Source organism: Variovorax sp. GW823-FHT04B03 (assembly GCF_058796495.1).
Map to the genome: position 1 here is coordinate 499,735 of NZ_JBXAIT010000005.1, position 112,058 is coordinate 611,792.

General features: G+C 67.6%; 103 protein-coding genes and 1 pseudogene (2 of these 104 only partly in view). 47 read left to right on the forward strand and 57 right to left on the reverse strand.

The features are described 5' to 3' along the window. Positions 1–2,927, reverse strand: the 5' portion of a protein-coding gene (locus AC1RAD_RS23430) for an indolepyruvate ferredoxin oxidoreductase family protein (protein ID WP_492737464.1). Its footprint begins 685 nt before the window's first position; only the first 2,927 of its 3,612 coding nucleotides appear in the window; the start codon lies at positions 2,925–2,927; the stop codon falls past the left edge of the window. Between the two features lie 178 nt (positions 2,928–3,105). On the opposite strand from AC1RAD_RS23430, the gene AC1RAD_RS23435 reads away from it, so the two are divergent. Beyond that, positions 3,106–3,582: an Lrp/AsnC family transcriptional regulator gene (locus AC1RAD_RS23435; protein ID WP_062478228.1), complete on the forward strand. Its 477-nt coding sequence runs from the start codon at positions 3,106–3,108 to the stop codon at positions 3,580–3,582. A 72-nt stretch (positions 3,583–3,654) separates the two neighbouring features. On the opposite strand, the gene AC1RAD_RS23440 is transcribed toward AC1RAD_RS23435, so the two are convergent. The 4 genes from AC1RAD_RS23440 to AC1RAD_RS23455 all read right to left on the reverse strand — a co-directional run bounded on the left by AC1RAD_RS23440 (position 3,655) and on the right by AC1RAD_RS23455 (position 5,695). Beyond that, on the reverse strand, positions 3,655–4,014 hold the full coding sequence (locus AC1RAD_RS23440; protein ID WP_492737465.1) for a hypothetical protein: 360 nt from the start codon (positions 4,012–4,014) through the stop codon (positions 3,655–3,657). Between the two features lie 96 nt (positions 4,015–4,110). Next, positions 4,111–4,500, reverse strand: a complete 390-nt coding sequence (locus AC1RAD_RS23445) for a roadblock/LC7 domain-containing protein (RefSeq protein ID WP_492737467.1) — start codon at positions 4,498–4,500, stop codon at positions 4,111–4,113. Then, on the reverse strand, positions 4,497–5,039 hold the full coding sequence (locus AC1RAD_RS23450; protein WP_070063237.1) for a GTP-binding protein: 543 nt from the start codon (positions 5,037–5,039) through the stop codon (positions 4,497–4,499). Before AC1RAD_RS23450 ends, AC1RAD_RS23445 begins: the two co-directional genes overlap by 4 nt. Before the next feature lie 11 nt (positions 5,040–5,050). After that, positions 5,051–5,695 (reverse strand): hypothetical protein, encoded by a 645-nt coding sequence (locus tag AC1RAD_RS23455; RefSeq protein WP_492737469.1) that lies wholly within the window; start codon positions 5,693–5,695, stop codon positions 5,051–5,053. 179 nt (positions 5,696–5,874) lie between these two features. Here AC1RAD_RS23455 and AC1RAD_RS23460 point away from each other — a divergent pair, with 179 nt between their 5' ends. The 3 genes from AC1RAD_RS23460 to AC1RAD_RS23470 all read left to right on the forward strand — a co-directional run bounded on the left by AC1RAD_RS23460 (position 5,875) and on the right by AC1RAD_RS23470 (position 8,300). After that, the gene (locus AC1RAD_RS23460) at positions 5,875–6,597 is read left to right on the forward strand and encodes a hypothetical protein (protein ID WP_492737470.1); all 723 of its coding nucleotides are present in this window, start codon (positions 5,875–5,877) and stop codon (positions 6,595–6,597) included. Between the two features lie 80 nt (positions 6,598–6,677). Continuing rightward, positions 6,678–7,436: a basic amino acid ABC transporter substrate-binding protein gene (locus AC1RAD_RS23465; protein ID WP_062479619.1), complete on the forward strand. Its 759-nt coding sequence runs from the start codon at positions 6,678–6,680 to the stop codon at positions 7,434–7,436. Between the two features lie 93 nt (positions 7,437–7,529). Then, on the forward strand, positions 7,530–8,300 hold the full coding sequence (locus AC1RAD_RS23470) for an amino acid ABC transporter permease (RefSeq protein WP_307582189.1): 771 nt from the start codon (positions 7,530–7,532) through the stop codon (positions 8,298–8,300). On the opposite strand, the gene AC1RAD_RS23475 is transcribed toward AC1RAD_RS23470, so the two are convergent. Next, the gene (locus AC1RAD_RS23475; protein WP_492737471.1) at positions 8,297–9,007 is read right to left on the reverse strand and encodes a hypothetical protein; all 711 of its coding nucleotides are present in this window, start codon (positions 9,005–9,007) and stop codon (positions 8,297–8,299) included. The genes AC1RAD_RS23470 and AC1RAD_RS23475 overlap by 4 nt on opposite strands. 87 nt (positions 9,008–9,094) lie before the next feature. Here AC1RAD_RS23475 and AC1RAD_RS23480 point away from each other — a divergent pair, with 87 nt between their 5' ends. Next, positions 9,095–10,720 carry an MFS transporter gene (locus tag AC1RAD_RS23480; protein WP_095950483.1) on the forward strand — a complete coding sequence of 542 codons (1,626 nt, stop codon included), beginning with the start codon at positions 9,095–9,097 and terminating at the stop codon, positions 10,718–10,720. Positions 10,721–10,732: 12 nt separating this feature from the next. Here AC1RAD_RS23480 and AC1RAD_RS23485 read toward each other — a convergent pair whose 3' ends face one another. Genes AC1RAD_RS23485 through AC1RAD_RS23510 form a run of 6 tightly spaced genes read right to left on the reverse strand, consistent with a single transcriptional unit; the run spans position 10,733 to position 15,912 of the window. Next, positions 10,733–11,056: a cytochrome C oxidase subunit IV family protein gene (locus AC1RAD_RS23485; RefSeq protein ID WP_095747775.1), complete on the reverse strand. Its 324-nt coding sequence runs from the start codon at positions 11,054–11,056 to the stop codon at positions 10,733–10,735. 11 nt (positions 11,057–11,067) lie between these two features. Beyond that, positions 11,068–11,760, reverse strand: coding sequence for a heme-copper oxidase subunit III family protein (locus AC1RAD_RS23490; RefSeq protein WP_070063243.1), 693 nt, complete (start codon positions 11,758–11,760; stop codon positions 11,068–11,070). 11 nt (positions 11,761–11,771) lie between these two features. Next, complete coding sequence (locus tag AC1RAD_RS23495; RefSeq protein ID WP_307582194.1) at positions 11,772–12,389, reverse strand: cytochrome c oxidase subunit 3 family protein; 618 nt, start codon at positions 12,387–12,389, stop codon at positions 11,772–11,774. Further along, on the reverse strand, positions 12,386–14,173 hold the full coding sequence (gene ctaD, locus AC1RAD_RS23500) for a cytochrome c oxidase subunit I (RefSeq protein WP_492737472.1): 1,788 nt from the start codon (positions 14,171–14,173) through the stop codon (positions 12,386–12,388). Before ctaD ends, AC1RAD_RS23495 begins: the two co-directional genes overlap by 4 nt. Next, complete coding sequence (locus tag AC1RAD_RS23505; RefSeq protein WP_492737473.1) at positions 14,170–15,339, reverse strand: c-type cytochrome; 1,170 nt, start codon at positions 15,337–15,339, stop codon at positions 14,170–14,172. The genes ctaD and AC1RAD_RS23505 overlap by 4 nt, the downstream gene beginning before the upstream one ends. A 57-nt stretch (positions 15,340–15,396) precedes the next feature. Further along, positions 15,397–15,912, reverse strand: a complete 516-nt coding sequence (locus AC1RAD_RS23510; protein WP_062479635.1) for a hypothetical protein — start codon at positions 15,910–15,912, stop codon at positions 15,397–15,399. A gap of 201 nt (positions 15,913–16,113) precedes the next feature. Here AC1RAD_RS23510 and AC1RAD_RS23515 point away from each other — a divergent pair, with 201 nt between their 5' ends. The 9 genes from AC1RAD_RS23515 (at position 16,114) to AC1RAD_RS23555 (ending at position 26,235) form a co-directional block, all read left to right on the forward strand. Then, a complete protein-coding gene (locus tag AC1RAD_RS23515) occupies positions 16,114–18,732 on the forward strand; it encodes an autotransporter family protein (protein ID WP_492737474.1) in 2,619 nt (872 codons plus the stop codon). A 170-nt stretch (positions 18,733–18,902) separates the two neighbouring features. After that, positions 18,903–19,724 carry a creatininase family protein gene (locus AC1RAD_RS23520; RefSeq protein WP_492737476.1) on the forward strand — a complete coding sequence of 274 codons (822 nt, stop codon included), beginning with the start codon at positions 18,903–18,905 and terminating at the stop codon, positions 19,722–19,724. 14 nt (positions 19,725–19,738) lie between these two features. Further along, entirely contained in the window at positions 19,739–20,548 is an 810-nt protein-coding gene (locus AC1RAD_RS23525; protein WP_062479639.1) for an ABC transporter ATP-binding protein, read from the forward strand. Continuing rightward, positions 20,526–21,413: an ABC transporter permease gene (locus AC1RAD_RS23530; protein ID WP_174250296.1), complete on the forward strand. Its 888-nt coding sequence runs from the start codon at positions 20,526–20,528 to the stop codon at positions 21,411–21,413. The genes AC1RAD_RS23525 and AC1RAD_RS23530 overlap by 23 nt, the downstream gene beginning before the upstream one ends. Continuing rightward, positions 21,385–22,782, forward strand: coding sequence for an FAD-binding oxidoreductase (locus AC1RAD_RS23535; protein WP_492737478.1), 1,398 nt, complete (start codon positions 21,385–21,387; stop codon positions 22,780–22,782). The genes AC1RAD_RS23530 and AC1RAD_RS23535 overlap by 29 nt, the downstream gene beginning before the upstream one ends. A gap of 57 nt (positions 22,783–22,839) precedes the next feature. Beyond that, positions 22,840–23,868, forward strand: coding sequence for an ABC transporter substrate-binding protein (locus tag AC1RAD_RS23540; protein WP_307637689.1), 1,029 nt, complete (start codon positions 22,840–22,842; stop codon positions 23,866–23,868). 142 nt (positions 23,869–24,010) lie between these two features. After that, complete coding sequence (locus AC1RAD_RS23545; protein ID WP_492737480.1) at positions 24,011–24,604, forward strand: NAD(P)H-dependent oxidoreductase; 594 nt, start codon at positions 24,011–24,013, stop codon at positions 24,602–24,604. Between the two features lie 21 nt (positions 24,605–24,625). Continuing rightward, a complete protein-coding gene (locus AC1RAD_RS23550; RefSeq protein ID WP_492737482.1) occupies positions 24,626–25,588 on the forward strand; it encodes a PDR/VanB family oxidoreductase in 963 nt (320 codons plus the stop codon). Beyond that, positions 25,585–26,235, forward strand: a complete 651-nt coding sequence (locus AC1RAD_RS23555; RefSeq protein ID WP_492737484.1) for a TetR family transcriptional regulator C-terminal domain-containing protein — start codon at positions 25,585–25,587, stop codon at positions 26,233–26,235. Before AC1RAD_RS23550 ends, AC1RAD_RS23555 begins: the two co-directional genes overlap by 4 nt. On the opposite strand, the gene AC1RAD_RS23560 is transcribed toward AC1RAD_RS23555, so the two are convergent. The 10 genes and pseudogenes from AC1RAD_RS23560 to mdeB all read right to left on the reverse strand — a co-directional run bounded on the left by AC1RAD_RS23560 (position 26,228) and on the right by mdeB (position 37,677). Beyond that, positions 26,228–26,695, reverse strand: coding sequence for a RidA family protein (locus AC1RAD_RS23560; RefSeq protein ID WP_093242688.1), 468 nt, complete (start codon positions 26,693–26,695; stop codon positions 26,228–26,230). The two genes, AC1RAD_RS23555 and AC1RAD_RS23560, sit on opposite strands and share 8 nt — an antisense overlap. Then, the gene (locus AC1RAD_RS23565) at positions 26,692–27,894 is read right to left on the reverse strand and encodes an amidohydrolase family protein (RefSeq protein ID WP_492737486.1); all 1,203 of its coding nucleotides are present in this window, start codon (positions 27,892–27,894) and stop codon (positions 26,692–26,694) included. The genes AC1RAD_RS23560 and AC1RAD_RS23565 overlap by 4 nt, the downstream gene beginning before the upstream one ends. Beyond that, on the reverse strand, positions 27,891–28,709 hold the full coding sequence (gene otnI / locus AC1RAD_RS23570) for a 2-oxo-tetronate isomerase (RefSeq protein ID WP_095747280.1): 819 nt from the start codon (positions 28,707–28,709) through the stop codon (positions 27,891–27,893). Before otnI ends, AC1RAD_RS23565 begins: the two co-directional genes overlap by 4 nt. 12 nt (positions 28,710–28,721) lie before the next feature. Next, entirely contained in the window at positions 28,722–29,387 is a 666-nt protein-coding gene (locus AC1RAD_RS23575; protein WP_492737488.1) for a class II aldolase/adducin family protein, read from the reverse strand. After that, positions 29,384–30,667: a 3-oxo-tetronate kinase gene (otnK, locus tag AC1RAD_RS23580; RefSeq protein WP_492737490.1), complete on the reverse strand. Its 1,284-nt coding sequence runs from the start codon at positions 30,665–30,667 to the stop codon at positions 29,384–29,386. The genes AC1RAD_RS23575 and otnK overlap by 4 nt, the downstream gene beginning before the upstream one ends. A gap of 3 nt (positions 30,668–30,670) precedes the next feature. Beyond that, positions 30,671–31,684: a D-erythronate dehydrogenase gene (gene denD, locus AC1RAD_RS23585; RefSeq protein WP_070063257.1), complete on the reverse strand. Its 1,014-nt coding sequence runs from the start codon at positions 31,682–31,684 to the stop codon at positions 30,671–30,673. A gap of 43 nt (positions 31,685–31,727) precedes the next feature. Further along, a pseudogene (ltnD, locus tag AC1RAD_RS23590) lies at positions 31,728–32,660 on the reverse strand (L-threonate dehydrogenase); the annotation flags it as partial. A 13-nt stretch (positions 32,661–32,673) separates the two neighbouring features. Next, a complete protein-coding gene (locus AC1RAD_RS23595; protein ID WP_492737492.1) occupies positions 32,674–33,999 on the reverse strand; it encodes an MFS transporter in 1,326 nt (441 codons plus the stop codon). A 157-nt stretch (positions 34,000–34,156) separates the two neighbouring features. Beyond that, positions 34,157–34,933: a FadR/GntR family transcriptional regulator gene (locus AC1RAD_RS23600; RefSeq protein WP_062480778.1), complete on the reverse strand. Its 777-nt coding sequence runs from the start codon at positions 34,931–34,933 to the stop codon at positions 34,157–34,159. Between the two features lie 80 nt (positions 34,934–35,013). Beyond that, positions 35,014–37,677, reverse strand: coding sequence for an alpha-ketoglutarate dehydrogenase (gene mdeB / locus AC1RAD_RS23605; protein ID WP_492737494.1), 2,664 nt, complete (start codon positions 37,675–37,677; stop codon positions 35,014–35,016). Positions 37,678–37,782: 105 nt separating this feature from the next. On the opposite strand from mdeB, the gene AC1RAD_RS23610 reads away from it, so the two are divergent. After that, on the forward strand, positions 37,783–38,256 hold the full coding sequence (locus AC1RAD_RS23610; RefSeq protein ID WP_159279182.1) for an Lrp/AsnC family transcriptional regulator: 474 nt from the start codon (positions 37,783–37,785) through the stop codon (positions 38,254–38,256). Between the two features lie 34 nt (positions 38,257–38,290). Here the strand turns inward: AC1RAD_RS23610 and AC1RAD_RS23615 are convergent, their stop codons facing one another. Next, positions 38,291–40,297 carry a PhoX family protein gene (locus tag AC1RAD_RS23615; RefSeq protein WP_307582227.1) on the reverse strand — a complete coding sequence of 669 codons (2,007 nt, stop codon included), beginning with the start codon at positions 40,295–40,297 and terminating at the stop codon, positions 38,291–38,293. Positions 40,298–40,514: 217 nt separating this feature from the next. Then, positions 40,515–41,663, reverse strand: coding sequence for a murein transglycosylase A (mltA, locus tag AC1RAD_RS23620; protein ID WP_159274134.1), 1,149 nt, complete (start codon positions 41,661–41,663; stop codon positions 40,515–40,517). On the opposite strand from mltA, the gene AC1RAD_RS23625 reads away from it, so the two are divergent. The 5 genes from AC1RAD_RS23625 (at position 41,662) to AC1RAD_RS23645 (ending at position 44,991) form a co-directional block, all read left to right on the forward strand. Next, positions 41,662–41,811 carry a hypothetical protein gene (locus AC1RAD_RS23625; RefSeq protein ID WP_354348038.1) on the forward strand — a complete coding sequence of 50 codons (150 nt, stop codon included), beginning with the start codon at positions 41,662–41,664 and terminating at the stop codon, positions 41,809–41,811. The two genes, mltA and AC1RAD_RS23625, sit on opposite strands and share 2 nt — an antisense overlap. A gap of 197 nt (positions 41,812–42,008) precedes the next feature. After that, on the forward strand, positions 42,009–42,668 hold the full coding sequence (locus AC1RAD_RS23630) for a YiaD family glycine zipper/OmpA-like lipoprotein (RefSeq protein WP_062480790.1): 660 nt from the start codon (positions 42,009–42,011) through the stop codon (positions 42,666–42,668). A gap of 85 nt (positions 42,669–42,753) precedes the next feature. Beyond that, positions 42,754–43,311, forward strand: a complete 558-nt coding sequence (locus AC1RAD_RS23635; RefSeq protein WP_062480792.1) for an OmpA family protein — start codon at positions 42,754–42,756, stop codon at positions 43,309–43,311. A gap of 136 nt (positions 43,312–43,447) precedes the next feature. Beyond that, positions 43,448–44,374, forward strand: a complete 927-nt coding sequence (locus AC1RAD_RS23640) for a helix-turn-helix domain-containing protein (protein ID WP_492737497.1) — start codon at positions 43,448–43,450, stop codon at positions 44,372–44,374. 137 nt (positions 44,375–44,511) lie between these two features. Beyond that, on the forward strand, positions 44,512–44,991 hold the full coding sequence (locus tag AC1RAD_RS23645; RefSeq protein ID WP_159279179.1) for a 2,4'-dihydroxyacetophenone dioxygenase family protein: 480 nt from the start codon (positions 44,512–44,514) through the stop codon (positions 44,989–44,991). A gap of 15 nt (positions 44,992–45,006) precedes the next feature. Here the strand turns inward: AC1RAD_RS23645 and AC1RAD_RS23650 are convergent, their stop codons facing one another. Genes AC1RAD_RS23650 through AC1RAD_RS23665 form a run of 4 tightly spaced genes read right to left on the reverse strand, consistent with a single transcriptional unit; the run spans position 45,007 to position 52,736 of the window. Beyond that, a complete protein-coding gene (locus AC1RAD_RS23650; protein WP_062480799.1) occupies positions 45,007–45,633 on the reverse strand; it encodes a response regulator transcription factor in 627 nt (208 codons plus the stop codon). 46 nt (positions 45,634–45,679) lie between these two features. Continuing rightward, positions 45,680–47,755: a sensor histidine kinase gene (locus tag AC1RAD_RS23655; RefSeq protein ID WP_492737499.1), complete on the reverse strand. Its 2,076-nt coding sequence runs from the start codon at positions 47,753–47,755 to the stop codon at positions 45,680–45,682. Positions 47,756–47,757: 2 nt separating this feature from the next. Beyond that, positions 47,758–48,576, reverse strand: coding sequence for a carbon-nitrogen hydrolase family protein (locus AC1RAD_RS23660; RefSeq protein WP_095747289.1), 819 nt, complete (start codon positions 48,574–48,576; stop codon positions 47,758–47,760). Continuing rightward, the gene (locus AC1RAD_RS23665) at positions 48,573–52,736 is read right to left on the reverse strand and encodes a YhdP family protein (RefSeq protein WP_492737501.1); all 4,164 of its coding nucleotides are present in this window, start codon (positions 52,734–52,736) and stop codon (positions 48,573–48,575) included. The genes AC1RAD_RS23660 and AC1RAD_RS23665 overlap by 4 nt, the downstream gene beginning before the upstream one ends. 25 nt (positions 52,737–52,761) lie before the next feature. Between AC1RAD_RS23665 and glnE the strand changes: the two genes are divergently transcribed. Then, positions 52,762–55,557 (forward strand): bifunctional [glutamate--ammonia ligase]-adenylyl-L-tyrosine phosphorylase/[glutamate--ammonia-ligase] adenylyltransferase, encoded by a 2,796-nt coding sequence (gene glnE, locus AC1RAD_RS23670; RefSeq protein ID WP_492737503.1) that lies wholly within the window; start codon positions 52,762–52,764, stop codon positions 55,555–55,557. Continuing rightward, positions 55,550–56,656, forward strand: coding sequence for a septal ring lytic transglycosylase RlpA family protein (locus AC1RAD_RS23675; protein WP_492737505.1), 1,107 nt, complete (start codon positions 55,550–55,552; stop codon positions 56,654–56,656). Before glnE ends, AC1RAD_RS23675 begins: the two co-directional genes overlap by 8 nt. Positions 56,657–56,659: 3 nt before the next feature. Here AC1RAD_RS23675 and AC1RAD_RS23680 read toward each other — a convergent pair whose 3' ends face one another. The 3 genes from AC1RAD_RS23680 to AC1RAD_RS23690 all read right to left on the reverse strand — a co-directional run bounded on the left by AC1RAD_RS23680 (position 56,660) and on the right by AC1RAD_RS23690 (position 59,078). Further along, positions 56,660–57,127 (reverse strand): carboxymuconolactone decarboxylase family protein, encoded by a 468-nt coding sequence (locus AC1RAD_RS23680; RefSeq protein ID WP_062475252.1) that lies wholly within the window; start codon positions 57,125–57,127, stop codon positions 56,660–56,662. Positions 57,128–57,232: 105 nt separating this feature from the next. After that, entirely contained in the window at positions 57,233–58,123 is an 891-nt protein-coding gene (locus tag AC1RAD_RS23685) for an RNA polymerase sigma-70 factor (protein WP_062475255.1), read from the reverse strand. Positions 58,124–58,220: 97 nt separating this feature from the next. After that, positions 58,221–59,078, reverse strand: coding sequence for a ferritin family protein (locus AC1RAD_RS23690; RefSeq protein ID WP_062475258.1), 858 nt, complete (start codon positions 59,076–59,078; stop codon positions 58,221–58,223). Positions 59,079–59,207: 129 nt separating this feature from the next. Here AC1RAD_RS23690 and AC1RAD_RS23695 point away from each other — a divergent pair, with 129 nt between their 5' ends. Beyond that, positions 59,208–59,837 (forward strand): glutathione peroxidase, encoded by a 630-nt coding sequence (locus tag AC1RAD_RS23695; protein WP_492737508.1) that lies wholly within the window; start codon positions 59,208–59,210, stop codon positions 59,835–59,837. 329 nt (positions 59,838–60,166) lie between these two features. Here the strand turns inward: AC1RAD_RS23695 and AC1RAD_RS23700 are convergent, their stop codons facing one another. Continuing rightward, a complete protein-coding gene (locus AC1RAD_RS23700; RefSeq protein WP_062475264.1) occupies positions 60,167–60,778 on the reverse strand; it encodes a glutathione S-transferase N-terminal domain-containing protein in 612 nt (203 codons plus the stop codon). A 119-nt stretch (positions 60,779–60,897) separates the two neighbouring features. On the opposite strand from AC1RAD_RS23700, the gene purB reads away from it, so the two are divergent. The 4 genes from purB (at position 60,898) to AC1RAD_RS23720 (ending at position 66,346) form a co-directional block, all read left to right on the forward strand. After that, positions 60,898–62,277, forward strand: coding sequence for an adenylosuccinate lyase (purB, locus tag AC1RAD_RS23705; RefSeq protein ID WP_492737510.1), 1,380 nt, complete (start codon positions 60,898–60,900; stop codon positions 62,275–62,277). A 143-nt stretch (positions 62,278–62,420) separates the two neighbouring features. Then, positions 62,421–63,545 (forward strand): PepSY-associated TM helix domain-containing protein, encoded by a 1,125-nt coding sequence (locus AC1RAD_RS23710; RefSeq protein ID WP_492737512.1) that lies wholly within the window; start codon positions 62,421–62,423, stop codon positions 63,543–63,545. A gap of 55 nt (positions 63,546–63,600) precedes the next feature. Further along, positions 63,601–65,751 carry a TonB-dependent receptor family protein gene (locus AC1RAD_RS23715; protein WP_492737514.1) on the forward strand — a complete coding sequence of 717 codons (2,151 nt, stop codon included), beginning with the start codon at positions 63,601–63,603 and terminating at the stop codon, positions 65,749–65,751. A 34-nt stretch (positions 65,752–65,785) separates the two neighbouring features. After that, entirely contained in the window at positions 65,786–66,346 is a 561-nt protein-coding gene (locus AC1RAD_RS23720) for a YaeQ family protein (protein WP_095950452.1), read from the forward strand. Between the two features lie 13 nt (positions 66,347–66,359). Here the strand turns inward: AC1RAD_RS23720 and AC1RAD_RS23725 are convergent, their stop codons facing one another. Both AC1RAD_RS23725 and AC1RAD_RS23730 read right to left on the reverse strand, forming a co-directional pair. After that, positions 66,360–66,665 (reverse strand): putative signal transducing protein, encoded by a 306-nt coding sequence (locus AC1RAD_RS23725; protein ID WP_062475276.1) that lies wholly within the window; start codon positions 66,663–66,665, stop codon positions 66,360–66,362. A gap of 2 nt (positions 66,666–66,667) precedes the next feature. After that, positions 66,668–67,132, reverse strand: coding sequence for a DUF3717 domain-containing protein (locus tag AC1RAD_RS23730; protein ID WP_139705076.1), 465 nt, complete (start codon positions 67,130–67,132; stop codon positions 66,668–66,670). Positions 67,133–67,639: 507 nt separating this feature from the next. Between AC1RAD_RS23730 and AC1RAD_RS23735 the strand changes: the two genes are divergently transcribed. The 3 genes from AC1RAD_RS23735 to AC1RAD_RS23745 all read left to right on the forward strand — a co-directional run bounded on the left by AC1RAD_RS23735 (position 67,640) and on the right by AC1RAD_RS23745 (position 69,385). Beyond that, positions 67,640–68,374 carry a TerC family protein gene (locus AC1RAD_RS23735; protein WP_062475282.1) on the forward strand — a complete coding sequence of 245 codons (735 nt, stop codon included), beginning with the start codon at positions 67,640–67,642 and terminating at the stop codon, positions 68,372–68,374. Positions 68,375–68,460: 86 nt separating this feature from the next. Continuing rightward, on the forward strand, positions 68,461–68,925 hold the full coding sequence (locus AC1RAD_RS23740) for a hypothetical protein (protein WP_062475284.1): 465 nt from the start codon (positions 68,461–68,463) through the stop codon (positions 68,923–68,925). 103 nt (positions 68,926–69,028) lie between these two features. After that, positions 69,029–69,385: a phage holin family protein gene (locus tag AC1RAD_RS23745; RefSeq protein ID WP_095747298.1), complete on the forward strand. Its 357-nt coding sequence runs from the start codon at positions 69,029–69,031 to the stop codon at positions 69,383–69,385. Positions 69,386–69,406: 21 nt separating this feature from the next. On the opposite strand, the gene AC1RAD_RS23750 is transcribed toward AC1RAD_RS23745, so the two are convergent. After that, the gene (locus AC1RAD_RS23750; protein ID WP_492737516.1) at positions 69,407–70,978 is read right to left on the reverse strand and encodes a M48 family metalloprotease; all 1,572 of its coding nucleotides are present in this window, start codon (positions 70,976–70,978) and stop codon (positions 69,407–69,409) included. A 54-nt stretch (positions 70,979–71,032) separates the two neighbouring features. Here AC1RAD_RS23750 and moaC point away from each other — a divergent pair, with 54 nt between their 5' ends. Then, positions 71,033–71,521, forward strand: a complete 489-nt coding sequence (moaC, locus tag AC1RAD_RS23755; protein WP_062475294.1) for a cyclic pyranopterin monophosphate synthase MoaC — start codon at positions 71,033–71,035, stop codon at positions 71,519–71,521. A 10-nt stretch (positions 71,522–71,531) separates the two neighbouring features. On the opposite strand, the gene AC1RAD_RS23760 is transcribed toward moaC, so the two are convergent. After that, positions 71,532–73,262, reverse strand: coding sequence for a PglL family O-oligosaccharyltransferase (locus AC1RAD_RS23760; protein WP_492737518.1), 1,731 nt, complete (start codon positions 73,260–73,262; stop codon positions 71,532–71,534). 155 nt (positions 73,263–73,417) lie between these two features. On the opposite strand from AC1RAD_RS23760, the gene AC1RAD_RS23765 reads away from it, so the two are divergent. The 9 genes from AC1RAD_RS23765 to AC1RAD_RS23805 all read left to right on the forward strand — a co-directional run bounded on the left by AC1RAD_RS23765 (position 73,418) and on the right by AC1RAD_RS23805 (position 85,292). Then, positions 73,418–73,897 carry a type IV pilin protein gene (locus tag AC1RAD_RS23765; protein ID WP_492737520.1) on the forward strand — a complete coding sequence of 160 codons (480 nt, stop codon included), beginning with the start codon at positions 73,418–73,420 and terminating at the stop codon, positions 73,895–73,897. Between the two features lie 7 nt (positions 73,898–73,904). Then, positions 73,905–74,516, forward strand: coding sequence for a GspH/FimT family pseudopilin (locus AC1RAD_RS23770; protein WP_062475297.1), 612 nt, complete (start codon positions 73,905–73,907; stop codon positions 74,514–74,516). Positions 74,517–74,557: 41 nt separating this feature from the next. Then, positions 74,558–74,977 carry a type IV pilus modification PilV family protein gene (locus AC1RAD_RS23775; RefSeq protein WP_492698622.1) on the forward strand — a complete coding sequence of 140 codons (420 nt, stop codon included), beginning with the start codon at positions 74,558–74,560 and terminating at the stop codon, positions 74,975–74,977. Position 74,978: 1 nt separating this feature from the next. Further along, a complete protein-coding gene (locus AC1RAD_RS23780) occupies positions 74,979–76,121 on the forward strand; it encodes a PilW family protein (RefSeq protein ID WP_492737522.1) in 1,143 nt (380 codons plus the stop codon). A 9-nt stretch (positions 76,122–76,130) separates the two neighbouring features. Next, a complete protein-coding gene (locus tag AC1RAD_RS23785; protein ID WP_157627368.1) occupies positions 76,131–76,829 on the forward strand; it encodes a pilus assembly protein PilX in 699 nt (232 codons plus the stop codon). Positions 76,830–76,874: 45 nt separating this feature from the next. Next, positions 76,875–80,777 (forward strand): pilus assembly protein, encoded by a 3,903-nt coding sequence (locus tag AC1RAD_RS23790; RefSeq protein ID WP_492737524.1) that lies wholly within the window; start codon positions 76,875–76,877, stop codon positions 80,775–80,777. A gap of 959 nt (positions 80,778–81,736) precedes the next feature. Beyond that, entirely contained in the window at positions 81,737–83,185 is a 1,449-nt protein-coding gene (locus AC1RAD_RS23795; RefSeq protein ID WP_492737526.1) for an oligosaccharide flippase family protein, read from the forward strand. A 67-nt stretch (positions 83,186–83,252) separates the two neighbouring features. Further along, positions 83,253–84,332, forward strand: a complete 1,080-nt coding sequence (locus AC1RAD_RS23800; RefSeq protein ID WP_082818138.1) for a methyltransferase domain-containing protein — start codon at positions 83,253–83,255, stop codon at positions 84,330–84,332. 33 nt (positions 84,333–84,365) lie between these two features. Next, positions 84,366–85,292 carry a glycosyltransferase family 2 protein gene (locus AC1RAD_RS23805; protein ID WP_062475314.1) on the forward strand — a complete coding sequence of 309 codons (927 nt, stop codon included), beginning with the start codon at positions 84,366–84,368 and terminating at the stop codon, positions 85,290–85,292. Positions 85,293–85,318: 26 nt separating this feature from the next. Here the strand turns inward: AC1RAD_RS23805 and AC1RAD_RS23810 are convergent, their stop codons facing one another. From AC1RAD_RS23810 to sucC, 12 genes are all read right to left on the reverse strand, one after another. Then, positions 85,319–86,218: a glycosyltransferase family 2 protein gene (locus tag AC1RAD_RS23810; RefSeq protein ID WP_062475316.1), complete on the reverse strand. Its 900-nt coding sequence runs from the start codon at positions 86,216–86,218 to the stop codon at positions 85,319–85,321. A 33-nt stretch (positions 86,219–86,251) separates the two neighbouring features. After that, positions 86,252–87,298 (reverse strand): class I SAM-dependent methyltransferase, encoded by a 1,047-nt coding sequence (locus AC1RAD_RS23815; RefSeq protein WP_082818140.1) that lies wholly within the window; start codon positions 87,296–87,298, stop codon positions 86,252–86,254. 99 nt (positions 87,299–87,397) lie between these two features. Then, complete coding sequence (locus AC1RAD_RS23820; protein ID WP_062475359.1) at positions 87,398–88,624, reverse strand: glycosyltransferase family 2 protein; 1,227 nt, start codon at positions 88,622–88,624, stop codon at positions 87,398–87,400. 229 nt (positions 88,625–88,853) lie between these two features. Then, positions 88,854–90,923, reverse strand: coding sequence for a hypothetical protein (locus AC1RAD_RS23825; protein ID WP_062475318.1), 2,070 nt, complete (start codon positions 90,921–90,923; stop codon positions 88,854–88,856). A 108-nt stretch (positions 90,924–91,031) separates the two neighbouring features. Further along, positions 91,032–91,472 (reverse strand): pilin, encoded by a 441-nt coding sequence (locus AC1RAD_RS23830; RefSeq protein WP_062475320.1) that lies wholly within the window; start codon positions 91,470–91,472, stop codon positions 91,032–91,034. Positions 91,473–91,673: 201 nt separating this feature from the next. Continuing rightward, the gene (locus AC1RAD_RS23835; RefSeq protein WP_492737531.1) at positions 91,674–92,477 is read right to left on the reverse strand and encodes a 3',5'-cyclic-nucleotide phosphodiesterase; all 804 of its coding nucleotides are present in this window, start codon (positions 92,475–92,477) and stop codon (positions 91,674–91,676) included. 29 nt (positions 92,478–92,506) lie between these two features. Then, positions 92,507–94,765 (reverse strand): CHASE2 domain-containing protein, encoded by a 2,259-nt coding sequence (locus tag AC1RAD_RS23840; protein ID WP_492737533.1) that lies wholly within the window; start codon positions 94,763–94,765, stop codon positions 92,507–92,509. A 72-nt stretch (positions 94,766–94,837) separates the two neighbouring features. Next, complete coding sequence (locus AC1RAD_RS23845) at positions 94,838–95,488, reverse strand: FHA domain-containing protein (protein ID WP_095747310.1); 651 nt, start codon at positions 95,486–95,488, stop codon at positions 94,838–94,840. 73 nt (positions 95,489–95,561) lie between these two features. Beyond that, positions 95,562–96,371, reverse strand: coding sequence for a Stp1/IreP family PP2C-type Ser/Thr phosphatase (locus AC1RAD_RS23850; protein ID WP_070063289.1), 810 nt, complete (start codon positions 96,369–96,371; stop codon positions 95,562–95,564). Positions 96,372–96,399: 28 nt separating this feature from the next. After that, positions 96,400–97,083, reverse strand: coding sequence for a TerC family protein (locus AC1RAD_RS23855; protein ID WP_062475329.1), 684 nt, complete (start codon positions 97,081–97,083; stop codon positions 96,400–96,402). A gap of 116 nt (positions 97,084–97,199) precedes the next feature. After that, a complete protein-coding gene (sucD, locus tag AC1RAD_RS23860; protein ID WP_056575184.1) occupies positions 97,200–98,093 on the reverse strand; it encodes a succinate--CoA ligase subunit alpha in 894 nt (297 codons plus the stop codon). A 10-nt stretch (positions 98,094–98,103) separates the two neighbouring features. Beyond that, positions 98,104–99,270, reverse strand: a complete 1,167-nt coding sequence (gene sucC, locus AC1RAD_RS23865; protein WP_062475330.1) for an ADP-forming succinate--CoA ligase subunit beta — start codon at positions 99,268–99,270, stop codon at positions 98,104–98,106. A gap of 207 nt (positions 99,271–99,477) precedes the next feature. Between sucC and argC the strand changes: the two genes are divergently transcribed. After that, positions 99,478–100,401, forward strand: a complete 924-nt coding sequence (gene argC / locus AC1RAD_RS23870; protein WP_492737535.1) for an N-acetyl-gamma-glutamyl-phosphate reductase — start codon at positions 99,478–99,480, stop codon at positions 100,399–100,401. 58 nt (positions 100,402–100,459) lie between these two features. Here argC and scpC read toward each other — a convergent pair whose 3' ends face one another. The 3 genes from scpC to AC1RAD_RS23885 all read right to left on the reverse strand — a co-directional run bounded on the left by scpC (position 100,460) and on the right by AC1RAD_RS23885 (position 103,832). Next, positions 100,460–101,959, reverse strand: a complete 1,500-nt coding sequence (gene scpC, locus AC1RAD_RS23875) for a succinyl-CoA:acetate CoA-transferase ScpC (protein WP_492737537.1) — start codon at positions 101,957–101,959, stop codon at positions 100,460–100,462. Between the two features lie 66 nt (positions 101,960–102,025). Continuing rightward, positions 102,026–102,976, reverse strand: a complete 951-nt coding sequence (locus AC1RAD_RS23880) for a bestrophin family protein (RefSeq protein WP_369645657.1) — start codon at positions 102,974–102,976, stop codon at positions 102,026–102,028. A 133-nt stretch (positions 102,977–103,109) separates the two neighbouring features. Beyond that, positions 103,110–103,832: a hypothetical protein gene (locus AC1RAD_RS23885; protein ID WP_492737539.1), complete on the reverse strand. Its 723-nt coding sequence runs from the start codon at positions 103,830–103,832 to the stop codon at positions 103,110–103,112. 114 nt (positions 103,833–103,946) lie between these two features. Between AC1RAD_RS23885 and yiaA the strand changes: the two genes are divergently transcribed. After that, entirely contained in the window at positions 103,947–104,387 is a 441-nt protein-coding gene (gene yiaA / locus AC1RAD_RS23890; RefSeq protein WP_062482786.1) for an inner membrane protein YiaA, read from the forward strand. A gap of 15 nt (positions 104,388–104,402) precedes the next feature. Here the strand turns inward: yiaA and AC1RAD_RS23895 are convergent, their stop codons facing one another. Genes AC1RAD_RS23895 through recA form a run of 3 tightly spaced genes read right to left on the reverse strand, consistent with a single transcriptional unit; the run spans position 104,403 to position 106,458 of the window. Next, on the reverse strand, positions 104,403–104,846 hold the full coding sequence (locus AC1RAD_RS23895) for an SRPBCC family protein (protein WP_492737541.1): 444 nt from the start codon (positions 104,844–104,846) through the stop codon (positions 104,403–104,405). After that, entirely contained in the window at positions 104,815–105,288 is a 474-nt protein-coding gene (gene recX, locus AC1RAD_RS23900; RefSeq protein WP_095747317.1) for a recombination regulator RecX, read from the reverse strand. Before recX ends, AC1RAD_RS23895 begins: the two co-directional genes overlap by 32 nt. A gap of 60 nt (positions 105,289–105,348) precedes the next feature. Then, the gene (recA, locus tag AC1RAD_RS23905; protein ID WP_062482792.1) at positions 105,349–106,458 is read right to left on the reverse strand and encodes a recombinase RecA; all 1,110 of its coding nucleotides are present in this window, start codon (positions 106,456–106,458) and stop codon (positions 105,349–105,351) included. 146 nt (positions 106,459–106,604) lie between these two features. Here recA and AC1RAD_RS23910 point away from each other — a divergent pair, with 146 nt between their 5' ends. From AC1RAD_RS23910 to AC1RAD_RS23925, 4 genes are all read left to right on the forward strand, one after another. Further along, positions 106,605–107,090, forward strand: a complete 486-nt coding sequence (locus tag AC1RAD_RS23910; protein ID WP_062482795.1) for a MarR family winged helix-turn-helix transcriptional regulator — start codon at positions 106,605–106,607, stop codon at positions 107,088–107,090. A gap of 62 nt (positions 107,091–107,152) precedes the next feature. Beyond that, positions 107,153–107,827 (forward strand): response regulator transcription factor, encoded by a 675-nt coding sequence (locus tag AC1RAD_RS23915; RefSeq protein WP_099794156.1) that lies wholly within the window; start codon positions 107,153–107,155, stop codon positions 107,825–107,827. Positions 107,828–107,894: 67 nt separating this feature from the next. After that, positions 107,895–109,337 (forward strand): sensor histidine kinase, encoded by a 1,443-nt coding sequence (locus AC1RAD_RS23920; protein ID WP_062480377.1) that lies wholly within the window; start codon positions 107,895–107,897, stop codon positions 109,335–109,337. Then, the gene (locus AC1RAD_RS23925; protein ID WP_492737544.1) at positions 109,334–110,059 is read left to right on the forward strand and encodes a HEAT repeat domain-containing protein; all 726 of its coding nucleotides are present in this window, start codon (positions 109,334–109,336) and stop codon (positions 110,057–110,059) included. Before AC1RAD_RS23920 ends, AC1RAD_RS23925 begins: the two co-directional genes overlap by 4 nt. A gap of 6 nt (positions 110,060–110,065) precedes the next feature. On the opposite strand, the gene AC1RAD_RS23930 is transcribed toward AC1RAD_RS23925, so the two are convergent. The 3 genes from AC1RAD_RS23930 to AC1RAD_RS23940 are packed head-to-tail and all read right to left on the reverse strand — an operon-like array spanning position 110,066 to position 111,821. Further along, positions 110,066–110,266, reverse strand: coding sequence for a sporulation protein (locus AC1RAD_RS23930; RefSeq protein WP_159274165.1), 201 nt, complete (start codon positions 110,264–110,266; stop codon positions 110,066–110,068). 8 nt (positions 110,267–110,274) lie between these two features. Beyond that, complete coding sequence (locus tag AC1RAD_RS23935; RefSeq protein ID WP_492737545.1) at positions 110,275–111,090, reverse strand: biotin--[acetyl-CoA-carboxylase] ligase; 816 nt, start codon at positions 111,088–111,090, stop codon at positions 110,275–110,277. 2 nt (positions 111,091–111,092) lie between these two features. After that, complete coding sequence (locus tag AC1RAD_RS23940; protein WP_390347754.1) at positions 111,093–111,821, reverse strand: SET domain-containing protein; 729 nt, start codon at positions 111,819–111,821, stop codon at positions 111,093–111,095. An 84-nt stretch (positions 111,822–111,905) separates the two neighbouring features. Between AC1RAD_RS23940 and AC1RAD_RS23945 the strand changes: the two genes are divergently transcribed. Beyond that, positions 111,906–112,058, forward strand: the 5' end (the start) of a protein-coding gene (locus AC1RAD_RS23945; protein WP_492737547.1) for a DNA topoisomerase III. 2,817 nt of this gene lie beyond the right edge of the window; 153 of the gene's 2,970 nt are visible here — the first part of the coding sequence; it begins with the start codon at positions 111,906–111,908; its stop codon lies beyond the right edge, outside the window.

The window sequence follows — 112,058 nt, forward strand, 5'->3', positions numbered from 1 at the left end:
CGCACGCGCTTTTGCAGCTCGTCCGGGCGCACGGCGGCCTGGCGGCCCCACTCGAAGGCGGTCTTGTTGTTCTCGACGGCCACGGCGTTCAGCTCGATGGCGCGCATCAGCGACTCGTGCGCCAGCGGCACCCAGCCCTTCTGCCAGGCGTAGCCCAGGATCATCGGGTTGACGTAGATGGTGTCGCCCATCAGCGCGGTGGCGGCGGCATCGGCGTCGAAGGCGCCCAGGCCGTCAATGCCCACGGCGCGCGCAATTTCAGCGGCGCAGGCGTCTTCGGGGTTCTGCCAGTTGGCGTTGCGCACGAAGGCGGCCGTGGGCGCGCTGTGGCTGTTGAGCGCCACGTGCGTGCGCCCTTCGCGCATGCGCGCCATGGTCTCGGCGTTGATCGTGACGAGCGGGTCGCAGGCCAGGATCAGGTCGGCCGCCGCGGTGCCCACGCGGGTGGTGCGGATGTCGTCCTGCGTGTCGCCGATGAGCACGTGGCTCCAGGTGGCGCCGCCCTTTTGCGCCAGGCCCGCCGCGTCCTGCGTGACGATGCCCTTGGCCTCGATGTGCGCGGCCATGCCCAGCAGCTGGCCGATGGTGATCACGCCCGTGCCGCCGACGCCGGCCACCACCACGCCCCAGACCTTGCCGCCCGCGAGCGACGGAATGGCGGGCTCGGCCAGCAGGCCGAACTCGGCCGGCGTGGCCGCCTTGTTCTTGCCCTTTTTCTTGAGCTGGCCGCCTTCGACGGTCACGAAGCTCGGGCAGAAGCCCTTCAGGCAGCTCATGTCCTTGTTGCAACTGCTCTGGTTGATGGTGCGCTTGCGGCCGAACTCGGTCTCCAGCGGCTCCACCGAGAGGCAGTTGCTCTGCACGCTGCAGTCGCCGCAGCCTTCGCAGACCAGCTCGTTGATGACCACGCGCTTCGCCGGATCGACGGCCGTGCCGCGCTTGCGGCGGCGGCGCTTCTCGGTCGCGCAGGTCTGGTCGTAGATGATGGCCGTGGTGCCGGCGATGGCGCGGAACTCGCGCTGGATGTCGTCGAGCAGGTCGCGGTGCTTCACCTGCACGTGGTCGCCGGGGATGTTCACGCCCTCGTACTTCTCGGGCTCGTCGGTGACGATGACGACCTTCTTCGTGCCCTCGGCATGCAGGCTCTCTGCAATCTGCAGCACCGAGTGGCCCTCGGGGCGCTCGCCCACGGTCTGGCCGCCGGTCATGGCGACCGCGTCGTTGTAGAGGATCTTGTAGGTGATGTTCACGCCGGCCGCGATGCTCTGGCGAATGGCGAGCAGGCCGCTGTGGAAGTACGTGCCGTCGCCCAGGTTGGCGAAGATGTGCTGGTCGGTCGTGAAGGGCTGCTGGCCCACCCATGGCACGCCCTCGCCGCCCATCTGCGTGAAGCCGATGGTGGAGCGGTCCATCCAGGTCGCCATGAAGTGGCAGCCGATGCCGCCCATCGCGCGCGAGCCTTCGGGCACGACGGTGCTGGTGTTGTGCGGGCAGCCCGAGCAGAACCAGGGCTGGCGCGTGGCGTCGGCCACGCTGGTGGAGGCCTGCTGCACCACCATCGCGCGCTCCTTGGCCTCCAGGATGGCCAGCTGCGCGTCGATGCGCGCGGCCATGTCGGCGCCGGCGGCGGCCAGCAAGCCCGTCTTCTTCAGGCGCCCGGCGATAGCCTTGGCGATGAGGGCCGGGTTCAGGTCGGCGTTGGCGCGCAGCAGCGTGTGCGAGGTCGGGTTGGGCATCGACCATTCGCCGCCGGAGTAGCCGTCGTCCGTGGAGCTGGCGCCTTCGTCGAACTTGCCGACCACGTTGGGGCGCACGTCGGAGCGCCAGTTGTAGAGCTCTTCCTTGAGCTGGTATTCGATGACCTGGCGCTTCTCCTCGACCACCAGGATTTCCTGCAGGCCGGTGGCGAACTCGCGCGTGAGCTGCGCCTCCAGCGGCCACACCACGCCCACCTTGTGCAGGCGGATGCCCAGCTGGCGGCAGGCCGCGTCGTCCAGGCCCAGGTCGATGAGCGCCTGGCGCGTGTCGTTGTAGGCCTTGCCGCTGGCCATGATGCCGAAGCGGTCGTTCGGGCCTTCGATCACGTTGTGGTTCAGGCGGTTGGCGCGGATGTAGGCCAGCGCGGCGTACCACTTGTAGTGCATGAGCCGGGCTTCCTGCTCCAGCGCATGGTCGGGCCAGCGGATGTGCAGGCCGCCGGGCGGCATCTCGAAGTCGGTGGGAATGACGATGTCGACGCGCTCGGGGTCGATCATGGCCGTGGCGCTGGACTCGACGATCTCCTGGATCGTCTTCATGCCCGACCACACGCCCGAGAAGCGGCTCAGCGCGAAGGCGTGGATGCCGAGGTCGAGGATTTCCTGCACGTTGGCCGGGAAGAACACCGGCGTGCCGCAGGCCTTGAAGATGTGGTCGCTCTGGTGCGCGGCCGTGCTGCTCTTGGAGATGTGGTCGTCGCCGGCCACCGCGATCACGCCGCCCCAGGCGGTGGTGCCGGCCATGTTGGCGTGCTTGAAGACGTCGGAGCAGCGGTCCACGCCCGGACCCTTGCCGTACCAGATGCCGAAGACGCCGTCGAACTTGTTGGTGCCCTGGGGCGAGAAGCCCAGTTGCTGCGTGCCCCACAGCGCCGTGGCCGCGAGCTCTTCGTTCACGCCGGGCTGGAAGACGATGTTCTGTTCCTTGAGGAACTTGCTGGCCTTCCACAGCGCCTGGTCGTAGCCGCCGAGCGGGGAGCCGCGGTAGCCGCTGATGAAGCCGGCGGTGTTCTTGCCGACCTGCTTGTCGCGCAGGCGCTGCAGCATCGGCAGCTTGACCAGGGCCTGCACGCCGCTCATGAAGGCGCGCCCATAGTCGAGGCTGTATTTGTCGTCGAGCGTGACGGTTTCTAGCGCGCGGCGAATGTGCTCGGGCAGCGGGGCGTTCATGTTCTCTGTCTCCGTATTGGCAGGGCTTTGTGGGCCTGGCTGAGGGGTGTGGGTCTGTGCCCGGTAGGGCGCAAGCCCATGGTGACGCAAAGTGTATGCCGGGGTCTGCGACAGGTGTTTGCGTTTTTTGCCTCGGAAAAACGACTTTCAGAAAGAATCTTGCTTAACATCCACCCCTATGGAAAGCATTGACAAGTTCGACCTCGCTATCCTGCAAGAACTGCAGACCGATGGCCGCCTCACGAACGCCGAATTGGCGCAGCGCGTGGGCCTGTCGGCGGCGCCCTGCTGGCGCCGCGTGCGCGCGCTGGAAGACGCCGGCTTCATCAAGGGCTACCGCGCCGAGATCGACCGCCACAAGATCGGACTGGGCGTGCTCGCCTTCGTGCGCGTGGACACCGAGCGCGTCACCCACGAGGCCACGCGCAAACTGGAAGACGCGATCCGCAAGATGCCCGAGGTGGTGGCCTGCCACTACATCAGCGGCACCGGCACCTTCGAGCTGCAGGTGGTGGCGCAGGACCTGAACGGTTTCTCGGCCTTCGCGCGGCAGAACCTCATGAACCTGCCGAACGTGAAAGACCTGCACACCAGCTTCTCGCTGGGCGAGGTGAAGGCCAACAGCGCGCTGCCGCTGGGGCACCTGGCGAAGTAGCCGCCCCAAAAAAGAAAAGGGCCGCCTCCCGCGAGGGAGCCGGCCCGACGGCGATGCGCCTTGGCGGACTGATTAGAAGGTGATGTCCTTCTCGACGTCCTGCAGCTTGCGGCGGGCCAGCGCCAGGTTCGACTTCGCCTTGTCGAGCACGAAGTAGATGAACACGCCTTCCTTCTGCGCCATCGGGCGCAGCAGGTGGTACTGCTTGCCCAGCGTGATCAGGATGTCTTCGATGGTGTCGCTCAGGCCCAGCGCGCGCATCGTCTTGAGCTTGGCACGCATCACTTCGGTGTTGCCGGCGGCGGCCACTTCGAGGTCCACGCCGGAGCCGGCGGCGCCCAGCATCATGCCGCTGGCGGAATCGACCACGGCAGCGCACAGGGCGCCGTCGGCGGTCAGGAGGGAGTCGAGGCTGGTCTGGATCGAGGCCATGTCAGTAAATCCTGTGAGTGAAATTCATGCGAATGAAAAAGAGGGTGGAGACGTCGCATGCCAATCCGTCTCCGCCCGTGAATTCGTAGCCAGAACCTAGAGCTGCGGCGCCTCAAGCGCCCGCACGCAGGCCGCCGTGCGGTACATCGCCTGCGCGAGCACCGCATCGGCGTCGGCGATGACGTTCACCACCAGCGAGGTCTCGCCGCTGTGCACCGGGCTGACGAGCGCAAAGCCGTTGTCGGTCGCGACCGTGATGCAGGTGCAGCGGCCCAGGCGCGCCTCCTGGGACACCACGGCGCCGATCGCGGCGATCGAGCTGGCCATGGCGGCGATGCGCGCGGGCTCGACGTCGCGCCGCGCGACGCTGGCGATCTCGAAGCCGTCGGGCGTGGCGATCACCACCGAAGCGACGCCCGTGACCTCGTCGAGCACGCGGCGGGCCTCGACCGCGGCGCGCAGCTTCAGGGCGTGGGGAATCTTCATGGCGCGGCCTCCTCGTCGAGCACTTCGATCTGCATCAGCAGCGTCTCGATCAGCGCGACCACATCGTCCTTGCGGCGCGGGTCGACCGCCAGCAGCGGCAGCACCAGCCCGCGCGCCGCCAGCGCCTGCGCGTAGTCGTCCAGCGTGGGGGTGGGGTGCGACGGCAGGCGGCTCACGCCCACGGCGCAGGGCATGCGCTCGAGCGCGCCGGCGAAGCCGTCCAGGTACTGGGCCAGGTCGGCCATCGGGTCAGGCCGGCTGTTGTCCAGCAGGATCGCCAGGCCCAGCGCGTCGCGCACCAGGATCTTCCACATGAAGTCGAAGCGGCTCTGGCCCGGCGTGCCGTACAGGCGCAGCCGGTCGCCGTTGTCCAGCGTCACCTGGCCGAAGTCGAGCCCCACCGTGGTGGTGGCCTTGGCGACCGAGGTGTCGGCGTTGGCGACCTCGGTGGCGATCGGCGCGGTCTCGCTGATGGCCGCGATGGCCGTGGTCTTGCCCACGCCCATCGGGCCCGTGAAGACGAGCTTGAAGTCCCTCATGCGGCGCCCGTTCAGGCCAGCCCGAGGCGTCGGCGGATGCGCGAGAGCAGGCCCCGCTTGTGCTGCGCGGCCTCGCCGCTGGCGCCAGCCCCCGAGGGGCGCGGCGCGCGGGCTTCTTCCGACCAGGTCAGCGCGCCTTCTTCCTCCAGCAGGCCGAGGAAGGTGCTGCACTCCTGCACGTCGATGCGGCCCAGCACGCTCAGGCTTTCGGCCGATTGCGCGCTCTTGGACAAAGCCGCCGCCAGCCGCACGTAGATCGGATGGCGCTGCAGGGTCACCTGCGAGGGCCAGCGGATCAGCGAGGCGCGCGCGCGGATCGAGCGCACCATGGCGCGCGCCGCGTCGCCCGAGGCCCCGCTGGGCGCGACCTGATTGAGCAGCGCGACCAGCTCTTCCGCATAGATGGGACGTGCCAGCGTGCGGCGCGCGGGCGCGGCGGCCACGGCCTCGCCGCGCGCCACCATCGGCACCACGAAGCGCGCGGCCGGCGTCTGCCGCTCGGCGGCGGGCGCATCGCCGTCCACCAGCAACAGGTCGCAGGGCTGCGACTCGCTGACCGTCCACAACGACCGGAGATTGGAGCTGAGGCGAACGATGATCCTCAGGAGCTCGACCTCGACCTGAGGGAGCCCCATGACGCCCAAAACCAATGGCATACCTTCTTCCCTGAGCAATTGTTCTTAATAGTTCCTTATTGTTATATGTGTTAACTAATTGATGCGTTGTGTATCGAGTCGATGCCCAAATTTGGACACGCACCGAGAAGTAACGCACACGCTGGGAGCGCCGAGCCGGCGGCGCGGCCCTTCGCGAGACCTCTGGGACACTGGGGCCCATGAATTCCGAAGAAGCTGGCCCACGGGCCCTGTCGCACCTCCACACCCTGGGCCTGCTGACCGACGCGGAACACGCGCAGGCGCTCGCGCACCCCGACCTGCCGAACACCGCGCTGCGCACCCCGAGCGAAGCGCTGGGCTGGGCGGCCGCCAAGGGCATCGTGGCGCCAGAGGCGCTGCCCGGCTTGCGCGACCGTGCCGCCCCCGGCGCGCAAGACGAGGCGCACCGCACCGTGGCGAACGCGGTGGCCATGGTCAGCGGCCAGGCGCCGGCCTGGGTGCTGCTCGAGATCAGCCTCATGGCGAACCGCCTGGAAGACGGCGTGACCGATGACGCGCTCGATCGGCTCCAAGCGCTGCAGCTGATCGACCCCGCGCAGCACGCACAGGCCCTCGGCCTGCTGCCCGCACAGGAACCCGAATGGGCAGCGCCCGCCTCGCCGGCCGCCACGCTCGCCTGGGCCGTGCGCACCGGCGTGCTGACGCCCGCGCAACTGCAGGCCCTCGCATCGCCGATGTCCGCGGTCTCGCCGGAAGGCCGGCAGGTCGTGGCCGATGCGCTCGTCCGCACGGAACGCAGCAGCGGCGGCCACACGAAGACCGTGCGCACCCGCAGCGTGACGTGGAGTTCCACTGGCGCCTCCGGCTCGCCCCGCGCGGGCAAGGTGATCGCTGTCGTGGCCGTGGTGGCCGTCGCGCTCTACTTCCTGTTCGCCCGGTAGGCGGCAAGGGGTCCCGATAGCGACCGCCTAAAATGCTCGCCCACCGCTTCCCGCCGGGCGGCAAGACACAAGGACCCCGAATGAACTCTCTACGCCGTGCCCTGGCCCTCGGCCTCGCTGCCGCCACGCTCGCCTTCGGTGCCCAGGCCCAGAACCGCGAACTCACCGTGGCCTCCAGCGCCACCTACGCGCCGTTTGCCTTCGAGAACAAGGACAAGCAGATCGTCGGCTTCGACATCGACATCATCAACGCCATCGCCAAGCAGCAGGGCCTGAAGATCAAGATCGTCAACACGCCCTTCACCGGCATCTTCGGCGCGCTGAACAACGGCGACGTCGACCTCGTGATCTCGGGCGTCACCATCAACGAGAAGCGCAAGCAGAGCTACGACTTCACGCCGCCGTACTTCGCGGCACGCCAGCTCATCGCGCTGCCGAAGAACAGCACCGTGGCCTCGCTGAAGGACCTCACGGGCAAGAAGATCGCCGTGGTCAGCGCCTCCACGGCCGACGACATCGCCTCGCGCGAGTTCGGCAAGACCAGCCCCAACATCCGCCGCTTCGAGAGCACGCCGCTCATCATTTCCGAGCTGGCCGGCGGCGGCGTCGATGCCGCCATGGGCGACAACGGCGTGATCGCCTACCGCGTGGCGCAACACCCCGAGCTGAAGACGCTGGACGACAAGTCCTTCCCCGAAGAGGGCTTCGGCATCGTCGTGAAGAAGGGCGACAAGGCGCTGCTCGACAAGCTGTCGGCCGGCCTGGCGGCCATCCGCGCCGACGGCAGCTACGTGACGATCTACAAGAAGTGGTTCAACAAGGACCCCAACGTGCGCTGAGCCGCACGGCATTTTCCTGAACACGGCCGCCCTCACGCGGCCGTTTCGTTTTTCCGCTGACCGACAGATAGACAGAGAGTTGAGGACGCAAGCATGGAACAACCAGTGCTGCTTTTCGGATGGTTCCGCTGGGACATCCTCGTGGAATACAAGGACCTGTTCTGGCAGGGCGCCTGGATGACGCTGCGCATGACCGTGGTCTGCGTGCTGCTGGGCGCCAGCTGGGGCCTGTGCCTGGCGCTGGCGCGGCTGGCGCAGGCGCGCCACGCGCCGTGGACCTGGCTCACGCGCGTGTTCCTGCGCTGGCCCGCCACGGTGTACGTGAGCTTCTTCCGCGGCACGCCGCTGTTCGTGCAGATCCTGCTCATCCACTTCGCGGTGATGCCGGTGTTCATCCACCCGAGCACGGGCATCCTGATCGACGGCGAGCTGGCGCGCACGCTCAAGCAGGAGCACGGCGCCCTCATCTCGGGCGTGGTCGCGCTCACGCTGAACTCGGCGGCCTACATCTCCGAAGTGTTCCGCGCCGGCATCCAGTCGATCTCGCGCGGGCAGTTCGACGCCGGCCGCTCGCTGGGCCTGAGCCCGGCGCAGGTGATGCGCTACGTGGTGCTGCCGCAGGCCTTTCGCCGCATGCTGCCGCCGCTGGGCAACAACGCGATCGCGCTGCTCAAGGACACCTCGCTGGTGTCGGCCATCGGCCTGGCCGAGCTGGCCTACGCCGCGCGCACCGTGGCCGGCGCCTATGCGCGCTACTGGGAGCCGTACCTGGCGATCTCGGTGGTGTACTGGGTGATGACGCTGGTGCTGACCACGCTGCTGCGACGGCTGGAACACCGTCTCGCGCGCAGCGACCGGGGCTAGGACCCGCCGTCCTGCGCCAGGGAGGGCGCACCCGCGCCGCCCCACTTCCGCACATAGCGCTCATGGCGCGCGGTCCATTCCGCGCTCCCGAAAGCGCCGCCGCTCTGGTGCGTCACGGAAATCGGCCACGTCCCCAACCGCAGCCCCTGCCGGCGCGCGGTTCTGCAGAAGTCGACGTCGTAGAAGTGGAAGTCGAACTGCGGATCGAATGCCACCGCGCGGGCCAGGAGCGTGCGCCGGTTCGCCGCCAGGAACACGCCGTCCAGCAGCTCGCAGTCGGCCGGCACCGCGCCAAAGCAGTTGACGGGGCCGAAGGGCTGCGGCCCGTGGGCAATGATTCCCGAGAGATGCGCCAGGTCGTCCCAGACAAGGTCGGTGCCGATGTAGCTCCAGCTCACATGCTGGTCGGATTGGCGCCGGTTGCCCGCCAGGCCGATCACGTCGTAGGCGCGCAATCCCTGCGCCACGCGATCGGCCAGGAAGAGGTCTTCGAGCCACACATCGTCATGAACGAAGACGAGCATGTCGCTCGCATCGGGCGCCATGAGCGCGCTGTTGTAGACCTCGGACAACCCGCGCCGGTTCTCGAAGCTCACGCGCGGCCTCAGGCGACCATCGAAGTTGAGCCGTCGCAGCGATTGCCCCAGGGCGGAATCGGCCCAGAACCCGGCTTCGGAACATCTTGTCGCGCTGACGATATCGATCATTGTTCTCTTGGAAAGATGAGGCTGCGGACAGCGGCGGCAGTATTGCACAGGCCATGCGCCGAAAGCTTCGCGCCACAATAGCGCGACATGCCGCCCATATCCCCCGAAGAGACACCCCTCCCGCCGGCCCGGCCGCAGCCCTCGAACCTCGCGGCGCTCGAGCCCCTGAAGCTCCCCGTGTTCCGCATGCTGTGGAGCACCTGGCTCATCGCCAACATCTGCATGTGGATGAACGATGTGGCGGCGGCGTGGATGATGACCTCGCTGACCACCTCGCCGATCTGGGTCGCGCTGGTGCAGTCGGCCTCCACCCTGCCGGTGTTCCTGCTCGGTCTTCCGAGCGGCGCGCTGGCCGACATCCTCGATCGCCGGCGCTGGCTGGTGGCCACCCAGTTCTGGCTGGCCGGCACCGCCGTGGTGCTGTGCGCCGCCATCGCGCTCGACGTGATGACCGCGCCACTGTTGCTGGCGCTCACCTTCGCCAACGGGATCGGGCTGGCGCTGCGCTGGCCGGTGTTCTCGGCCATCGTGCCCGAGCTCGTTCCGCGCCAACAGCTGCCGGCGGCGCTGGGCCTGAACGGCATCGCCATGAACGCCTCGCGCATCGTCGGCCCGCTCACGGCCGGCATGCTGATCGCGAGCGCGGGCAGCGTGTGGGTGTTCGCGCTCAACGCGGTGCTGTCGGTGGCCTCGGGCTTCGTGGTGCTGCGCTGGCGCCGCGAGCACACGCCCAACCCGCTGGGGCGCGAGAAGCTCATCAGCGCGATGCGCGTGGGCGTGCAGTTCGTGCGCCAGTCGCAGCGCATGCGGGCGGTGCTCACGCGCGTGTCGCTGTTCTTCTTCCACTCGACCGCCCTGCTGGCGCTGCTGCCGCTGCTGGCACGCAACCTCCAGGGCGGCGGCGCCGGCACCTTCACGCTGCTGCTGGCCGCCATGGGCACGGGCGCGATCATCGCGGTGCTCTTCCTGCCGCGGCTGCGCCAGGCGCTCGGGCGCGACCAGCTGGTGCTGCGCGGCGCCATGCTGCAGTCGGCCGCCACGGCCGTGATGGCCGTGGCGCCCAACGCCTGGGTCGCGGTGCCGGCGATGTTCTTCGGCGGCATGGCGTGGATCACGGTGGCCAACTCGCTGTCGGTGTCGGCCCAGCTGGCGCTGCCCGACTGGGTGCGCGCGCGCGGCATGTCGACCTACCAGATGGCGATCATGGGCGCGAGCGCGATCGGCGCGGCGCTGTGGGGCCAGGTGGCCACCGTCACGTCGCTGAAGCTGAGCCTGGCCATCGCCGCCGTGAGCGGCACGCTGCTGATGCTGGCGGCCATGCGCTGGGTGACCGACGTGAGCGGCGAAGACGACGTGCGCCCCGCCCAGGCCGGTTGGGCCACCGGCCCGCCGGCCGAGGCGCCGCAGGAAGACGGCCGCGTGGTGATCACGGTCGAGTATCTGATCGACCCGTCGCGCGCCGCGGCCTTCCACCTCGTGATGCAGCAGACCCGGCGCGCGCGCCTGGGCCAGGGCGCCATCGGCTGGGAGCTGCTGCACGACATCGCGCAGCCCGAACGCTACGTGGAGCAGATCGTGGACGAGTCGTGGACCGACCACCTGCGCCGCTTCAACCGCGCCACCGCCGCCGACATGGCGCTGCGCGAACGCCGCCTGGCCTTCCACCTGGGCGAGTCGCCGCCGGTGATCACGCGCTTCGTGGTGCGGCGCTGAGCAGCAGGGCCGTCAGCGGAAGAACGCCAGCCGCGCGAGGAAGGTGTGGTCGGCCTCCGCCGCCATCAGCCCGACCAGCACCAAAAGGCACAGCGGCGGCAGCAGGATCGCGTAGACCAGCGCCATCCGCTCCCACGCCATGTGCATGAAGACCGCGACGATGAGCCCGGCTTTCAGCAGCATGAAGACGATGATCAGGCCCCAGCGCAGGTAGCCCTGCACATGGAAGTAGTCGACCATGTACGACATCGCGCTGAGCACGAACAGGAGCCCCCAGATCTTCAGGTACAGGCCGATCGGATGCTGCTGGCCGGTGGTGGCGTGGGTGGTGTTCATGATGATGGTCCTCACCAGAGATAGAACAGCGCGAAGATGAAGACCCACACCAGGTCGACGAAGTGCCAGTACAGGCCCACGATCTCGACCACCTGGTAGTTGCCGGCCTTGTCGTAGTCGCCGCGAATGAGCTTGAAGGCCACTGCGAACAGCAGCACCACGCCGGCCGACACGTGCAGCCCGTGGAAGCCGGTGATCATGAAGAAGGCCGCGCCGAACTGCGCCGCGCCCATCGGGTTGCCCCAGGGCCGCACGCCCTCCTCGAGGATCAGCTTGGACCACTCGAAGGCCTGCATGCCCACGAAGAGCTCGCCGAAGGTGGCGGTCACGAGCATCAGCGTGGCGGCGTTCACGCGGTCGCCGCGGTAGGCGAAGTTGACCGCCATCGCCATCGTGCCGCTGCTGCTGATGAGCACGAAGGTCATGATCGCGATCAGCAAAAGCGGCACGTCGGCCCCGCCCACGTGCAGCGCGAACACCTCGCTCGGATTCGGCCAGGCCACGGTGGTCGAGACGCGCACCGTCATGTAGCCCGTGAGGAAGCAGCTGAAGATGAAGATGTCGCTCAGCAGGAAGATCCACATCATGGCCTTGCCCCACGAGACGTGGAAGGCCTGGCGGTCGGACGACCAGTCGGCCACCAGCCCGCGCCAGCCGCTCGTGGCGACGGCGGAGCCGGTGAGGGTTGCGGTGCTGGAGTTCATGCGAAGCCTCCTCACGCCGTGCCGCAGAGGACGCGCGCCACCTCCGGCGTCACCCACCCCAGCAGCGCGAACAGCGCCAGCCACACGGCCAGCATGAAGTGCCAGTAGCGCGCGCACAGCGCGATGCGCCATCCGGCCCGGGCGGGGTCGGCCCACGCGACGCGCGCCGCCATCGCCCACCCGACCAGCCCGCCCGCCAGGTGCAGCCCGTGCATGGCGGTCAGCAGGTAGAAGAAGCTGCCCGACGGGTTGCCCGCCGGCAGCACCTGCGCGTGCGCCATCGCGGCCCAGGCCCACAGCTGCACGCCGAGAAAGCCCACCGCGCACAGGCCGCCGGCCAGCAGCAGGCGACGCATGCGCGCCGGGTCCACGCGGCGCGAGGCGGCTTCCAGCGCCACGCTGCCCGCCACCAGCAGCGCCGAGCTGAGCCACAGCTGCCACGGCAGCGCGAGCGCGACCGCGTCGCCGCTGCTCATGCGCATCACGTAGGCCACGGTGAACAGGGAGAACAGCGCGGTGACCACGCCCATGAAGACCCACAGGCCGATGCCGGCGGCGCTCGCGTGCGCGTCGCGCAGCCGCACGTCGCGGGGCAGGCCGCGCAGGCGCAGGGCGGCGTCCGCGTTCATGCCGGTGCTCCGCGCGCGCCGCTCACCGGCACGTCGTCCTTGTCGTCGCTCGCCTGCGGCGGTGCGTTCTGCGCGATGAAGTCTTCCGCCGCGCCCGGCACGCCGTAGGCGTAGGCCCAGCGGTAGGCCACGGGCAGCCGCGGCCCCCAGTTGCCGTGGCCGGGCGGCGTCTCGGGCGTCTGCCATTCGAGCGAGGCGGCGCGCCACGGGTTGGCGCCGGCCGGCCGGCCGCGCCAGGCGCTCCAGGCCAGGTTGACGATGAAGAGCAGCTGCGCCGCGCCGACCACCAGCGCCACCACGGTGATGAATTCATTCAGGCTGAAGGCCGACGGCGGGATGAACTTGTAGCCGTCGAAGTTGTAGTAGCGCCGCGGCATGCCCAGCACACCGAGGTAGTGCATCGGGAAATAGATCGCGTAGGTGCCCAGGAAGGTGATCCAGAAATGCAGCCGCCCGAGCCGGTCGTCCAGCATGCGCCCGGTGATCTTGGGGAACCAGTGGTAGATGCCGCCGAACACCACCAGGAGCGGCGCCACGCCCATCACCATGTGGAAGTGCGCCACCACGAAGTAGGTGCCCGACAGCGGGATGTCCACGCTCACGTTGCCCAGGAAGAGGCCCGTGAGCCCGCCGATGACGAAGGTGCACACGAAGGCCAGCGCGAACAGCATCGGCACCGACAGGTGGATGTCGCCGCGCCACAGCGTGAGCAGCCAGTTGTAGACCTTGATCGCCGTGGGCACCGCGATGACCAGCGTGGTGGTGGCGAAGAAGAAGCCGAAGTACGGATTCATGCCGCTCACGAACATGTGGTGCGCCCACACCACCACGCTGAGCCCGCCGATGGCCACGATGGCCCACACCATCGTGCGGTAGCCGAAGATGCGCTTGCGCGCGTGCACGCTGATCAGGTCCGACACGATGCCGAAGGCCGGCAGCGCCACGATGTAGACCTCGGGGTGGCCGAAGAACCAGAACAGGTGCTGGAACAGCAGCGGGCTGCCGCCCTTGTGGCCCGACAGCTGCCCCATCGACACCAGCGCCGGCATGAAGAAGCTGGTGCCCACCGTGCGGTCCAGCAGCAGCATCACGCCGCTGACGAACAGCGCCGGAAAACCCAGCAGCGCCAGCACCGTGGCCACGAAGATGCCCCACACCGTGAGCGGCATGCGCAGCAGCGTCATGCCCCGGCAGCGCGCCTGCAGCACGGTGGTCGCGTAGTTCAGGCCGCCCATGGTGGTGGCCACGATGAAGATCAGCAGCGACACCAGCATCAGCACGATGCCGCCGCCGTGGCCCGGCGTGCCGGGCAGGATCGACTGCGGCGGGTACAGCGTCCAGCCCGCGCCGGTGGGGCCGCCCGCCACGAAGAAGCTGGCCATCAGCACCACCACCGACAGCAGGTAGACCCAGAAGCTCAGCATGTTGAGGTAGGGGAACACCATGTCGCGCGCCCCCACCATCAGCGGGATCAGGTAGTTGCCGAAGCCGCCGAGGAACAGCGCCGTGAGCAGGTAGATCACCATGATCATCCCGTGCATGGTCACGAACTGGTAGTAGCGCTCGGCGTTGATGAACTCGAACTGACCCGGGAACCCGAGCTGCAGCCGCATCAGGTTGGACAGCACCAGGCCGACCACGCCCACCGCGATGGCGGTGCAGGCGTACTGCACGGCGATCACCTTGTGGTCCTGGCTCCAGACGTAGCGGCGCAGGAAGCCCTGCGGCGCCGGGTGGCCGGCGTCGTCGTGCTCGTCGTCTTGAGTGAGCGCAGAAGAAGTCATCGCGCGGCCTTCTGTTCGGTGGCAGCCTGCGCCGGCGGGCTGCCCAGACTCTGGATGTAGGCCACCAGCGCGGCCAGCTCCTCGTCGCTCAGGTCGATCTTCGGCATCACCGGCGGGAAGCCCTTCACGTGGCGCGCCTGCGGGTCGCGGATGAAGCTGCGCAGGTAGGCCTCGTCGACCAGCGCCGTGGTGCCGTCGGCCATCGACTCGTTCTTGCCGTACAGACCCTTCCAGGTCGGCCCCACGCGTGTGCTGCCGTCGATGGTGTGGCAGGCCACGCAGCCCTTGGCGTCGGCCAGCGCGCGGCCCTGGTCGACGCGTGCGCCACCGCCGGCCGGTGCCTGGGCAGCCTGCGCCGCCTTGGCCGCTTGCGCCAGCTGCATCGCGCCGAAGGTCGGCAGCGCCGTGCGCCAGGCGTCGTAGGCCGCCGCGTCCTCCACCACCACGAAGCCGCGCATGTTCGGATGCCCCACGCCGCACAGCTGCGCGCACAGCGCCTCGTAGCGGCCCGCGACGGTGGGCGTGAACCAGAAGCGGCTCACCTGCCCCGGCACGATGTTCATGCGGGCGCGGATGGGCGGCACGAAGAAGTCGTGCAGCACGTCGTGGGAGCGCATCAGCACCAGCACCGGCTGGCCGATCGGCAGGTGCACCTCGTCGCCGGGAACCAGCAGGTCGTCCCGCCCCGCCGCGTCGGCCGGGTCGAGCCCGAAGGGGTTGGTGGCGCTGACGAAGCGCGCATCGGTCGCGCCCAGCTTGCCGTCCGCGCCCGGCAGGCGAAAGCGCCACTGCCACTGCTGGCCCAGCACCTCGAGCACGCGCGCATCATGCGGCGTGCGCACGTAGTTCGCGTACACCACGAGGCCGGGCGCCAGCAGCGCCATGATGCCGACGGTGGTGGCGCCGATCAGCCAGCGCTCGAGCGTCTTGTTCTCAGGCGCATGCGGCGCCACACGGCGCCCCTCGCGGTGGCGAAAGCGCACCACGGTGTAGGCGAGGAACAGGTTGATGACGACGAAGAACAGGCCCGTGATGAGCAGCGTGATGGTCAGCGTGTCGTCCATGCGCTGCCAGTTGGAGGCCAGCGGCGTCGTCCACCACGGGTTGACGGCGTGGAACGCCACCGAGGCCACCACGATGAGCAACAGGACGACGGCGATGGTCATGTGCTGCGCTCCCTGGGGTGGCCATCGTGGGTTCCGGGAGTCGCATGCGCGGCGGCTTCAGCGGATCGCCGGGATCCGCGGCTCTTCGCCCTCGAAGCGGGCCTCGGGGTGCGTGGCCTCCAGCATCGCCTCGACCTCGCGCACGCGCGACGGCGGCAGGTCGACCATCAACAGGACCTGGCCCTGCGCGATGGCGCTCTCGAAACGCGCCAGCCGCGGGCTCGGGATCGACACGCCGACCATGGTGGCCGACCAGGCGCCCACCACGCCGCCCAGCAGCGCCAGGCCCACGGCCACGGCCCATTCGGGCTCGTCGCCGAACACGGGGAACAGCAGCGCGGCCAGCAGCCCGACGACCACGCCGCAGGCGGTGCCGAGCACCCAGCCGGTCTTGGCGGCGTGAACGAGGTCGGAGGTCTGCCAGACGTTGGCCGCATGGAGCCCGGCCATGTCCTGGCCTTCGCGTGCGGCGAAATGCAGGTGCGCGATGTCGACACGCGCCTGCAGCAGATCGTGCATCGCCTGCCTGGCACTCGCCAGGTCCGGCAACAGCCAATAGATGCGTCTTTTCACGGCGCCTCCTTTCCGTCTTGCGACGAGCAAGAGACCATGCTTGAGTTATAGGCTCAACAAGGGCCGCATTCAAGTCGGCGCGCCATCGGGACCGACCCGGTGAGTACGGAAGTTCGTCGGTTTCCAGAAGGGCAATTGCACTGAATAATCCGCCGCTCCAGGCCCCCACGGCCTCATGAAAAACAAGAAGGAGCAGACGACATGCGCATGGAGCGAGGCCCCCGGTTTTCCCACTTTTCTCGGTTTTCTTTTCCCCGCCGTCATCCGGCATCCCCCCTTCCCTGGCTCGCGGCCGCCCTTGCAGGGCTCGCAGGCGGCGCCGCGCACGCGGCCTGCGGCCCCACCGCCACGCCGGTCACCGGCGACACGGTGGTCTGCGACGGCACCACGACCGTATCGCCCAGCGTGATCGCCACGCCGGGCAGCACCGGCGTCACCATCACCGTGAACAGCGGCGCCACGCTGACCACCAACGCCACGCAGGCGCTGCTGGTGCGCGATGCGAGCACCATCACCAACAACGGCACGATCACGGTGTCGGGCGGCTCGGGCTCGGCGCGCGCGGCGATGGTCGCCACGGGCAACGACAACACGCTGACCAACAACGGCAGCCTGCGCACCACGAGCAGCGGCACCTCCGGCATCCTGGTGACGTCGAACAGCAGCACGCGCACGCGCATCACCAACAACGGCAGCATCGTCACCACGGGGGGCAGCTCGCACGGTATCTCTTTGCTGGGCCCGGGCAACACGGTGATCAACAACGGCAGCATCTCGGCCATCGGCAGCTCGGCCAAGGGCGTGTACCTGCAGGGCGGCAACCTCGTGGCCAACCTGCTGGTGAACACCGGCAGCATCGCCACCACGGGCGCCAACTCGCCGTCGGGCGGCGCCGACGCGGTGCATGCGAACACGCTGGGCGGCACCTTCTTCTCGCGCGTGGAGAACCGGGCCGGCGCCACGCTCTCGAGCGCCAACGGCTACGGCTACCGCGGCCAGAACGGCAACGACGTGCTGGTCAACGCCGGCACCATCGAAGGCCACGGCGGCACCGCCAGCACCGACGCGATCTACATGGGCGCGCTCGGCAACGGCACGCTGATATTGCAGACCGGCTCGGTCATCAAGGGTGGCGCCGACGGCGGTGTCGGCAAGACGGCCAGCACCTTTCTCGAAGGCAGCGGCACGGTCGACAACGCCTTCCGCAACTTCCAGCACCTGACGATGCGCGGCACCGCGTGGTCGTGGCAGACCGACGCGAGCTTCTCGGATTCGATCCGCGTCGAGTCCGGCCGCTTCACCCTGCCCGCCACGCTGACCAGCCCGGTCATCACCGTGTTGCCCGGCACCACCGTGGCCGGCACCGGCACCTTCGCGGGCCACGTGACGAACCAGGGCACGCTGCTGCCCGGCCCGAACGACGGCGTCGGCTTCGGCGCCTTCACGGTGCGCGGCAACTACGTGGGCGGCAGCGGCGCACTGCTGCAGGTCAACACCGTGCTGGCGGGTGACAACGCGCCCTCGGACAAGCTGGTGATCGACGGCGGCGCGGCCACGGGGTCCACCGGCCTGCGCGTGGTGAACCGCGGCGGCCTGGGCGCGCCCACGCTGGCCGACGGCATCCTGGTGGTGCAGGCCGTCAACGGCGGCACCACGGCCGACCACGCGTTCTCGCTGACCCAGGCGGTGGAGGCCGGTGCCTACAACTACCGGCTGTTCCGCGGCGGCGCGACAGGCAGCAACCGCGACAACTGGTACCTGCGCAACAACGGCTACCTCGTGGGCGGCACCGTGGTGGGCTCGCTGGAAGAAGCCGCCGAGGTGATCGCCGAGACGGGCTCGCCAGCGACGGTGGAGCAGGTCAAGCTCTACCGGCCCGAGGTGCCGCTGTACAGCGCCCTGCCGATCGCCGTGCGCCGCCTCGGGCTGGCGCAGCTGGGCACCTTCCACGACCGGCAGGGCGACGCCCAGCTGCTCGCGGACGGTGAAGGCCGGCAGGCCTCGTGGGGCCGCGTGTTCGGCGAAAGCACGCGGCAGCGCCTGCGCGGCGATGCCAATCCGCAGTTCGACGGCAGCGTCAGCGGCCTGCAGCTGGGCCACGACTTCCTGGCGGCCACCGACAGCGCGGGCGGGCACCACCGCGTCGGCGTGCTGGGCGGCTACACGCGGGCCAGCGGCCACGCGAGCGGCGTCGCCGGCGGCGCCACCAACGAGGCGGCCGGCCGGCTCACCGTCGAGGGCTACAGCCTGGGCGCCTACTGGACGCGCATCGCGAACAGCGGCTGGTACAGCGACGCCGTGCTGCTGGCCACGCGCTACAAGGCCGATGCGCGCTCCACCCTGGGGCGCGGCGGCCGCCCGCACGGCACCAGCGTGACCGCATCGCTCGAGGCCGGCTACCCGCTGGCGCTGAGCGACACCGTCACGCTGCAGCCGCAGGTGCAGCTGATCTGGCAGCGCAGCTCGCTCGACGACTTCGACGACGGCCTCTCGACCGTGCGCTTCCAGCGCGACAACGCCGTCACCGGCCGGCTGGGCGCACGGCTCGAAGGCCGCTTCGAGGCAGGCGGCGGCGTCTGGAAGCCCTACCTCAAGCTCAACCTGTGGCACACCTTCAGCGGCAGCAACGCGATCTACTTCGGGCCGAGCGACCGGGTCGCCAACCGCCGCAACGCGAGCGCCCTCGAAGTGGGCGGCGGCATCGTCGGGCAGGTGAACAAGACGCTGTCGGTCTACGGCGGCCTGGCCTACACCAGCGCCATCGGCATCACCGAGCAGACCGGCGTGCAGGGCCAGCTGGGGCTGCGCATGCGCTGGTGACCCCGGGGCGCCGAGCGCCCGGACGGCTCGACTTTTGACCGTCCGTGCAAATTTGATGGCATGCGGTTTGCTTGATAAAGATCAACGGGTATCCACGGATAGCCAGTCTTTTTTGACCGTATGGATAATTTAGCCCATCATCCCGTCCGCCCGCCACGAGGTACACCCCGATGAATCACCCCCCCTTGCGCAGCCGCTTCTGGTCCGACCTGACCAGTGAAGAGTTCTCCCGCCTCGACCGCGAACGGCTGATCGCCGTGCTGCCGGTGGGGGCGACCGAACAGCACGGCCCCCATTTGCCGATGTCGACCGACACCGCCACCATCGACGGCATGGTGCGCGCCAGCCTGCCCTACCTGCCCGACGACCTGCCGGTGCTGTTCCTGCCCACCGTGCCCTACGGCAAGAGCAACGAGCACTCGCGCTACCCGGGCACGCTCACGGTGTCGGCGAACACGCTGATCTCGCTGTGGAAGGACGTCGGCGCCTGCGTCGCCAAGGCCGGCGTGCGCAAGCTGGTGCTCTACAACAGCCACGGCGGCCAGATGAGCGTCATGGACATCGTGGCGCGCGACCTGCGCGAAGAGCACGACATGATGGTCGTGGCCGCCAACTGGTACACGCTGGGCCTGCCCGAAGGCCTGTTCACCGCGCACGAAGGCAAGCACGGCATCCACGCGGGCGACCTCGAGAGCTCGGTGATGCTGCACCTCACGCCCGACTACGTGCGCCGCGACCAATTCCAGAACTTCGGCTCCATGACCGAGCAGCTGGCGGCCGAGAACAAGTTTCTTTCGATCACGCCCAGCGGCAAGCTCGGCTGGCAGATGCACGACATCAACCCGGCCGGCGCCGCCGGCGACGCCACCCGCGCCAGCGCCGAGAAGGGCGCCGCGGTGCTCGACCACGTGGGCCGGCGCTTCGTCGAGCTGCTGCACGAGATCGACCGCTTCCCGCTCTCGCGCCTGGCCAACGTTCCGGCCTGGCGCTGACGCCAAGGAGTCCCATGGAAAGCACCACGCCATCCACGCCGCCCCTGGTCCGCCTGCGCAACGTCGGCAAGCGTTTTGCCAACGGCACGCTCGCCCTGCAGGGCATGACGCTCGACATCGGCGAGCACGACTTCGTCAGCTTCCTGGGCCCCTCGGGCTGCGGCAAGAGCACCGCACTGCGGCTGATCGCCGGGCTCACGCGCATCAGCTCGGGCGACATGCAATGGTCGGGCGCCAACACCGGCAGCGCCAAGGACAGCAAGAGCGACCGCGACCTGGGCTTCGTGTTCCAGGAGCCCACGCTCATGCCCTGGACCAAGGTGTTCGACAACGTCTGGCTGCCGCTCAAGCTCGCGGGCATGAGCCGCGACGAAGCCGCGCCGGTGGTGCAGCACGTGCTGGAGCTGGTCGGCCTCTCGCGCTTTGCCGACGTGTACCCGCGCGAGCTCTCGGGCGGCATGAAGATGCGCGTGTCGATCGCGCGCGCGCTGGTCACGCACCCGCGCCTGCTGCTCATGGACGAGCCCTTTGCCGCGCTCGACGAAATGACGCGCATCAAGCTCAACAACGACCTGCTGGCCATCTGGCGCGAGCACCGCTTCTCGATCGTGTTCGTCACGCACAGCGTGTACGAGTCGGTCTACCTGTCGAACCGCATCGTCGTGATGGCGGCGCGCCCGGGCCGCGTGATCGACGAGATCGCCATCGACGAGCCCTACCCGCGCGGCGAAGCCTTCCGCACCTCCAGCCGCTACAACGCGCACTGCACGGCTGTTTCGCAATCTCTGCACGGAGCACTCCATGGCCTCGACATCGACCATTGAAACCGTGATGCCCCTCGACACCACCAACGAAGCCACGCCATCCGCCGAGACGCTGCGCGCGCACGAAGACAAGCTGCGCCGGCGCGAGGCCACGCTGCGCATCGTCGTGCCGGTCGTCATCGTCGCGGCGCTGCTGCTGGTGTGGGAATGGATGGTGCGCGCCAACGACATCCCGCACTACATCCTGCCCGCGCCCTCGCTCATCCTGCGCACGCTGTTCGACAACTGGGGGTCGCTCTCGGGCGCGCTGTGGTTCACGGTGAAGCTCACGCTCCTGGCGCTGGGCGCCGCCATCGTCGGCGGCGTGCTGCTGGCGATTGCCTTCGCGCTGTTCAAGTGGGTGGAAATCGGCCTGTTCCCGATCGCCGTGATCCTGCAGGTGACGCCGATCATCGCGATCGCGCCGCTCATCTTGATCTACGTGTCGAGCACCACCGCGGCGCTCTTGCTGTGCGCCTGGATCGTGGCCTTCTTCCCTATCCTGTCGAACACCGTCATCGGCCTGAAGAGCGCCGACAGCAACCTGCGCGACCTGTTCCAGCTGTACAAGGCCTCGCCCTGGCAGACCTTCCGCTACCTGCTGGCGCCCAGCGCGCTGCCGTACTTCATGGCGGGCCTGAAGATCGCCGGCGGCCTGAGCCTGATCGGCGCGGTGGTGGCCGAGTTCACGGCCGGCACGGCGGGCAAGGAAACGGGGCTGGCCTCGCGCATCCTCGAGTCGAGCTTCCGCACCGAGATCCCGATGATGTTCGCGGCGCTGCTGCTGGTGTCGTTGCTGGGCATCGTGATCTTCATCGTGTTCGCCGCCCTGTCGCGCCTCGTGCTCGGCCACTGGCATGAAAGCGAAATGCGCCGTGAACGCTAGAACCCCGCTGTCCACCGTCGACTGGGACGCCGTGCGCGAGGACCTGCGCGGCCTGAACGTGATCGCCACGCCCAGCCAGCGCAAGCAGCTGTCGAAGGACTTCTACTGGTACAGCCCGATCCTCACGGCGCAGCTCGCGGGCTGCGTGGCCGACCTCGTGGTCAAGGCCAGCACCGAGGACGACGTGCGCCAGGCCGCGGCCGTGGCCGCGAAGTGGAAGCTGCCGCTCACCGTGCGCGCCGGCGGCACCGGCAACTACGGCCAGTGCGTGCCGCTCGAAGGCGGGCTCGTGCTCGACGTGACGCAGATGTGCCGCGTGCTCGACCTGGCCGAGGGCCGCATCCGCGTCGAGGCCGGCGCGCGCATGCACGACATCGACCTGGCCGCGCGCGAGACCGGGCAGGCGCTGCGCATGTGGCCCTCGACCTGGCACGTGGCCAGCATTGGCGGCTTCATCGCGGGCGGCTTCGGCGGCATCGGCTCGTTCCGACACGGCATCCTGCGCGACCCCGGCAACCTGCTGCGCGCGCGCGTGATGACGGTGGAGCGCGAGCCGCGCGTCATCGAGCTGGTGGGCGACGAGATCCAGCAGGTGCACCATGCCTACGGCACCAACGGCGTGATCCTCGACGTGGAAGTGGCGCTGAGCCCGGCGGTCGACTGGGTGCACTGCACGGCGCTGTTCGACACCTACCGCGGCGCGCTCGACTTCGGCATTGCCGCGCAGGCGCCCTCGCTGGACATCTTCCTGCTGTCGACCGTGGAGGCGCGCTTCTCGCCCTACTACACGGCCATGGGCGATCGCTTTCCGCCCGACCGGCACGCGGTGTTCACCATGGTCTCGCCCGACTCCATGGCCGAGTTCCGCGCGCTCGCGGCGGCGCACGGCGGCACCCTGTCGGTGGCCGGCACCGAGGCCGAGCTGCAGGCCGAGGGCCTGCCGCCGGCCTACGAGTGCGCCTTCAACCACACGACGCTGCAGGCGCTGAAGGCCGACCGCAGCTGGACCTACCTGCAGGTGGCCTACGCCCAGCCCTTCGACCCGGCCGTGGTCGAGCGCCACATGCAGATCTTCGGCGACGACGTGCTGCAGCACCAGGACTTCGCGCGCGCCAACGGCGAGTGCGGCACCTTCGGCATCCTGCTCGTGCGCTGGAAGGGCGAGGCCCACCAGTACGAGGTGATGCGCGAGATCGAGTCGCAGGGCGGCGCGCAGATCTTCAACCCGCACGTCTTCACCATCGAGGACGGCGGCATGAAGACCATCGACACGCAGCAGATCGAGTTCAAGAAGCGCAGCGACCCGATGGGCCTGATGAACCCCGGCAAGACCCGCGGCTGGACGCCCGACATGGCCGTCGAGCGCTGAGAAACAATTAGTCTTCGCATCCCGTCCCCACCCCAACCTCCACAGGAGTCCGTCCCCATGCGCATCCCCGCTTTCTCTCTTCGGCCGCTGGCCTTCGGCCTGGCCCTCGCAGGCGCCGCCTTCGCCGCACAGGCCCAGGACAAAGTGGTGTTCGCCACCAACTGGAAGGCGCAGGCCGGCCACGGCGGCTTCTACCAGGCGCTGGTGGATGGCACCTACAAGAAGTACGGGCTCGACGTGGAAATCATGCAGGGCGGCCCGATGGTCAACAACCGGCCCATGCTGCCGGCCGGCAAGGTCGACTTCCTCATGACCGGCAACCTGCTGCAGTCCTTCGACAACGTGAAGAACGGCGTGCCCACCGTGGTGGTCGCGGCCATCTTCCAGAAGGACCCGCAGGCCATGTTCGCCCACCCGGGCCAGGGCTACGACACCTTCAAGGACATGACCAAGGCGCCCGTGGCCTTCATCGGCAAGGACGGCCAGTTCAGCTTCTGGCAGTGGATGAAGTCGGAGCACGGCTTCAAGGACGCGCAGCTCAAGCCCTACACCTTCAACGTGGGCCCGTTCCTGGCCGACAAGAAATCGATCCAGCAGGGCTACGCCATCTCGGAGCCGCTGTCGATCAAGGCCCAGGCCGGCTTCGACCCGGTGGTGCACCTCCTGGCCGACCACGGCTTCTCGACCTACGCCACCACCATCGAGACCCGCGCCGACCTCATCAAGACCAAGCCCGAGACGGTGCGCAAGTTCATCGAGGCCTCGATCGTCGGCTGGAACAACTACCTCTACGGCGACAACAAGGCCGCCAACGAGCTCATCGCCAAGACCAACCCCGACGCCACGCCGGCCGCGCTGCAGGGCTCCATCGACCTCATCAAGAAGATGGGCATCATCGACAGCGGCGACTCGCTCACCAAGGGCATCGGCGCCATGGACGAAGCCCGCGTGAAGGACTTCTACGACAAGATGGTCAAGGCCGGCCTGTACAAGCCGGGCGAGATCGACCTGTCGAAGGTCGCGACCACGCAGTTCGTCAACAAGGGCGTCGGTGTCGACGTCCGCAAGAAGCTCACCGGCAAGTAATTTGCTTCGTTTTTTCCCGTGGGTCGCGCGGGGCTTGCGCCGGGGTCAGATGCCGGCGCCTGGGTTGCCATAAGGCACTGCGCGGCCTTTGTTCCCTTGGGCTCTGACCCCGTCTCGCCGAACAGGCGAACCGGCCCGAACCATGAAAACGCTCGTCGTCCATTGCCATCCGAACCCTGACAGCTTCAACCACGCGCTGTACTGCACCGCCCTCGAGGCTCTCACGCCGCGACATCCCGTCAAGGCCATCGACCTGTACGCCGAGGGCTTCGACCCGACGCTGACACGCGAAGAGCGCATCGCCTACCTCGACAACCCCGAACTGATCCGCGAGCGCGTGAAACCCCACGTCGAAGCGCTGCTGTGGGCCGAGCACCTGGTGTTCGTCTACCCCACCTGGTTCCATGGACCGCCGTCCATGCTCAAGGGCTGGCTCGAGCGCGTGTGGCTGCCGGGCGTGGCCTTCCTGCCGGCCGAGCGCAAGGGGCAACTCGCGAAGTCGGGCATGCGGCACATCCGCCGGCTGACGGTGGTGACCACCGGCGGCTCGCCGCGCTGGTTCGTGATGGCCATCGGCGACCCGGGGCGGCGGCTGTTCACGCGCGCGCTGCGGGCGCTGTTCGCGTGGCGCTGCAAGGTGACGTGGCTGCAGCTGCACGACATGAACGCCGTCACCGACAGTGACCGCACCCATTTCATCGCGCGCGTGGCGCGCACGCTGCACAACATCCAGTAGACAAGCAGGGAGACACACACCATGAGCCTCGAACGCACGCTGACCGTCCGTGTCGAACGCATCTCGCGGCAGACGCCGGAAATCCTGGCCTTCGAGCTGACGCACCCGTGGGGCCGGCCGCTGCCCGGCTACGAGGCCGGCGCGCACATCGACGTGCACATGCCCGGCGGCTTCTCGCGCCAGTACTCGCTGGCGCGCGCGCCCTCGGGCAGCGGCGGCTACGTGATCGGCGTGAAGCGCGAGCACGCCAGCCGCGGTGGCTCGGCCTCGATGCACGAGCGCGTGCGCGAGGGCGACCTCATTGCGATCAGCGCACCGCGCAACACCTTCCCGCTGCGCGCCGAAGCCCGCCGCCACCTGCTGCTGGCCGGCGGCATCGGCATGACGCCGCTGCTGGCCATGGCGCAGGCACTGGCCGCGCGCGGCGCCGACTTCACGCTGTGCGTGTTCGCGCGCAGCGAGGAGCACCTGGCCTTCGCCGAAGCGCTGCACGCGCCCGCGCTGGCGCCGCACCTGAAGCTGCACCTGGACCAGGGCGACGCGTCGCAACGCATCGACCTGCGCGCCCTGCTGGCCGAGCGCGCGCCCGACACGCACCTGTACGTGTGCGGCCCCGGCGGCTTCATGCAGGCGGTGCGCGAGGCCGCCGCGCACTGGCCCGAAGACGCGCTGCACACCGAGTACTTCGCCGCGCCCACCGGCACGGCCGCCGCCACCACGGGCCTGCCCTTCACGCTGAAGCTGGCGCGGCGCGGCATCGAGGTGCCGGTGGCGGCCGACCAGACCGCGGTCGACGCGCTGCACGAAGTGGGCATCGACATCCCCGTGTCGTGCCAGCAGGGCCTGTGCGGCACCTGCGTGGTCGAGGGCGACGGCGAAGGCGCCGAGCACCGCGACTTCTGCCTCACGGGCACCGAGCGGCGCACCAAGGTGGCGCTGTGCTGCTCGCGCGCCAAGGGCCCCGACCTGGTGCTGCAGCTGTGAGCCTGACCGACACCGACAGCGAAGCCCCCGCCACGCGCGGGCGTTCGCGCAAGTACACGCAGGTGCTGGGCCTCATCAACCAGGCCGCCATCGAGGTGTTCGCCAGCGAAGGGCTGGCCGGCGCGTCGACGCAGGCCATCGCCGACAAGGCGGGCCTGTCGAAGGCGCAGCTGCACTACTACATCGAGAGCAAGGAGGCGCTGTACCGCCAGGTGCTGCAGGACATCCTGACCGACTGGATCGTGGTGTTCGGCTTCAGCGACGAGGCCTTCGGCCCGCGCAAGGTGCTGGGCGACCTGATCCAGCGCAAGATGATGTTCTCGTTCGAGCACCCGCTGCGCTCGCGCATCTTCACCGCCGAGATGATGCGCGGCGCGCCCGTCATCAACAGCATGATGGACACGAGCAAGCAGCGCACCGACCAGGCCGCCGCCGTGATCCAGAACTGGATGAACCAGGGCCTCATGGACACCGCCGACCCGATGCTGGTGCTGTTCCACATCTGGGCCGTGACGCAGTTCTACGCCGACCACGCCACGCAGGCCGCCTACTACCGCAACACGGCGCAGCAGGGCGACGACAAGGACCGCCGCTACCTGATCGAGCAGGTGACGGAGTTCCTGCTCAAGGGCGCGGGCGTCAAGTAGCCGCGCGCTGCGGCAGGTACATGGTGGCTTCCACCTCGACGAGCACCTCGTCGCCCGGCAGGAAGCGCGACACCTCGACCACCGTGCTCACCGGCGGCTCGCCCGGATAGAACAGGCCGCGCACGCGGTTGTAGAAGGCGTAGTGCGGCAGGTGGCGGAAGTACTGCACCAGCTTCACCACGTCTTCCATGGTGCCGCCGTGCTCGGCCGCGATCTGGCGGATGCGCTCCAGCACGAACCAGCTCTGCGCCACGATGGGCGCCTCGAAGACGTCGACCGACATCTGGCCCGTGGCATAGCCCACGCCCTGCAGCGCGGTGCGCGCGGCTTCGGGAATGGCGTCGTAGCCCGCCACCGCGCGGCGCGTGGCCGGGTCGACGGCGACCACGCCGCTCATGAAGACGAAATCGCCGACGCGCTTGGCGGCGGCATAGTTGGCCATCGGCTTGCCCATGCTCATGGTGTGTTCTCCAGTGCCCGGCCTGCGCGGTAGACGGTGCGTTGCCGTCCGCGCGGGCCGATGAGTTCGTGTTCGTCGGTGGCGGCCAGCACCACCAGGTCGGCCGGGCAGCCCGGCGCGATGCGGCCGTCCCACGCGAGCCCCAGCGCCTTGGCGGGGTTCACGGTGATGGTGTCGAGCCAGTCGGCCGCAGGCGCCAGGTGCGCCATCTGCACGCCCAGGCCGAAGGTCTCGAGCAGGTCGTAGCTGCCGTAGGGATAGAAGGCGTCCTGCACGTTGTCGGTGGCCAGGCTGGCGCGCAGGCCGTGCGCAGCGGCCTCGCGGATGCGCGTGATGCCGCGCGCCACGGGCGTGCGGTCCCACGCGCCCTGCAGGTAGAGGTTGGTGGTCGGCAGCGCGACGAGGTGCAGCCCGGCGCCGGCGCACAAGGTGAGCGTCTCGGCGGCCACCGCGTCGTCCTGCACCGAGAGCGAGCAGGCGTGGCCGCAGACCACGCGGCCCTGGAAGTCGCGCGCGCGCACCAGCTGCGCGATGCTGCGCAGGCCGCTGGCGTCGGTGTCCAGGCCTTCGTCGACGTGGAAGTCGAGCCCCAGCCCGTGCTGCTGCGCGAGGTCGAACACGCGGCCCAGCTTGGCGAAGAGGCCGTCGTTGCGGTAGATGAAAGCGCCCAGCGAACCGCCCGCGCGCTTCACCTCGCGCGCGATGCGCTCGCCGGCGGCAAGGTCGGCGAACACGTCGAGCGGCACGAGCGCGACGAACTGCAGCTCGATGCGGCCGGCCCATTCCTCGCGCAGCGCCTCGAACACGGCCAGCGCGGCCGGCGGCTCGGGCTCGACCCAGTCGAGGTGCGTGCGCAGTGCCCGCGTGCCGGCGCGCCAGGCCTCGTTCAGCGCGCGCTCCATGCGCAGGCGCAGCGACGCGCCGGTCCAGCTCGCGCGGTGGCGGCCCATGCGCTCGATGGCGGTGAACAGGTCGCCCTGCGCGGCGCCGACGTCCTGCACGGTGAAGTTCTTGTCGATGTGCGCATGCGCCTCGACGAGGGCGCTCAGCAGCGTGCCGCGCGCGTGCGTCTGCGAGGCGCTGGGTTCGATGGCCGCGACCTTGTCGCCGTCGATCGTGACGTCGAAGACCTGCGCATCGCCCGCCGCGAAGCCCCGCAGCGGCGCCGGAATGCGCAGCGCTTCGAGCGTCGTCGTCATGCGCGCTGACGCCAGTCGCGCAGCCAGCCCAGGCCGGCCGAGGTGCCGCCGGGCTCCATGCCGCGGCGCGGGCGGTATTCGCAACCGACCCAGCCCTGCCAGCCGCACTGCGCCGACACCTCGTCGATCACGCCGAAGAGGTAGTCGTAGTTCTGCTCGCCCACATCGGGCTCGTGGCGTTCGGGCACGCCCGCGATCTGCAGGTGGCCGACGCGGCCGGTCGGCAGGTACTGGCGCAGCTTCATTGCCACGTCGCCCTCGACGATCTGGCAGTGGTACAGGTCCATCTGCACCTTGAGGTTGGCGGCGCCCACGGTCTCGACGATCTGGTGCGCGTGGTCCTGCCGGTTGAGAAAGAAGCGCGGAATGTCGCGCGTGTTGATCGGCTCGATGAGCACATCACGCCCGGCCTTCGCGGCCTCGGCTGCGGCCCAGCGCAGGTTCCCGACATAGACGGCCTCTGCCGCCTCGCGCGTGAGGCCTTCGGGCACGAGGCCGGCCATGACGTGGATGCGCGGGCAGTCGAGTGCCACGGCGTAGTCGATGGCCTTGGCGATGCCTTCGCGGAACTCGCCCTCGCGCCCCGGCAGGCAGGCCAGGCCGCGCTCGCCGCCGGCCCAGTCGCCGGGCGGGCCGTTGAACAGCACCTGCTGCAGGCCGTTGTGCTTCAGGCGCGCGACGATCTCTTCTTTCGAGAAGTCGTAGGGGAAGAGGTACTCGACGGCCTGGAAGCCGTCTTTCGCGGCGGCGTCGAAGCGGTCGAGAAATGCGAGCTCCGGGTAGAGCATCGAGAGGTTGGCGGCGAATTGGGGCATGGGGTGTTTGTACTACCAGCGCGCACCGAAAGTGCGGCGCAGTTCATCGATCTGGTCGGGGGCGAGTGGTGCGGGCCGGGTGGCCTGCGTGAGCATCTGCAGGCGGGCGGTTTCTTCCAGCTCTTCGAGCACGGCCATGGCCGCGGCCGGCGTCTCGTGCCAGACGTTGGGGCCCAGGCGCGCGAGCATCGCCGCGCGGATCGGCGTGCCGGCCGCGCCGTAGCGCGCGATGGTTTGTGCCACCTGTTCGGCCGCCTCGGGCGCGCCGGGGCGGTGGTACGGGATGACTGGCACATGGCCGACCTTCATCACGAAGTAGGGCGTGAGCGCGGGCAGCAGTTCGGCCTGCGGGTTGCCCAGGGTCAGGGCCACGCAGTGCGTGCTGTGCGTGTGGATCACGCAGGCCGTGGCGGCATCGAAGCCGCGCGCGGCGGCGTAGATGCGCGTGTGCAGCGCGATGGTCTTGCTGGCGCGGTCGCCGCCGGTCTGCACGCCCTGCGCATCGAGCCGCGCGAGCCGCGCGGGGTCGAGAAAGCCCAGGCAGGCGTCGGTCGGCGTGATGAGAAAACCGTCGTCCAGCCGCACGCTGATGTTGCCGGCCGTGGCATGCACGTAGCCGCGCTCGAACAGGCTGCGGCCGACGCGGCAGATTTCGTCGCGGGCTTCGTTCTCGGTCATGCGAGCACTGTAAAAGCTTTGGTGAAGAAATCGTCGCTGCCGAAGTTGCCCGACTTCAGCGTGATGTGCAGCCCCGCTTCGGGCGCCGCATCGCAGCGCGCATGGCACCACGGCACGCCGGGGTCGATCTGCGGGCCGATCTGCATCTGCGCGATGCCCAGCGCCTGCACGCAGGCGCCCGAGGTTTCGCCGCCGGCCACCACCAGCTGGTGCACGCCGCGCTCGACCAGACCGCGCGCAATGGCGGCGATGGTGCGCTCGACCATGGCGCCGGCTTCTTCCACGCCGAGCCGCCCCTGCACCGATTTCACGGCGCCGGCTTCGGCGGTCGAGTAGACGAGCACGGAGCCCTGGTCGATCAGCGGTGCGGCCCAGGCCAGCACTTCGGCCGTCACGTCGACGCCCGCCGCGATGCGCAGCGGGTCGATGGCCATGGCCGCGCCGCCGCGCTGGATGAAGTCGAGCACCTGCCGGTTGGTGGCCAGCGAGCAGCTGCCCGACACCACCGCCGTCTTGCCGCCGGCCTTCGGCAAGGCGCTGGCCTGCGACGACGGCGCAAGGCCGAAGTTGGCCGGCAGGCCGATGGCCACGCCCGAGCCCGCCGTGAGCAGCGGCAGCTTCGCGAGGGCCGGGCCCATGCGCAGCAGGTCGTCGTTCGAGACCGCGTCGACGATGGCGATCGACACGCCCTCGGCCTTCAGCTGCGCGATGCGTTCTTCGATGGCCGCTGCTCCGCGTGCGACCACCGCATGGTCGATGAGCCCGACCTTGCGCGTGCACTGCGCCTGCAGCACGCGCACGAGGTTCGGGTCGGTCATCGGCGTGAGCGGATGGTTCTGCATGCCGCTCTCGTTGAGCAGCACGTCGCCCGCGAACAGGTAGCCCTTGAACACGGTGCGCTTGTTGTCGGGGAAGGCAGGCGTGGCGATGGTGAAGTCACAGCCCAGCGCGTCCATCAGCGCCTCGGTCACGGGGCCGATGTTGCCCCTGACCTCGCCGGTGAAGGTGCTATCGAAGGTCGAGCAGTACTTGAAGTAGATCTGCTGCGCGCCCTGCGCCTGCAGCCAGCGCAGCGCTTCGAGCGACTGCGCGATGGCCTCGGCCGGCGCGATGGTGCGCGACTTGAGCGCGACCACGACCGCATCCACGTCGGCATCGAGCGGGCCGGCCGGCACGCCGATGGTCTGCACCACGCGCATGCCGGCGCGCACGAGGTTGTTGGCCAGGTCGGTGGCGCCGGTGAAGTCGTCGGCGATGCAGCCGAGCACGAGCTTCGCCATCGCTCAGCCCTTCAGCGCCAGCGTGACCGCCTGCGCGTTCTCGCGCACGTAGTCGCGCAGGATGGCGTCGAAGCTGGCGTCGGCCTTCAGGCCCAGCGCCTCGGCGCGCGCGGCGTGGATGCGGCTGGGCCAGCTGGTGACGATCTTCGCGATGGCGGCGTCGGGTTCCCAGTCGATGAGGGCGGTGGCCTCGGTGCCGGCGATGCGCTCGAGCGCCTGCGCCATCTCGCGCACGGTGGTGGTCAGCGCGGGCAGGTTGACCGCGGTGCGCGCGCCCCATTCGGCGGCGCCGGCGGTGGCCGCGCGCACGATGCCCGCGACGGTGTTGCCGGGCGAAGCCAGCGCGACCGGCGTCTCGGGCGCCACGGGGCAGCGCGCGCGCACGCCGGCCAGCGGCTCGCGCAGCATGCCGCTCAGGAAGCTGGAGGCCGCGCCGTTCGGACGACCCGGGCGCACCGACACCGTCATGAGCCGCACGTTGCGGCCCTGCACGAAGCCCTTGCGCGTGTAGTCGGCCACGAGCTGCTCGCCGATGAACTTCTGGATGCCGTAGCTGTTCTGCGGCGTGGGCAGCGTGGTGTCTTCGATCACCGCGGGCAGGCGCTGCTCGGGCGAATCGCCGAACACGGCGACGGAGCTGGAGAACACGAACACGGGCGCGTGGCCCGCGCTGCGGCAGGCGTCGAGCAGGGCGCGCGTGGTGTCCAGGTTGCTGCGCATGCCGAGGTCGAAGTCGGCCTCGCACTCGCCGCTCACGGCGGCGGCGAGGTGGAACACGGCGTCGGTGTCGGCCAGCGGCAGCGCACCGTTGGCCGCCTGCTCGTACAGGTCGCCCTGCACGAACTGGATGCGCGCGTCGGCTGCGAGGTCGGCGGGCGGCGGCACGCGGTCGGCGAGCGTGATGCGTGCGATGTCCTGGGGCTGGCCGCCGGCCAGTGCGAGCGGGCCGCCGGCAAGCAGGGTGCGGGCGAGGCGGGCGCCGAGGAAGCCGCAGCCGCCGGTGATGAGAACGTTCATGGTGTGTGTCTTTCCTGGGTCGGTGGAGCGCTGGCGCTCGATGTTATTTTTTCGATTCTTTCGCAGCGGGCAGTTCGATGCCCGGGAAGATCTTGATGACCGCGCTGTCGTCCTCGCGCGCGAAGCCGGCCGTGGAGGCCTGCATGAACATCTGGTGCGCGGTGGACGACAGCGGCAGCGGAAACTTGCTGGCGCGCGCCACGTCGAGCACCAGGCCCAGGTCCTTCACGAAGATGTCGACGGCCGACAGCGGCGTGTAGTCGCCCGCCAGCACGTGGGCCATGCGGTTCTCGAACATCCAGCTGTTGCCGGCGCTGTGGGTGATGACCTCGTACAGCGCGTCGGGGTTCACGCCCTCGCGCAGGCCCAGCGCCATGGCCTCGGCCGCGGCGGCGATGTGCACGCCGGCCAGCAGCTGGTTGATGACCTTCACCTTGCTGCCCGCGCCGGCCGAATCGCCCAGGCGGTAGACCTTGGCGGCCATCGCGTCGAGCATCGCGCCGGCCTTCTCGTAGGCGGCGGGGGTGCCGGCGGTCATCATCGTCATCTGGCCGCTGGCGGCCTTGGCGGCGCCGCCGGAAATGGGCGCGTCGAGGTACAGGATGCCCTGCTGCGCGAGGCGCGCCTCGAGCGCGACCGACCAGTTCGGGTCGACGGTGGAACACATCACGAACAGGCTGCCGGGCTTCATCGACGCCGCGCAGCCGGGCGTGGTGCCGTCGCCAAACAGCACCGATTCGGTCTGCGCCGCGTTGACGACCACGCTGACCACGATGTCGCACTGCGCGCCGAGCGCGGCCAGCGTGTCGCAGGCGGTGCCGCCTTCGCGCGCGAAGGCTTCGGCGACGCCGGGGCGCACGTCGAACACATGCGGTGCATGGCCCGCGCGGCGCAGCGATTGCGCCATGCCGCTGCCCATGGCGCCCAGGCCCACGAGGCCGACGACGGGGGTGTTGCTGGAAGAAGAAGTCATGTCGTGCGTCCTTCGATCAACGGTTGACCAACTGCTTGGGCGTGAGCCACACGCCGATGGCGCCGAGCACCAGCGCGCCGGCCAGCACGTACATGCCGATCTGCGTGCTGCCCGTGAGGTCCTTCAGGTAGCCGATGAGGTACGGGCTCACGAAGCCCGCGAGGTTGCCCACCGAGTTGATGACCGCAATGCCAGCGGCCGCCGCCGTGCCCGAGAGGAAGGCGGTGGGCAGCGACCAGAACAGCGGCGCGCAGGTGAGCACGCCGGCTGCGGCGAGCGACAGGAAGGTCAGCGACACGACCGTGTTCTGCGTGTACGAGGCCGCGACCGTGAAGCCCACGGCGCCCATCATCGCGGGGATGATCAGGTGCCAGCGGCGTTCGCGGCGCGCGTCGGCACTGCGGCCGAACAGGTTCATCGCGACGATCGCGCACAGGAACGGAATGGCGCTGAGCAGGCCGATGTTGAAGTTGCCCTGCACGCCCGTGGCCTTCACCAATGTGGGCAGCCAGAAGGTCAGCGCGTACTGGCCCATGACGAAGGCGAAGTAGATGAGCGCCATCCACCACACGCGCGCGTCGCGGAACATCGCGCCCACCGAATGCGGGCCCTTGGCGCCGTGCGCCTGGTCGCGGTCGACCTCGCGCTGCAGCAGCTGCTTTTCTTCGGGCGAGAGCCAGCGTGCGTGCTGGATGCCGTTGTCCAGGTAGAACAGCACCATCACGCCCACCAGCACGGCGGGAATGGCTTCGATGATGAACATCCACTGCCAGCCGTGCATGGCCGACACGCCGTGGAAGGCGTCCATGATCCAGCCCGACAGCGGGTTGCCGAAGATGCCCGCCACGGGAATCGCCGACATGAACACCGCGATGATCCGCGCGCGCCGGTGCGACGGGTACCAGTGCGTCAGGTACAGGATCACGCCGGGGTAGAAGCCCGCCTCGGCCACGCCCAGCAGGAAGCGCAGGATGTAGAAGCTGGTCGGCGTTTCCACGAACACGAAGCAGGCCGACAGCAGGCCCCAGGTGATCATGATCCGCGCGATCCACACGCGCGCGCCCACGCGGTTGAGCAGCAGGTTGCTGGGCACCTCGAACAGGAAGTAGCCCAGGAAGAAGATGCCGGCACCCAGGCCGAACACGGTTTCGCTGAAGCCGAGGTCCGCGCCCATCTGCAGCTTGGCGAAGCCGACGTTCACGCGGTCGAGGTACGCGACCACGTAGCACAGCATCAGGAAGGGCACGAGGCGCCAGAACACCTTGGCGTAGGCGCGTTTTTCGAGCGCGGCGTCGGGCGCGTCAGCCGCGAGGGGCGCGCCGGCCTGGAGGGTGGAAGTCATTGGGAGGGAGTCCGCTGGATGAAAAAACGGGGTCGTCCCGTCACCCTGCGGCGCGGTCGCCCCTTACTTGTCAGGTCATCATACAAATTTAAGACAAGCCCCCGGATACGGGATAACCCGCACATTCTGCCCTCTTCAGAAAACCGTAAGCGTGGGCTTACTTGCCCGCAGGCCAGCCTTCGACCAAGGGTCGGGCGAGCTGGGCGCCTTCCTGCTGCCAGAAGGCCGGGTCGGCCTGCTCGATGCGGCGGATGGCGTTGTCCATGTGGGCCTTGGCGGCTTCGCGCGCGGCCAGCGGGTCGCCGGCATCGATCGCCTCGACGATGCGCGCGTGCTCCTGCGCCACTTCGCGCACGAAGTCGGCGCGGCGCGCCTCGTTGGCGCGCGTGACGCGGGTGGCGCCATGCAGGAACTGCCGCAGGTACTGCAGCGTCCCGATGAGGAAGGGGTTGCGCGCGGCCTCGGCGATGGCGCGGTGAAAGCGCACGTCCTCGTCGGCCCCGTTGCCGCCCATCGACACCGCCGCATGCAGCGCATCGATGGCGTCGCGGATGCGCAGCATGTCCTCGGGCGTGCGGCGCTCGGCCGCGAGCGCGGCCACCTCGGCCTCGAGCGCGCGGCGCAGCTCGACCATCTGCACCACCGCTTCGCGCGACGCCACATGCGGCATCTCGAAGCGCAGCGGTTCGACGCCGGCAGCGCGCACGTACACGCCGCTGCCCTGGCGCGAATCGACCAGCCCGAGCGACTTCAGCCGCGACACCGCCTCGCGCACCACCGTGCGGCTCACGCCGAACTGGGTGGCCAACGCGGTCTCGGTGGGCAGCCGGTCGCCTTCCGACAGGCGCCCGCTGCGCACCTCGGCCACGAGCGCTTCCGCCACCTGGTCGGCCAGGCGGACGGCGGGGGCAAGGGACTGGAAACGGGGGGTCATGGGCGCGGGAAGGCGGTGGGGCCTGCGACTCTAACGCAGGCACCGCACCGTCACGCCGCATGGCCGCGCCGGCGCTGTCGTCAGGCGCCGAGCGCGTGGCGCGCGGCCCGCGCGATGCTCGCCGCGTCCACGCCGAAGAAACCGCGCAGCGCGGCGCGCGTGTCGCTGCGACCGAAGCCATCGGTGCCCAGCGTGAGGTAGCGGCGGCCTTCGGGCAGGAAGGCGCGCACGCTCTCGGGCAGGGCGCGCACGTAGTCGGTGGCGGCGACGATCGGGGCCTTGCCGCCGCCCTTGCCGAGCTGCTGCGCGACGAAGGGCGTGCCGGCGTCTTTCTCGCCGGCCAGCGCGCGCTGCTCGCAGGCCTGGCCGTCGCGTGCGAGTTCGCTCCAGCTCGTGACGCTGAACACCTCGGCCGCGATGCCTTCGTCGGCCAGCTGTTGCGCGGCCTTGATGACTTCGGTGAGGATCGCGCCCGAGCCCAGCAGCGTGACGCTCTGCTTCGCCTTGCCCGATGCCGGCGCATACGTGCCGAAGCGGTAGCAGCCGCGCAGGATGTCGGCCTCGGCGCCCGCCGGCAGGTCGGGCTGCGCGTAGTTCTCGTTCATGAGCGTGACGTAATAGAACACGTCCTGCTGCTCGACCATCATCTCGCGGATGCCCGCATCGACGATGACGGCCATCTCGCCCGCGAAGGCCGGGTCGTAGGCCTTGCAGTTGGGAATCGTCGCGGCCACGAGGTGGCTGCTGCCGTCCTGGTGCTGCAGGCCTTCGCCGCCGAGCGTGGTGCGCCCCGACGTGGCGCCCAGCAAAAAGCCGCGCGCGCGCTGGTCGGCCGCCGCCCAGATGGCGTCGCCCACGCGCTGGAAGCCGAACATCGAGTAGTAGATGTAGAACGGCAGCATCGCCAGGCCGTGCACGCTGTAGCTGGTGGCCGCCGCCGTCCAGCTGGCGATGGCGCCGGCTTCGCTGATGCCCTCTTCGAGGATCTGGCCGTCGGTGGCTTCGCGGTAGCTCAGCACCGAGCCGATGTCTTCCGGCGCATAGCGCTGGCCCACGCTCGAGTAGATGCCGACCTGCTTGAACAGGTTGGCCATGCCGAAGGTGCGCGCCTCGTCGGCCACGATGGGCACGATGCGCGGGCCCAGGGCCTTGTCCTTCATGAGGTTGCCCAGCATGCGCACGAAGGCCATGGTGGTGCTCATCTCCTTGCCCGCGGCGGCCGTGGCGAACTGCGCGTAGGCCGCGATGTCGGGCTTGGGCACCACGTCGCATGCGGTTTCGCGGCGCGGCATGGCGCCGCCGAGCGCTTCGCGGTGCTGGCGCAGGTAGCGCATCTCGGCGCTGTCTTCGGCCGGGCGGTAGAAGTCCATCGCGGTGGCCTGCGCGTCGGTGAGCGGCAGGTTGAAGCGGTCGCGGAACTCGATGAGGTCCACGTCGCCCATCTTCTTGTGCGAGTGCGTGGTCATCTTGCCCTGCGCGGCGCTGCCCATGCCGTAGCCCTTCTTGGTGTGGGCCAGGATGACGGTGGGCTGGCCCTTGTGGGCGGCAGCGGCTGCGTACGCGGCATGGATCTTCACGAGGTCGTGGCCGCCGCGCTTCAGGCGGTCGATCTGCTCGTCGGTCATGCCTTCGGCCAGGCGCGCGAGCTCGGGGTTCTGGCCGAAGAAGTTGTCGCGGTTGAAGCGGCCGTCCTTCGCGGCGAAGGTCTGCATCTGGCCGTCGACGGTGTTGGCGAACACGCGGGCCAGGGCACCGCTCACGTCCTGCGCGAACAGGCCGTCCCAGTCGCTGCCCCACACGAGCTTGACGACGTTCCAGCCGGCGCCGGCGAAGAGCTTTTCGAGCTCGTCGATGATGCGGCCGTTGCCGCGCACCGGGCCATCGAGGCGCTGCAGGTTGCAGTTGACGACCCACACAAGGTTGTCGAGCTTTTCGCGCGCGGCGAGCGTCAGCGCGCTCATCGATTCGGGCTCGTCCATCTCGCCGTCGCCGAACACGCCCCAGACCTTGCGGCCTTCGCAGTTCAGCAGGTTGCGGTGCGTGAGGTAGCGCATGAAGCGCGCGTGGTAGATCGAGCTGATCGGGCCGATGCCCATCGAGCCGGTGGGGAACTGCCAGAAGTCCGGCATCAGGTACGGGTGCGGGTAGCTGCACAGGCCGCGCGCGCCGCTGCCGTCGGTGAAGGCCGGTGCGGTGAGTTCCTGGCGGTAGTGGTTCAGGTCTTCTTCGCTCAGGCGGCCTTCGAGGTAGGCCCGCGCATACACGCCGGGTGCGCTGTGCGGCTGGAAGAACACCAAATCGCCGCGGTGCGCCGGGCTGCGCGCATGGAAGAAGTGGTTGAAGCCGGTCTCGAACAGGTCGGCCGCGCTCGCGTAGCTGGCGATGTGGCCGCCGAGTTCGCCATACGCCTGGTTGGCCTTGGCCACCATGGCGAGCGCGTTCCAGCGCATGAGCGAGGCGAGCTTTTCTTCCACCGCGAGGTCACCCGGGAACGGCGGCTGGTCGGCCGCGGCGATGGTGTTGACGTACGGCGTGGCCAGCTCGGGCTGCCAGCCGATGCGCTGCTGCCGCGCCAGGCGCGCCAGCTCGGCCAGCATCTGGCGCGCGCGCTGCGGACCTTGCGTCTGCGCCAGCGCCAGGAAGGCGTCGCGCCATTCGGCGGTCTCTTCGGGGTCGGGGTCGTGCGACGGCGGCGTGTCGAGCAACAGGGCGCGCATCTGGTCGGCGGAGATCGGGGCGTTCATGCCAGCACTTTAAGCCGCCTTGCGGAAAATTAGCTACCGGCACCTGCGACTTCATGGCTATTCGCAAGCATAAAATGCCGCGACTCAAGCGCTTTACGGAATTTCATGGAACTCGACGCCATCGACCTGCGCATTCTCGACGAGCTGCAACGCGACGGCGCCCTGTCGAACGTCGAACTGGCGCGCCGCGTGCACCTGTCGCCCTCGCCCTGCCTGGCGCGCGTGAAGGTGCTGGAGACCAGCGGCGTGATCGACCGCTACGTGGCGCTGGCGAACGCCAAGGCGCTGGGCCTGGGGCTCAACGTGTTCATCTCGATCAGCCTGACGACGCAGAGCAAGCAGTCGCTGGCCGACTTCGAGCAGCGCATCGCCGAGCACGACGAGGTGATGGAGTGCTATCTGATGACCGGCGACAGCGACTACCTGATCCGCATCGCCGTGGCCGACATGGCGGCGCTGGAGCGCTTCATCATGGAGCAGCTCACGCCGATTCCGGGGATCGAGAAGATCCGCTCGAGCTTTGCGCTCAAGCAGGTGAGATACAAAACGGCGCTGCCGTTGCCAGCAGCGCCGTCCTGAAGCAAGCGCAAGCCGCCGCAGCGGCAGCCTCGCCTTACTTCGCCAGCTTGATCTGGATCGGGTCGGCCGTGAGGTAGCCGACGGCCGCGGCGTAGCGGTCCTTGTAGTTGGCGCGCACCAGCGGGTCGAGCGTGGCCTGCACCTTCGAGTGGATGCCGCCCCAGTCACCCGCGTGCTGGAAGTTGCTCATGATGTAGGTCCAGCCGTTGATCTCGTCCACGGCATGCAGGCCGGTCGATTCGCCGCCCGCGGGGATCGACATGAGGCGCGAGAGCTTCTTGGTGTCGATGTTGTAGGCCCACAGGAAGTTGTTGACGTGGCTGCTGCTGTCCTCGCCGATGAACAGCGTGCGCAGCTTTTCCGAGAACTTGATGTTGTCGGGGTTGCCGATCTTGTCGGGGCTGGAGGTGTTGCCCAGCGCGTCGGGCGTGGGGAGGTCTTCGCCCACGATCAGCGCGCGGGTCTGCGTCGGCACCCAGTCGCTGTTGATGGACTTGCCGTCGGTGTCCTTCTGGCCGCCCGCAAGGTTGTGCGCCATCACGCCGCCGGCGCTGAGCTTCTTGGGCAGCGCGATGTTGTTGGCCGCCGACCAGCCCTTGCCGCCGCTGACCATCGAGTCCTGGATGTTCTGCAGCGCGGAGTAGGCCACCTTGTCCTTGATGTTGACGGTGGTGCCTTCCATCTTGGTGAAGGCCATGCTGGCGCCCTTCACGTTGGCGTAGCGGTGGGTTTCCAGGAAGGCCGCGGCCTTTTCCATGCCGGGCTTCACGCGGCCCCAGCTGGCCTTGCCGTCCAGGTACATGGCGGTGTACGTGGGGTCGAGCGGGTCGGCGGTGGTCACGTCCATGATGTCGGTGGCCTTGAGCGTATTGGCCAGTGCCTCGATCTCGGCGCTGGTGGCATGGCCCAGGTTGATCCACGTCATCTTGGTGGCGGCTGCGGCGGGGTCGATCGAGTAGCCGGCTTCGTAGCGGGCCACGTAGAGCGTGCCGGCCGACAGGTCTTTTTCCTTGTCGGCGACGAACATGAAGAAGCCGCCGTTGGTGTAGTCGTCGCCCATGATGGCGGTGCGGTTGTCGGGCATGACCTGGATCAGCTCGTGCGAGATGCGGCCCATGCAGTAGTGCTTCTTCACGCTGCCGGTGCCGTCGGGGTTCACGGTGACCTCGGGCAGGTGGCCGTAGTGGTACGGGTTGGCCTTGGTCTCGTCGCCGAACACGTTCTTGCTGTAGGCCTTGAACATGTCGGTGCCGGCGGCGGTGGTCGCGTCAGGCTCGTACTCTTCGCTGGACAGGTGGGTGTTCCACGGCGACAGGCTGGCGCCGCAGGTGATCCACAGGCCGTGGGCGCTCGACATGTCGACGTTGTGGTACTTGACCAGGCTCAGCTTGCCGGTGGTCTGGTCCTGGTCGAGCGTGAGCACCGCGATGGGCGAAGGCAGCGTGCCGTAGGTGTTGTCGCCCTTCAGGTTGCGACTGGTGTATTCGAACTGCACAACGGCGAACACCGCCTTGCCCTTGACGCCGGGCACGTTGGCGTTGGGCAGCGAGATCAGCGAGGTGCCGTCCGGGCTGTCCGAGAAGAACTGGCGCTCCTTGCCCGCCACCGAGGCGTCGATGATCGGCTGGTTCTTGATGTCGACGTAGCCGCCCGCGAGGATCTTGCCGCCCTTGCCGTCCGGCACCATGTCGCCGGTCAGGAAGAAGGGCTGGTAGGCCAGGCGGTATTCGGTAGAGCTGCCGTTGTCGAACGACACCTTGAGCGTGGAGCCGACCGTGTTCGTGGCCATGGCGGCCGGGTCGGCCAGCGTGGGCGCGGCCATGCCGTTGAATTCGGCCGAGACGAACTGCGCAGCCGGTGCGGGTGCCGGCGCGGGGGCCGGCGGCGGCACCACGAAGGGCGGGAAGGCCTGGCCACCGCCGCCGCCACCGCCGCAGGCGGTGAGGAAGGCGACGCCGCCCAGCGGGAGCATCGGGGCGGCGCCCAGCAGTTTCAGGGCGTGACGGCGGGAGGCGCCGGGCGCCTTGGCTTGATCAGTCATTTGTTTTCCAGGGATCGTGGGTGGTTCGGCATGAGGCCGAAAGTCGACCTCTGTCAGGGCGCAGACCTTAAAAGGCGCCCATGACGAAGGCATGCATCGCGCATGACAGAACGATGACGACCGCCACGACCACACCCCGCCCACGCACCGGCCGGCGGCATGCAAAACGGCGCGGGATCACCGCGCCGTCGTGTCGTTCAAGGAAAAGAAATGGGCGTCAGGGCGCCGGCAGTTGCCTCGGCCACAACGCCCACAGCCGCAGCGGCTGGTTCACGCTCGCCGCCAGCCGGCCGGCCTCGGCGCCGGTGCCCGCGAAGTAGTCGGCGCGCACGGCGCCCAGGATGGCGCTGCCGGTGTCCTGCGCCACCACCAGCTTCTGCAGCTGCGCGGTCGGGCCGTTCGATGCGAGCCACACCGGCGTGCCGTAGGGAATGCTCTCGCGGTCGACCGCGATGGAGCGCCCCGCCGTCAGCGGCACGCCCTGCGCGCCGCGCGGGCCGAAGGCGGCGTCGAGCTCGCTCATCGTCTCTTCGCGGAAGAACACATAGCGCGGGTTGCTCCACAGCAGCTGCGACACGCGCTGTGGGTTCTGCGCCACCCAGGCCTTGGTGTCGTCGGGCCACTTGCCGACCTTGGCGACGCCCTGGCTCATCAACCACTGTTGCACGCTGCGGTACGGCTGCTCGTTGGTGGCCGCATAGGCCACGCGCACGGTGTGCTGGTAGCCGTTGGCCTCGGTGATGCGCAAGCGGCCCGAGCCCTGGATGTGCAGCATCAGCGCGTCGATGGGGTCGGCCATCCAGGCGATCTCGCGACCGCGCAGCGCGGCCTGGGCCTCGGGCAGGGTCTCGATCTCCTGGCGCGTGAACCAGGGGCGCTTGGGCACGAGGCCGTCGGGCGCCTGGTACAGCGGCACGCTGAAGCCGGCCGAGGGCACGCGCGAGGCCTCGTACACGGGCTCGTAGTAGCTGGTGAGCTTGCCTTCGCTCTGGCCCGCGAGCGATTCGACGCGGTAGGGCTGCAGCCGGTCGGTCATCCAGCGGCGCTGCTCCTCGGGCGTGGCGATAGCGAGCTGGCGCACCTCGCGGCACAGCGGCGCGAAGGCGGCGTTGGGGCGTGCGCAGTTGGCCAGCAGCGCGATCCACGCTTCGTGCAGCGGGTCTTCGCTGAAGCCCGGCAGTTCGGACCAGCCCACGGGCACCCAGCGGCTTTTCGGATGCGCGAGCGATCCGGTCAGCGGACCGAGGTCGCGCGGCGGGGTGACGGTGGGTCGGGTGGGGGCGTCGGGGGCGCGGGGGCCGAGGGAACAGCCGGCAAGCGTTGCTACGATCGCAAGCCCGACCAGCCACTGGAGTCCATTTCTCATGGGTTTGATTCTGCTTGAAGCCCTCGCCGCGGGACTCGTCCTGATCTTGATCATCTGGTGGACCATGTTTTCCGGGCGCAACAAGGGTGAATTGCATGACGACCCCGACGCCGAGCGTGAGGACACCGATTCGCCGCCCAAAGTGTGAATTGCTCGTGTAGCCACACGGCGCGGCCCACTGTCGGACAAGCACCCTATTGCTACAACTTTAGTAGCAATCATCGCAGCATTCACGGGCGATGGCGAAAGTTTTCTTATTTTCCGTAGGGCTTTGAGCACGTACCATCGCATACCCGCCGGGGGCTAAGCTGTGGCCCGCTTGATTCAACCTTGAAAGGGATCGCCATGAAAAAGTTCGTTCTTGCAACCACCGCAGCTGCCCTCGTCCTGTCCGGCTGTGCCGGCGGAATGACCGACACCCAGCGCAACACGGGCATCGGTGCCGGCATCGGCGCGCTCGGCGGCGCCGCCATCGGCTCGGCCACCGGCGGCAACCGCGGTGCCATCGGCACGGGCGCGGTGGTCGGCGCGGCGGCCGGCGCGCTCGGCGGCTACCTGTGGTCGCAGCGCATGGAAAACCAGAAGCGCCAGATGGAAGCCGCCACCCAAGGCACCGGCGTGGCCGTGACGCAGACGGCCAACAACGAGCTCAAGCTCGCCATTCCGAGCGACGTGTCGTTCGACGTGGGCCGCTCCAACATCAAGTCGAACTTCGCGCCCGTGCTCGACCAGTTCGCCAACGGCCTGCGCAACAACCCGAACGCCGAGGTGCGCATCATCGGCCACACCGACAGCACCGGCTCCGACGCCATCAACAACCCGCTGTCGGTGGACCGCGCCGCCAGCACGCGCGACTACCTGGTGGCACGCGGCGTGAGCGCCGCGGCGTTCCGCATCGAAGGCCGCGGCTCGCATGAGCCGGTGGCCGACAACAACAGCGACGCCGGCCGGGCACAGAACCGCCGCGTCGAGATCTACGTGGGCGAGCGCGCACAGCGCGGCTGATCGCCGCCCCACCGGGAAACCGGCCGCCCTATCGAACGGCCGGTTCCCGCTTCAGTTTTCATTGGTCCAAGCAGAGGGAAAATTCATGAGGAAGTTTGTTGTGTCTAGCGCGGCCCTGGCCGCTGTGTTGTTCATCGCGGGGTGCGCATCGTCGACCCCGCCGGCCGAAGCACCGGCCGCACAGCAGGCCGCACCGGCCAACAGCTGGACCGCCCGACTGGACGCGCTGAAGGCCGAGCTCGAAAGCTCCACCAAGGGCACCGGCGTGGTGATCTCGCAGACCGCCGACAACCAGCTTCACGTCGTGATTCCGAATGAACTCTCGTTCGACACGGGCCGCGCCAACGTCAAGCGCAACCTCGCCCAGGTGCTCGACAAGGTCGCCGAAGGCCTGAAGAGCGCCACCACCGCCAGCCTGCGCGTGGTCGGCCACACCGACAGCACGGGCAGCGAGGAAGGCAACGAACGCCTCTCGGTGAGCCGCGCCGACAGCGTGCGCAACCACCTGGTCGGCCGCGGCGTGTCGACCACCGTGATCACCACCGACGGCCGCGGCTCGCGCGAGCCGCTGGCGGACAACGGCACGGCCGCCGGCCGCGCGCAGAACCGCCGCGTCGAAATCTTCGTCGCCGAGAAGATCTGAGCCCAGGTGCTGCGCGCACGTCGCGCGGCACCGTCAGGAAATCCCGCATGAGGGCACGGCGCCGCCGGCCCTAACATCGCGCGGCCTGCACGCGGCGCGCGCACCGCGCGCCGGGCGGACACGAGAGGAAACTCCGATGAACGCCATCGCGCCGGCCCCATCGAGCGTCGCATCCCGCTTTGCCCCGGACATCATCGCCGCGGGCACCGGTGCGCAACCCCAGTACCTTGTGACCGGCGGCGACCAGCTGTTCGCCGCCCGCTGGCAGCAGGACGCGTGCTGGCTGCCCTTCCACGGCGCGGCGCATCACGTGCTGGTGCTGCACGAAAACGGCAGCACGGCGGTGCGCAAGTACGAGCGCGGCAAGCTCGTCGCCTCGCGCTCGCGGCTGGGCAGCGTGAGCTTCATCCCCTGCGACGGCACCGAATGGGAGATCGGCGGGCGTTGCGGCGTGGTGCACCTGTACATCGGTCAGGCGCTGATCGCGCGTGTCGCCGCCGAGGAAGGCCTCGGGCCGGCGGTGGAGATCGACCCCTTCTTCGCGATCCGCGACCCGTGGCTGCAAGGCTTCTTCCAGATGCTGGTGAGCGAGGTGGAGCTGTACGGCAGCGTGCCCGCGAGCCCCGATTCGCTGCTGCTCTCGCAGAGCCAGCACCTGCTGGCCCATCACCTCGTGCGGCGCCACTGCGCACCGGGGCGCGGTGCACCGCCGCGCACGGAGGGCGCGCGCCGGCAGCCGGTCCTGACACCGCGGCAGCTGCGCCGGGTGACCGAGCACATCGACACGCACCTGGCCACGCCCCTGGGCCTGGCCGACCTGGCGGGGCTGGTGCACCTGTCGCAGGACCACTTCATCCGCAGCTTCAAGGCGGCCAGCGGCATGGCGCCCTACCAGTACCTGCTGCGCCGCCGCCTGGAAGGCGCCGCCGAACTGCTGCGCACCAGCGACCTGCCCGTCGAGGCCGTGGCCGCGCGCATGGGCTTCGGCAGCGCCGCGTACTTCTCGACGCGCTTCCGCGCCTTCCTCGGCGTGGCGCCGGGCGCCTACCGCCGCATGCGCTGAACCGCGCAGCAACTTGCGCAAAAGCGCGCCACTTTCGACATCCCGTGCTTCGTTCGGGCCAACATGCCATGGCGTGGGAAGCCGCTCCTAGACTGGCTTAGCAGGCCGATCCTGGCCGCATCACCCACGGAGACACCATGACCCTGACCGCCCTGAAAGCCACGCCGCCCGCCAGCGCCGCCCATGCGCGCATCACGCTGCCGTACCCGCATTTCCAGAAGCTCGACAACTATCCATGGAAGCCGTGGGTCATGCCCGGCGTGGCCTACAAGCTGCTGAGCATCAACCGGCGCAGCGGCGGCTTCACCTGCCTGCTGAAGGTCGATCCCGGCACCGAGGCGCCGGTGCACCACCACCTGGGCGCCATCGAGGTGATCGTGCTCGAGGGCGACATCTACTACGAGCGCAACGACATCGGCCGCCCGGGCGACTACATGCACGAGCCCGCCGGCGACATCCACCAGCCGCGCTCCGACGGCGGCTGCGTGCTGTTCTGCGTGTTCGAGGGCGCGATTGCCGGGCTGGGCGAGGACGGCAACGTCGTCGGCATCGTCGACGGCCGCAGCATGCTGGAGATGGCCACGCGCGACGGCGCGGCGCAGCACGTGCACAGCTGAGGCCCGACCTGCGGGCTAGAGGTCGCGCAGGCGGTTGGCGAGTTCCACCGCCGACTTCACTTCCATCTTCTCGAACACGCGCGCCCGGTGGACCTCCACCGTGCGCACGCTGATCGCGAGCTGGTCGGCGATGAGCTTGTTCGGCAGGCCCTCGACCACGAGGCGCATCACGTCGCGCTCGCGGTCGGTCAGCTCGGCGATGCGGTCGGCCAGGCCGCGGCGCACGCGCTGCACCTCGAGCGCGCGCTGCGACATGCCCAGCGCCTGCTCGATGCGGTCGACCAGCGCGTTGTCCGAGAACGGCTTCTCGCAGAAGTCGAAGGCGCCGCGCTTGACCGCCTCGACGGCGGTGGGCACGTCGGCATGGCCGGTCAGGAAGATCACGGGCATCTCGGCCAGCAGGCCGCGCTCGGCCAGCCGGTCGAACAGCACCAGCCCGCTCATGCCGGGCATGCGCACGTCCAACAGCAGGCAGCGCGGCTGATCGGGCAGCGGCGCCTCGTCCAGGTACTGCTCGAAGGCCTCGGCGCTGCCGAAGTGCTCGCTGGCCAGGCGGCGCGAACGCAGCAGCCAGGCCAGCGCCTCGCGCACGCTGGCGTCGTCGTCCACGATAAAGATCAAGCCATCGATCAGCGGTTGCATGCCATGAGGTCCAGCGGAACAGAGAAAACGAAGAAGAAAAAGGCGGCTATCCCGCAGCCGGGAGCGTAAACCTGAAGACGGTGCCCCGGGGGCGGTTGGGCTCGAACATCAGCGCGCCGCCATGTTGCTCCACCACGGTGCGGCACAGGCTCAGGCCCAGGCCCATGCCGTCGGGGCGCGTGGTGAAGAAGGGCGTGAACAGGCGCGCCGCCACCTCGTCGCTGATGCCGCAGCCCAGGTCGGCCACGGAGAACTCGAGCCAGCGGCGGCCGTCGGCCGGCACGGTGGCGCCCACCGGCAGGGCGCGCGCCACGCGCAGGCGCAGCACGCGGCTGCCGGGCGTGTGGTCGGCGCCGTCCATGGCCTGCATGGCATTGCGCGCCAGGTTCAGCAGCACCTGCTCGACCAGCGTGCGGTCGCACACCACGGCGGGCAGGCGCTCTTCGCACACGATCTCGATCGTCACGTCGAGCTTGCGCGCCTGCAGCCGCACCAGCGGCAGCACGGCGTCGATCAGCGCCTGCGGCGCCACGGCCTCGCGCATGCGGTCGCGCCGGCGCACGAAGTCGTGCACGCTGCGGATCACCTGGCCGGCGCGGTCGGCCTGCTCGGCGATGCGCTTCACGGCCATGGCCACCTCGGCCTGCTCGCCGCGCGCCTCGGGCCCGATCAGGTTGAGCGAGCCGGTGGCATAGCTGGCGATGGCGGCCAGCGGCTGCGTGAGCTCGTGGCTCAGCAGCGAGGCCATCTCGCCCACGGTGGCCAGGCGCGCGCTGGCCTGCAGGCGCTCCTGGCTGGCGCGCGAGAGTTCCTCGACGCGGCGCTGCTCGCTCACGTCGATGAAGGCGCTCATCCAGCCGGTCTGCACCTTGTGCGCGTTGATCAGCGGCGCCTCGAAGATGAGCACCGGAAAGCGCGTGCCGTCCTTGCGCATGAAGACCGACTCGAAGCCCTCGCGCGGCGGCAGGCCGCCCGCGAAGCGGCGCGTCTGGCGCAGGTGGTACTCGTGGGCCAGCTCGGTCGGCCAGTAGGGCGCCTCGACGCTGTCGGCCATGAGCTCTTCGGGCGTGAAGCCGACCATCTCGCAGAAAGCCGGGTTGACGTAGGTGATGCGCCCCTGCAGGTCGCGCGCGCGCAGGCCGGTGATGACCGAGTCTTCCATCGCCTTGCGAAAGGCCAGCGCGTCGGCCAGGTCGCGTTCGGCGCGCAGGCGACGGCGGGTGTCGCGCGCCAGCAGCACGAGCACCGACACGAGCGCGATCGAGATCGCCGTGACCAGCGCCGTGAGCATGTTCGGGAACAGGTCGGGCGCGGCGCGCCAGCCGTCCACGCGCAGCATGAGCGAGGCGCCCGGCAGGTCGATGCGCTGCTGCGAGGTGAACACGCGCGTGCCGATGCGCCGCGAGGTGCCCAGCGCCACCAGCCGCGTGCCGTCGGCCTCGGTGAAGGCGACCTCCTGGCCGCGCGTGAGCGTAGGGCCGACCAGCTCGACCAGCGTGTCGCGCAGCGAATAGCTGGCCACCAGGTAGTCGCCGGCGTCCATCGGCAGGCACAGCTCCATCACTTCGACGCCACCGCCGCCGGCCACGGGCACGTAGTGGCTGGGCGAGTAGGCGGGCGCGCCGGCCTTGCGCGCGGTGGCGCAGGCCTGCGCCACGTCGGACTGCGCGGGGCCGCGGTTGCTCTCCTCGAGGATGCGCGTGCGGTAGGGCGTGTTCACGGCCTCGATGGGTTGCAGCTGCGCGTCGCGCCATTCGAGCCGCAGCCATTCGCGGTGCTCGCGCAGCTGCGCCGCCGCGCGGTCGGCCCAGTGCGTGCGCTCCATGCCCGGCGCGAGCGTGGCGCGCAGGCTCTGGGCGTTGCGCTGCAGGCCGCTGCGCAGGTCGACGACGGCGTCGGCGGTGTCGCGCTCCAGCGCGGCCTGCACCTGCTCGACCTCGTGCCGACCGGCCAGCCACACGACGGTGACCAGCAGCGCCGACACCAGCACCGCCAGCAGCAGCCACAGAAACCAGCGCTTCCACAGCGAGCGCAGGCGCGCGAAGGCGACGCCCCATCCCCGGCGCTGCGGCTGCTGTTGCGGCGGCGGCGGTGCAGGAACGTCGAGCGCCTCGTCGGCCATCGTCAGGCAAGCACGCGGTGCGACAGCGCGGGCAGCTGGGCGCGCGTGCGCTCGACCTGCCGGGCGTCGAGGTCGAACAGCACCACGCCCTCTTCGGCGGCCTGCTGCGCCACCACCGTGCCCCAGGGGTCGATGACCAGCGACTGGCCCCAGGTCTGGCGGCCGTTCTCGTGCGTGCCGCCCTGCGCGGGCGCGACCACCCAGGCCAGGTTCTCGATTGCGCGCGCGCGCAGCAGCACCTCCCAGTGGGCGGCGCCGGTGGTGCGCGTGAAGGCGCTGGGCACCAGCAGCAGGTCGGCGCCCTGCCCCGCCAGCGCGCGGTACAGCTCGGGAAAGCGCAGGTCGTAGCACACGCTCATGCCCACGCGCCAGGCGTGGCCGTCGCGCGAGGGCAGCTCGAACACCACGGGCTGCGCGCCCGGTGCGATGACGCGGCGCTCGTCGTAGCGCTCGGTGCCGTTGTCGAAGAAGAACAGGTGGATCTTGTCGTAGCGCGCCACGCACTTGCCCTCGGGCGAGAAGGCCAGCGAGCTGTTGAACACGTGGTCGGCGTCGTCGCTCTCGATGGGCAGCGTGCCGCCCACGATCCACAGGCCGAACTCGCGCGCCGCGTCGGCCAGGAAGCCCTGCACCGTGCCGGCGCCTGCGGTTTCGCGCAGGCCGAGTTTGTCGGTGTCGCGCGCGCCCATCATGCAGAAATACTCGGGCAGCACCGCGAGCTCGGCGCCGTCGCGCGCCGCCTGCCCGAGCAGCGCATGGGCGCGCACGAGGTTGGCTTCGCGGGCGATGGCGGACACCATCTGGATGGCTGCGACTTTCATTGCGTGGTCTCCGTTTTCTTGCCTTCGCTGGCGCCCGTGGATGTCGACCCACCCGGCAGGCCGGGCAGCAGCTGCAGCGAGCGCGGCACCTTGGCGATCTTGGGGTCGGCCCAGGTGCCTTCGACGTGGAACTCCTGCGTGGCGGCCGCGGCGAGCGGCTTGCTCAGCACCCACTGCGCGAGGAAGGTGCCCAGGCCGATGGCCGGGTTGATGGCCGTGGCCACCAGCGCGGCCGTGCCGGCGTTGATCTCGGGCACCACCACCACGCGCAGGTTCTGCGTCTCGCGCACGATGTCGGCCGAGCCGTCCATGAGCGCGGCGGCGTTCACGCCCTTCATCTGCAGGTTGTTGGTGCTGGCGATGCCCTTGTTGATCTTGGCGTCGCCGCGGATGAAGTCGAAGGCGAAGCCCTGGCTGAAGACGTCGCGGAAATCGAGCGTGAGTCGGCGCGGCAGCGCCTGCAGGCTCAGCACGCCCAGCAGCTTGGCCAGGCCCGGGTCGGCCTTGAGGAACTGGCCCTGCTCCACGTCGACCTGCAGCTGACCGCCCAGGCTGGGGTAGTCGAGCGAGAACGGCGAGCCGCGCCAGTTGACCTCGCCCTCGAGCCGCCCCTTGCCGCGGCGCAGCACGCCCGGCATGCCGAAGCGCGTGAGCAGGTCGCCGGCGTCGACGATGTCGAGCTTGAAGTTCATGGCCGTGGTGCGGCGCTGGCCGGCGCTTGCGCCGCCGCCCGCCGGCGCGGCCCAGGTGCCCTTGGCGGTGAAGGTGGCCTCGGGCACGCTGAAGGCGAGCTTGTTGAGCAGCCATTCGCGCCCGCCGCGGTTGACGGCGTCGATCTCGGCGCGGCCCAGGCGCTTGCCGAGCAGCTCGAAGTCGTCGACCACGATGTCCAGCGCCGGCAGGGTGCCGGGTTGCTCGTCGAGCAGGGTCTCGACCTGCGTGGCCTCGGCCGGCGCGATCTTCAGGCGCGCGAGCCGCGCATAGAGCCGGCCGGCCTGGCTGTGGCTGTACTCGGCGTAGCCGCTCAGCTCGGAGGCGTCGACGTTGGCACGCCACAGCGCGCCTTCGCGCGTGCCGCCGAGCACCACGTTGTGCAAGGTGCGCCCCGCGATGCCCAGCTGCTGCGCGCGCACCGCGATGCGCGTGGGCAGGTAGGCCAGGTCGGGATCGTCGGCGCGCTCGCCGCCGCCGACCACCGCGGCGGTGCCCACCAGCGTCTGCCAGGCGCCCATGTCGAGCTTGGCGACGTTGACGTTGGCGAACACGCCGCGGTCGGGCGGCAGCGCCGTCTCGCCGGGCGCCAGCCCGATGCCGATGCCGCCGCGCAGCACGTGCGCCTGGCCGTTGGCCGACAGCTCGCGCACGTACTGCACCGACCCGACGCGGCCGAGCTCGAGCGTCAGCTGGTCCTGCGTGGCGCGGCGGGCGTCGCGCGCCAGCACCTTCTTCTCGATGCGCAGCGGCATCAGTTCTTCAGCCGTCTTGACCAGCGGCGTGGGCAGCTGCAGCGCCAGCCCCTGCAGGCTGCTGGTGAGCGAGAACTCGGGCGTGTCGTCGCGCATCGAGAAGGTGGCGGCGTAGGGCGTGCTGCCGGTGGCGTGCTTGGCCAGGCGCGCGAGCCAGTCGACCTCGCGCGCGCCGCGCAGGCCTTCGGCGCTGGCCGTGCCCTGCGCCTTCAGCGCCAGTTCGCGCTGCGGCCCGCTGAAGCGGCCCTTGCCCTCGACGCGCACCTCGCCGCCCAGCAGGCGGGCCTGCACGCCGGCCAGCGAGAAGCCGGTGTCGGTGAAGCTGAGCGTGCCGCGCGCCTGCGTGAACGGCGGCGCCTCGGGCACCACCTGCAGCTCGTTGTCGGCCAGCGTCACGGTGGCCTGCACCTTGGTGTTGTCGACGTTTTCCAGCGGCAGGTCGAGGCGCAGCTTGTAGTCGGCCGAGCCGGTGGCGCGCGCGCGCTGCAGGAACGGCCCGGCCTCGCCGGCCAGCGGCGCACCGGCGCGCAGCACTTCGCCCAACGGCCCCTTGGCCTGCGCATCAACACGCAACAGCGCGGCGTGGTGCGACATGTCGGCGATCTGCGCCTCGGCCTTCGTGACCTCGACGCCGGGCGCGCCGGCAATGCGCCCGCGCGCATTGCGCACCAGCATGCCTGCGCGCTCGAACACCAGCTCGCCCGACACGCCCGTGAGCGCCGGCCACACGGGCGGCGGCGCGGCGGGCGGGCCGGTGCGCGACGCCGGGGTCGCGGGCGCGGCCGTGGCGGCCGCGAGCGAGGGCGGCACGTAGGCGTAGTGCACGTCCGACACCTTGGCCGCGATGCGGAACTCGCCCTGCTTCGGGTCCATGAAGGGCATGTCGTGCAGGTCGCCGCGCACGCGGAAATCGACCGTGCTGGCGGTGCCCTTGACGACCGATTCGCGCACGTAGTCGCGCGTGTGCTGCGGAATGTCGAGCGGCAGGTAGCGGAACACGCGGGTGCCGTCGGCGCGCGTGAGCTTGCCCTGCAGGTCGAGCACGCCGGGGTGCTGCGCGCGGCTGCTCGAGGTGGCGGGGTCGCTGGTGCGCCAGTGGGCCTCGGCCTCGCCCTCGGCGTCGGCGTTGGCAAAGCGCAGCTTCGACACCTGCACCTGCATGGCGCCGTTGTCGAGCTTCCATTGCAGCTGGGTCGAGAGCCGGTCGATGGGGATCACCGGGTCTTCGAACACGCCGGGGAATTCGAGCGTGCCCTTGGCCATGGCCAGCGTGGCGGTGCCGCCGGTGTGGCTCGCGTCGAAGTCGAGCGTGGCGCCGCTGAGGCCCGGGGTGCCGGGGTGCACGCGCGGCGGCGCGGCGGGGGCGCCGGCCGGTACCGGGGTGCTTTGGGCGGTGGCTGCAGGCGCCGGCTGCGAGGCCACGCGCAGGCCGCTGACCCGGCCCTTGGCCTGGTAGCGCGCGATCGCGTCGGGCGCGCCCTGCCAGTTCATGTCGATGCGCTCGACCAGCCCGCGCGGCGCGTAGGCGCCCAGCACGCGGTGCGTGGCCTCGCCCAACGGCAGGCGGTCGGCGATGAGGGCCAGCGCCGCAAGATCAAGCCGGTCGGCCTTCAACGCGCCGTGCTCGGGCGTGCGGCCCTTGGCGGGCGTGTGCTGCAGCCACAGGTTGCCGCCGGGCCAGCGCAGGCCGTCGACGGTGTCGAACTGCAAGGCGGTGGTCGAGAACTCGAAGGTGTCCGCGTTCATCTGTCCCGCCAGCCGGCCGGTGACGGCGCGCAGCACCAGCGGCTGCAGCCCCTTGCCGAGCGAGGCGTCGATGCGGTTCAGGCCCAGGTCGGCCGCGCCGCCGACGATGCGCCCGTCGTCCACGTCGGCCCACAGGCGCAGCGCGCCGTTGCCTTCGCGGATGCGCGCGTCGAGCGAAACGTACTGGCCCAGGCGCGTGACGTCGATGTAGGGCAGGTCGGCATAGAGCTGGCCGTCCCAGGTCTGCCAGTGGCCGCTGCGGATCGACAGCAGCGGCTGGCGGAACTGGCCGCGCAGCGTGAAGCGCTCGCCCCAGCCGGCCGGCGGCGTGGCATCCAGCCGCAGGCCGTGGCGGCGCGCGCCGTTGCGGGACACGAAGCGCACGTCGGTCAGCAGCAGCGGTTCGGCGCGGCGCTGCTCGTCGGTCCAGCGCACGGTGCCGCCTTCGATGACGAACTCGCGCTGCGCGAAAAACCAGTCGGCGGCGCGGGTTTCTCCGGTCGTGTCGGTCTCCATGTGCAATCCAGCCACATGGAGTTTTCCCTGAGTGTCGCGGCGCACGTCGAGCTGCGGGCCCTCAATGTAGAGCTGCTCGAAATTCAGGCGCCAGAGCGACCGCGGCGACACGCTCGCCACCACCCGCACGAGGCGAAGGGCCTCGCGCTGGTCTGCGTCCTGCAGCACCACGTCGCGCAATTCGAAGGCCGGAAATAGCCCTTCGGAACGGGCGGTGATGGCGCCGATGCGCACCGGGACACCGATGGCCTTGCTAGCCTGCGCCTCGAGTGCACCGCGAAAATCGCCGATTCGCGGCACAATCCACGCGTGCAGGACCACGACTGACAGTGCCAGCAGAAGCCACGCAGCGAAGAGCAGACCCAATAGCCAGCGCGCTGTCACAGCGGTGATTTGGAGCAGACGTGAAGGGGAAGACGCCGTGTCGTTCATTGAGGATCGCGCTGTGTCGGGAATTATGACCGCCAGCCTTGAGCCGGGTTCCGCGCCAACCCACACCAGTGTGAATCAGTTGCCATCCAATCCGACGCCTTCCGCGTTTTCTTCCAGTTCCCGATTCGTCCAGCGGCTGCGCCGCCGCTATGCGGCCGAGCTCGAATTGCTGCCGCCCGGCGAGCCCCGGCGCGAATCGATGACCGTCGCCTACGACGCCCTGCGCGCACGCGGCGTGGCCGTGGGCGATGCGTTGCGCATCGTGCGCCAGCTCACGATGGAACGTCTGGTCGCACTCGACTGCGACCAGCAGGCCCCGCTCGCGGTGGTGACCACCGCCGTGACCGAGCTGGCCGAACTGGCCCTGGACATCGCCTGCCAGGACGCCTGCCATGAACTCGACGCCCAGCACGGCGCGCCGCTCGGCCCCGAAGGCCAGCGCTCGCAGCTGTGGGTGATCGGCATGGGCAAGCTGGGCGCGCGCGAGCTCAATGTGTCCAGCGACATCGACCTCATCTACCTGTACGACGTCGACGGCGACACGGCCGGCGATGCCGACGGGCGCGGCAAGCTGTCCAACCAGGAGTACTTTGCGCGGGCCGTGAAGCGCATCTATGCGCTGGTGGGCGACGTGACCGAGCACGGCTTCGTGTTCCGCGTCGACCTGGCGCTGCGGCCCAACGGCAACTCGGGCCCGAGCGTGGTCTCGCTCGACGCGCTCGAAGAGTATTTCCAGGTGCAGGGCCGCGAATGGGAGCGCTTTGCCTGGATGAAGAGCCGCGTGGTCGCGCCGCGCGCCGTGGTGCTCGGCGGCCAGGCCCAGGCGCTGCGCAACGTGGTGCTGCCCTTCGTGTTCCGCCGCTACCTCGACTACAGCGTGTTCGACTCGCTGCGCATCCTGCACCGCCAGATCCGCGAGCAGTCGGCACGCCGCAGCGCCGGACGCCCCGAGCGCGCCAACGACGTGAAGCTCTCGCGCGGCGGCATCCGCGAAATCGAATTCACCGTGCAGCTCTTGCAGGTGGTGCGCGGCGGCCAGTTCCCCGAGCTGCGCACGCGCCCCACGCTCGACGCGCTGCAGCGGCTGGCGCGCGCCAACCTCATGCCGCAGGACACGGCCGACACGCTGGCCGCGGCCTACGAGTTCCTGCGCCGCGTAGAGCACCGCATCCAGTACCTGGACGACCAGCAGACCCACGTGCTGCCGGTCAACGACGACGACCTGCGCTGGATCGCGCAGTCGATGGGCTACGCCGATTGCTGCCCCTTCCTCGAACAGCTCGACACGCACCGCGAGTTCGTGGCCCAGGAGTTCGACAAGCTGCTGGGCGGCGAGAAGCCCTGCAACGGCAAGTGCAACGGCAAGAAGGCCGCCGCGCCCGCCGACCTGGTCGACCTGCTCGACGACCTGCCGCCCGTGTTCGCCGAGCGCATCCGCGACTGGTGCGAGACGCCGCGCGTGCTCGCCCTGCGCGAGGAAACCCGGGGCCGCCTGCGCCAGCTGGTGCAACGCACCGGCCAGTGGCTGAAGGAGCCCGACGGCGAGGGCGCGGGACAGACGCCGCGCCACGTCGATGCCGCCATGCGCTGGGCCGACTGGATCGAGCCGCTGATGCGCCGCGAGAGCTACCTGGCGCTGCTGGTCGAACGCCCCGCCGTGCAGGAGCGCCTGCTGCGCCTGCTGGGCGCCGCGAAATGGCCGGCGCGCTACCTCATGCAGCACCCGGGCGTGATCGACGAACTCGCGAGCGACGAGATGCTCTCGGGCCGCTTCATCGCCGACGAATTCGAGCGCGAACTCGAAGCGCGCCACACCTCGCTCACCCGCACCGGCGAGGCCGACGAAGAGCGCCTCTTGAACCTGCTGCGCCACGCCCACCATGCCGAGGTGTTCCGCACGCTGGCGCGCGACGTCGATGGCCGCATCACCGTCGAGCAGGTGGCCGACGACCTGAGCGCGCTGGCCGACACCACGCTGCGCGTGACCGCCCGCTGGTGCTGGCCGCATGTGCGCAACCGGCACCGCGAGGTGCCGCAGTTCGCGATCATCGGCTACGGAAAACTGGGCGGCAAAGAACTCGGTTACGGCAGCGACCTGGACATCGTGTTCGTCTACGACGACGACGACGAGCGCGCCGGCGAGGTCTATGCGGCCTACGTGCGCAAGCTCATCAACTGGCTCACGGTGAAGACGCGCGAGGGCGACCTGTTCGAGATCGACACCGCACTGCGGCCCAACGGCAACTCGGGCCTGCTCACCACCAGCTTCGAGGCCTACGAAAAGTACCAGCTCGGTCGCGGCAGCAACACCGCATGGACCTGGGAACACCAGGCCATGACGCGCGCGCGCTTCGTGCTGGGCAGCGCCGACCACGGCGCCGAGCTGGGCGCGCGCTTCGACCAGGTGCGCGAAGCCGTGCTGGTGGCCCCGCGCGACCGCGAGGCGCTGAAGGCCGAGATCATCGGCATGCGCAACAAGCTGCGCGGCGCCCGTCCCGTGAAGGCCGACCGCTTCGACGTGAAGCACAGCCCCGGCGGCATGGTCGATGCCGAGTTCGCGGTGCAGTTCCTGGTGCTGTCGGCCTCGGGCGCGCACCCCGAGCTGATTCCCAACCTGGGCAACATCGCGCTGCTGCTGCGCGCCGAGCAGGCCGGGCTGCTGCCCGAAGGCGTGGGCCGCAACGCCGCCACCGCCTACCGCGAGCTGCGCCGCGTGCAGCACACCGCACGCCTGAACGAAGAGCCCACGCAGGTCACGCCGCCCGCCCTGAGCGCCGAACGCGACGCCATGCTGGCCTTGTGGAAGGCGGTCTTTGGCTGACCGCGCCCTCGCCTCCCGCGCGCTGACGGCCTGCGCCCTGGCCGCCGCGCTCGTGCTGGCCGGCTGCGCCAGCGGACCGCGCAGCAGTGGTGGCGGCGTCGCCAGTGGCCGCGACGGCCCCGGCAGCAACATCCCCTCGGACCTCGACCGCGTGCCCGATGCCGAACCCCGCATCGAGGCGATCCGCAGCAGCGGCGGCACCAGCAAGCCGTACACGGTGCTGGGCCGGGGCTACGTGCCGATCACCGACGACCGGCCGTTCCGCGAATCGGGCATCGCCTCGTGGTACGGCCGCAAGTTCCATGCAGCCTCGACCGCGAGCGGCGAACCCTACGACATGTACGCCATGACGGCCGCGCACAAGACGCTGCCGCTGCCGAGCTATGTGCGCGTGCGCAACCCGGCCAACGGGCGCGAGGTGATCGTGCGCGTGAACGACCGCGGCCCCTTCGTGGACGGCCGCGTGATCGACCTGAGCTACACGGCGGCGCTGAAGCTCGACCTGCTGCGCGGCGTGGCGCCGGTGGAGATCGAGCGCATCACCAACGACGACATCCGCACCGGCGCCTGGCGCCGCGATGCGGGCACGGCCTATGCGGCTGCACCGGCACCGGCCCCCGCGCCCGTCCGGGTGGCGGCGGCGCCGGTGGCCGTGCCGTCGGCCTGGGTCGCGCCGGTTGCAATGACGGCTGCTGCAGCACCCGCAGCGACGATGCCCGTGGCACCGCAGACGCCGGTGATGGCCGCGGCACCGTCGGAGCCCGAGGCACCGACCGGCCCGCGCGAAGCGATGGTGGTGACGGACCTCGCGCCGCTGGCCCCGCTCGCTGCGCCCGCCGCACCCTCGGCGCCGTCGTCCGCCGCGTCCGGCTTCTGGGTGCAACTCGGCGCGTTCCGCGAACGCGACGGCGCCGAGAGCCTGAGAAACCAGGCCGCGCGCGGCCTGCCCACGCTGGCACCGCAGCTGCGCGTGTTCAGCGAAGCCGGCACGCACCGCCTGCAGGCCGGGCCGTTCCCGTCGCGCAATGCGGCGGGCGAGGCCGTCACGCAGCTGCGCGACAACCTGCGCATCGCGCCGATGGTGGTCGAGCGGCGCTGAGGTTCAGGGCATCGCCTTGGCCACGACCTGCGAACGCAGGCCCACACCGAGGCGGTTCCAGGCGTTGATCTGCGCCACGGCGAGCGAGAGCTCGACGATTTCCTGGTCGCTGAACACGGCCTTCAGGGCTTCGAACTCGGCATCGCGATCGGCGTGGTGGTCGGCCAGGCGCGTGAGCGTTTCGGCCCAGTCCAGCGCGGCCCGCTCGCGTTCGTTGAACAGACTCACTTCGCGCCAGGTGGCCAGGCTGTTGATGCGCTGCCAGTCTTCGCCCTGCACGCGCAGGTCGCGCACGTGCATGTCCAGGCAGTAGGCGCAGCCGTTGATCTGCGAGACGCGGGCAAAGACGAGGTCGATCAGCACCTTGCCGAGCGTGCTCGACTCGAAGCTGCCGTTGACGGCGATCATGGCCTGGAAGGACTTCGGGGCGAACTTGGTCCAGGCGAGACGGAGGGCGGGGGCTTGGCTCATGAGATGTACTCCAGGGTGGTTGAAGGAAAAACAGCGAAATCTGCTTGCTACACCCTGAAGACGCGTCAGCCACCGGCCCTGTGACAGGCCGCGCGAATTTTTTCTTCAACCGCCCCGTTTGGCCGCGAACAGTTGGGCGATGCGCGCCAGCTTGTCGGGGTTGCGCTGGGCGCGGATGCGCACGATGCGCTCGCCCTCGATCTCGAAGGTCTGGGCCGATTCGAGTTCGCCGTCCAGAAAGCGCAGCATGCCGGGCTCGCCGTTGAGCTCGACCAGTTCCATGTGCACGCCGGCGCCCATGCGGCGCCAGAGCGAGAAGTACAGCTGCGCCAGCCGCTGGCTGCCGCGCAGGATCTTGCTGAAGGTCTGCACCTTGCCCCCGCCGTCGCCGATGAGTTCGACGTCTTCCGCCATCAGCGCCTTCAGGTCCTGCATGCTGCCGCGCGCGGCAGCGTCGGCAAAGGCACGCAGCAGGCGCTGGTGGGTGTCGCGCGAGACCTGGAAGCGCGGGCGCGCCTCCTGCACCTGGGCCTTGGCGCGGTGCACCAGCTGGCGGCAGGCGGCCTCGCTCTTGCCGAGGGTCTGGGCGATCTCGTCGTAGTCGGCGTCGAACACCTCGCGCATGAGGAAGGCGGCGCGCGCCTCGGGCGCCAGGCGCTCGAGCACGGCCAGGAAGGCGACGGAGATGTTGTCGACGCGCTCGAGCGTTTCCTCGGGCGTGTCGGGCGACCCGGTGAGCGTGGGCTCGGGCATCCACGGGCCGATGTAGTGCTCGCGCTGGACCTTGGCGCTGCGCAGCCGGTCGATCGACAGGCGGGTGACGACGGTCACGAGCCAGGCTTCGGCGCTGTCGAAACTGGCCTTGTCGGCTTCATGCCAGCGCAGCCAGGCGTCCTGCACCACCTCTTCGGCCTCGGCCACGGAGCCGAGCATGCGGTAGGCGATGCCCTGGAGGCGGCGGCGGTGGCTGTCGAAGGTGAGGGTCGGGTCGTCCATGCCCGATTAGACGTTCGAGGCCCGTGCGCTGTGACAGGCCGCGGCCAAAAAAATCGCCCCGGCATGCGGGGCGATTTCATCGATGTCCTGGGACGGCTCAGGCGCCCTGGTATTCGGGCTTGGGGCCCAGCGTGGCCGAGACTTCCTTGCGGTAGCGGTTCAACTCCTGCACGGTCTTGAAGCTGCGGTTCATCAACAGGCTCAGGTTGTGCAGGATGCGCTCGCCGACCTTGGTTTCCCAGCCGGCGTCGAACTTGATCTGCTTGTCCAGCCAATGCTCGAGCCAGTCGGGATCGGGCATGCGGCTCTGGATGGTGTCGTTCGGGAACAGCGCCTTGTTCACGTGCAGGTTGGTCGGGTGCAGCGCCTGGGCCGTGCGGCGCGCGCTGGCCATGAGCACGCCCACCTTGGTGAAGGCGGCACGGGCTTCGTCGCCGAACTTTTCCATGGCGCGCTTCATGTAGCGCAGGTAGGCGCCGCCGTGGCGGGCTTCGTCCTGGCTCAGCGTGGTGTAGATGTGCTTGATGACCGGCTCGGTGTGCCACTGGGCGGCGCGGCGGTACCAGTGGTTCAGGCGGATCTCGCCGCAGAAGTGCAGCATGAGGGTTTCGAGCGGGGGCGCCGGGTCGAAGTCGAAGCGCACCTCGTGCAGTTCCTGTTCGGTGGGCGCGTGCTGCGGGCTGAAGCGCTTCAGGTACTCCATGAGCACCAGCGAGTGCTTCTGCTCTTCGAAGAACCAGATCGACATGAACGCCGAAAAGTCGCTATCGTGCCGGTTGTCGCGCAGGAACATCTCGGTGGCCGGCAGCGCCGACCACTCGGTGATGGCATTCATCTTGATGGTCTGCGCCTGCTCTTCAGTCAGCAAGGAAGCGTCGAACGACTGCCAGGGGATGTCCTTGTCCATGTCCCAGCGGACGGATTCGAGTTGTCTGAAGAGTTCCGGGTAGAGCATCAAAGTCTTTCAATGGCCGCCGATTTTAGTCGGGCCGTTTGGCGCGCCCGTGACAGACGCGCGATGATGTGCTTGTGCGCGCGCCCGCGCCATAGATGCACACCCCCCTTTTCGATCCAGGAGCCCGTCATGCGAACCCCCGCCCGATTGTCGATGCTGCGACGTTGCGCCACGGCCTTTTCCCTCGTGGCGGGCCTGTCCGCCGCCCTGTCGGCGGGTGCCCAGACGGCCCCCGCCGCCCCTGCCGCGCCCGCGGTGGGCAGCGCCGCCGGGTGCCCGGCGATCCTGCAGCACAGCTTCCCGCGGCTGCAGGATGAAAAGCCCCAGAACCTGTGCCAGTACTCCGGAAAAGTGGTCCTGGTGGTCAACACGGCCAGTTTTTGCGGCTTCACCCCGCAGTACAAGGGGCTGGAGGCGCTGGACATGAAGTACCGCGCCCGCGGCCTGGTGGTGCTGGGCTTCCCGTCGAACGATTTCTCCCAGGAATCGGGCTCCAACAAGGAAATCGCCGATTTCTGCGAAAGCACCTTCGGCGTGAAATTCCCGATGTTCGCCAAGTCGTCGGTGCGCGGCACCGACGCCAACCCGCTGTTCAAGCAGCTCGCGCAGGCCTCGGGCACGACGCCGAAGTGGAACTTCTACAAGTACCTGATCGGGCGCGACGGCAAGGTGGTGCAGGCGTGGTCGAGCATGACGGCGCCCGACGAGAACGGCTTCGTCCAGGTCATCGAGAAACAGCTCGGCCCCAGCGGCGACTGACCGCCCTGCAATGTGAACTTTGAGTCACAAACGTTTACCACTCGAACGGGAACCGTGCGGCGGCACCGCGCTCATACTTGAGCGTGGGCGGCCAAGGCCCACAGGTTTTCATGTTGCGAGGTCTTCCGGGCGCCTGCCGTCCGGTTGAAATCCCGAGGCGATTCTTCTCCTCCTCCCTCCCTCCCTCCTTCGTGTCGGGGCGCCTCGCAGCATTTTTGTCTTCCCGCCGAAAGCGGGGCCCGCGATGACGCAGCGCCCCCTCGGCCTTCCTGTACGCGGTGGCCCGAACGGCCCCAAGAAAAAAGCGCCCCGCGGGGCGCTTTGTCGTTTCAGGGCTGGGTGTCGATGAAGCTCGGCCGCAGCATGAGCTTGTCGTACAACTTGGCCAGGTTGGCGTGGTCGCCGCGCCAGTCGATCTCGGGAAAACGCAGCCCCAGCCAGCCCAGCGCGCAGCCGACCGCGATGTCGGACAGGCTCAGGTGGATGCCGCTGCAGAAGGGCTTGTCGCCCAGGCCCTTGGCCATGGCGGCCACGCCGGCCTGGACCTTGGCGCGCTGGCGCTCGATCCAGGCGGCGCTGCGCTCGGCGTCGGCGCGGCCGGTCCAGGTGGCTTCGAGGCGCCAGAGCACGCCGGCGTCCATGACGCCGTCGGCCAGCGCTTCCCAGGTCTTGACCTCGGCGCGTTCGCGGCTTTGCTGCGGAATGAGCTTGCCCACGGGCGACAGGGTGTCGATGTACTCGACGATGACGCGCGAGTCGAACATCGCCTCGCCGCCTTCCATGATCAGGCACGGCACCTTGCCCAGCGGATTCGAGTGGGCGATCGTGGTGTCGGCGGACCAGACGTCTTCGATCACGAACTGGTAGTCGAGCCGCTTTTCGGCCAGCACCACGCGCACCTTGCGCACATACGGGCTGGCGGCGGATCCGATCAGTTTCATGAAGGCTCTCTCCCCATCGCTTGTTAACGTTTGTTCGCAGGCATTTTAGGTGAAGGGAAAAAGACAGCGCCCGAATTCCCCCGCGGCGCGGCCACCCGTCGGCCGCCTAAAATTCGGGCATGAGCTTTTCCACCGTCTCCGCCCTCTCCCCCCTTGACGGCCGCTATGCGGCCAAACTCGCGGCCTTGCGCCCGCTGATGAGCGAACAGGGCTATATGCACCGTCGCGTGCAGGTGGAGGTGGCCTGGTTCATTGCGCTGTCCGACTGCGGCTTTGCCGAGTTCAAGCCCCTCACGGGCGGCGCCCGCAAGTACCTGATGGGGCTGGTGTCGCACTTCTCCGAGGCCGACGCGCTGGCCATCAAGGACATCGAGAAGACCACCAACCACGACGTGAAGGCCGTCGAATACTGGATCAAGTCGAAGTTCGAAGCCCGGCCGGAGCTGCTGGCCGCCGCCGAGTTCGTGCACTTCGCCTGCACCAGCGAAGACATCAACAACACCAGCCACGCCCTGCAGATCCAGGCCGCACGCGACACCGTGGTGCTGCCGGCCATCGACGGCCTGATCGCCAAGCTGCGCGAAATGGCGCACCAGTTCGCCGACGTGTCGATGCTCTCGCGCACGCACGGCCAGACCGCCAGCCCGACCACCGTCGGCAAGGAAATCGCCAACGTGGCGGTGCGCCTGACCAAGGCCCGCGCGCAAATCGCCGCCGTGCAGCTGCTGGGCAAGATGAACGGTGCCGTGGGCAACTACAACGCCCACCTGGCCGCCTGGCCCGAATTCGACTGGGAAGCCTTCAGCCGCAAGGTCGTCGAGACGCCCGCGCCGCTGGGCCTGGGCCTGAGCTTCCAGCCCTACAGCATCCAGATCGAGCCGCACGACTACATGGCCGAGCTGTTCGACGCCGTGGCGCGCGTCAACACCATCCTGGTCGACTTCTCGCGCGACATCTGGGGCTACGTGAGCCTGGGCTACTTCAAGCAGCGCCTGAAGAAGGGCGAGATCGGCTCGTCGACCATGCCGCACAAGGTCAACCCGATCGACTTCGAGAACGCCGAGGGCAACCTGGGCCTGGCCAACGCGGTGCTGCGCCACCTGAGCGAGAAGCTGCCCATCAGCCGCTGGCAGCGCGACCTGACCGACAGCACGGTGCTGCGCAACATCGGCGTGGCCTTCGGCTACGCCACGCTGGCCTACGCGAGCCTGGCCACCGGCCTGGGCAAGCTCGAGATCAACCAGGAAGCGCTGGCCGACGACCTCGAGGCCTCGTGGGAAGTGCTGGCCGAACCGATCCAGACCGTGATGCGCCGCTTCGGCGTGCAGGGCGCCTACGAGCAGCTCAAGGAAGTCACGCGCGGCAAGACCGTGACGGCCGAGGCGCTGCACGGGCTGATCCGCTCGCTGGAGATTCCCGAGGAAGAGAAGACCCGCCTTCTGGCCATGACGCCGGCCAGCTACACCGGCAAGGCGGCCGAGCTGGCCCGTAGAATTTAGACTTCCCCCGCGACGATCCGCCGGCCCGTGCCGCCCACGGCCGGTGCGCCTCGTTCGCCATTCGATACCCACCAGCCAACGTGCCCTGTGCAGGGCACGCCAGCCGACAACCCAGACGGGACGCCTCGACGTCCCCGTTGTTCATGCGGCGCGCCCCACTGAGACGCCTCTGGCTCACGCTCCACCGATGGATCGGCCTCACGCTCGGGCCGCTGCTCGCCCTCACGGCGCTCCTGGGCGCCGTGCTGGTGGTGGCGCTGTCGCTCGACCGCGCGGCGCATCCTGAGCTCTTCGTCGCGCACAGCAACAGCAGTGCGACCCCCGCGCCGCTGGAGCCCCTGCGCCAGCGCCTGCTCGCCGAGTTCGGCCCCGACACCAATTTCACGCTGCGCCCGCCACGCCAGCCCGGCGACACGCTCTGGGTGCTGGTGCGCGGCCCGTGGGACGGCACGCTCTACCTCGACCCCGCCACCGGCGCCGAACAGGGCCGCCGCGGCACGCACGAAGGCGCCTACAACCTGCTGTTCGAGCTGCACAGCAGCCTGCTGCTGGAAGACACGGGCAAGGGCATCCTCGCCATTGCCGCGCTGGCGTACCTGTTCCTGCTGGTCACCGGCGTGGTGCTGTGGTGGCCGGCGCGCTGGCCGCCCTCGCTGCGCATCGTGCTGGACCGCGGCCTGCTGCGCGGGCTGTTCGACCTGCACCGCACGGGCGGCGCCGTGCTCGGACTGCTGATCGCGGTGTCGGTCTTCACCGGCGCCTACATGGCCTGGCGACCGCTGGGCGGCTTCATCTCGACCGCGCTCGGGCAAACACCTGCCAAGGCGCCCGGGGTGCCCAAGGGCACCGCCACCGGCCCGCGCCTGCCGCTCGACGACCTCGTCGCCCGCGCGCAGGCCGTGTTCCCCGGCCAGCCCATCGGCTACGTGCAGGTGCCCGGCCGCGCGGACCGGCCGCTGCGCGTGCGCTTCCGGCTCGCCGACGACCCGCACCCGAACGGCATCGGCTCGGTGTGGGTGCACCCGGTCACGGGCGAGCTGCTCGGCGTGCGCCGCTGGCAGGACATGGACACCGGCAACGGCGTGGTGGTCGTGATCTATCCGCTGCACACCGGCGTGCTCGGCGGCGTGGTGCACCAGGCGGTCACCGCGCTGCTGGGCCTGGCGCTGGCCGGTCTCGGCCTGAGCGGCGTGTGGCTCTGGTGGCGCCGGCGTGCGGTGGCTGCGGCCGCGCGCAGCCAGGCACTGTCGCGCGGCGCGGCGCCCTGAACGACGCACACATCCCATCCCTTCATCCATCACAAATACATCGAGGAGGACTCCCTTGTTCCCGCACAAAAAAACCGCCATCGCCCTGGCCCTGCTGCCCCTGAGCCTGCACAGCTTCGCGGCCGACGCCGAGCCGTCGAAGTCGCTCGAGGCCATCACCGTCACCGGCGACTGGCTCGGCACGCCCACCGAGACCAAGGTGCTCGAGCACGCCGGCGCGCGCAGCATCGTGGAGCGCCAGCAGATCCAGGAAAGCGGCTCGGCCAGCGTGCGCGACGTGCTGCGCCAGGTGCCCGGCGTGCAGGTGCAGGAGAGCAACGGCACCGGCGGCAGCGACATCTCGCTCAACGTGGGCGTGCGCGGCCTGACCTCGCGGCTGTCGCCGCGCTCGACCGTGTTGCTGGACGGCGTGCCGCTGGCCTACGCGCCCTACGGCCAGCCGCAGCTGTCGCTGGCACCGGTGTCGCTGGGCAGCCTCGAGGCGGTCGACGTGGTGCGCGGCGCGGGCTCGGTGCGCTACGGCCCCCAGAACGTGGGCGGCATCATCAACTTCGTGACGCGCTCGATCCCCAAGCAGTTCGCGGGCGAAGTCGGCGTGGGCGTGGAGAGCGCCGGCCACGGCGGCGGCACCAAGACCACCCCCAGCCTGTTCATCGGCGGCACCAACGAGAACGGCCTGGGCCTGGCGCTGCTCTACTCGGGCACGCACGGCGACGGCTTTCGCCAGAGCAACGACAAGACCCGCATCGACGACCTGATGCTCAAGGGCGCCTACCGCCTCTCGAAGACCGACGACATCGCGATCTCGCTGCACCACTTCGAAGGCAAGGGGCGCATGCCCGGCGGCCTGACGACGGCGCAGTTCGCGGCCAACCCGTTCCAGTCGGACCGCCCCTACGACGAGTTCACGGGCCGCCGCACCGACGGCTCGCTCAAGTACACGCACAACGACGGCGTGAACAAGTTCGAGATGCTGACCTACTACACGGACTCGTACCGCAGCAGCTACCTCGAGCAGGAAGGCACGGGCGCCAACGCCAACCGGCGTCGCCTGACCACCGCGCCGCGCAACTACAAGACCTACGCCTTCGAGCCCCGCTACTCGCGCCTGATCGACTCGGGCAGCGTGGTGCAGGAGATCAGCATCGGCGCGCGCTACCTGAAGGAAGAGGCCTCCGAGGTGGCCACGCGCAGCAGTTACTACCGGCCGGCGCCGGGCTTCGACGCCTACGCGCTCGCGCAGCCCGCGTACCAGACCAGCAAGGGCGGCACGACCGCGCACGCGTTCTACATCGACGACCGCATCGACTTCGGCAACTGGACGGTCACGCCCGGCGTGCGCTACGAATCCTTCCGCTCGCACAACGACGTGTTCACCGTGGCCAACAACCGCATCACCAACGCGATCTACCCGAAGATCGATTCCAACGAGGTGCTGCCCACGCTGTCGGTGCTCTACCGCATGAGCGAGCGCTGGTCGCTGTTCGCCAATGCGGGCGTGTCGTTCGGTCCGCAGCAGTACGCCCAGCTCGCGCAGTCGACCACCAGCCTGCATCCCGAGAAGGCCAAGACCTACGAGATCGGCACCAAGTACAAGGGCGAATCCTGGAGCGGCGAGCTGACGCTGTTCAACATCAACTTCGACAAGGAGCTGCAGCTGGCGCGCTCCATCACCGGCGACATCGGCCAGTGGACCGACCTGGGCGCCACGCGCCACCGCGGACTGGAGTCGGCGCTGCGCTACGACCTGGGCAGCCTGAGCGATGCGCTCAAGGGGCTGTCGGTGTCGGGCACCTACACCTACACGCAGGCCACCTCGAAGGCTGGCGTGTTCGCGGGGCGCGACCTGCCCTTCTACTCGCGCCATGTCGCGACGCTCGGCGCACGCTACGAGCGCGGGCCGTGGACGCTCAACGCCGACCTCTACGCGCAATCGAAGCAGCGTTCGCCGGGCTCGCCGGACGACGGCGCGAAGTACATCACCGTGGAAGACCCGAGCGGGCGGCTGGGCGACATCCCGGGCTACGGCACGGTGAACCTGCGCGCGGCCTACGACTTCGGCCCCTCGCTGAGCCACCTGAAGCTGGCCGTGGGCGTGAAGAACCTGTTCGACCGCCGCTACTACAACCGTTCGGTCGACAACAACGGCGGCAAGTACGTGGGCCAGCCGCGCACGGTGTACCTGCAGGCGTCGCTGGCGTTCTGAGGCCGGAGGGGCGCGCGCATACACTCGCGCACCCATGGCTCTCAAATCCACCATCTTCAAGGCCACCCTCGCGGTGGCCGACATCGACCACGGCTACTACGCCGACCATGCGCTGACCCTGGCGCGCCACCCCAGCGAGACCGACGAGCGGATGATGATCCGGCTGGTCGCGCTCGCGCTCAACGCGCACCAGCTGCAGGACATCTGCAACGGCGACGGCACGCTGGCCTTCGGCGCGGGCCTGTCGAACGTCGAGGAGCCCGACGTGTGGCTGCGCGACTTCACGGGCCAGACCAAGATCTGGATCGAGGTCGGCCAGCCGGAAGACAAGCCCATCATCAAGGCCTGCGGCAAGGCGGACGAGGTGATCGTCTACTGCTTCAACCACGCGGCCGAGATCTGGTGGCGCGGCATCGAGAGCAAGCTCACGCGGCCGCAGAACCTGAAGGTCTACCGCGTGCCGACCGAGGCCTCGCAGGCGCTCGCCAGGCTGGCGCAGCGCAGCATGCAGCTGCAGGCGACGATCCAGGAAAGCACGCTGACGCTGGGCGACGGCGTCAACAGCATCGACGTCGAGTTGCTGCGCTGGAAGTAACGAGCCCGCGCGGCTAGGCCGCCGGCATCATCTCGCCGCACTGCCAGCACTGCTCGAAGCCGCCTTCGACCTGCTCGCCGCACACGCACAGCCAGCTGCGTTGCGGGCGGTTCTGCAGTTCGTGCAACAGGCGCTTCGCGAGCTCGTACTGCGATTCGTCGTCGATCCAGATCTCGGGCAGGCACTGGTCGGGCGGCAGCTGGCCCATGACCGCGCCGAGGAATTCGCGCTGCACCGTCGCGGCCACGCCCTCCTCGCGCAAGGCGTGCGCCCACACGGTCGCGATCGCGAGGTTGGGGGCTTGCGCGAGGCGGCGCATGGTCAGGGGGCCCAGTTCTTCTCGTCGTCCGGGTCGAACTCGGTCTCTGCAGCGGTCGGCTCGGCTTCGCGTGCGCGCTCGGCATAGCGGTTGAAGCGCCAGGCCGAGTCTTCCATGGTGATGCGGCGCCAGGTGACGCGCTTCTCGACCGGCGTCATGGCCGGCCAGTACTGCACCTCGTCGAAGGTGCGGCCGCAACCCTTGCACTCGTCGTCGCCCTGGCTGGTCGAGCAGATCGCGATGCAGGGCGTGTCGGGCGTGCTGTGGTACCAGTCGAGCCACGCGGCCCAGGCCTTGGCGGGAAAGCCGACCTCGTCGACCTCGTCTTCGTGGTGGAAGACCATGAGCGCGTAGACCTCGGCCAGCGCGCGCAATTCGGGCGCCAGCGTGATGCCGTCGGGCGAGGGAGACTTCTCGCGCCAGTGGTTGATGGCGGCCTCGATGTCGGTGATGTGGATGGCGGCCATGGAGAGTGAAAAAACAGCGAGCGGCGATCATAGTCCCGCAATGTCCCGCTCCTTTTTAGGGCCATAGTCGCTCCCAAAAATGGAGCATCAAATGCCCGCTGCATGCGCCCCTCCGGACATTTGCCTTCAAATGTAAAGAAAACTTTTGGTTGCCTCGGCGCGGTCTTCAATGCTCTAATCCCGCCCACGAAGGGGAGTAGCTCCCGATCGCTGTCCCCGGGCAGCGTGAATCGTCAGGTCGTCAATACGAAGCACAACACTTCCGGCCTGTCGGGCGACACACGCGCGGACCCAGGTCGGCGCGCTTGCTGTTGTCGAGCGAGACCTTCGATTTGAACCTGCGCAGGTTTGGTCGAAGCGTTCGCAAGTCCCCGGTGTCACCCGGCCTTCGCTCCCCCGCTTTCGACCGCACCCGCACAGGGTGAATCGAAACGCATCGGCATGCCGCTGCCCGTCGTGGTCCCCATCAGGGAGCTGCGGGCGTGGCGCCAAGACAAAGAGGAATCTATGGAACAGTTCATGGCCCCGGAATTCTGGGTCGCAGTCGGTCAGATCATCATGATCGACATTCTTTTGGGCGGCGACAACGCCGTCGTCATCGCGCTGGCCTGTCGCAAGCTGCCGCCCGCGCAACGCACCCAGGGCATCCTGTGGGGTACCGCCGGCGCCATCGTGCTGCGCGTGATCCTGATCTTCTTCGCGCTCACGCTGCTCGCGATTCCGTTCCTGAAGCTGGTGGGCGCGATCCTGCTGCTGTGGATCGGCGTGAAACTGCTGGCCCCCGACCATGACGACGCGCACGGCAACATCGCCGGCAGCGACCGCCTCTGGGGCGCCGTGAAGACCGTGATCGTGGCCGACCTGGTCATGAGCGTGGACAACGTGATCGCCATCGCCGGTGCCGCACAAGGCGCGGGCGACGGCCACCAGATGCCGCTGGTGATCTTCGGCCTGCTCGTGAGCATCCCGATCATCGTCTGGGGCAGCCAGCTGGTCATCAAGCTGATGGACCGCTTCCCGATGATCATCACGCTGGGCGGCATGCTGCTGGGCTGGATCGCCGGCACGATGGCCGTGTCCGACCCGGCCCTGGCGAACCCCGCCAACTGGACCTGGGTGCCGAAGGTGCCGCAGACCGACACCATCAAGTACGCCGCCGGCATCATCGGTGCGCTGCTGGTGCTGGCGATCGGCAAGTGGGTGGCTTCGCGCAAGCCGGCCCCCGCCACCCCGGCCCACTGAGCGTTCGTTGAACGATAAACGCCCCGCACTGAAACTTCTTGCATCAATCCGGTCTCTGTCACTCTAACTATCAAAGGAGAGCACTCATGGAAAAGATCATTCTTTACGTCGACGACGCCGTCTATGCCAGCGAGCAGTTCGCCGAACTGGCGCCGGATGCCGACAACGTCGTGGCGCGCCATTGGGTGCTCGTGGCCTGCGCGCCGCGCATGACACACCGGATCAGCAAGTGGGTGAGCCACAGCGCGCGCGAGAACTGGCGCGCCAAGTGGTTCAGCAAGGTGCAGGCGCAGATGCTGCCGCTGCTCGAACGCAACGGCGGCCAGGTGACGGCGGTGCTGGCCAAGGGCCCGCTGACCGACCTGACGCAGCAACTCAAGCGCGAGCACGCGGCCACCCACGTGGTCGATGCGCGCCGCCCGAAGATCGGCGTCGACCTGGAACCGGTCACGCCCGACCAGACCCCGCCCAAGCAATCGGGCTGGGCCTTTCCCGGCGCCGTGATGGGCATGGGCGCGCTGCTGGTGCTGGCCAACGAGCTGGCCGAGTAAGCCTGATCAGGGCCGCACGCCCTCCCGAGCCGACACAAGCCCCGCTGCGGCAACGCAGCGGGGCTTGTTCTTTTGTGCGGGCCCGTGGGGTATCCTGCGGCGCATGCGCATCCTCCTCAAATGGCTGCTCAGCGCCGTGGCGCTGCTCGCGGTCGCCTACCTCTACAGCGGCGTCCAGGTCCAGAGTTTCGGTTCGGCGCTGCTCGCGGCCGCCGTGATCGGCCTGCTCAACATGGTCGTGCGGCCCGTGCTGGTGATCCTGACGCTGCCGGTCACCATCGTCACGCTCGGGCTGTTCCTGTTCGTGATCAACGCCCTGCTGTTCTGGGCCGCATCGGGCCTGCTCGGCGGCTTCCATGTGAACGGCTTCCTCGCCGCGCTGCTGGGCTCGCTGATCTACTCGCTGCTCGGGCTGCTCATCGAGAGCGCGCTGGGCGGGCTGCTGTCCTCCCGGCGCTGAACGCCGCCCCTCGACGTTTCACTACTTCAGCGGCGGCTCCTCGGCCTGCTGCTTGACCAGCACGTCGACGGCGCGCGCGCGCGTGTCGATGATCGATGCCTCGTAATGGTCGATGGGCGCGCCCGACTTGCGGACCAGCTCCTGCGCCGCCTTGAAGCGATCGCGCGCCGCCGGGTAGTCGAGGATCGCCACGTTGGCCTCGGCATCGGCGCGGATCGCGCGCAGCGTGTCGTTCTGCGCGCCGTACAGATTGGCCAGCGTGCGCCAGGCCGTGGCGTCGCGCGGATGGACGGCCACCCAGTCGCGCAGCACGGGCACCATCGGCGCAGGCTGGCGCTGGGCGATCGCGGCTTCGGCTGCGAGGATCATCTCGGGCCGCTCCTTCGATTTGGCGTCGAGCAGTGCCGCCGCGCGAGAAGCGCCGCCGGCCGCGAGTTCGATCTCCGCCTGCAGCCAGCGCGCCTGCTTGGATGCGGCCGCATCGTCGGCCGTGCGGGCCACAAGCCGCTCGGCCAGCGCACGCGCCGCCTTGAAATCGCGCAGCTCCTTGGCCGCCATCGCCGCCGCGTAGAGCGTGCCCGCCTGCTGGGCGGGTGAACTGCCCGCGAACTCGCCGCTCGACGCGGCATTGACCCACAGCCGCAGCACATCGACGCCCGGGCGCGTCAGCACGCGGGCGCGCGAGGCGACCATGGCGTGGTCCATCACCAGCGGCACCACCGGCGGCGCGGCGTCGGCGCGGAACTGGAAGCGGCCCTGCATGTCCGAGATGCGCTCGGTCGTCAGCGGGTGGCTGCGCAGGTAGGGGTACGAGCCGTTGTCGTTCAGGCGCGAGGCGTACTGCAGCTTCTCGAACATCGCCGCGGCGCCCTGCGGCGCAAAGCCCGCCTGCGTCATCACGCCGAAGCCGATGCGGTCGGCTTCGCGCTCCATGTCGCGCGAGAAGCTCAGCTGGTTCTGCATGAACAGCGCCTGGCTGCCCATGATCACGGCCTGGCCGGCGTCGGAATTGCGGCTCTTGCTGGCGGCGATCATCCCGAGGATCAGGCCGGCGATCATCAGGGGCATCTGCTTGCCCTGCTTGTTCATGATGCGCGAGATGTGGCGCTGCGTGACGTGCGACAGCTCGTGCCCGAGCACCGTCGCCAGCTCGTCGCGGCTGCCGACCGCGGCCAGCAGCCCCAGGTTCAGCCCGAGGTAGCCGCCCGGCAGCGCGAAGGCGTTGATGTTGCGGTCGCGCCCCAGCAGGATGGTCCAGGCGAAGCGCTCGTCGAGTTCGGGCGTGAGCTCGCCGCGCGCGCGCGCGGCGGCCAGCAGGCGCTGCCAGATGTCCTGCACGTAGGCGGCGATCACCGGGTCGTCGATGTAGTCGGTGTCGCGGTACAGCTCGCGCACGATCTGGTCGCCCAGTCGGCGCTCAGCGCTCGCCGTCATCTCGCCGCCGTCACCGAGGCCTGGCAGGATCTGCTGCACCTGCGCCAGCGCGGGGACCGGCAGCAGCACCTGGGAAGCTATCAAAAAAGTAGCGCACACCGCATGCCGGAGGGGCGTCGGGCGCGTTTTCTTGTGGGAAGAAGGAGTCAAGCGCGGCATTCCTCGTCTGTGGCTCGGGCTCGTATGATGCATCTTCAAAACGAACGTTCACCGATGAGCACCCTCACCCATTTTGACGCCCAGGGCCAGGCCCACATGGTCGACGTGGCGGCCAAGCCCGCCACCCACCGCGTGGCCGTGGCCACCGGCCGCATCGAGATGCAGCCCGCGACGCTGGCGCTGATCGAATCGGGCACCGCCAAGAAGGGCGACGTGCTGGGCATCGCGCGCATCGCCGGCATCCAGGCCGCCAAGAAGACCAGCGACCTGATCCCGCTGTGCCACCCGTTGGCGCTGACCCGCGTGGCCGTGGCCTTCGCGCTCGCCGAGGGCGGCCAGGCGCCGCAGGTGGCCTGCACCGCGACCGTCGAGACCGTCGGCCCGACCGGCGTGGAAATGGAAGCCTTGACCGCCGTGCAGGTCGCGCTGCTCACCATCTACGACATGTGCAAGGCCGTGGACCGCGGGATGCGGATCACCGACGTGCATGTGCTGGAGAAGCACGGCGGGAAGTCGGGCAGCTACGTCGCGACGGCGGGCTGAACCAAGACGGCTACAGCTCGGGCGCGTCGTCCGGGCGGTTGTCCAGCCAGCGGGCGAACGCGGCCGGGAACGCTACACGGAAGCGCTCGGCCCAGGCATGGGCCTCGGCATCGCGGCCCAGCAACTCGGCGCTTTCGATCAACTTCACGATGACGCGCGGCTCGGGCGAAAAATGCAGCACGCGCCCGGCCAGTTCGTGCATGTGCGCGGCATTCGCCGGCGTGACGGCCGTCAGCGTCACCTCGGCGAAATCCACCTGGCGCGAGAACAGCCACGAGCCCTGCAGCTTGGCGAGCGTGTCGTCGCGGTAGGCCGGCATGCGGGCATCGCGCGGCAGGTAGATCTGGCTTATGCGGGTGTAGTCCCAGGCGGCGTAGCAGATGAGGGCCATCCAGGCTGCTGCTGCGGCGAAGGCGGCGCGCTTTCTGCTGTTCGCGTTCGGGCGCTTGGGCGATGCCGGCCACAGGATGCCGAGGCACAGGCCGAACACCAGCTGGAACGGGCCGTACCAGAGCGGGTACTCGAGCAGGCTGTGCAACAGGATGACGCCGAGCAGGCCCCACGCCATCAGCCGCAAGGGGTCGCGCTCGCGCCACGGCTTTGCCGCAACCACCATCCACAAGAAGCCACCGCAGATCAACAGCGCCGCCGGAATGCCCAGCTCGACGGCGAGGTGCAGCGGCAGGTTGTGAGCGTTGTCGAGGATCACGGGGAAACGCGGGCCGTTGTACAGCGTGGCGAAGTGCGCGAAGCTGAGTTCGCCCCAGCCCCAGCCGGTGAGGGGGCGCTGAGCGATCAGGGTCAGGACGTTCTGCCAGAGGACGACGCGGCTGTCGGTAGTGACGGCGGCGGGCTGCAGGCGGTGGAGCATGCCGGTGCCGGAGGCGACCGCGTGGCCAGCGTCACCGCCGCTGGCCAGGTACGGCAGCAGCCAGTGCAGGGCGGCGTATAGCGGGATGGCGGCGAGCAGGAGCGCGGGGGTGGGCAGTCGGAAGTCTGTCGAGCCGGAGTGCCGCGGCGCCCGGCGACGCTCCCGCCACGCCATGGCAGCGGTACCGATGGCGATCAGCAGCAACTGCAGGAAGCCGGTGCGTGATCCCGAGGCCACAAGGGCCGCTACCAGAAGCCCGCCGGCGGGAACGAACAGCCGGCGGATGCGCGGTGACCGCGATGTGGCGTGCCACCACAGCGCTGCGACCGGCGTCAGACTGATCAACGTGGCGAACTGGTTGGGCTGGCGGAGGTTGCCCCAGCCGCGGCCGGAAATGGGCGACGAGGTCAACGCACCAAGGAACTCAGTGACACCGTAGTACTGGAGCAGGCCCAGGAGGGCGCTGAGCAGACCGGCGGCGAGCAGCCCGACGGCCAACGCGTGACCCAGCGGGCCGCGCTGCCGCGCCGCTCCTGCGCCGAGACAAGCTGCTGTGGCGATCCCGGCCAAAGCGCCCAAGGTCGGTAGCAAGAGCGTGGCTCCGGTACCCACGGCTGCGGACAACACGACGAAAAACGCCATCACCGCCAGCCCGGCGCGCAGTCCCCTCGAGGGAAAGGCGGACGGCGCCATCGCAAGCAGCCCCGCAACACAGCCCCATGACATCAGTTGCTGCCAGACATTGATCGAAGGGCCGCCCACCAGCGGGGAAAGAAACGGCCAGGCCACGAGGCCGGCACAGACGAATTCAGCAAGCCGTAAAGGCGTGTGCAGAGGAGGCGCCGGCAAGGACGCGTCAAGGCGATTCATCGACCCATCATGCCAACCCGCCATCGCCGATGAGTGGCAGCGCGCGGCGGATGAGTGGATTTGCATTTGGAAACAGTTATGGACACTCTATAACAATCCTAAATAACCATTGCCTGTCGCTCGGCCACCGCAGCGGCAGCCGAGAGGCCTGTTCGATGACCAGACAACAATTCGCCGTGAAAGCGGCTGCCGCGCGGCGCCGCAGCTTGCAGGGCTTCACCCTCATCGAGGTCATGATCGTCGTGGCCGTCATCGGCATCCTGGCTGCCATCGCGCTCCCGAGCTACAACGACTACGTTCGACGCGGGCAACTGCCTGAGGCGTTCAATACGCTTTCCGCCTATCGGGCGACGATGGAGCAGTACTACCAGGACAACCGGAACTACGGGCCCTCGGGAACCAATTGCGCCGCCAACGCGGCGGCCGCCTTTACGCCTTCCGGTGCCAAGTACTTCGGCTACACCTGCTCGACGTCCGCCAGCCAGCAGAACTATGTCATCACTGCCACAGGCAGCGCGGGACGGGCGGTCGGCCATACGTACACCATCAACCAGAACGGCGACCGAGCCACCACCCAATTCAAGGGCAGCACCGTGACGCAACCGTGCTGGCTTACCAGCACCAATGCCTGCTGATCGAACCATGCCGATCACCGTGCGTCAACGCGGCTTCACACTGGTCGAGCTGGTCGTCACCATCGCGGTGCTGGCGCTGATCCTCTTCGCTGCGATGCCGAGCATCGGCTCATGGCTGGAGAACACCCGCATCCGCAACGTTGCCGATTCGCTGCAAAACGGGCTCCAACTGGCGCGCGGCGAAGCTGTGCGGCGCAATCAGAGCGTGTCGCTGTGGCTGGTGTCGCTCAACGACCCTGCGGTGCTGAGCGATGACTGTTCTCTCTCGGGTGCCAGCGGCGCCTGGATCGTGAGCGTGAATTCGCCGGTCGGACATTGCGCAGATGCGCCGTCCACGAACAGCTCCCCCATGATCGTCACAGGACGCGCATCTGGGGACAGTGGGGGACGAGTCTCGGTGGCGGCCGTGCAATCCGCTGACGGCTCGACCGAGGGCACGCGCGTCACATTCAACGGATTCGGACGCGTTGCCAACACCGACGCCATTGGCCAGATTGACGTGACCGGGACCACCACTGGCGCCCGAGCGTTGCGCATCGTTGTCTCGCCCTCCGGCTCGGTGCGCATGTGCGAGCCGGCCATCGTCGACAGCGCGGCAAAGGATCCCCGTAAATGCTGAATCGAATGAATCGCGTGCGTGCGACCGACCGGCTTCGCCCGATGCGGTGCACGTCCCGCCAAGCACGGCACGCTCGAGGCATCGCCTTGATCGAAGTGCTCGTGGCATTGCTGATCTTCATGCTCGGCGTGCTCGGCTTGGTAGGCCTGCAGGCATCGATGACACGCGCCCAAACCGCTTCCAAGGTGCGCGCCGATGCCGCTTACCTGGCCAGCGAACTGAACGGACGCATGTGGTCCGATCTTGCCAATCTCGCGAGCTATGACGGCGCCGGCTGCGCCTCCCAAGCTCGATGCAGCGAATGGCAGAGCAAAGTCGGCAGCAGCCTGCCTGGTGGGACCGGTGCAGTCACGGTCAATGCGACCTCTGGCGATGTCGCCGTCACCATCAGCTGGACGATGCCGGGTGGTGAAACACATCAGTACGTCACCCACACCACCGTCGCCAAGGCTGCGAACTGAGATGCGCACCATTCACCAATCCCCCGTCGCCAAGTGTCCTTCCCAGCGCGGCTTCACGCTGGTCGAGCTCATGGTCGGCCTCGTCCTGGGACTTCTCACAGTGCTGGTCATCAGCCAGGTGCTCGCGCTGGCCGAAGGCAAGAAGCGCTCCATCACGATGGGCAGCGATGCGCAGGTCAACGGCGCGTTGTCGCTGTTCACCCTCCAACGCGACGTGCAGATGGCTGGCTACGGTGCGGCCGCCAGCCCGGATGCCCTCGGCTGTTCAGTGACGGGGAAGTACGACGCCGGCGGCGCGTCGTTCGTTTTTCCGCTGGCACCCGTGGTCATCACCAACGGCACCAGCACCGACACCGACGCGCCGGACACGATCACCGTCTTGCAGGGTCAGACCACCAACTTTTCCGTACCCATGGTCCTCAAGGAGGAGCACCCGCAGTCCAGCAACTATTTCGAAGTGGCGTCCTCATTGGGAGCCTCGGTCGGCAACATGATGATTGCCGTGCCGAAACTCCAAGGTTCCGGCGTGGGGTGCACGCTCTTCACCGTGACCAACGACACCACATCCCCCGCCACGACCCTGGGCCCTACGCGCGTGCCCCACGCCGCCACCGCTGCGAGCAAGTGGAATCAGAACAGCATATTTCCGGCGAGTGGATACATGTCAGGCAGCTATCTGCTGAACATGGGTTCGATGGTCTATCGCAGTTACTCGATCAGCAGTGCCCACAGCCTCCAGATGGTCGAACGCTCTCCGGTGAATGGAGCACTGACCGATCCGCCGTTGGAACTCTATCCGCAGATCGTCAACCTCCAGGCCCTGTACGGCAAGGACACCAATGGCGACGGCGTCGTCGACACCTACGACAACGTGACGCCGACCACCAACGTGGGCTGGCTCCAGGTGCTCGCGATCCGTATCGCGGTGGTGGCGCGCAGCAATCAGTACGAAAAAGAGATCGTCACAGCGAATGCCCCCCAATGGGACGTCGGTGCCAACGCCACCATCGCCGGCACCGCAACCTGCCACGGCACCAGCAAGTGCATTGCACTGCGAGTGAGCCAGGTCGCCGAATGGCAACACTATCGCTTCAAGGTCTACGACACGATCGTGCCGCTGCGCAACGTCCTCTGGAACTCCTGAGTCATCGCCATGCAAATCAGGCCTTTGAATCTTTCCCCACGACGACGCGCACAGCGCGGCGTCTCACTGCTTTTTGCCCTGCTGACGCTGGTTGCGCTTTTGCTTGCAACGTTGGCACTGGTGCGTTCGGTGGATACCAGCACGCTGCTTCTGGGCAACATGGGCTTCAAGCAGGATGCCACCTCTGCAGCAGACCAAGCTGCACGCCAGGCCATTGATTGGCTGACCGCCAACAGCGCCAGCCTGAACACCGATGCGGCATCGAGCGGCTACTACGCAAGCACGCAGGAGCTTGCTGCCGATGGGGTCACGGCAAAACCGCCCATTGATGTCACTGGCCGGCAACTCGCGACAAGCAACAACCGCCAACTGATCGACTGGGACGGCAACACCTGCCAGTCCGCCACGACGGGCACCTACAACGGCTGCACCGTCACCACGGCGGATGCTGGCGTCATCAACAGCAACAACGCCCGATTCGTCATCTTCAGACTGTGCTCCAAACCGGGCAACTACGTCACCGACGCGAGTATCAGTTGCGCCAAACCGATTTCAGGTGGCGGCGCCAACGTGAGCAAGAAGGGCGAGATGAACTACGCCGAACAGCCGTTTCCCGGTGGTGCATCCGGCCCGTACTACCGCATCGTGGTCCGCGTGCTGGGCGCGCGCAACACCGCCAGCTTCACCGAAACCATTGTGCATTTCTGATGAGGAAGCGCCTCCTCCGGCGCGAGACACAAAGAACTCAACATCATGACAAATAGATCCAATCCTGCCCTCGACCGCAAGTACAAAAGGCAGGCCATCTGTTGTGCGGTGATGGTCTGCGCGTTGCTGCTGGGGTCGTTCGCTCCCGTGATCGAAGCGGCACCCACCGACCTCTCGAACCAGCCGCTGGCAACACTCCCTGCGGTTCAAGCCAAGCCGAATCTGTTGTTCGTTCTCGATGACTCGGGAAGCATGGACAGCGACTACATGCCAGACGAAATGTCCAACGGCAGTGGCAACGGCAGGTATGGATACCGCTCCGCGCAGTGCAATGGCGTGGCCTACGATCCGTTGATGACCTATGCGCCACCGCTCAACGCTGATGGGACGTCCTACCCCAATGCAGTTTTTACAGCGGCACGTGTCGATGGTTATGACACGTCGAGTGGCACCACAAACCTCAACAACCGGTACTACTACACCTACAGCGGCACGCAGCCCAAGATGGGCTGGATATACACCAGCAGTGGCGCCGTCCGGAACACCTTCTACAACGAGTGCCGAACTTCGACTGACTCGTCGAGCAGCGTTTTTACCCTCGTCACGGTCACCAGCGCTTCCAACGACGCTCAAAACTACGCCAACTGGTACTCGTACTACCGCAAGCGCTACCTGTTGATGCGCACCGCCATGGGGCGGGCGATCTCGGTGCTCGACTCGAGCTATCGCGTTGGCTTCAGCACGATCAGCGATGGAACTGCTGTAGATGGCAGCAACTACTTTCGGGACGTCAAGGATTTCGATAGCGACCAGAAGGCCAACTTCTACAGCAGCCTCTACAACGCCTCGCCGAATGGCTGGACACCCTTGCGCGCAGCCTTGTCCAAAGCAGGGCGCTACTTCGCCAACAAGGCCCCAGATCAAAGCTACGATCCAGTCCAGTACTCCTGCCAACGCAACTACGCACTGCTTTCTACAGACGGCTACTGGAACAAGGCCAAGGGCTTGAAGCTCAACGGTACCAGCGAAATTGGGCAACAAGACGGTAGCGAAGCCCGCCCGATGCGGGATGACACGCGGTTGATCGTTACCACGGTGACACCCTACACCGTGGCGCTGACCCAGAATGCGCTTTCCACCCAGTCCCAATCCAGAGACTGGACGCGCACCTCCGTCACGGTTTCTTCAACGCCCAAGACTAACAATCCGAACAAGGGGAAGTACCTCGTCACTACGCGCACAAATCAGCGCTACACCGAGACGCAAACCCGGACCCGTACAACGCCGCAATCTGCAACCGAGTCCTACACCGAGACGGTCGTGACAACCGATGGTGTCGAGACATCCAGAAGCACCAGCCCGCGCACCACCTCCACCTGGATCAACACCGCGACGCCAACCGAGACGTTCACCGGCAATGGTCCTCCCACTGTTGACAGCAGTTTCACAACTGGGACATCGACCTCGACCTACCAGACCGCAAAGGGAGATGACCAGACGACCTATTCGAATCCGGCCCCTGGAGGCTGGAGTGCATGGTCTACACCAGCGGTCACATCCAATTCGCCCCCGGTTCGCCAGCCGGCCGTTGCAGGCACACCCACTCAAACGCCGTCCACATCTGGCGGCACCGGCAACACACTGGCCGACGTTGCCCAATACTACTTTGCAACAGACCTGCGCACGAGTGCGCTCGGCAATTGCACCTCAAGCAGTTCCGGCAGCAACCAGGATGTTTGCAGCAACATCGTGCGACCGGTCGGTAACGACAGGGCTGCATGGCAGCACATGAACTCGTTCACGATCGGCCTCGGCGTGAGCGGCACGCTGCCTTACGACAAGAACTACCTGACCCAGACCACCGGCACCTACGCCGACCTGACCAGCGGCGCCTTGACTTGGCCTGTGCCGGAGGGCGCGGATCTGAACAACGGCGAGGGTGGCAACGCCACCAACGTCGACGACCTGTGGCACGCAGCCGTCAATGGCCGCGGCCAGTACTACTCGGCACTCGATGCCGGTGCACTGAGCGAAGCCATTAACGGTGTCGTCACCTCGGTGCAGCAAGTGGCCGGCTCCGGCGCCACCGCCTCGACCAGTTCGCTTCAACTGGTGGCCGGCGACAACAACCTGGTCTTCCGGGCCAGCTACACCACGCAGTTGTGGACCGGTGATCTTCAGGCCTTCTCAATCAACGGCTCGACAGGCGTTATTGCGAATACCGCCACCTGGTCTGCCCAAGCGAAACTCGACGCGACCACTCCTTCGTCCCGCAGAATCTATTTCAGCGATGGCTCGGCCCTGCGAAGCTTCGAGTATGGAAATCTGAGCGCCACGCAAAAAGGCTACTTCGACAACCTCTGCAGCCAGACTCTCATTGCAGCGCAGTGCCCGCAGCTGTCGGCCAGCAACAAGACCGTGGCCAACAACGGCACCAACCTGGTCAACTACCTTCGCGGCGTACGTACCCACGAGTCTGCCAGCGTCGACGCATCCAACACCAACATCCCCGCGCTCTATCGCAAACGCGATCATGTGCTGGGCGACATCATCAACGGCGCCCCAGTCCATGTCGGGAAGCCGCCGTTCCGGTACGCTGACGCAGGCTACGCTGATTTCGTCACTGCGAAGGCAGCGCGTACGCCCGTGGTGTATGTGGGGTCGAACGACGGCATGTTGCATGCCTTCTCGGCCGCCACCAACGACACGGGCGGCACCGAGCTCTGGGCCTACGTACCGAGCGCAGTCATGCCCAACCTCTACAAGATGGCCGACACGAGCTACGGATCGAAGCATCAATACTCCGTGGACGGCGCGCCGGTCATGGGCGACATCAAGGTCGGAACCACCTGGAAAACCATCGTCGTTGGCGGCCTCAACAGTGGTGGACGCGGCTATTACGCACTCGACATCACCGACCCCAACGATCCCAAGGCCCTTTGGGAATTCACCGACGCCAACCTGGGCCTCAGCTTCGGCAACCCGGTGATTGCCAAACGCAGCGACGGCACCTGGATCGTTACCTTCGCCTCTGGCTACAACAACGCCGATGGCAAAGGTCACCTCTACGTGTTGAATGCCAATACCGGCGCCCTGCTGCTGGACATCGCTACCAGCGACGGCAGCAGCACGGATCCGAGCGGCCTGGCAAAGATCAACGCCTGGATCGAAAGCACCAGCGACAACACGGCCAAACGCTTCTATGGCGGCGATTTGCAAGGCAACCTCTGGCGTTTCGATATTGACGCGCTCCTGCCGCCCAACCGGGCAGCGATGCGACTCGCCAAGTTCCAGGTCGATGCCTCGACGCCGCAACCCATCACCACCAAACCGGAAACCGTCGAGATCTCCGGCCGCCCGGTGGTCGTGGTTGCGACAGGTCGATACCTCGGCGCAACCGACATCACGGATTCGACGCAGCAAAGCATCTATGCGGTGAGAGACACACTTACTGCCACCGGATGGAGCGACGTGCGCGCCGATACTGCGAACTTCGTCAGGCAGACATTTACCTTGAACGGCCCCGTGGCAACGGCCACTGCGGCTTCGGTATCCAATACGGCGGTCAACTGGTCGACCAAGGGAGGATGGTGGATCGATCTGCCGCATTCACGTGAACGCGTGAACACTAACCTGGGCCTGCAATACAGCACCCTGTCGATTGCCACCGCCATCCCGAATGGCGATGCCTGCGCATCGGGCGGCACGGCTTGGCGCTACTACCTCAACGTGGCCAATGGCGGTGTAGTCACCACCAACCCGGCCGGAGGACTCTGGAGCACCGACGGATTGATCATGGGCATGACATGGGTGCAGGACAGCAATGGCAATGCTCGCATCATTTATCAGAAGAGCAATGGCGACAACGTGATCGAGACGCCGCCCGTGGCAACGTCCTCCGGCTCTGGTAGCGTGCATCGGACCTCCTGGCGCGAGCTGGTGGACTGATCTGCGATGAAAGCGGCCCTGGCTTGGTGTGCGCCAGGCCAGGCGAAGATGCGATACATATTTTGTGCGAGCGCAGTGCTCTCTTTGGCGCTTCACGCCGGCATGCTTTCGACACGCATCTCTCCGGTCGCCCCAATGTGGGCGGCAAGTAGTCCCGTCAAGCATGTCGCCAGCTCCATGCAGGCGCGAACGGTTCGTGCCCTTCCTTCCTTGCCTTCGCCAATTCATGCATCCCCCCCGGCGAGCGAGACGTCTCACGTATCTGGACGCGCGTCCATCCTCAAGGAGGAACTGTCAACACGCACACGATCTCTCGCGGCCCCTGCCCCTGCCCCTGCCCCTGCCCCTGCCCCTGCCCCTGCCCCTGCCCCTGCCCCTGTCGCGCTCGAGGTTGAGATCGACAGCTACATTCCACGCAATCAACTGTCGACGCCCCCCGTTGCCAAAACGACCATCGCGCTCGAGGCTCCGCCTGGCGAATTAACGGACGAGCGACTTGTCGGTATTCTTTCGCTCTTCATTGATGAGCAAGGTCGCGTTCAGCGCATCGACGCCGAAGAGCCGACACTCCCCCCAGCTTTCGAGCAAGCCGCACGCGAAGCTTTCATGGCCGCGGAGTTTTCTCCCGGCGAGGTGAATGGTCTGGCAGTTAGGTCAAGGCTGCGAGTAGAAGTAGTGTTCAACAGCACGTCGCTTTCACTCTGAAGATGCCCCGATGGCTAGCACTCCGGATCGTGTGAAACTTGAAGGCCCGTGTAACCCCGCCGGTCCGCGCGGACTGTTCAACCAGCGGCGAGCTTTGGCCAGGTCCGTTGAGCCACGCAATACACTTGCCGTGATTCACTCGATCTGTCAGCTTGCGTGGGCCATCCGTCCATGTTTCGAACTCGGCGCATTCGGCGCGTGCGTCGCGATCTTGTCCGCGAACTTCTAACTCAACGCCCCTCCTCCTCGAGCACATGAGCCTACAGCGTCACACGGCCTACAACCTGATCGGCCAAGCTCTGCCGCTGGTGGTGTCGCTGCTCACAATACCAGTCTACTTGCGCTTGATTGGGGAGACTCGCTTTGGAGTGCTGGCTCTGATCTGGCTCTTCTTCGGATATTTGGGTCTGTTCGACCTGGGAATTGGCCAGGCAACAGCCCGTCAGCTCGCACAAATGACCGGAAAACCGAAGAGCGAACATGCCAAGGTACTTTGGACGGCGCTGTCGCTCAGCCTCGGACTCGGATTGGCGGGCGCCCTCGCTGCCCAGCCTCTAGGCGTGTGGTTCTTTACACAGCACTCATCCATCGAGGTCGGCTTGCGTGTCGAACTCCTTGCAGCCTTGCCGTGGGCCGCAGCATTGGTGCCGGCGACAACCCTCGCAGGCGTGTTGAGCGGTTCATTTCAGGCTCGCAATGCATTCGGAGAGCTCAACCTGATCGGCGCATCAGTCAGTGTGCTGGCATTGCTAGCCCCCTTGGCTGTAGCAATGACGATTGGCATTCAGCTACCTGGACTTGTTGCCGCGGTAGTCGCCGTTCGTTTACTCGTGCTGGTACCGATGCTGTTGCGCTGCGGCACTCACTATCTCGCGGGTTCTTCGGTATCGGTCGATGGGCAATACGCCTGGCAGTTGCTGAGGTTTGGCGGATGGACAACCGTCAGTGGAATTGTTGGGCCGCTCATGACCGTTGCCGACCGCTTTGCAATCGGTGCCCAATTGGGCGCCAAGTCAATCAGCTACTACGTCATTCCCTTCCAAATGACGGAACGCACTACGTTGCTTTCATCGGCACTGAACCAAGCCCTGTTTCCTCGTTTTGCCCGTTCAACCTCAGACGCCGAACGGCATCAGCTGGCCATGTTTGGCCTGCGTACGCTCGGCGTATGGCTGTCGCCGCTCATGGCGGCGGGATTGTTGTTGTCGGCGCCATTCCTCGCGTGGTGGATCTCACCGGAGCTCGCCGTCCAGTCTGCTGACGTGATGCAAGTCCTGTGCCTTGCCTTCTGGCTTAACAGCCTCGCTATCGTGCCCTTCACCAAGCTGATCGCAAGCGGGCGCCCCGATCTCGTGGCAAAGAGTCATATGGTCGAGTTGCTGCCATACCTCGCAGCGTTGTACATCGCGCTTCAAGCATGGGGCCTTGTGGGCGCCGCTGCGGTATTTACCGCCAGGGTTGCGATAGATTTCCTTCTTCTCTCCTACTTGGCGGGCACGCTGCTTTCGACGCTCCGGCTTCTTGCGATCCCTGCAGTCCTTATGGCTGCGATTCTGGCGCTTGTCATGAGGACAAAGCTCTCCTCAACGTCTCAATGGCCGTTCGGACTCGTGCTGTTGCTCGCTCTGCTGGCATGGTCTCTGATCCAAAGGATCACGGCCAATCGCGGGGTGAATCACGATGCGCATGCGCGGTCGAATTGATAGCGACAGCTTCAAGAGCAGGCACGTTGCGAATCAAACGTCCCTTGCAACTCAATACCATTGACTCATGATCACCAGCCCTCGCGATCTCATTGGCCTTTCTATCGATGGTGAGGTCTTGGAGGTAGGCCCCGGTAGCCGCCCCTTCGTCGTTGCACCCACTGCAAAAGTTAGATATGCAGATCGCTCAGTCGAAGGGGGTCGGGACAAGAACTTTCCAGAGTTAGTCGGAATGCCACCTGGTATTCAATCTCACTACGACATCGATCTCGATACTGAAGGACTGCCGCAACTTGAATCAGGCTCTCTTGATGGACTAGTCGCCTCGCATGTCATTGAGCATGTCGCTAATCCGCTTGAAGTCATTGCAGAGTTCTCCAGGGTGCTCCGCGTTGGCGGAAAGCTGCTGTTGGTGGTGCCGGACCGAAGCCGGACTTTCGACGCGATGCGAATGCCCACGCCTTTTTCGGTGCCGCTTGCCAAATATCGTGCGGGTGTGACTGAAGTAGACGAAGCGAGCATTCGTGAGTTTTGCGAGGCAATCTACAACCAGCCACCAATACACCCGCGTGAAGTTCGCGGGTGGTACAACCCAAAGCTTTTGGATGCGGCGCGATTCGCATTGCATCGGAGGCGCACCATTCACGTCCATGCATGGAGTCCGGAGGAGTTTGCGTCATTGCTGGTTGCCGGAATGTCAGAGGGGGCGTGGCACTGGCGATTGAATTCGATGTATTTCGCTGAGCATCTCCCCAGATCTCAAGCCATCGAGTTCGCCCTTCTTCTAGAAAAGATTCCGGACCAAGGTACAAAGCAGGCGCCCCGAAGATTCGTCGAGGACTGGTGTGAGAAGGCGATGGTCGATGCCGTGACTCACCCGCTGCGAATGTTGCGTTTTCAAGAAGCAATGATCAGAGACGGCATTGATCAACAGATCGCCACGCTCCCCTCGATGAAGATGATGGCGCAATGCAAGGCAGAAGGTCGGACGAATTGCCAAGAGCAACTTGCATTGCTAGGGACCGAACTCGATACCGAGCGCGCCCGCGAAAAACAGGCGCGAGAGCGCGGCACCACATTGTTCAAGTCCGTTTCGTGGCACATCACCAACTTGTTAGGCAAGGTGACGGGCCTTGTTCGGGGCTAAGGGGCATATGCGGGCCCACGAACGGAGACTCCCATGAACGTCGTCGTATTGATGTCCACTTGGCAGGGCGAGCGCCTCGTGGAAGAGCAACTTCGCTCCATCCTCGATCAATTGCCAACTGGCGGCCGCGTGATCGTGCGCGACGATGGATCGACCGACGAAACCGTCGCGCGCGTTCAAGCGCTCGGGGATTCGCGCATTACGGTGACCTGCGGACCCAACGTCGGTTTCGTCCGAAGCTTCTTCAAGCTACTCGACGCCGCGCCCGACGACGCAGATCTGATCATGCTGAGCGACCAGGACGACGTATGGCTGCCGAACAAGATCGAGCGAGCTGCCGCACACCTAGCACCGCTGCAAGACAAACCCGCGTTGTATTGCTCACGCCTTCGGCTGGTCAACGAACAGCTGCTCCCCCTCGGTCTATCGCCAATGTGGGAGCGGCCACCGTCGTTTCGCAATGCGCTGACGGAAAATATCGTGACCGGTTGCACCTGTGCTATCAATCGCGCGGCCCTGCCTTTGGCGCGTCAATATGGCGACCCGGATCGCATCTATTTTCACGACTGGTGGCTATACCTGGTCATCGCGGCGTTCGGCCAGGTCGTCGTTGATCGCGAGCCCACCATCCTTTATCGGCAGCATGGCGCCAATGCGATTGGAATGGGCTCCGGCATGGAACGCTACCTCGCGATCCTGCGCTTTCTCCGCAAGAAGAACTGGGTTCATATCATGTACGAGCAGATCGAGAATTTTCGCGCTGTACACGCCGCAGAACTGAATGCGGTGGACCGACAGTTGCTGGACACTTACTTCGACAGCCGCAGACCAACAACCGCCATGCGACTGCTGATAACCCCAGCGCGCTTTCGCCAATCACTTGTCGGCGATGTGCTGCTGCGCCTGCTTCTGCTGGGAAGCTGGATTACCGGCCGAGGCCTGATCAGCCGCCCCCGATGAGGAACTGTGGGCTGGCCAACACGCGTCTACAACGGCCGCGTTCTCCGTCCAAAGCGGCGCAACATGAAATCACCCAGTCCAGAGAGCATCGCGTACAACTTTGCGCGACGTTCAGTCTCCAGCAACAGGGTAATTGCACTACCACTTGTCAGATCCCAGAACGCTCCCAACGCCCAACGCAGGTCGGCTCCAGCGAAGCGCCGGCACATTTCAAGCTGGTTACGGGTGATGTAGTAGCGACGTAGCGGAGAGTGCCCAGTCAGCACGAGCGGGAATCCAAATACCACACGGGTTGTGGAATTCCCCATCGAATGGGCAAGTATCACCACTCGGTTTTCCATCACCATCAGCCCCTGGCTGCGACAGCGCAGACAAAACTCCAGATCAACTGTATCTATGAAAAGCCGTGTATCAAAAAATCCCACTTGGGGGAAAACCGATACGCGCACCAAGCTGCCCGATGTGATGGTCGTGCGCACCGACCGCCATTGCTCCGTTTCCTTCAAGATTTCGCCGGCGCGATGGTAATCACGCCCTGTCCCACGGTCGCGATGGCTCATGGCCAGGATCGCGACACGGTCTAGCTGCGGCAATGTCGCAGAAGCAGCCAGCAATTGCGCAATAGCTTCCGGAGCTACCTGGCTGTCCTGATCAAAGGTCGCAAGCCATTCGGCTCCAAATTGAATGGCGGCACGGGCGCCCTGATTGAGGGCTTCGGCAATGCCAAGGTTCTCGAGGTTGAGGACCACTGAGCACCCAGCTTGCAACGCCATCGAATGCACAGCTTCGGCGTTGTTTGAACCGTTGTCCACGACCAAGAGCCCGTGCACTTGCTCGCGCAAGGCCTGCAACCGGTCGGCCAGCTTGTCGTCCGGGTTGTAGGTAACGACCACAGCGAACACTGTGCCGCTCATGGAATCGGACATCGATTGCGATGGGATTGACACGCCGAGAACCATTCAAGCAGACACTGTCGCCGTCAGCGTAATGCACTCTCTCTGTGCCGCATCGCTGTGCCCCAGGAATTCCGCCATATCTTCGCGGATCGCTTGGGAACGGATATTGCCCATTTGCGCCGGATCTGCCAGTCGGCTCAAGGAAGCCATCGCCCGCCAGCCGGATTGCGAAGAAGCAACACGAATATCGATGAACCCGGCGTCCTGAAGCAGCCTTTCCAACGCCTTTGGTGCAAACACTTGGAGATGGTGTGGCGGATGAAGTCCCGCCCAACCCGCACCAAAATACGCATGGCCGCGTGCATTGATGTTGGGGGTTTCGATCCAGAAATGCCCCCCTGGTTTGAGCAATTGACGCGCAGCTCGTAAGAGCGTGGATGGCTCGTGCACATGCTCGATGACATGACTGATGGTGACCGCATCGAACTTGCTACCGCTGTTGACCAATTCATCCAGAGGCCCTTCGTGAACATCGAACCCTTTCGCGCGTGCGACTGCCGCCGCTTGTGTGTCGAATTCGGTGCCACAACCCTGCCAGCCCGCGACGCGTGCCCACGCCAGGAAACGGCCGTTTCCGCAGCCAATATCCAGCACTGTGCCGGGCTTGATCGAAACAGGAAGATGCCGCATGGCCGCATCGAAACGCGGCCTCAAAAATGGGCGAAGCCACATCGCGCCTGCAAAGACATCCCTCGGCTTGAACGGCTTGCTGCTGAAGCGCACGCGAATGTATGCGCGCAGGATGGCCTGTTTGAGAGACCCACGCCAATCCGTTCCTGGCTGCTCTGGATCATCGTCCAACTGGCTTTCGTGCGTTCCGTAGTCTTGATACGCTAGATGGATCGTTTGACGATTGGGCCTGGGATCCAAATAGGCTGTGCCGCACTGCTCGCAGCCGTACAGATCCCAACGTCCCGGTGCGTTGAACAAATGATCTGCCAAGCCCTGATGCACGCAATGACGGCGCTCACCTGCGCAGATCGGGCAGGCGCGCAGATGCTCCAGGCCTTCGGATGGCCAATCACGACTCTGGTTGTTCTCTTTACTCATGCTGAGAGGTGGGCAAGACTTGCCTGTTCCGATGAAGTGCTCAATGGAGCAAGGATATGCAGGAGCGCAGACTGCCGGTTGGCCAGCCTGCAACACCGTTCATGTCCCTGGGAGCTCGGGCTCGATGCCATGCGCAGGCCTGGCTCCTCGCCGCAGGTCGAAAGCGCTTCGAAGCGCTGCAAAAAAAATCGCAGCCAACAACGATTGCGTTCCCATCAACAACAGCGCAACGCCGGGGATGATCTGCCGCATGGCGGTCTCGGGATCCAGCGCTCCGAAGCCGGTACGCCCCCATTGCCACGTGAGGCTCGCACACATTGCCAATCCAGCCAGCGTCGCAAGCGCTCCCCCGACCGACAGCCATCCTCCGCCGGCCGCGCGCAGCGCCCATCGTTCCCGCGGGTGCGGCGTATTCAGACGCGCGCAATGCCGAGCAAGTACAGCGCCCATGGCGAACAGCATGGTCTGATAGCCCACCACCATGCCTGCGGCCGCGAACAGTTGGGTATGGATGCCGACCGGCCAGCGGCCCAGGTTGACCGGGTGGAAGTGCGCAAGCAACAGTTGCGTGAGACTCAACAAGGTCAGCACCGCACCCGGATACAGAAACAACCAGCGCGGCGTGAACAGCAGCAGAAATCGGAAATGCCGCCAGCCGTCGCGCCAGGTCCGCAAATGCGGGGGCCGATCTCGGCCGTCCGGAGAAAGAACGGTCGGCACTTCGGCGACACGCAGCCCGCTCAAGGATGCCTTGACGATCATCTCGCTGGCGAACTCCATGCCTTCACAACTTAGCTCAAGTTGTCGGATGGCTTCGCGCTCGAAGCCGCGCAAGCCGCAGTGGAAGTCGCCAATCTTGGACTTGAAGAATAGCCGTCCCATGAAGCTGAGCACCGGGTTGCCCAGGTAGCGATGCAATGGAGGCATTGCACTGGGCAAGATGCCACCGCGGAAGCGGTTCCCCATCACAAGCTGATTTCCCCCGCGCAGTTCGGCGACAAAGGGGGCAAGGGCGCCGAAGTCATAGCTATCGTCGGCATCGCCCATGATGACGTAACGGCCTGCCGCAGCATCGATGCCGGCGATCAGTGCCGCACCATAACCGCGCACCGGCACGTCGACGACGCGCGCGCCGCACGACGCAGCCAGCCTCTGTGACCCATCCGTCGAGCCGTTGTCGGCCACCAGCACTTCACCGTGAATGCCGGCGAGCGCCAGGAAGGCTTTTGCCTTGCCAATGCAAGTCGGCAAAGTGCGCGCCTCGTTGAGGCAAGGCATCAGGATCGTCAATTCGAGCTGTGGCCCAGCCCCGACGACGGTGGGCATGGATGCGGATATAAGGGGCGGCGATACGTCGGAGATTGAGCGCACGACGGCCTCGCTTGCAGAAGCACCCGGCGTATGGTCGCCCTTGCCGCTCGAGCAGTGCTGCAAAAGGTTGGCCTCGATGGCTGGTATCTCTCCCATACCTCCCACCAGCCCAAAACCTGGCGAGGGGCCTGCATTTGACCCGACAGCAGCGTCGTCCAATGACAACCGAACTTGCGTGATCATTTCAGCGCTTCGAGAGTTCAACATGGGCGCGACCCTCGGTGCGCCAGCAGGTCAGCTTCTGCGGCGATTTGATCCAGTCTTCTTCCCTTCCTATGGTGACGACGTCCCCGCCGCCACGGATCAGGTCGGCGAATCGCACCTGGCCCTCATCGTTGACCCAGGTGACCACGTCGGCATAGTTGCGGCGCCAGATGGCCCCGCTTCGGTAGCTGCCCCCGCCCGACGGGAACAACCAGGGACATGCGTCTTCGACCCGATCGAGCACCAGATCGACAATGACTTTGCGCTCGCGCTCGGTTTCAGTTTGCTTGGGCCCCGGCACCACGCGGCAGGTATAGAGGTAAACCTGATCGCGGGGACCGGATTGAGCCCCCGATCGCTCAACGACATCCGGGTTGCCCTTGTAGCTGATGTAATCGCAGTCCGAGGTGTCGACGCGCAGGCCGAAACGCCGCAGTTGATAGTCGAAAGTCGACGCAGCGGGCGCCACTGGCCGCCCATCCGCTTCGATCGCCCGCACGAGCTTGAGCGTACGCAGCCGTGTGAGGTTGGTCTCGATCACCGCCAAGGCACGCCGACCGACTGGCCCTTCCGGCGTGAGGCCGGTGCTGATGCCCAGGAAAGCCGAACCAGGCGCCAGCGACGGCAGGAGAAACGACTGCGATTGCGAGTCCATTGGAAGATACAGGTACGGCTCAGTTTGCAGACGCTGAGGTATCGTCGCCTGCGCCCATTGTCCGCCCCATGGCTGCCCGCCCCAACGGAATTCAGCTGCCTGCCACAGCAGCACCCCCTGGATGCCGAAGACCACGGCGAGTGCGTAGGCGAGTGCACGCGGCGCGCCGACAAACACGCGATGCAGCCCCGCTGCCAGGAGCACAGCCGCCACGCATGCCATGGGTAGAAAGTAGCGGCTGTTGCCACTGATGGCGATCCAGATCACCCAGCTGATCAGGAACGCCGCAGCCAGACAGGCAAAGGGCTGACGACTTGGTTGCACGGCCGCAGTGGTGCCGCGCCATCGCCGCCACGCGCCAACCGCCAACCCCATCACGACCAGCATCAGCAGGCCAGCATAGCGCGCGTCGGCCGCCATGATTTCGGTGTGAATCAGCCGCCGCGGGCTCAACATGTCGAAGGGCCGCGCAAGCGCTTCGGTCAGAGAGGAGGGTAGAAAGCGCGGGTCGCGCATTGCGTTGAACAATCGTCCCAGCGCTTCGATCGCCGACATGTACGGAGCGGTTTGGTTGCGCATCTCCCCTGTCGTGGCGTCGGGTGGCTGAAAGACATCGTTCAACATCGGGAAGAACGGGTTGCCGAAGGCCTGCTCAAGGCGCCATGCCCATGGCGCGAAGATAGCGAACGCGGCCCCGCCCGCACAGACCGTAAATACCAGCACGGCGCGCACTCGCAACCGAACCGTCGCCACGCAGCCCAGCACGAATGGCAGTGCCGGGATAAGCGCCAGGAACGCGTTCGACAGCTTCAACGCCGCGGCCGCGCCGAGCAACGCGCCAGCCAAAGCGACAAGGCCGAGGCGGCCGCCATTGAAAGCGTTTGCGATCGCGACGTATCCGCCGAGCGCCAACGCACCCGTCGTGATGTCGGTGAATGACGAGCCTATTTCCTGCAGCAGCACAGGATTGAACAACGCAAGCCCAACCGCAGCCCAGGTCACCACGATAGGGGCCGTGCCATCACTGCGGCGGCTGACGGCGCACGCCAGTTCGTAGGTCATCCACAGGATCACGCTGTGCAGGCACGCGAAGGTGATGCCGATGGCGAGCGAGGGCCAGCCCGCATGCACCATCAGGTACAGGGGGAGATGCGCGTAGGGGTTCAGATAGGTCAGTGACCCCACCGGAAAGAAGTCGATCGCAAAGCGATCGTTGAGGGCACTGAAACCAGCGTACAGGTGGTAATGCAGCGCATCCCATGGCACGTCCTTGCCGGCGAAAAGCGTCCACGCGACCGCGAGCAGCGTGCATATGACGTAGACCGCTGGGCGCGTGAGACTGCGGTTCGCATCGGCAAACCTGAGCCGGCGTCCAACGTTGATAGAGAGGTTCATCCGGCTGAATGCAGAGGGATTGTCGAGTGCGGCATCGTCGCCGCACAGCGATCAACGAAAAAGCGGCCCGTCGAAGGGCCGCTTTTCATCAAGGCTAGCTCACCCAGTTCAGGGGCGGCATTCAGCCGGCACGAACTTCACATTGATGGTCGTCGTGCACTTCCACGTCAGTTGAGCGCTGCCGGTGGCGACGGCCGTGGGGGTCAGGACGATGTTGCCGCCTGCGCCCGGAATGAGTGAAGCAACCGTCACTTCGCCCCCAGCTGCAATTGTCACGCCCGACACATATTTGGTGGCACCAGGGAAGCTGTAGCCGTTGTTGGTCGCCGTCACAGATTGCAGATCCCCGAACGACGACGCCGTTTCGGCCACTGCCAATTTGGCCGGCGCTGCCATCAGAAGAAGTTCGCTGACCTTGGCGCGGGTCGTGTAATCCTGATAGGCCGGCAGCGCCACCGCAGCCAAGATACCAATGATCGCCACAACGATCATCAATTCGATCAGGGTGAAACCCTTTTGCACATTGCGTGCGATAGAACGACGGTTCATTCATTAACTCCAGGTTGGTTTGTAGAGCCCGGGAACCAGCCCGGAGCGAGGAACCTTCCGCAGCATCCGTGCCACCCGGTTCCCCCACTCTGCAACCCTCGATCGGGCCGTCTTTGGTCACAAGATGGTTACATGATGTGACACAACTCGCACTCAGATGCCAAATGTGTCGACAAATTTGTCATGCCCGACCGTTTCCGGTCAGAAGGTCAGCACCCCATCCGCCTTGAGCCAGCGGATGTCCCGCCGCGCCAACCCAGCCACCTCCCGCCCCGCCAGCATCTCGATCTGGCTCATGATTTCCTCGGTCTCGGCCGGCTTGGTGTGGGTGATGTAGATCGGGTACTGCTTGCCCGGATCGATATGCGCCAGCTCGTGCGCCAGCGCCACCGGCGACAGGTGCAGGCTGCGTTCGGCCAAAGCCTCCTCGCGGGAGCTGAAGGCGGTCTCGATGACCAGCATCGCCACGTCGATCGCGTTGACGCGCTCCCAGAACGGGGGATTGCGTTCGGTGTCGCCGCTGAAGACCCAGTGGGCGCCGCCTTCGGCCCTTCGGATGGCGAAGCCGCAGGCCGGCACGGTGTGGACGGCTGGCAGCACCTCGATCAGCTTGGGGGCGTCGCTGCCCAGTTCGAGGCGCTGCCCGACGGTGATCTCGTGAAAGCTCACGAAGGGCGATTCGGGGCTGGGAATGCGTTCGAAATTCGGCCAGATGACGTTGTTGAACACATGCGCCCGCAATGCGTCGATGGTGGCGGCCAATGCATGCACGCGCAGGGGCCGGGCGCGGCGGCTGCCGACGGCGTCGAGCATCAGGGGCAGGGCGGCGATGTGGTCGAGGTGCGAGTGGGTGAGCACCACGTCGTCGATGGCGGCCATCTCGTCGAGGGTGAGGTCGCCGACGCCCGTGCCGGCGTCCACGAGCAGGTCCGCATCGACCAGGAACGAGGTGGTGCGGCAGTCCTTGGCGATGGCGCCCGAGCAACCCAGCACGCGAACCTGCATTGTGGAAGACCCCTTGTATGCGTCTGTCGTCATTTGGTGTCGAACCGGGTGGCGCCGTCCCAGTCCGGGTCCTGCGGGCGAAGCGCCATCGAGGCTAAACGCTGGGCGTAGAGCTGGTAAAGGACTTTTTTCGCATCCGCGGCGAGCAGGGGAGCCAGCAAGTTCCGGCCCAGCGCCCAATCCTGCCGGCGGTAGGCGGCAAGCACCTGGCTCCAGCGGTCGAGTTGCTGCCGTGTGTCCTGCGCCTCGGCCGCGGCTTCCGGCGCGAGCGGGGTGTAGATGGCGACGGCCTGGGCCTTGCCCTTGACGCGCACGCTGTCGAGTTCCTGCCAGACGAAGCCGGGCGCCGCCTCGCGGGTGGCGCCGCTGGCCACGATCTCGACCCCGTAGTGTCCGCTCAGGCCCTCGAGCCGGGACGCGAGATTGACCGCGTCGCCGACCACGGTATAGCTGCGGCGCGCGGTCGAGCCCATGTCGCCGACGCTCATGAGGCCGCTGTTCAAACCGATGCCCGCGCTGATCTCTGGGCGGCCGTTGGCGCGGTGCTGGCGGTTGATGTCGTGCACGGCGGCGGCCATGTCGATCGCCGCCTGCACGGCGAGCGCGGCATGGCCGGGCGTGTCGATGGGCGCGCCCCAGAAGGCCATGACGCAGTCGCCCATGTATTTGTCGACGGTGCCGCGGTGCGCACTGATCACCTCGGTGAGCCGGCTGAAGACGGTGTTCAAGAAAGCCTGCAGCTCGGCCGGCGCCATCTGCTCCGACAGCCGGGTGAAGTCGCGCATGTCGCAGAACATCACGGTCATTTCCTTGCTCTCGGCGCGCATGCTGTAGCGGCCGGGGCGCACGAGCATTTCGTCGACCAGCTGCGGCGGCACGTAGGTGCCGAAGAGCCGCACCAGCCCGCGCCGCGCACGCGATTCGACGAAGTAGCCCCAGCTCATGTTGAGCGCGAAGGCCAGCGCCACCATGACGAGCGCCGACGCCAGCGGGAGCACGAGGCTGTGGCCGACGTAGAGCCAGGTGTTGAGGCCGACCAGCGCGGCGACCACGCCCGCGCCGAGCAGCACGGCGCGCGATGCGGACAGCAGCGACAGCCCGAACGCGAGCAGCAGCCCCGCCGCCAGCACGGTCAGCACTTCATAACCCGGTGCGTAGTCGGGCACGGCCAGCAGGCGCCGGTCGAGCAGGCCCGAGACGATGTTGGCGTGCACTTCGACGCCCGGGAACGCAGCGCCGACGGGGGTGGCGCGCAGGTCCTGCAGGCCGGGCGCGGTGGCGCCGAGCAGCACGATCTTGTCCTTCAACTCGCCCGGCGCCAGTCGGCCCTCGAGGACGTCGGCGGCGGCCACGTAGCGGAACGATCCTGCGCGCGGCCCGCCGGGACCGCGAAACGGCACCTGCAGGCTGGCGCTCTGGTCGACCGGGATGCGCAGCGACCCCAGCACCAGCGCCTGCAGGCGCGGAAAGTTGCCGTCGCCGGCCACGAGCGCCGGCCGCACGGGCGGCGAGCCGTTCGCCAGCCGGTACACCGCCAGCGCCAGCGACTCGTAGTGCCCGGGCGACGCATGCTGGCCTTCGTAGCGGGCGATGAGCGGCACGCTGCGGATCACGCCGTCGTCGCTGCCGTCACCGACCAGGGTGTTCAGGAACCCCGCGACCGGCGCCGCGCGCCCCAGCACCGGCAGGCTGGCGCCGAAGCCGTTCCAGAGCGTGACGAAAGAAGCATGGGGCGGAAAGGCGTCGGGCGGCAGCACCGGCGTCGCCGGCAGCAGCCCCTTGGCGCTGGGCTGTTCGGTGCGCGTGAAGTAGTAGCCGAGCGCCACGGGCTGGCCACGCAGGGCCTGGGCCAGTGTGGCGTCGTGATCGAGGGTGGGCGCGAGCTGGTCGATTTCGGCAGCGAGGCCCGGCACGCCGCTCAATGGCCCGGCTGCAATCTCCTTCAGGCGCCCGAGGCCGGAGCTGCGATCGGGCTCGAGAAACATCACGTCGAAGCCCAGCACGGCCACGTGCTGGCGGGCCAGCAGTTCCGTCGTGAGGCTGGCGATCTTGTCGCGCGGCCAGGGCCACTGGCCTTCGCGCGCCAGGCTGGCGTCGTCGACATCGACGATCACGACCCGCGTGTCGGGCGTGCCCGGCATGGTGGCGCGCAGGCGGGCGTCGTAGATCAGGTGGTCCAGGTGCTCGATCACACCCAGCCGCCAAGCGCCGGTGGCATGGAGCAGCGCCAGCAGCACCGGCAGCAGCGTGATGGCGATGCGCGGCCAGTGCCGCCGCAATGCGCTCATGGCTGATCAGCCTTGGACAACAAATGCCTGTCGGCGAAAAAACGGGGGGCGGAGCGGGGCGCCGGAAGCGGCTCAGATCCGGACGAACTGCATGCGCGAGGCGCCGCCGAGTTCGAGCACGTCGCCTTCCTGCAGCGCGACGGCTTCGGCGCCCAGCGGGGCGCCGTTGAGCGTGACGCTGCCCACGACGGTGGCCGCCACGTAGCCCTGGCGGCGGCGGGTGACGACGGCCACGGCGACGCCGGGCTTGCCGATGGTGGTGACCACCTTCTGCAGCGGGACGTCCTGGCCTTCGTTGGCGCCCGAGAGCACGCGCAGCACAGGCACGCCCAGCTCGACCAGCGCGCCCGATTCGGTGGGCGCCGACGAGAGCGGCATCGGCGCCGAATACTCGGAGAGCGAGGCCCGCACGGAGCCGGGGCCGGCCATGAGGTTGCTGTGCGAACGGAAATGGATGCGGCAGCCGCCGACCTCGATGACGTCGTTGTCCTGGAGCGCCTGCTTCTGGACGGCCAGCGCATTGACGTAGGTGCCGTTGGTGCTGTTGAGATCTTCAATTTCGACTTCGCCGCCGCTCATGTGCAGCACGGCATGCTCGCCGCTGACGGCGAGATTGTCGATCACGATGTCGTTGTAGGCGCGCCGGCCCAACGTCGTGCGATTCTTGGCGAGCGCCACTTGGCCGATGACGACGCCATCGACCGAAATGATCATCTTCGGCATGGCCGATTACTCCCCGTTTGCAAAGATCCAGCACCGTCAGGCGGCGCAAACGGTCCGCCGCCTGGGTTGGCTGCTACATGGCCCCGCGGGTCGCTTCGCTGACGCCCGCCTTGGCCAGAACAACTGAAATGTTATCCCGTCCGCCATTGTCGTTTGAAATTGCAACCAAAAGTGAAGCCATCTCCTTCAGCCCCAGATCACGGCTCAAAAGCGTGAAAAGCTGCGCATCCGGCACCATCTCGCTGAGCCCGTCGGAGCACAGCATGTACAGGTCGCCCGGCCTGGCGCTGTGCTCGTGCATCTCCAGCAACACCTGGGCTTCCACGCCCACGGCCCGCGTCACGAGGTTGCGGGTGGGGGAGTTCAGGGCCTCTTCGGGCGTGATGGCGCCCGCATCGAGCTGCTGCTGGCGCAGCGAATGGTCGCGCGTGAGCTGCTCCAGCTTGTTGTTGCGCAGGCGGTAGCAGCGCGAGTCGCCGATGTGGCCGACGACCACGCGCTGGGGGCGGAACGCCGCCAGCACCAGGGTCGTGCCCATGCCTCGCAGTTCTTCGTGTGTGATGCCCGCCTGGAGGATGGCGCCGTTGGCCTCGTCGGTGGCCGCCTGCAGCGCACGCCGGACCACACGGGCCGGCGCCTGCATGCCGGCCTGGGCGAACCAGCGCCCGAAGCTCGCGTGCATCAGCGAAATGGCCATGGCACTGGCCACCTCGCCGCCCTTGTAGCCGCCCATGCCGTCGGCCAGCAGCGCCAGACCGAGGGCCGGATCGACATGCACCGCGTCTTCGTTGTGGGCGCGCAGGCGCCCGACATCGGTCAGCGCCGCAAACTCCCAGCTCAGCGCCGGTCGACTGGAGAAAAGGGAAACGCCAACACCTGCCATCGTTTGTCAGCGCTCGCTTTTTAAGGGATCAGTGCGCAGCAGCGCGTGCGCGCCGTTGCAGGAAGCGGCCCAGGGCCACGACGAGCACCGCGCCGGCGATCGCGCCCACGTAGTGCATCCAGGGGTTGGCCGCCAGCGCCTCATGCAGCGACACGTCGCTCACGATGGTCTCGCCGCCGACCCAGCCGATCAGCGCGGCGCCCAGCATGACGATGATCGGGAAGCGTTCCATGAGCTTGATCATGAGCGTGCTGCCGAAAATCACCAAGGGGATGCTGATGGCCAGACCCAACACCAGCAGCACCATGCTGCCTTGCGCGGCGGCCGCCACGGCGATCACGTTGTCCAGGCTCATCACCAGGTCGGCCAGCAGGATGGTCCGCACGGCCGCGAACATGCTGCCGTATTCCTTGGACTCGCCGTCGCCTTCGTCTTCCTCGCTGAGCAGCTGCAGGCCGATCCACAGCAGCAGGGCGCCGCCGATGATCTGCAGGTAGGGCAGCGCCAACAGCTTGGCCGCCACCACCGTCAGCACGATGCGCAGCACGACGGCCGCGCCCGAGCCGAACAGCACGGCTTTTTTCTGTTGCGCGGGCGGCAGCGATCGCGCCGCCATGGCGATCACGACGGCGTTGTCGCCCGAGAGGATGATGTTGATCCAGACGATCTTGATCAGACCGATCCAGAAGTCCGTGCTTTGAAGAAGTTCCATGTCTCTGATTCCACTGTGTTGTAGTTAAAAAAGCGCCCGCAACTCAATGCGGGCGCTTTTTCATTTCTGCGTGGTAATGCGAGCGGCGGGAATGCCGCCAGCGGTGGGTGTGCTTTTTACAGCTTGCCCTTGAGCAGCTTGGCCAGCTCCGAGAAGTTGCGCGTCACGGTGAAGCCGCACTCTTCCATGATGGCGAGCTTGGCTTCGGCCGTGTCGGCGCCGCCGGAGATCAGCGCGCCGGCGTGGCCCATGCGCTTGCCGGGAGGGGCGGTGACACCGGCGATGAAGCCGACGACCGGCTTCTTCATGTTGTCCTTGCACCAGCGGGCTGCGTCAGCCTCGTCGGGGCCGCCGATTTCGCCGATCATGATGACGGCGTCGGTGTCCGGATCGTCATTGAAGGCCTTCATCACGTCGATGTGCTTCAGGCCGTTGATCGGGTCGCCGCCGATGCCGACTGCCGACGATTGGCCCAGGCCGATTTCCGTCAGTTGAGCCACGGCTTCGTACGTCAGCGTGCCCGAGCGCGAGACCACGCCGATGCGGCCCTTGCGGTGGATGTGGCCGGGCATGATGCCGATCTTGATTTCGTCGGGCGTGATCAGGCCGGGGCAGTTCGGGCCCAGCAGCAGGGTCTTCTTGCCGCCGGCCGCTTCCTTGGCCTTCATCTTGTTGCGCACTTCGAGCATGTCGCGAACCGGAATGCCTTCGGTGATGCAGATCGCCATGTCCAGGTCGGCTTCGACAGCTTCCCAGATGGCGGCCGCGGCGCCTGCCGGCGGCACGTAGATCACCGACACGGTGGCGCCGGTCTGCGTGGCGGCTTCCTTCACCGAACCGAAGATCGGGATGTTGAAGATCGACTCGCCGGCCTTCTTCGGGTTCACGCCGGCCACGAAGGCGTTCTTGCCGTTCGCGTATTCCTGGCACTTCTCGGTGTGGAACTGACCGGTCTTGCCGGTGATGCCTTGCGTGATGACTTTGGTGTCTTTGTTGATGTAGATCGACATGACTTGTTCCTTAGGCCTTCTTGACTGCTGCCACGACCTTCTGGGCCGCGTCCGCCATGGTGTCGGCGCTGATGATCGGCAGGCCCGACTCGGCCAGCAGCTTCTTGCCTTCGACTTCGTTGGTGCCCTTCATGCGCACGACCAGCGGCACTTGCAGGTTCACGGCCTTGCAGGCTGCGATCACGCCGGTGGCGATGGTGTCGCACTTCATGATGCCGCCGAAGATGTTCACGAGGATGGCTTCCACGTTCTTGTTCTTCAGCATGATCTTGAAGGCTTCCGTGACCTTCTCGGGGGTGGCACCGCCGCCCACGTCCAGGAAGTTGGCCGGCTCGCCGCCGAACAGCTTGATGGTGTCCATGGTGGCCATGGCCAGACCGGCGCCGTTCACCAGGCAGCCGATGTTGCCGTCCAGCGAGATGTAGGCGAGGTCGAACTTCGAGGCTTCGACTTCGGCCGCGTCTTCTTCGTCCAGGTCGCGCAGGGCCACGATTTCGGGGTGGCGGAACAGCGCGTTGCTGTCGAAGTTGAACTTGGCGTCCAGGGCGACGACGTTGCCCTTGCTGTCACGGTTGAGCGGGTTGATCTCGACCAGCGAGGCGTCCGTCTCCATATAGCAGGTGTAGAGCTTCTTCAGGATGTCGACCGTCTGGGCGGTCGAATCGGCCGGCATGCCGATGCCGTCGGCGATTTCCTTGGCTTGCGCGTCGGTCAGGCCGTCCTTGGGGTCGGCGTAGACCGTGATGATCTTCTCGGGGGTGGAATGGGCCACTTCCTCGATGTCCATGCCGCCTTCGCTCGAAGCGATGAACGCCACCTTCTGGGTGGCGCGGTCGGTCACGGCCGAAATGTAGTATTCCTTGTTGATGTCGGCGCCGTCTTCGATGTAGAGGCGACGCACCTTCTGGCCTTCAGGGCCGGTCTGGTGGGTCTTGAGCTGCATGCCGAGGATCTCGCCAGCCAGCTTCTTGACGTCTTCGATCGACTTGGCGACCTTGACGCCACCGCCCTTGCCGCGGCCACCCGCGTGGATCTGGGCCTTGACGACCCAGACCGGGCCTCCAAGCTTCTGGGCGGCCTCGACCGCCTCCTGAACCGTATAGGCCGGGATGCCGCGCGGCACCGGCACGCCGAACTTGGCAAGGATTTCCTTGCCTTGGTACTCGTGAATCTTCATGAGGGATGTCTCTCGGAAGGAGGAGGTTGAGAACGGGAGATCGGGAGTGAGACTGTTGTTTCTGCTCTGTTGTTCGCGGGCGACGGCAGCCTGACGGCTGGGGGCGGCGAACAACCGCGGACTGTATCATGGTGCGCCGCACCAATACTTGATGCGCGGTTGCGGTCAATACGTACTTTCTTCTAGCCACCCTACGCATACTCCGATATGGCCAAGGTTTTCATCGACGGCGAAGCCGGCACCACCGGCCTGCAAATTCGCGAGCGGCTGCAGACGATGCCGCAGATCGAGCTCGTGAGCATCGCGCCCGAGCTGCGCAAGGACGTGGCCGCCAAGCGCGAGCTGATGGCCGGCGTCGACCTCGTGGTGCTGTGCCTGCACGACGACGCGGCGCGCGAGTCGGTCGCGCTGATCGACCAGCTCCCGGGCCGAAAGCCCAAGATCATCGACGCCTCGACCGCCCACCGCATCGCGCCGGGCTGGGTCTTCGGCTTCCCCGAACTCGTCGAAGGCCACTGGCAGGCCGTGGCCCAGGCCGACCGCGTCGGCAACCCCGGCTGCTACGCCACGGGCGCCATCGCCATGGTGCGTCCGCTGGTCGACGCGGGCCTGCTGCCGGCCGACTTCCCGGTGTCGCTGCCTTCGGTGAGCGGCTACTCCGGCGGCGGCCGGACCATGATCGAGGACTACGAGGGCGGCAAGGCGCCGCTGTTCGAGACCTACGCGCTGGGCCTGAAGCACAAGCACATCCCCGAAATCATGACCTACACCGGCCTCACGCGCCGTCCGGTCTTCATTCCGTCGGTGGGCAATTTCAAGCAGGGCATGCTGGTGCAGCTGCCGCTGCACCTGGACCTGCTGCCCGGCAAGCCCAAGGCCGGCGACCTGCAGGACGCCCTGGCCGCGCACTACGCCCGGAGCAACACGCCCGAGCAGTTCGTGAAGGTGCTGCCGCCGACCGACGACGGCAAGCTCGACGCGCTGGCGCTCAACGACACCAACCAGCTCGAGATCCGCGTGTTCCCGAACGAGGACCACCGCCACGCCGTGGTGATCGCGCGCCTGGACAACCTGGGCAAGGGCGCCAGCGGCGCCGCGGTGCAGAACCTCAAGCTGATGCTGGCGCTCTGAGCCCCCGCCTCTAGCGCTGACAAGAAAGGCCGGCCCGCAAGGACCGGCCTTTTTGCTTTCAGTCGACCCGCATCGTGCCCGTGTCGCGGTAGCGCACGTGCCACGAAAACGCCTCTTCGAGCCGGTGCGGCGTGTGGCCGCCGCAGGTCGCCACAGCACGCGTGTGGTAGTCCTGCAACATCGCGCGGTACGGCTCGGCCGCGCAGTTGGCGATGATCGCCGCCGCCCGCTCGCGCGGCGCCAGCCCGCGCAGGTCGGCCAGGCCCACCTCGGTGACCAGGATGTCGACGTCCTGCGGCGCATGGTCCACGTGCGACACCATCGGCACGATGCTCGACACCGCGCCCTGCTTGGCGACCGACTTGGTCGCGAAGATCGACAGGTAGGCGTTGCGCGCAAAGTCGCCCGAGCCGCCGATGCCGTTCATCATGTGCGTGCCCAGCACGTGGGTCGAATTGACGTTGCCGTAGATGTCGGCCTCCAGTGCCGTGTTCAGCGCGATGATGCCCAGGCGCCGGATGATCTCCGGGTGGTTGCTCACCTCCTGCGGCCGCAGCACCAGCCGGTCCTTGTAGCGCGCCAGGTCGCCGAACACCTGCCGCGCCTTCGCGGGCGACAGCGTGATCGACGAGCCCGAGGCGAAGTCCAGCTTGCCGGCGTCAAACAGGTCGAAGGTCGAGTCCTGCAGCACCTCCGAGTACATCGTGAGGTGCTCGAACGGCCCCGCGCCCAGCCCCGACATCACCGCGTTGGCGACCGTGCCGATGCCGGCCTGCAGCGGCAGCAGCCGCTCGGTGAGCCGGCCCTGCGCCACCTCGCGCTCGAAGAAGGCCACCAGGTGCGCCGCGATGGCCGCGGTCTCGGCGTCGGCCGGCAGCACGGTGGAGGTGCTGTCGGCCTTGTCGGTGATGACGATGCCCAGGATCTTCTCGGGCGGGATCTCGATGGCGCTGGTGCCGATGCGGTCGTGCGGCGCCACCAGCGGCATCGGTTCGCGCTGCGGGCGGTGCTTGGGAATGAAGATGTCGTGCAGCCCTTCGAGCGCGGTCGACTGCGAGGTGTTGATCTCGACGATCACCTTGTCGGCCAGGATCGCGAAGCTCGCGCTGTTGCCGATCGAGGTGCTCGGCACCAGCGCGCCGGTCTCGGTGATGGCCACGGCCTCGATGATCGCGATGTCGATCGGCGGAATCTGCCGCGTGCGCAGCATCTCGACCGTTTCCGACAGGTGGTGGTCGATGAACATCACCTCGCCGCGGTTGATCGCCTGACGCAGCACGGTGTCGACCTGGAACGGCATACGTCGGCTGATGGCGCCGGCCTCAGTCAGCTGGCGGTCCACGTCGCCGCCGAGCGAGGCGCCGGTCATCAGCGTGATCTTCATCGGCTCGCGGCGCGCGCGGGCCGCGAGCGCCAGCGGGACGGCCTTGGCGTCACCGGCGCGCGTGAACCCACTCATGCCGACCACCATGCCGTCGCGAATCCATTCGGCGGCGGCTTCAGCGGTGGTGATCCTGCTGCGCAGGGCGGGCAGGCGGATGCGGTCTTCGTGCGGCATGGGGGACAAAACGTCTTTCTTTCGTCAGGCAGGAAAAAGAAAAGCCGGCACCGCGCGCGGCGGGTGTCAGCGCAGGAAGTAGTCGACCGGCACCAGCGGCGCCGGCGCCGGGGCGCCCACCGACTGGCACAGGTCGATCTCGAGCGTGCGGCACAGGGCCTCGAGCGGCAGGTCGTTCGACTCGGTGCCGAAGGGCTCCTCGATTTCGTCGCCGAGCGCGTCCAGACCGAAGAAGGTGTAGGCCACGATCAGCACCACCACCGGCGTCATGAACCCGACCGAGTCCACCAGCCCGAAGGGCAGCAGGTAGCAGTACAGGTACGCCGTGCGGTGCAGCAGCAGGGTGTACGAAAAGGGGATGGGCGTGCTGAGGATGCGCTCGCACGACGCGGCCGCCGCGCTCAGCGCCGACAGCGTGCCGTCGACACCCGCCGCCAGCGCCGGGTCGATGCGCCGCGCGCGCAGCGCTTCGCGCAGGTCGGCGCCCATGTGCATCAGCAGCGCATGCGGCCGGTTGGCGACCTGGGTCAGGCCCTGCCACTCCGCCTCGCGCAGGAAAGGTTGGGTGTCAGCCGCGGCGTCGGTGCCGCGCAGCTGGTGGCGCAGCGCATGGGCGAAGGCCGCGGCGCGCAAGGTCATGCGCACGCGCAAGTCGTCCAGGCGGCGGACGGTGTCGGCGCCGGCGTTCACCGGCGCATCGCCGTCGATGAGGCTCTGGCACTGGCGCGCCAGGTTGCGCGAACGCAGGATCACCTCGCCCCAGAGCTTGCGCGCTTCCCAGAAGCGGTCGTAGGCCGCGGTGTTGCGAAAGCCCAGGAAGATCGCCAGCGGCAGGCCGAGCAGCGCGAAGGGCACGGTGCCGAGCGGAATCTTGATCGAGCCGAAGCGCCCGTGCAGCACCGTGACGACGATGGCCACGATCACGTTGAGCGTCAGCGCCGCCGCGATGCGCGGCAGGACGGAGCCCCGCCAGGACAGAAACAGCTTGAGCCCGGACGGGCGTTTCCGGACGATCATGAAAGCGGGGGGCAGGGGAGACAGACAGGCATGGAGGCCGCGCACACCGCAAGGCCCGCGCGGGCGCTGATTGTCGCCGAGGCGTCAGCGCGAGGGCGGCGGGCCGCCCCAAGACCGACGAAGACGGTCGGGCTCAGCGCACGAGCCACAGCCCCACGCCCAAGAGGACCGCCTGCGCGGCCAGCGCGATGTAGAAGAGCTTGCGCGAGGGCGTCGCCATCTCCTGCAGCACCTCGTGGATGCGGCGCGTGAGCAGGGCGCGCAGGGCAGGGTCTTCGCCCGTCGCCGGCGTCGTCGCACCGTGCGCGGCACGCTCCTGCTGCCACTCGGCCAGCATGTCGCTCAGGGGCAGGCGGCCCAGCACGAAGCCGACCACCGCGCGCACGGCCCGGCCTTCGCCGAGCACCGGCGCGAGCTGCTGGCACAGGGCGTCGGGCGAGAGCCAGTCGGCCACGCGCTGCAGGCCGCCGTGGGTGCGCGGCATGGCTTCGATGCGGCCCGCGATCGCGTCGCCCAGCCGCTGCGACACGGCCTCGCCGCGCGCCGCGACCAGGTGCTGCATCGCGCGGGCGCGGCCCCGCTGCACGCCGAGCAAAAAGTACACACCGACGAACAGCGACAGCAGCACGGCCACCAGCAGCGGCGGCGACATGATCAGCGCCAGGATGGCGCCCGCGCCACCGGCCCGCGCCGCCGGGATGCCCGGGCCCTGCAGCTGGGTCAGGTAGTAGAAGAACACGCCGCCGCCGAGAAACAGGCCGATCAGCGCGCCCTTGATGGCCGAGCCGACGAAGGCGAAGCCGGCCTTGGCGCCGGTGCGAACGAGGGACTGCGGGTGGGCGGGTTGCGACGACATGAAGGGTTCCTCCGGTTTTTCTGGAAAGCCGCCTCCTGGGAGGCCGGTCGCTGGCGATCATGCCACCGCCTTCCCGCACCATAATCGCGCCACACAACAACGAGGAGGATCGTCATGGGAACCGTCAAGTTTCAGAAACCGACCGGCGCATTCGTCGCCGCATCCTGGGCCGCGCTGATCATCGGCGCCATCGTGTACCTGCTCGGGCTGTGGAATGCCGCGATGCAGCTCAACGAGAAGGGCTACTACTTCACCATCCTCATGTACGGCCTGTTCTCGGCCGTGTCGCTGCAAAAGACGGTGCGCGACCGGCTCGAGGGCATCTCGGTCACCGGCATCTACTTCGGCCTGTGCTGGGTCTCGCTGCTGCTGTCGGTGGGCCTGCTGGCCGTGGGCCTGTTCAACGCCTCGCTGGCTGCGAGCGAGAAGGGCTTCTACGCCATGGCGTTCCTGCTGAGCCTGTTCGGCGCGGTGGCGGTGCAGAAGAACGTGCGCGACATCGCCGCGTACAAGGCCGAGAACCCGCTGGCCGACGACGTCACGGCCACCGAGTAAGCCAGCAGCCCAAGCTCAGCCCGCCTCGAGCAGGCGGCGCAGGGCCTGCAGGTCGCGCGCGATCCATCCGGCGTCGCGCGCAAAGGCCGCATCGTCCATGTGCGGCTGGCGCAGCAGCGTGAACTGCAGCTCGCACACACCCGGCGCCACGCCGATCACGCGAAACGGCAGGTAGACCTCGGGCACGCCTTCGGGCGCCACCCAGTGGTCGAGCACGCCGAACTCATTGGGCGGCGCAAAGCGCATGCGGGCCTCGCCGCTTTCGGGCGTGCGCACGATCCAGTGGTCGCCGTGCGGCACCAGCGCGCTCTTCGCGAGGCCGCTGGCCCAGTCGGGCAGCCGCTTCGGGTCGGACGCGAGCGCATAGGCGTCGCGCCATTCGCAGTGCACGCGCTGCGTGATGACGCGGGACAGGGCCGCGTCGCCTTCATTCGCCGTTGGGGTCGTCGCTTGGGTCATCGAAGTCGCTCCTGAGCACCTTGGACACGACGGCGCCCGAGAAACCGCGCGCCATCAGGAATCGCATCTGTTTCGCGCGCTCCTTCGCATCGGCGGGTGGCGCGTCGAAGCGGCGGCGCCACAGGGCCGTGGCGCGCTCGACTTCGGTCTCCTGCAAGCCGGCCACCGCCTGCGCGATGGCTTCGGGCGCGATGCCCTTGGCCTGCAGCTCCTGCTTCACGCGCAGCGCGCCCGAGCGGGCGGCACGCTGGTGCAGCACCGAGGCGACCACGCGCGGCTCGCTGATGAAGTCCTTGGCCGCCAGCTCGTCGAGCGCCTTCGCCAACGTGCCGGGCTCTTCCTCGTGCTTGGCCAGCTTGCGCTCCAGCTCCGCGCGCGAATGCTCGCGCTGGCTCAGGAGGCGCAGGGCGCGGCCTTTGAGGGAGGGGGCACTGAAGGCCATTCGGAGGTGGTGGGTCGCTCACGCGGCCCACGCACTGCGCGAAGGCCGCTTATCTCAAACTTACTCCGCCGCCTTGTCGGCCTTCGATGCCTTGGCGGGCTTCTCGGCCTTCTCGGGTTCGCTGCCGGCATCGGCCGCGAGCAGCGGAATGCCCAGCGACTCGCGCACCTTGTTCTCGATCTCGCGCGACAGGTCGGGGTTCTCGCGCAGGAATTCGCGGGCGTTGTCGCGGCCCTGGCCGATCTTCTCGCCGTTGTAGGCGTACCAGGCGCCCGACTTGTCGATGATCTTGGCGTTCACGCCCATGTCGATGATCTCGCCCTCGCGGCTGATGCCTTCGCCGAACAGGATGTCGAACTCGGCCGTCTTGAACGGGGGCGACACCTTGTTCTTCACCACCTTCACCTTGGTTTCGTTGCCGATGGCCTCGTCGCCCTTCTTGATGGTGCCGATGCGGCGGATGTCCAGGCGCACCGAGGCGTAGAACTTCAGCGCATTGCCGCCGGTGGTGGTTTCGGGCGAGCCGAACATCACGCCGATCTTCATGCGGATCTGGTTGATGAAGATGACCATGCAGTTGGTCTTCTTGATCGTGGCCGTGAGCTTGCGCAGCGCCTGGCTCATGAGGCGGGCCTGGAGACCCGGCAGCGAGTCGCCCATTTCGCCTTCGATTTCAGCCTTGGGCGTGAGCGCGGCGACCGAGTCGACCACGATCAGGTCGACGGCACCCGAGCGCACCAGCGAGTCGACGATTTCGAGCGCTTGTTCGCCGGTGTCCGGCTGGCTGATCAGCAGGTCGGACAGGTTCACGCCGAGCTTCTGGGCGTACTGCACGTCGAGGGCGTGCTCGGCGTCGACGAAGGCGCAGGTGCCGGCCTGCTTCTGCATGGAGGCGATCACCTGCAGCGTGAGCGTGGTCTTGCCCGAGGATTCCGGGCCGTAGATTTCAACGACGCGGCCACGGGGCAGGCCGCCGACGCCCAGGGCGATGTCCAGGCCCAGCGAGCCGGTGGAGACCACCTGGATGTCTTCGAGCGCCTCGCCTTCGCCCAGGCGCATGATCGTGCCCTTGCCGAACTGCTTTTCGATCTGGGCCAGCGCGGCCTGCAGGGCTTTGGCCTTTTCACTGTTGGCGACCGAGATGCTTGCGCCCTTGACGACTGCGTCCATGTGGAAATCTCCTTGAATATCAACGGTTTGTGTCGGGATTCATCCATCTGATTTTAACCACAGGCTGGATGCTTGAACAGTAGTGTAGGGGCTCATGGCGTTTCGCAAACCCACTTTAAAGTCAGTTTGCCTTACCATCTGAGGCCATGGCCGACCCCGCCTTTCCCACCGATCCCGACGCCTGGCGCCAGACCCACCTGGGCCGCCTGCTGGGCCATGCGATGCGCCGTTTCGACGAGCGCGTGCTGGCGCTCATGGCGCACGACATCGACGTGCCGCTGGCGCTGTCGAACCTGGCGGCGCGCGCCCAGGTGAGCGCGGCGCACATCCACATCACACGGCACCTGGCGCGCGAGGGCTCGCGCCTGACCGAGCTGGCCGAGCGCGCCGGCATGACCAAGCAGGCCATGGGCACGCTGGTCGACCAGTGCGAGGCCTGGGGGCTGGTCACGCGCGGGCCCGACCCGCTCGATGCGCGCGCGCGGCGCGTGCTGTTCACGGCCGACGGGCTGGCCTGGCTGGACGCCTTCCGCCGCGCCGTGACGCAGACCGAGCGCGAGTTCCGCGCCAGCGTGGGCGACGAGATCGCCACCGTGGTAACCATCGGACTCGAAGCCTATACAGCGGGCTAGACTCGCGTTGAGACAAATGTGAACTGCGCCGGCATGGCGCCTGAATCCGCCGGAGGTGGCTCATGCGAATACTGATTGCCGAAGACGACCAGGTGCTGGCCGATGCCCTGCTGCGCAGCCTGCGCACCTCGGGCGCGGCGGTCGATCATGTGGCCAACGGCTCGCAGGCCGACACCGCGCTCATGACCCACAGCGAGTTCGACCTGCTGATCCTCGACCTCGGGCTGCCCAGCCTGCACGGCATCGAGATCCTCAAGCGCCTGCGCGCGCGCGGCTCGCAGCTGCCGGTGCTGGTGCTCACGGCGGCCGACAGCGTGGAAGAGCGCGTGAAGGGCCTGGACCACGGCGCCGACGACTACATGGCCAAGCCCTTCAGCCTGCAGGAGCTCGAGGCGCGCGTGCGCGCCCTCACGCGGCGCGGCATGGGCGCCACCAGCAACGCGATCCGCCACGGCCCGCTGGTCTACGACCAGGCCGGCCGCGTGGCGACCATCGACGGCAAGATGATCGAGCTGTCGGCGCGCGAACTGGGCCTGCTCGAGGTGCTGCTGCAGCGCGCCGGCCGGCTGGTCAGCAAGGACCAGCTGGTGGACCGGCTGTGCGAATGGGGCGAAGAGGTGAGCATCAACGCCATCGAGGTCTACATCCACCGCCTGCGCAAGAAGATCGAGAAGGGACCGGTGCGCATCGCGACGGTGCGCGGGCTGGGCTACTGCCTCGAGAAGATTCCGTCCTGATGCGCCAGACCCCGCGGGCCGCCGGCACGCAGCGCCGCGCCATGCATCCAGAGGCCGGGAGGCCGGCTTGAAGCTCTTCCAGCGCGCCCAGCGCTCCCTGTTCGGCGAGATCCTCGACTGGATGCTCACGCCGCTGCTGCTGCTCGTGCCGGTGAGCATCGGCGTGACGTGGCTGGTGGCGCAGGGCATCGCCAACGCGCCCTTCGACCGCGCGCTGGAGCACAACGTGAAGGTGCTGGCCGAGCTGGTCACGGTGAAGCAGGGGCAGACGCACTTCGTGCTGTCGCAATCGGCGCGCGAGATCCTGCGCGCCGACGACGCCGGCCACATCTACTACCAGCTGCTCGACGGCCACGGCACGCTGCTGCACGGCGAGCGCGACCTGCCCCAGCCCAACGTGGACGACCCGCCCGGCACCAACGTGGTCCTGCTGCACAACAGCACGGTGCACGGCCAGCCGGTGCGCGTGGCCTCGCTGTGGATTCCCAGCGGCAGCGAAGAAGTGCCGCCCTCGCTGCTGCAGCTGGCCGAGACGCGCGAGAAGCAGGCGGTGCTCGCCACCGAGATCATCAAGGGCGTGCTGCTGCCGCAGTTCGCGATCCTGCCGCTGGCGGTGCTGCTGATCTGGCTGGCGCTGGTGCGCGGCATCAAGCCGCTGTCGGTGGTCGAGGCGCGCATCCGCGAGCGCCGCCCCGGCGACCTGAGCCCGCTCGACGAGTCCTCGGTGCCGCTCGAGGTGGTGCCGCTGGTGTCGTCGGTGAACGAGCTGCTCGACAAGCTCAACGACTCCATCTTCACGCAGAAGCGCTTCCTGGCCGACGCGGCCCACCAGCTCAAGACGCCGCTCGCAGGCCTGCGCATGCAGGCCGACCTGGCGCAGCGCGAGGGCGCCAACGCCGACGAGTTGAAGCAGTCGCTCAAGCAGATCGGCCGCGCCAGCGTGCGCGCCACGCACACCGTGAACCAGCTGCTGTCGCTGGCGCGCGCCGAGGGCACCAGCGCCATGACGCACTGCCAGCCCTGCGACCTCGCGCGGCTGACCATCGAGGTGGTGCGCGAGGCCGTGCCGCGCGCCATCGAGAAGCGCATCGACCTCGGTTACGACGGTGTCCAGGCCGGCGCGCCCGGCGTGATGGTCGACGGCAACCCGACGCTGCTGAAAGAGCTGGTGCGCAACCTGGTCGACAACGCGCTCAACTACACGCCCTCGACGCCCGAGCGCCCCGGCGTGGTCACGGCGCGCGTGCTGGCCGACCCCTTCGGCCATGTGCAGCTGGTGCAGGTGGAAGACAACGGCCCCGGCATCGCCGAGGCCGACCGCGAGCTGGTGTTCGAGCCCTTCTACCGCGTGCTCGGCAACGAGGCCGATGGCTCCGGGCTGGGCCTGCCGATCGTGCGCGAGATCGCCAACCAGCACCGCGCACGGGTCAAGCTCGAGGACGCGCACCCCGGCAAGCATCCGCCGGGCGCGCTCTTCACCGTGCGCTTCGAGGAGGCCCCGTCGGAATGAATCCGCTCGACACGCTGCGCCAACGCTTCCTGGAAATCCGCCTCGACACCGACGTGTCGGACATGTTCGACTTCGGCGCCGATCTGCTGGAACAGGATTCAGCCGAAGCGCTCGCCTTCCACTACACGCTGCTGCACGACACCGGCATGGACAGCGAGCTCTACGACTGGCTGTGCCGCAAGTTCGGCGAGCGCGGCGACGAAGCCGAAGACCACCTGCTCGCGCAGTTCGACCGCGAGCCCGACCCTGCGATGCAGGCCACGGTGCTGCAGCTGCTCGGCGGCTTCAAGTACCGCAAGGGCCGCCGCCTGAAAGAAACCGCGGCCCTGGCGCGTGCCGCGCTCGCGTCGCCGCACGACGAGCTGCGCTGCAAGGGGCTGTGGGTGATCGGCTGGCTCGGCGGCACGACGGACATCGCCAAGGTCGCGCCGCTGCTCGCGCACGACGCCGTCGCCACGAACCGCCGATGGGCCGCGAGCGCGCTGATGCAGATCGTGTTCAACCGCCGCAGCGCTGCGCCCAAGGCGCTCGAGCCCTTGCGCCAGGCGCTCGACACCGAGACCGATCCGGCCGTGCTGGGCGGCATCCTGGTCGCGGTGCAGGAAATCGCGGGCAAGAAGTTCGGCCTGAGCTCGAGTTCACACGAGCCGCCGTCCGAAGAAAAACTGCAGGCCGCGCTGGCCAAGGCGCGGCGCATGTTCGCGCGCGCTGCTGCGGCCTGATTCGGGTCAGGGCGCGGGCGTTCCCGAAGGCTTGGCTTCCTTGCGGATCTGCACCCACTCGGGGTGGATCTGCCGCGCCATGCGCTGCGGCTCGCGCTCGTCGAGCGCCGCGGGCGCGAGCCCGAAGCCGGCCAGGTCGCCGCGCGTCCACAGCCAGTAGCCCGCATTGGCGGCGAGCAGGGCGATGAGGACCAGGCGCAGCTTCATGCCCTCGCTCAGAAAGACATGCCGCGCGGACGCACGCTCACCTCGTCGCTCGAGATCAGTTGCAGGCCGGCGTCGGTGCGCACCTGCAGCTCGCCGCCCCAGGCCACGCCTTCGCACAGGCCGGCGGTGCCGTCGCTGAGCGTCACCTCGCGCCCGCGCAACACGTCGCGCGCCGCAAAGCGTTCGGCAAAAGGCGCGAAGCCGTGGGCCTCGAAGGCGAGCACGCTGCGCACCAGCGGCTCGGCCAGCGACAGCAGCACCTCGGGCGCGGACGCGTCGGGCTGCCACTGGCGCAGCCAGGCCGGCGGCGTGCGCATGCCGTCGCCCTCGCGCGGGCCGATGTTGATGCCGATGCCCACCACGAGGTAGCGCGCGGCATCGGGCCGGGCGGTCTGCGGCATCGCGGTCTCGATGAGGATGCCGACCAGCTTGCGGTCGTTCACCCAGATGTCGTTGGGCCACTTGAGGCCGACCTGGTGCGCGCCCGTCGGGTCGAGGCTTTCGGCCACGCTCACGCCCACGGCCAGCGACAGGCCCGACCAGTCGGCCGGCGCCAGCGGCATGCCGAGCGAAAAGGTGAGCGAGGCGGGCGCCTCGGGCTGTTGCGCGCTCTGCCACGGACGGCCGAGGCGACCGCGCCCGGCCGTCTGGCGCTCGGCCACGAGCAGCACGGGGTCGGTGCGGCCGGCGCGCGCACGGCGCATCAGCTCGGTATTGGTGGAATCGATTTCGGCCACAGCCTCGACCGCGAAGCCGGGCAGCAGCGGCGCGACCGTCGCGGCGATCCGGTCTTCGAACCAGGCGCTGGCCGGCGTCGTGGCCATCGTCAGTCTCCGGCGGCGGCCGGGGCGTCGCCCTTGGACTTCTTCTTGCCGTCGGCCTTTTTCTTGTCGGCCTTCTTGTCCGATTTTTTCTTCTCGGCTTTCTTTTCGGCCTTCTTCGCTTCCTTGGCCTCGGCCTTCTTCTTCTCGGCTTTTTTCTTGGCCTTCTTCTTTTTCTTCTTGTCTTTTTCCTCGTCCTCGTCCTTGGGCGTCAGCAGCGTGCCGCGGCACATCTCGGAACCACACCAGCACGGGAACTCGGACAGCAGCTTCTCGGTGTACGGCTCGTCGATGATCAGGCCGTAGTCGTAGTTCAGTTCCTCGCCGGCGGCGATGTTTCTCAGGGCCTTGATATAAACGCGCCCATCGACTTCGTCGGCCTCGCAGTTCGGCTCGCACGAGTGATTGATCCAGCGCGCGTCGTTGCCCTTCACATTGCCGTCGATCACGCGGCCGTCGTCGATGTGGAAGTAGAAGGTGTGGTTCGGCTGGGTCGGGTCGTGCGGATGGCGGCGCAGCGCCTCTTTCCAGCTGATGACCTCGCCCTTGTATTCGATCAGCGTTTCACCTTCGGCCAGGTCCTGCAGGGCGAACACGCCGTTGCCGTGGACGTCCGAGCGGCGCATCTGGATGCGCCGGCCACCGGAGCGCGTGGCGGCGGAGCGCGCCTCGGGCTCGGTCACGGGGGCGGCTTCCTTGTCGCGGCCGGCGGAAAGTGGGGATTTGGAAGGCATCGCCGAAGTCTGTTAGGTTGAATATGCACACATGCGTGTGCGCGCGTGCGCACGCGGAAGCCGCAGAGTATAGAGAGCCCTCAGATGACAAAGACTTTGGTAATCGCAGAAAAGCCGTCGGTGGCCCAGGACATCGTCCGGGCCCTCACGCCGGTGGCCGGCAAGTTCGACAAACATGACGAGCATTTCGAGAACGACACCTACGTCGTGACCAGCGCCGTGGGCCACCTGGTCGAG

Coding starts and splice junctions, on each gene's coding strand:
- AC1RAD_RS23630 (WP_062480790.1), top strand. CDS start 42,009: ATGAAAAAGTTCGTTCTTGCAACCACCGCAGCTGCCCTCGTCCTGTCC.
- AC1RAD_RS23780 (WP_492737522.1), top strand. CDS start 74,979: ATGCGCACCATTCACCAATCCCCCGTCGCCAAGTGTCCTTCCCAGCGC.
- AC1RAD_RS23470 (WP_307582189.1), top strand. CDS start 7,530: ATGGAACAACCAGTGCTGCTTTTCGGATGGTTCCGCTGGGACATCCTC.
- moaC (WP_062475294.1), top strand. CDS start 71,033: ATGAGCACCCTCACCCATTTTGACGCCCAGGGCCAGGCCCACATGGTC.
- AC1RAD_RS23800 (WP_082818138.1), top strand. CDS start 83,253: ATGATCACCAGCCCTCGCGATCTCATTGGCCTTTCTATCGATGGTGAG.
- AC1RAD_RS23465 (WP_062479619.1), top strand. CDS start 6,678: ATGAACTCTCTACGCCGTGCCCTGGCCCTCGGCCTCGCTGCCGCCACG.
- AC1RAD_RS23640 (WP_492737497.1), top strand. CDS start 43,448: ATGAACGCCATCGCGCCGGCCCCATCGAGCGTCGCATCCCGCTTTGCC.
- AC1RAD_RS23730 (WP_139705076.1), bottom strand. CDS start 67,132: ATGGCCGCCATCCACATCACCGACATCGAGGCCGCCATCAACCACTGG.
- AC1RAD_RS23550 (WP_492737482.1), top strand. CDS start 24,626: ATGAGCCTCGAACGCACGCTGACCGTCCGTGTCGAACGCATCTCGCGG.
- mltA (WP_159274134.1), bottom strand. CDS start 41,663: ATGAGAAATGGACTCCAGTGGCTGGTCGGGCTTGCGATCGTAGCAACG.
- ctaD (WP_492737472.1), bottom strand. CDS start 14,173: ATGACTTCTTCTGCGCTCACTCAAGACGACGAGCACGACGACGCCGGC.
- AC1RAD_RS23690 (WP_062475258.1), bottom strand. CDS start 59,078: ATGCTCTACCCGGAACTCTTCAGACAACTCGAATCCGTCCGCTGGGAC.
- AC1RAD_RS23930 (WP_159274165.1), bottom strand. CDS start 110,266: ATGAAGCTGCGCCTGGTCCTCATCGCCCTGCTCGCCGCCAATGCGGGC.
- AC1RAD_RS23490 (WP_070063243.1), bottom strand. CDS start 11,760: ATGAACTCCAGCACCGCAACCCTCACCGGCTCCGCCGTCGCCACGAGC.
- AC1RAD_RS23445 (WP_492737467.1), bottom strand. CDS start 4,500: ATGAAGATTCCCCACGCCCTGAAGCTGCGCGCCGCGGTCGAGGCCCGC.
- AC1RAD_RS23710 (WP_492737512.1), top strand. CDS start 62,421: ATGCGGCGCGCCCCACTGAGACGCCTCTGGCTCACGCTCCACCGATGG.
- AC1RAD_RS23455 (WP_492737469.1), bottom strand. CDS start 5,695: ATGCCATTGGTTTTGGGCGTCATGGGGCTCCCTCAGGTCGAGGTCGAG.
- AC1RAD_RS23440 (WP_492737465.1), bottom strand. CDS start 4,014: ATGGCCTCGATCCAGACCAGCCTCGACTCCCTCCTGACCGCCGACGGC.
- AC1RAD_RS23545 (WP_492737480.1), top strand. CDS start 24,011: ATGAAAACGCTCGTCGTCCATTGCCATCCGAACCCTGACAGCTTCAAC.
- AC1RAD_RS23665 (WP_492737501.1), bottom strand. CDS start 52,736: ATGAACGACACGGCGTCTTCCCCTTCACGTCTGCTCCAAATCACCGCT.
- AC1RAD_RS23840 (WP_492737533.1), bottom strand. CDS start 94,765: ATGAGCGCATTGCGGCGGCACTGGCCGCGCATCGCCATCACGCTGCTG.
- AC1RAD_RS23785 (WP_157627368.1), top strand. CDS start 76,131: ATGCAAATCAGGCCTTTGAATCTTTCCCCACGACGACGCGCACAGCGC.
- AC1RAD_RS23695 (WP_492737508.1), top strand. CDS start 59,208: ATGCGAACCCCCGCCCGATTGTCGATGCTGCGACGTTGCGCCACGGCC.
- AC1RAD_RS23935 (WP_492737545.1), bottom strand. CDS start 111,090: ATGGCCACGACGCCGGCCAGCGCCTGGTTCGAAGACCGGATCGCCGCG.
- AC1RAD_RS23735 (WP_062475282.1), top strand. CDS start 67,640: ATGGAACAGTTCATGGCCCCGGAATTCTGGGTCGCAGTCGGTCAGATC.
- AC1RAD_RS23505 (WP_492737473.1), bottom strand. CDS start 15,339: ATGACCATCGCCGTCGTCCTGTTGCTCATCGTGGTGGCCTCGGTGGCG.
- AC1RAD_RS23435 (WP_062478228.1), top strand. CDS start 3,106: ATGGAAAGCATTGACAAGTTCGACCTCGCTATCCTGCAAGAACTGCAG.
- AC1RAD_RS23850 (WP_070063289.1), bottom strand. CDS start 96,371: ATGGCAGGTGTTGGCGTTTCCCTTTTCTCCAGTCGACCGGCGCTGAGC.
- AC1RAD_RS23625 (WP_354348038.1), top strand. CDS start 41,662: ATGGGTTTGATTCTGCTTGAAGCCCTCGCCGCGGGACTCGTCCTGATC.
- AC1RAD_RS23645 (WP_159279179.1), top strand. CDS start 44,512: ATGACCCTGACCGCCCTGAAAGCCACGCCGCCCGCCAGCGCCGCCCAT.
- AC1RAD_RS23680 (WP_062475252.1), bottom strand. CDS start 57,127: ATGAGCCAAGCCCCCGCCCTCCGTCTCGCCTGGACCAAGTTCGCCCCG.
- mdeB (WP_492737494.1), bottom strand. CDS start 37,677: ATGAACGCCCCGATCTCCGCCGACCAGATGCGCGCCCTGTTGCTCGAC.
- AC1RAD_RS23615 (WP_307582227.1), bottom strand. CDS start 40,297: ATGACTGATCAAGCCAAGGCGCCCGGCGCCTCCCGCCGTCACGCCCTG.
- AC1RAD_RS23765 (WP_492737520.1), top strand. CDS start 73,418: ATGACCAGACAACAATTCGCCGTGAAAGCGGCTGCCGCGCGGCGCCGC.
- AC1RAD_RS23725 (WP_062475276.1), bottom strand. CDS start 66,665: ATGCGCCGCCTCGCGCAAGCCCCCAACCTCGCGATCGCGACCGTGTGG.
- AC1RAD_RS23740 (WP_062475284.1), top strand. CDS start 68,461: ATGGAAAAGATCATTCTTTACGTCGACGACGCCGTCTATGCCAGCGAG.
- AC1RAD_RS23925 (WP_492737544.1), top strand. CDS start 109,334: ATGAATCCGCTCGACACGCTGCGCCAACGCTTCCTGGAAATCCGCCTC.
- AC1RAD_RS23910 (WP_062482795.1), top strand. CDS start 106,605: ATGGCCGACCCCGCCTTTCCCACCGATCCCGACGCCTGGCGCCAGACC.
- sucD (WP_056575184.1), bottom strand. CDS start 98,093: ATGTCGATCTACATCAACAAAGACACCAAAGTCATCACGCAAGGCATC.
- sucC (WP_062475330.1), bottom strand. CDS start 99,270: ATGAAGATTCACGAGTACCAAGGCAAGGAAATCCTTGCCAAGTTCGGC.
- AC1RAD_RS23855 (WP_062475329.1), bottom strand. CDS start 97,083: ATGGAACTTCTTCAAAGCACGGACTTCTGGATCGGTCTGATCAAGATC.
- AC1RAD_RS23560 (WP_093242688.1), bottom strand. CDS start 26,695: ATGAGCATGGGCAAGCCGATGGCCAACTATGCCGCCGCCAAGCGCGTC.
- AC1RAD_RS23600 (WP_062480778.1), bottom strand. CDS start 34,933: ATGACCCCCCGTTTCCAGTCCCTTGCCCCCGCCGTCCGCCTGGCCGAC.
- AC1RAD_RS23475 (WP_492737471.1), bottom strand. CDS start 9,007: ATGATCGATATCGTCAGCGCGACAAGATGTTCCGAAGCCGGGTTCTGG.
- argC (WP_492737535.1), top strand. CDS start 99,478: ATGGCCAAGGTTTTCATCGACGGCGAAGCCGGCACCACCGGCCTGCAA.
- AC1RAD_RS23610 (WP_159279182.1), top strand. CDS start 37,783: ATGGAACTCGACGCCATCGACCTGCGCATTCTCGACGAGCTGCAACGC.
- AC1RAD_RS23895 (WP_492737541.1), bottom strand. CDS start 104,846: ATGACCCAAGCGACGACCCCAACGGCGAATGAAGGCGACGCGGCCCTG.
- AC1RAD_RS23700 (WP_062475264.1), bottom strand. CDS start 60,778: ATGAAACTGATCGGATCCGCCGCCAGCCCGTATGTGCGCAAGGTGCGC.
- AC1RAD_RS23515 (WP_492737474.1), top strand. CDS start 16,114: ATGCGCATGGAGCGAGGCCCCCGGTTTTCCCACTTTTCTCGGTTTTCT.
- recX (WP_095747317.1), bottom strand. CDS start 105,288: ATGGCCTTCAGTGCCCCCTCCCTCAAAGGCCGCGCCCTGCGCCTCCTG.
- AC1RAD_RS23635 (WP_062480792.1), top strand. CDS start 42,754: ATGAGGAAGTTTGTTGTGTCTAGCGCGGCCCTGGCCGCTGTGTTGTTC.
- AC1RAD_RS23520 (WP_492737476.1), top strand. CDS start 18,903: ATGAATCACCCCCCCTTGCGCAGCCGCTTCTGGTCCGACCTGACCAGT.
- otnI (WP_095747280.1), bottom strand. CDS start 28,709: ATGCCCCAATTCGCCGCCAACCTCTCGATGCTCTACCCGGAGCTCGCA.
- AC1RAD_RS23480 (WP_095950483.1), top strand. CDS start 9,095: ATGCCGCCCATATCCCCCGAAGAGACACCCCTCCCGCCGGCCCGGCCG.
- AC1RAD_RS23495 (WP_307582194.1), bottom strand. CDS start 12,389: ATGAACGCGGACGCCGCCCTGCGCCTGCGCGGCCTGCCCCGCGACGTG.
- yiaA (WP_062482786.1), top strand. CDS start 103,947: ATGGGAACCGTCAAGTTTCAGAAACCGACCGGCGCATTCGTCGCCGCA.
- AC1RAD_RS23485 (WP_095747775.1), bottom strand. CDS start 11,056: ATGAACACCACCCACGCCACCACCGGCCAGCAGCATCCGATCGGCCTG.
- AC1RAD_RS23790 (WP_492737524.1), top strand. CDS start 76,875: ATGACAAATAGATCCAATCCTGCCCTCGACCGCAAGTACAAAAGGCAG.
- purB (WP_492737510.1), top strand. CDS start 60,898: ATGAGCTTTTCCACCGTCTCCGCCCTCTCCCCCCTTGACGGCCGCTAT.
- AC1RAD_RS23565 (WP_492737486.1), bottom strand. CDS start 27,894: ATGACGACGACGCTCGAAGCGCTGCGCATTCCGGCGCCGCTGCGGGGC.
- AC1RAD_RS23540 (WP_307637689.1), top strand. CDS start 22,840: ATGCGCATCCCCGCTTTCTCTCTTCGGCCGCTGGCCTTCGGCCTGGCC.
- AC1RAD_RS23775 (WP_492698622.1), top strand. CDS start 74,558: ATGCGGTGCACGTCCCGCCAAGCACGGCACGCTCGAGGCATCGCCTTG.
- recA (WP_062482792.1), bottom strand. CDS start 106,458: ATGGACGCAGTCGTCAAGGGCGCAAGCATCTCGGTCGCCAACAGTGAA.
- AC1RAD_RS23770 (WP_062475297.1), top strand. CDS start 73,905: ATGCCGATCACCGTGCGTCAACGCGGCTTCACACTGGTCGAGCTGGTC.
- AC1RAD_RS23820 (WP_062475359.1), bottom strand. CDS start 88,624: ATGCCCACCGTCGTCGGGGCTGGGCCACAGCTCGAATTGACGATCCTG.
- AC1RAD_RS23810 (WP_062475316.1), bottom strand. CDS start 86,218: ATGTCCGATTCCATGAGCGGCACAGTGTTCGCTGTGGTCGTTACCTAC.
- AC1RAD_RS23760 (WP_492737518.1), bottom strand. CDS start 73,262: ATGAATCGCCTTGACGCGTCCTTGCCGGCGCCTCCTCTGCACACGCCT.
- AC1RAD_RS23940 (WP_390347754.1), bottom strand. CDS start 111,821: ATGCCTTCCAAATCCCCACTTTCCGCCGGCCGCGACAAGGAAGCCGCC.
- AC1RAD_RS23915 (WP_099794156.1), top strand. CDS start 107,153: ATGCGAATACTGATTGCCGAAGACGACCAGGTGCTGGCCGATGCCCTG.
- AC1RAD_RS23805 (WP_062475314.1), top strand. CDS start 84,366: ATGAACGTCGTCGTATTGATGTCCACTTGGCAGGGCGAGCGCCTCGTG.
- AC1RAD_RS23795 (WP_492737526.1), top strand. CDS start 81,737: ATGAGCCTACAGCGTCACACGGCCTACAACCTGATCGGCCAAGCTCTG.
- AC1RAD_RS23885 (WP_492737539.1), bottom strand. CDS start 103,832: ATGTCGTCGCAACCCGCCCACCCGCAGTCCCTCGTTCGCACCGGCGCC.
- AC1RAD_RS23460 (WP_492737470.1), top strand. CDS start 5,875: ATGAATTCCGAAGAAGCTGGCCCACGGGCCCTGTCGCACCTCCACACC.
- AC1RAD_RS23835 (WP_492737531.1), bottom strand. CDS start 92,477: ATGCAGGTTCGCGTGCTGGGTTGCTCGGGCGCCATCGCCAAGGACTGC.
- AC1RAD_RS23575 (WP_492737488.1), bottom strand. CDS start 29,387: ATGACCGAGAACGAAGCCCGCGACGAAATCTGCCGCGTCGGCCGCAGC.
- AC1RAD_RS23660 (WP_095747289.1), bottom strand. CDS start 48,576: ATGAAAGTCGCAGCCATCCAGATGGTGTCCGCCATCGCCCGCGAAGCC.
- AC1RAD_RS23450 (WP_070063237.1), bottom strand. CDS start 5,039: ATGAGGGACTTCAAGCTCGTCTTCACGGGCCCGATGGGCGTGGGCAAG.
- AC1RAD_RS23535 (WP_492737478.1), top strand. CDS start 21,385: ATGAAAGCGAAATGCGCCGTGAACGCTAGAACCCCGCTGTCCACCGTC.
- AC1RAD_RS23650 (WP_062480799.1), bottom strand. CDS start 45,633: ATGCAACCGCTGATCGATGGCTTGATCTTTATCGTGGACGACGACGCC.
- AC1RAD_RS23745 (WP_095747298.1), top strand. CDS start 69,029: ATGCGCATCCTCCTCAAATGGCTGCTCAGCGCCGTGGCGCTGCTCGCG.
- scpC (WP_492737537.1), bottom strand. CDS start 101,959: ATGCCGCACGAAGACCGCATCCGCCTGCCCGCCCTGCGCAGCAGGATC.
- AC1RAD_RS23720 (WP_095950452.1), top strand. CDS start 65,786: ATGGCTCTCAAATCCACCATCTTCAAGGCCACCCTCGCGGTGGCCGAC.
- otnK (WP_492737490.1), bottom strand. CDS start 30,667: ATGGCGAAGCTCGTGCTCGGCTGCATCGCCGACGACTTCACCGGCGCC.
- AC1RAD_RS23750 (WP_492737516.1), bottom strand. CDS start 70,978: ATGCCGCGCTTGACTCCTTCTTCCCACAAGAAAACGCGCCCGACGCCC.
- glnE (WP_492737503.1), top strand. CDS start 52,762: ATGACCGCCAGCCTTGAGCCGGGTTCCGCGCCAACCCACACCAGTGTG.
- AC1RAD_RS23825 (WP_062475318.1), bottom strand. CDS start 90,923: ATGAACCTCTCTATCAACGTTGGACGCCGGCTCAGGTTTGCCGATGCG.
- AC1RAD_RS23685 (WP_062475255.1), bottom strand. CDS start 58,123: ATGGACGACCCGACCCTCACCTTCGACAGCCACCGCCGCCGCCTCCAG.
- AC1RAD_RS23530 (WP_174250296.1), top strand. CDS start 20,526: ATGGCCTCGACATCGACCATTGAAACCGTGATGCCCCTCGACACCACC.
- denD (WP_070063257.1), bottom strand. CDS start 31,684: ATGAACGTTCTCATCACCGGCGGCTGCGGCTTCCTCGGCGCCCGCCTC.
- AC1RAD_RS23595 (WP_492737492.1), bottom strand. CDS start 33,999: ATGACTTCCACCCTCCAGGCCGGCGCGCCCCTCGCGGCTGACGCGCCC.
- AC1RAD_RS23525 (WP_062479639.1), top strand. CDS start 19,739: ATGGAAAGCACCACGCCATCCACGCCGCCCCTGGTCCGCCTGCGCAAC.
- AC1RAD_RS23655 (WP_492737499.1), bottom strand. CDS start 47,755: ATGGCCGACGAGGCGCTCGACGTTCCTGCACCGCCGCCGCCGCAACAG.
- AC1RAD_RS23880 (WP_369645657.1), bottom strand. CDS start 102,976: ATGATCGTCCGGAAACGCCCGTCCGGGCTCAAGCTGTTTCTGTCCTGG.
- AC1RAD_RS23830 (WP_062475320.1), bottom strand. CDS start 91,472: ATGAACCGTCGTTCTATCGCACGCAATGTGCAAAAGGGTTTCACCCTG.
- AC1RAD_RS23815 (WP_082818140.1), bottom strand. CDS start 87,298: ATGAGTAAAGAGAACAACCAGAGTCGTGATTGGCCATCCGAAGGCCTG.
- AC1RAD_RS23845 (WP_095747310.1), bottom strand. CDS start 95,488: ATGCCGAAGATGATCATTTCGGTCGATGGCGTCGTCATCGGCCAAGTG.